Source organism: Treponema sp. OMZ 838, from assembly GCF_000775995.1.
GTDB lineage: Bacteria > Spirochaetota > Spirochaetia > Treponematales > Treponemataceae > Treponema.
The window spans coordinates 1,383,593-1,498,935 of sequence record NZ_CP009227.1 but is presented as its reverse complement, the minus strand read 5'-3'; the positions used below and the strand labels follow the sequence as shown (position 1 = coordinate 1,498,935).

Here is a 115,343-nt window from a genome sequence, read left to right as displayed (position 1 = left end):
AAGATGCGGCGGAGATTACCGCAGCAAAGGAGCTGGGACGGGATATCCTCTCGTTTTTACAGGCTGATGAACCGCTACCGATTAGAAACCTCCCGCCGCTCGATTCCGTGTTAAAGCAGCTGCATACCGTCGGTGTTTGCCTTACCGTAGAGGAACTCTACGCGGCGGGGCTTTTGGCGCTGCAAGTCGGTGAATTGAAGGCATGGGCTATAAAGCAAAAGCAGACGGACAGTACCGCGTGTACACTCATCGAATCGATACCGCCGCTTCCGCAAACCGAACAGGCGGTGTTTTCGTTTATCGACAAGAACGGCGCGCTGCGCGACATCCCCTCGCTGACGGCTATCCGAAAAAAGATGCAGCGTATTGAAGCCGATATCGAAAAAACAATGCGGAGCTACTGCACCGACGAGTCTACCAAGGGAATGCTGCAAACGCCTACACCCGTGCTGCGGAACGGTAGGCAGGTTATCGCTGTGCGTTCCAACTTTAAGGGGCGGATTAAGGGCATTATCCACGAATACTCCCAGTCGGGGCAAAGCTTCTACCTTGAACCTGAAAGCATTGTACTGCGCAATAACGAATTGATGCGGGCGCAGGCTGAGTATGAACAGGAGCTGCACCGCCTGTTGGTGAGCATCAGCGCAAAGCTCGCGGAGGAAGCGGAGGCGCTTGAGCAAGCATACGAGCTCGTGTTAGAGCTGGACTGTGCCGCCGCCGCCGCCCGCTGGGCATATACGGAAAACGGTGTTTTTGTACCCGACACGGGGAACGCTCAATACTTTTATTTACAGGCAGCGCGGCATCCCCTGCTCGGCGCGGCAGCGGTTCCTATCGACCTAAAACTGGCGGCGGAAGATCGGATACTGATTATCACCGGGCCAAACACCGGCGGTAAAACAGTCAGCTTAAAAACCGCCGCCCTCTTTGTGCTGTTAAACCAAACAGGCTGGCCGGTACTCGCCGGAGAAGAAACGCGCCTACCGGTGTTCCGCTATGTCGGCTGCGCTATCGGAGATGAGCAGTCGCTCGACCGCTCGCTTTCGACCTTTTCCGCCTATATGCGCACTGTCGGAGAGCTTTTGGAAGCAGCCGATGAGGAAAGCCTTATCCTCCTCGACGAACTCGGCAGCGGTACCGACCCTCAAGAGGGCGGCGCGCTCGCTATGGCGATTTTGGATGAGCTGTTTGCCCGCCGCTCGCGGGTCTTTGTAACGAGTCATCACGGTGTGCTGAAAAACTATGCATACCGGAAAAGCGGCTGCGTAAATGCCTCCGTATCCTTTGACGAGGCAACGCTGCGCCCTTCATACCGGATACTGATGGGCATACCCGGTGAAAGCCGCGCCGTCGATATTGCAGAAAAAAACGGATTAAGCCCCGACGTTATCCGCGCCGCCCGTGCGTATATGGCGGACAGTTCCGCCGATGCCGCCGCCCTCATCAAGGGGCTGATGGAAAAGCATGAGCAGCTTGCGGTCTTTGAACGGGAAAAGGACGAGACGGAAAAAGCATTACGGGAAAAACAGCGCCGCTTCGATTTAAACGCGCTCAAGCTCCGTCAAAAGGAGCAAGTTCTCCGCTCGCAGGGATATAAACGCTTGAACGATTTATTCGAGCAAAAACGCAACGAAATAGAAAACCTCGTGCGGGAAATTCAAGAAGGGGAGCTGACGCACGAAAAAACAAGTAAGCTCAAGCAGTTCTTTGCCGATTTCGGACAAACGCTTGCAGAAGAGCAAACGGATATCCGCAATGAACAGGAGGAGCTTTCCGCCCTACAGCAGGCGCTTCGAAATCGTGAGCAGGATCAAGCACACGGAAAACCGGCAAACGGTATGTCTGCAACCGGCGCTCCGGTAAGCGAAATACTGACCGAAGGTATGGAAGTACTTATCCCTCACCTGCACCGGCGCGGCGTCATTATCCGGAAAGAAAAAAAGAACTGGCTAGTGGCGGTCGATACCGTTAAAATGACATTCCCCGCCGATAAACTCGAACCGCTCAACTTGTCCGGCACCGCACCGTTGCGCACGCCGCAGGTTGTGGTAGAAGCGGAGCTGCATAAGGAAAGCCGCCCGGAGCTTGAACTGCGCTTACTGGGCATGCGGCTGGACGAAGCGGAAAAACACCTGCAAAATCAACTCGATCTTGCTTTGATGCATAATATGCAGGAATTTTCGATTGTACATGGGAAAGGAAACGGCGTGTTGCAAACAATGGTTCAAGAAAAACTCGCCGCGGCTCCGTATGTCGCGGAATTTTTCTTTGCCCGCCCCGAACATGGCGGTACCGGCAAGACTATTGTACGCCTACGGTAGTATGCAGCGCATCTGTAGCGTTTTGTTAATTTACAATACGGATGATGTATAGCCCATGATAGCTGCCGAAGCTACGCCTTCTTCTTTCCTTTGCTGAGAGCGGCAACCCATTCCTCTTTACGTGCCGGACGCATGATACGGATACCGTCCATTGCAGTACGGATGGCTTCCGAAAAAGCCGTTTTTGCAGACCTATCAATAACACGTACAACGGGAAAACGAGGATCCTCCGAATTATTGTCGATTACTTGTGCAACGGTATTATTTGAAAGATACACAAAGCTGCCGATCGGGAAAAACGACAGCGCATTCAAGAGCGCTTTGAGTACCTCTTCATCATATTGCGAAGGTTCCCGGCGCAAAACATTCAATAACCCCGTTGCAGGATCATCAGCTTTCTTATACTTGCGCTCCCCGGTCATCGCTTCATAAGAACAGACAACCGCCAGAATCTTTCCGTAAAGAGAAATTTTTTCACCGGTCAGCTTTTGAGGGTATCCCGTACCGTTTTCCCGCTCGTGATGATCAAGCGTACCGAGACAAACCGGCAGCGGAAATTTGGCTTTCTTTAATATTTTACAGGAAAGCACCGGATGCACATGGAGATACTTTTTTTCCTCATCTGACAGTTCGGCTGCTCTGGAATAAATATCTTCGGAAATATGAATAAGGCCTATCTCATGCAGCAAAGCAGTGGTTGCCAATTCTACCAGCTGATGATTTTGCATTTTAAGTTCCATACCGACTACGATAGCAAAAACTGCCGACCGAATCGAATGGGTAACAAGAAAATTATCTACGTTATACGGCATAATCGATTGCAAAATAAGTACTGCCTGCCGGTTTTCTTGTACAAAAGTACAGAATTCCTTCATTTTGGCAATGACACTTTCGGTATTGAGCGCCTGCCTATTACGATAGGCTCCATACACTTCGTCAGCAAAGGCATAGAATCTTTGATAGGTCTTTTCTACTAACTCGCCCGAAAGTTTTGGTTCGGTTAGGACTTGACCTGTGCCGGCCGCATCATTTTTTTCTTCGCCCTCATTTTCTTTTTTTTGAGGATTCGCTTCGGTGACGGTTCCTTTTGTATAGAGAAGCGTAAACTGCCATTCGGAAAGAAGTCTTTTTAATTCATCCGTAAAACAACTTTCTCTTGTAAATAACAAAAACTTTTTATCAATGTACACATCCTCCGTAAAATATACGGGGGTTTTCAGCTCTAAAAGTTTCAATGTATTCACTTAAATACGCTCCTGTAGTACACTGAAAGTGTAACCAAAAGATTTACACTATCTATTTATAGATTATAGGAGATTTTGAATGAAATTAAAAGTGCTTATTATTATCTTTAATGCCGTTCTGTTAACTATCTTCTTTACAGTGCTTTCTTTTTCATTCTTTACCGCCGGTACTGAATTTATCGGCAGCTTTTTCAAAAACTACTGGATATTCGTCCTTTTTTTTATGATTCTCTTTCTGGGAATGAATATATTCTTTATCAGCAACTGGAAACTCATAACAACTCTTGAAGCTGAAGATTGGCCCGCACTTTCACTCTATTTAGAGACGGAAATTTTTGAAAAACATCATCTTACCGCTAAAAAAGTACGGATACTGTGTGAAATCAGTATTTTATTGGGCGATTTTGAAATATTAAAACGGCTTGAACGTGTACTCGAAGAATATAAACCTGAATATATTAGAACTTTTGCTTCCCGTTTTGCGGCAGCCAAACTGCTTTCAAACGATTATCAAGGACTTGCCGATTTTATGACTCGTATTGCCGAACGGCCTCATAAAACCTCCCCGTGGATATCGTTCTATGAGGCATTCTCGGCACAGATGCTAAAACGCTACCGCGAGGCAGCAGAGAAATTCTCACACCTGCTGGAAACCGAACAAGAACCGTTTGTTCGATTACTCGGCGTTTATTTTATGGCATGCGGATTATATCATTACATTGATGTGCACAAAGACGAGGCAGATAAAAGGATCGAAGAAGAAAAACGGAAATTAAAAAAACATTCATTGCAGTACTGGAAAAAACATGCGCAAAAAGAAAAACAAAATATTCATGTACTCGTCCTCACAAAAGCAATCGATGATGCACTGATATGGCTTTTTAAAGAAGATGAACTATCGGGGCAAACACCTCAGACGGTTTCTTAACAGCTTGATATATTTGCCCGTCCCTGTATCACTGCTCAACTGCGGAGCATTTTTTTAACGGAGCCGAAAACACCGCGGGTAATTTCCCGTCCGACTGAGCGGGTGATGCTATCAACCAAAATTCTCCCCAACCGGTCTGTGGTGCTTTGATTTTTTCGTTTTGCAGCTTCTTCCAGCCTTAACTTTGCCGCTTCTGCCCTTGCTTTGGCGTTTTCGGCTCGTATAAGCGCCGCTTCTTCTTTTGCCTTTGCTGCGTTTTCTTTTGCAAGTTGCTTTTCTTCGGCTTGACGTGTCGCGGCTTCGGCTTGTTCGCTAAACTGTTTGGTAAGAATCTCGTAAGCGGATTCCCGATCGACCGGATCCTTGTATTTATATAAAAGAGGAGACTCTTCGACCAGCGCTGTGATTTTAGCACTGTCGATTACGCCCATTTTACTGTGAGGAGGAACAATCATTGTCCGCTGCGTTATAGAAGGGCTGCCGTCCTGCTGCAAAACGGAAACGAGGGCTTCGCCGGTTTTAAGCTGCGTGATAACTTGAGCGGTGTCGAACGCAGGATTGACGCGGAAGGTCTCGGCTGCAAGGCGTATGGCTTTTGCGTCCTTAGGGGTAAACGCCCTCAACGCATGTTGAATCTTATTTCCCAGCTGACCAAGGATGTCTTCGGGAATATCGGCGGGATTTTGAGTAACGAAAAAAACCGCAACGCCCTTCGACCGGATTAAACGCATAATTTGTTCAATCTTTTGAAGCAATATCTTTGAACCGTTATCAAACAACAAGTGAGCTTCATCAAAGAAAAAGACGATTTTCGGTTTTTCTGCATCGCCGATTTCCGGGAGGTTTTCGTAAAGCTCGGATAAGAACCATAGCAAAAAGGTTGAATACAGCATGGGCTTTTGGTACAGTTTGACGGCATTTAATATATTGATATATCCGCGTCCCTCGGATGTTTGCTTAAAAAAATCATTGATGTCTAAAGCCGGTTCTCCGAAAAAATTATCCGCTCCTTCATTTTCGAGCGTTAAAAGATTCCGCTGAATTGCTCCTACCGAGGTGTCGGAGATATTACCGTATTTTAATTTTAAATCCTGCTTATTTTCACTAATATAATGGAGCATCGCTTTCAGATCCTTTAAATCCAAAAGCAATAGCCCGTCCTCATCCGCGACACGGAATGCGATATTCAATACGCCGGTTTGCACTTCGTTAAGGTCTAAAAGGCGAGAAAGCAACAGCGGTCCCATTTCGGAAATCGTAGTGCGTATGGGGTGTCCCGTTTCTTGCAAGATACTCCATATCCGTACGGGATAACTTTTAAATTCAAAGTTTGAAATATGTAAGAGACTGAGCCGCTCTTGCAGTTTAACGCTCGATTCGCCTTTTTCGGCAAAACCGCACAGGTCGCCTTTCACATCCGGTAAAAACACCGGCACGCCTAAATCGCTGAATGCTTCCGCAATTACTTTGAGCGTAACGGTCTTTCCGGTACCGGTAGCCCCCGTAATAAGTCCGTGTCTATTCGCCCTCATCGGTAAAAGTTCAACCGCAGTTTCGCCGCGGCCTAAAAAAATTGCTTCGCTCATAATGCTTCCTTTAATCGTAATATAGAAAAAGAATCGGGACTTCTTCATAACCTTAGTTTTAGAGATTTCCTTAAAATTTAATCAGCCTGTAAAATTTTTTAGCGAAAAATACAAGAAAGGTCAATGCCGGCGAGGATTTCTACTCTACGTTCGCTTAACTCGTTTAAAGAGTTCTTCGCGGGTAAGCACAATCCAGATTGGGCGGCCGTGCGGACAGATGGGTTCGGGAAGTTCAAAGGCTTGCGCCGCAATGTGCTGCTGGGTTACGGGGTCGAGGATGGCATGATCCTTGCAGGCAGCACGGCAGGCGGCTGAGGCTAAAATCTGATAGAGAATGTCTCCGGCATTTTTACGGACGCCGGTGATGTCGCGGATAAGATCGCGCTCCGTGCCTGTCCACCGTGCCGGTACGGCGGTTACCTGCCATACGCCTGCACCTTCATCGGAGAGGGCAAAGCCCGCCTTACAGAGTAGCTCCTGATGTGTTTTGATAAACGCATCGTCTTCTTCCGATGAGGTGATAATGCGGTAGGGGATTAACAGCTCCTGTACGCCGCCGATATTATGCCGCAGCTGCTCAAAGATAATCCGCTCGTGGGCAGCATGTTGGTCAATTAAATACAGCGCCTCGTTTTTTTCTACTGCGATAAAGGTACCGGCGACCTGTCCGAGCAGCTTAAAATCAGCCGGAGGAAGATCCGGCGGCGGCTGTAGATACGCTGCCGTACCCGTAGCCGCAGGCGGTGGAATAATGCGTTCCCCTACTGAATAAGGAACTGCTGCTGTCGCCGCTATTTGGCGGAATGCGCTGCCATATCCGCTTTGTGCAGAACCGTACTCCGCTTGAGTGCCGGACACCTCGTAGTTGTATCCGTCAGGCAGTACACCGGTATCGTTTCCGTACTCCTTTCCATATCGGTCATACTCATCGGCTGCTGTACCGACGGCTGAGTTACCGCTTTTACCGTCTCCATACTGACCGGCTGCCGTGCCGGAGTGCGATGACTGTGGGTATGCTCCTGCCGGGGAACCGTGCTGAAAATCCAGAGGGCGGGTAAGGCTGGGGTCATACTTTTCTTTTAAGAGACTTGCAACGGTATGCTGCCGGTAAAAGGAGCCGACGGCGCTGCTGACGGCGTGGTGGATAGCGCCGTAATCCTGAAAGCGTGCTTCTTTTTTTGCGGGGTGAATGTTAAAGTCCACACGGGAAGGCTCTACCGTTAAAAATAAAAACGCAACGGGATGTCCGCCGTTGGGGAAATAGCCTTCGCTGCCGTACTCGATTGCCTGCGTAAGTCCAAACTCGGTAATCCTTCTACCGTTGACAAATACCATGATAGCGCGTTTATCGCTTCGGACAACATCCGGGCTGCCGAGCACAATACGGAACGAGAAATGCTCACCGCTTCCTTCAATTTCAAAAAAGAGCGCTTCGGGTTCTTTAAACGAAAAAGCGGCGAGGCAACGTTCCCGCAGCGACTCTGTAGGAGGAAGCAGAAAGCGAAGCTCGCCATCCGTGATAAAGCGCATTTCGGTACGGTAATGCGGCAGAGCTTTGTCGAGAAAGATTATTCTACACAGCGCAGTCTCGGCAGCCGCCCGCTTTAAAAACTGCTTGCGGGCAGGAAAGTTTTCAAAGAGGTTTTCTACCTGCACCACAGTACCGGCATTTAGACGAGCCGGAAGTATCTTCCCTAGCTGCAATTTCCATGCGGCGGGTCCGCTCCTCGTTGAGGTAATTTCAAGATCGCTGACCGCTTTAATAGAAGAAAGAGCTTCGCCGCGGAAACCGAGACTGTGCAGGGAGAGTAAATCTTCCGCTGTAGAAATCTTACTCGTCGTGTGAGTGTCCGTGCAGATTGCGAGGTCTTCGCGGCTCATACCGCAACCGTTATCCGTCACCCGAATGCGGTCGATACCGCCGCCTGAGATTTCCACTTGCACCTTTGAAGCGCCTGCATCGATTGCATTATCTAAAAGCTCGCGGATAACGGCTGCAGGACGATCAATAACCTCGCCGGCCGCAATTTTCCGTGCCGTTTCCGCATCAAGCGCTTTTATCGGCTTGTACACAGCGGTGGAATCGACAGCCGTATCAGTATGAAAAGAAACTTGAGATATTTCAGGTGATTGAGACGAGGTATCCATCGCTATATGTCATCAGCTGAAAATAGCTCCAGCTCAGGTTTATCCTGCGATTGCACCGGCTGATTCATCAATATCTGCACCTTACTTTCTATTTTATCAATGTCTTTTTCCAAGGTTTTAGCAAGCTTGATTCCTTCTTCAAAAGCCGCAAGAGCTTCTTCCAACGGAAGATCGGCACTCTTGATTTTTTCGCTGATTTCTTCAAGATGCGTTAACCGTTCTTCAAATTTTTTCAACGTCTTCTCCTTCTCTATTCAAGACAACCGGACTGCTTTTTAACACCCCCACGAATAAACGCGGTGATGATGGCATATATAGTTAGCGCTAACAGTAATAGTTCTTGAACATGAAGTGTGCTTATTTCGTATATGTTTATTACAATATACTATATAACCCTCTATATATCAACATTATCAAATCTTCTTATTTTTTTAAAGTGTATCATGAATCAATATTTTTATCACTCCCTCACCTTTTACTTTGAAAACGATGTTATGTATTATTTCATTTTATGGATGGATAATATCCATATTTCCAAATCCAAAAATCAGCTCATTTTCTTTTATAACACAACATAAATCAAACTTTGTTATAAGACAAAATGATATTTCACCATTTTTAAATATTTTCCAATCAGACCTTTTCTTACAAGCTTTTTTATATTGATTATATTCTTCATTTGAAATTTTTATTGTATAGTAACAAGGTAATTGTTGAATCCTAATTGGAATTCCATTTGAATATTGTTTTTCAATAACCTCAATAGGTTTATCTTTAATTTGAATATCCGTTTCATGAGTAAAAAGCCATTTTATAAAATTTATATTTTTACAATCAGCAATATTTAATGTGTCCTGTAAATAATATTTACTATAAAAATCAGAATAATTATAACAATCATATATGATTCTCAATTCATTTAAAATATCACATCTATAGAACTTTCCAGACTGAGACTCATACATCCAATAATTATTTTGAATTTCATATTTCTTTCCTGTCAGTAGATACTCAACTTTATATTCACCATCTATAATACAAGCTTTTTCAACGTTATTTATAGAAATAGGTTTTGACTTTTTAATTTTTCTATCCATCGATATTAAAGCATTATAGAGATCTTTATTTAAAATCGCTGACTCATCATGGGATTTCGGAATCCATCCTTTATACAGTAGAATACTATTAGAATTATTTTCTAGTAAAATGAAAATATCCATCTCTCGTTCATCATGAGCAAAGATATTTTGCAATAAAAATAGTAAGATACACAAAATACATATTCTTTTATTTTTCATATCCCCCTCAGAATTACTGCCCCCCCCAGAAGGCAGTCCATATAACCAACGTTTTAAACCGTAACGCAGCTTGACCGCTTTTCCGACTTTGAAAACAGTGTTGGACAAAATATTTCTTATTGAAATATTATATTCGGTTTTCTTTTATCAAACAGCTTCTTCTACCTAAACCAGAAAGCTCGATGTCATTTTTAATATTTTTATTAATGCATGGGAAATTCATCAGCGAAAACACATTCCTCAAATTTTGATTTCGCTACTTCTTTTTTATCAACTAACTTTGGTATATTTATAATTGTATTTTCATTTCTTAAAAACCAACAACAGACATCCTTCATAGATAAATGATAATGGAATAACTATACCCGTTTTAAACCATAAAATAGTATCCATATTGTTATATCCAAAAAAACCAGTTATATATTCATTTGCATTGAATATTTTAAATAAACAACTTATAAAAAACATCACAATCGGAATAATAAAGAAAGAAGTATAAATTATTATTAAAAATTCTTTCTTTTTAATTTTAAGATGATTTAATTCTATAATTATTAAATTAAATACAAAAGTAAAAAACGATATTAAAATTAATACAATTGGTTTATAAAGCAAAAAATAAAAAGGGGAAATTAAAAATACAATACCGGCAGGACCTGCTATATGTGCAGCCATAATTAAAAATAATATAATTAAAAGAATATAAAAATATAAGTAAATTAAAAATCATAGAAAATATTTTTGTAATTACTTGAGACATATAACCCCATACAATAAACAATAAAGGTGTAAGAATAAATGTTATTTTTTTAAACCTAATCCAATCCCATGTATTAGTTAAAAATGGATTTACTTCTAACAACCATATTCCCCATGATATAAATGCAAATATACAAAGCAAGAATAGTGCATTTCTTTTTTTCAACATTTTAAAATTACCAAAATTTCCTTTACTCAAGCGAAAAAGCCGTTTTTTCTCAATCAAGCGCAGTGTGCTGTTATGTAGAACACTGTTTTAAACTATAGGCAGCTTGTCTACCCGTTGATTTTAAAAACTGTCTTAGGCGAAAAATATCTTTTCGTGAAATATTATATTCACTTTCTTTTTTTCTTAAAAAGGACGTTTTATATTTCTAGAAGTACCTTTTCTAGGTTAATATTTTAACTGATGAACGTCAAGACCCATTGTAGACTTACCTCATCATAAAGATCTGTTTCTTTTTTAATCAATCCTGACTCGGCTAAAAAACATTTAATGTGTTTATCCTCTTCTAGTTCTCATCAATGATTTTTGCATCAACAAGGTGCATTATATCGGTTTCTGTTCTGATTCCGTTAAATACAGGTTTGTTTTTCTTAATATCAAATACTGTATAACAAACAGTCCAATTATGACCAAACAGTCCGTTACGCAAAGAATCCCTAAAAGGACTGATACAAAACGGTGCCAGAAAATAATCATCAGATAGCAGCACTAAAGGTCCGGCCACTCGCTCGTATCTTTGCTTAAATGTACATTGAATATCTTCAAATGTATTTAAATCCGTTATAACACAGCTTTTGCTATCGCTTCTAAAAGATTTCATATTCTCTGTTTGTGTAACAGATGCACCCTGCCGTATTATTTTATTTTTATGACGACTATGAGGATAAGACCAGCCGATATCAATTTCATTTTTTCGGATACTTCCTGTTGAGCGGTCAATTACAAAATTTCCCGAATCACCGACAAATCCTCCGTCCATATAAAAATAAACAGTATCATCATCAGCTTGAACGCTTGTAATAAATCGGGGCTCATATCGTTCTTCGAATTTTTTGAGAATATCTTCAATTTCATACAGTTTTTTTATTCGTTTTGTTCGAGAATCATATTCATATAGAATATGAGGTTCCCTGTTTTTCTCACACCGTTCACACCAGAATATAGTATTTTCAGTAAAAGTACATAAGTGATATATTTCCCATTCAAAATCAAATAAAACAGCTTCTTTATTGTTAATATAATTAAGCCTTATTACACGATATAAATTATCATTTTTTTCAGCAAATAAAACTGTATCCTTATTTTCCCTGTCAAATCTTATTCCTAAAATATTGCGTTTCTTTAAACAGTCTAAGTCAATTAACAACCGCTCTCCATTATAAATTGAATATGTTGCTTTTTCTCCATACCCCTTTTGAAATAAATAAACCAGTAAAATATTTTTAGTTTCTTTCCTTGGTTCAGCACATGCAATATCTATAAATAAATTTAATAAAAGTAAAGAGTAAATTATTTTTTTTAGAATTTTTATTCTCATTTATTTTCTCCAAGCGTCCCAGTGGGGTATACGCATAACATTTACTCAACCTGCATTCACGATCTATCTACAATGTTAGATTGAAGCAAGTGTTTTGTCAATTTCTTTAATATGATTTTTACAAATAGTTCGTACGTATCAGTATTGTAGCCCTCGTAATTATTATCCCGTAATTCTTTTATATATTTTTGAGTTATATCAAAAAGGCTCGGTCCTAAATACATCTTGTATTCCATTTTTCTTCAAAGATTCGTTACACTTAGCAGAACCATAAAATCTTTCGAATGCTTGGTATTTTTTATTTTTATAATTTTCTAAATTATATTTCCCTTGTTCAATTATCTTCCCATTATTTACCTTTATTAAAATGTATTCTTCAAATTCTGAAAGACACCCATCATGAATATAATTTATCATATCACCTTGAGGTATAGCTAAAATATTCTTCTTATACATAATATTTCAGCCTTCTGTAAATGAGGTAATATTAAAAACAAAATCTTTTATTTTATATACTCCTTCTTTTTTACTAAATGGAATATATGATTTTCTTCTGTCTTTATAGTGTTTCCCGCGAATTTTCCTTCTCCAATCTTCTTATATTCCTGTAAAGCTTTTTGGCCGAATTTTTCCAATTCTTCTTCACTTATACAAATATCATCATAATATTTGAAATACACCTTTTTTGTAAGCTCCATACCATGGTCTGCATAAAACCAATGTGAAGCCTCTGCTTTTACGATACAAGTGCATTCCTTATCAGTGATTGAAACTATTGAGATATCTTTTATCTTTATGCTTTTACTTGTATTAAGGAATCTATCCGGTTGCTGAGATGCTTTTGTATATAAATTCGAAATGATATTCTGCCAAATTTCATCTTCTAAAAATATTTTATGAAATATTTCTGTTAATTCATCGCTTGGTTTATAATCAAAATCAAATATATTAAAATAGTATTCCTCTTCCAATACTTTTATTGTTTCATAAAATAATTTTATCTGATCTTCAACAGTAGGATTTTCCACATCTAATATTTTTAGAGATTCATAAAATGGTTTAAAATATTCTTTCACTTCAGGATTTTTTAAATCTAATCTTTCTCTTACTTCTTCAAAGGTTAGCAATTCTTCTCTTGCAGAATTTTCTATATCCATTGCTACAGCAGTAAAATCTTTATCTTCACTTTTTTTACATGAGATAAACAAAAATAATAGAACAGAAAATAATATAATTCTACTTAAACTTTTCATTTTTCCTCTACGGTAAACCAGCAACCTATCGCCACAACATTGTTTTAAACCGCAATAGGCTTGTCCCGTTGTCGGCTTTGAAAATGGTGCTATGTGGTTTTATTTCAATTTTTGCACTAATTTATCAGGAAGTTTTATCATTCCTTTTGAAGTATTATGGATAACTTTGTAGAATTGTTTACCATCAAACCAATATATTGCATCGGTAATGCTTCCCGGACCTTGTTGATACATATAATTTACTAATCCAATCAGTTGTATAATATCATTATTCAAAGTTTCTTTATTTATATTTTTTAGAATTATTCTATATCTGTTTGGAATAGCTACAAAGGCACCATATTCGGAAAGATCCTTATATTTTTTATTTAAATCATAAATAGAAGAAGTAATAAAAATATTTGTATTGGAAAGCATTATAGAGACCGAAAAAGTATCTGATATTTTATATACTTCAAATTTTTCAGTATTGTTTTTAAGTGTATTTTCTTTTGCAATTTTTTAAGATTTCTTTTTCACTGATTGACCATTTTTTTACATATTCATTTGACAAGGCTTTTACTGCACTGGGAAAATCTATAACAACAACACCGATATAGTCATCCATCGAGCAATCTGTTATTGAAGATTTTGAAATCTGTTTTTTATAATCAATCGGATATAGGCGAATTCTCAGATATTCTTTACCCGTTTCTATTTTTTCTAATTTAGGAAGAATTTCTTTTTCTTCTGCCCTTCCGTTTTTGACTTGAGAAAAATGGTCTTTAATAATACTCTCCCATTGTGATTTATCATTTTGTACACAGATATTATATAAATTTGTCAATCCGACTTCTGTATCAACATCAAAATAATCATTCTTTTCTTTGATAATAAAATACTGTTCATTGAAGTGTTCTTCATAATTTTGTATATGGATTTCTTTTAATTCTTTTTTTACAATATTTAAAAAAATAGTATAATCTTTAGTAGATTGAGCAGCTATTGAAAACAAAACAAATGAATACATTATCACTACCAATAATCTTTTTTTCATCCTTTCTCCCTTCGCCCCAGCGGGGACATCCATCTAACATCCGCTTAACCTGCAAACGGGCTTGCCCCATTTGTCGGCGTTGAAACGGGTGTTAGATGTCTTTTATTTATTTTCCTATGATAATCTATAACACATAAAAATTCTATACTTTATCCCAAAATTTATCTTCTGCCGATTGTTGCTCAGCAAAAGTCCATACTTCTTGTATCTTGCCATTTTCTATTTTGAATAGATCAATTCCCGGATCATTGAGCTTATCAGCTCCTCTCTCCGCTACGGAAACAACACTTGCAGCAACAAAACACTCGTTGCTCGCAGCCCAATTTGTAATAACTTTAAATGTGCCACCGCTTCTTTTTGCGAATTCTCCTAGACGCTCACCCAATGCTTGTTTCCCTATAATCGTGCCTGAAAGCGAACTTTCGCCTCCCATGTGCCATACAACAGTATCGGACATTGTTGCAAAAGCTCCCGCAAAATCGCCCTTTTCCAGTGCATCTCGATAAGCATCAAAGACCTTCATTACTTCATGTTTCATAACATTCCTCCAGTAAATATTTAGAAGTTTCTCACTTCTCTAAGTATCATTATAGTCTTTAGTCTTGATTTTGTAAGTACGAACATTTATAATACATAGTATCAAATATAATACTTGAGAGGGTTCTTATAATGTCGATTTATGATAAGTGTCCCTTCGCTACTACTCAAAGAGTATTGCAAGGAAAATGGGCGATTATAATTTTATATCATCTGAGTACGGGTACAAAAAGGTTTAATGAACTCGAAAGATTAATGCCTACAACAACTCGAACGGTTTTAACAAGACAGCTCCGTCAGCTTGAAAAAGATAAACTAATCGACCGCAAAGTCTTTGCCGAAGTCCCGCCTCATGTTGAATACTCTTTGAGCAAATTGGGAACTCAGTTTCGAAAAGTATTAGACGAGATTGAGATTTTTGGTTTGAATTATATCGCCGAATTAAATAAAATGCATAAAGGAAAAAGCAGTTGAGTTTCCATCAATATTTTACTTTTTTATACTGAAATCTATTTGTGGCATAATTTTCAATTCAGAGGAGACCGCAATCGACAAATGAGACTTTTAATTTACGGTGCAGGCGTAATCGGTGGTTTGTATGCCAACGCGTTCGCCGAAGCAGGCTGTGACACGACAGTGTACGCAAGAGGGAAAAAACTCGAAACATTGAAAACCCGCGGCTTGCTGTATGAAAAAAACGGCAAACAGTATAAAGCAAATATTAAAGTTATCGCTAAATTGCAAAACGATGATATCTATGATTTTATTTTTTTGACGGTAAAAGAAAATCGAGTGCATACGGCGCTCGAAGAACTCCGGCCGAATGGCAGCCCGAATATCGTTACGATGGTCAATACGCTTGAACCTTACGCCGACTGGGAGCGCCTGTGCGGTAAGGGACGCATTATCCCTGCGTTCCCGGGAGCGGGCGGCAGCTATGAAGACGGCGTACTGAAAGCGGACTTTACGCCGCCGCTTATTCAGACTACGACATTCGCCGAAATCGGCGGGAACACATCGGAGCGGCTGAAAAAACTCGCCTCTCTTTTTAAGACGGTGAACGTGCCGTACCGAATCGTAAAAGACATGCACGGCTGGCAGTTGTGTCACTTGGCTCTGGTTGTCCCGATTGCCGATGCGTATTATAAAGCCGAAAATCCGGAAGCGGTTTGGAAAGAAGCGGGCATTATGAACGATACGGCGCGGCAAATAAAAAACAACTTTCAAAAACTGTACCGCTCGGGAGTAAAACTTTCGCCTCCGAAAATGCACCTTTTGAGACTGCTGTCGGCTCCGGTTCTGCAAGCCGTTTTTACTCAAATTTTTAAAAGCCGCTTCGGAAATTTATTTATGTACCGGCACTCGATGAAAGCGCCCGACGAAATGCGATCTCTGCACTCTCAGTTGTATCAATATCTTGCCGGAATTCCAACGAACCATAATCAGCGTGGAATGAGACTCATCTGTATCGGCGACAGCTTAACATTCGGTAATGTCGGCTATTCGTATATCCATTTTTTAAACAAAAAAATTCATGCCGTAAACAAAGGAAAAAACGGCGACACGCTTAAGGGCGCTTACGACCAGCTCAAAAAAATAATCGATAAATCCCGACACAGGGGCGGTACATTCATCCTCGGAATCGGTACAAACGATATTCTGCTGCCGTATTTAAAATCCCTTTCTTTATTTTGGTTTTTGACAATGAATCTGCGCTGCAAAATAAAACGGTGCATAGACAATGACGATAACTTTGAACGCGAATATGACAGGCTTTTGCACTTATGCTCCGAAAAAAACAAACGCGTAATCGTTTTCGGAATACCGTTTATTAACTTAAAAAATTTTCCGCACGAAAAGACTGTACAAAGAAACGCCGTTATCAAACGATTGGCGAAAAAATATAATTATTCTTTTATCGATATATACAAACTGCAAAAAGAAACGCTTCTACCCGACAAGCGCACCTATACGTGGAAACACGGTTTTACGTTCAGGCTTATAGATGCCGTCATAATGACGCTGTTGCCGTTCTGTAAAGACATATTCGCAAAAGCACGAGGTTTGAACACAAGCGTAGACGGCGTTCATTTTAATTCGGCATCGGCAAAAATTTTGGCTGCGGAAATAGAAAAAATCGCATTGCGATAGAGCCCGCAAATGCCGCCGATTCGCCGCAGTGTTTATTTGCCGTATTTTCTTTCTATAGCGGAAAGAGTGTCGACCCGTTCCGTGTATACGCCGCCTTCAAAGCGGGCATCAAGAAAGGCATTGACAATCATTTTTGCTTCTTCGGGCCCGACGATACATACGCCCATGGCGATTGCGTTTATGTCGCTGTGTTCAACGGCGAGCTTTGCCGTACACGGTTCGCTGCACGCCGCAGCCCTCACTCCAGGAACTTTGTTTGCGGCGAGAGAAATGCCGACACCCGATCCGCACACCATAATGCCCTTTTCAACTTCGTGCGATTTAATCGCTTCTGCAACCTTTAAGCCGAATTCGGCATAGTTTACCGAAACCTTTGAATCCGCCGCACCATAATCGACGCATTCATATCCTTTATTGCGAACGTGCTCCATTAAAATATGTTTTAATGCAACTCCCGAATGATCGCTTCCAAATCCGATTTTCATATATGCCCCTTGTTGTATAAAAAATTATTAAAACTTCATATCGAAGTACGATACTATAATAACACATTGATAATTAAAAAAACAGCTCGCCGCTCCGGAATGTTCGGCAATCGGTTTTACGGAATTCGAATTATTGAGAGGAAAGTTTCTTTACGTTTAATGTTGCAATAAGCGACTGTAATTTAATTTTGCAACCGTTCGCAGTAAACGCGGTAAACCACAGCGCTTTCATTACATAATTCATCTCTTCCTTATTTGACATCTTTGCCGCGTGTTTTAAATTAATTGGCACGAATATTGCAAAGTAAAATTTGTTTATGATTATACTTGCGTGCTTGGTGGTCTGTACACATAACTAACGCTTAACCTGCATTGCCGCAAAGGCAATGTCAGGTTGAAGCGGGTGTTAGACGCTATTTGGTCTTCTCACCGAACAAAACACGAACAAAATCTCTTTTTGAATACAAAATCCTTACAATTCTTATAACTTCGTCTTCAATTCTATAAAATATTGAATAATTATTTGCAAGCACAAACTTATAATCGGTAGGAAATGAAACATATTTTTCCACAGAAATCCCTCCATTTGGAGAGAACATCAAATTTTCATAAGTTTCTATAATTTTTGAAATAGTATTATGTGCTGCTATGGGATTTTGAAGTTCATTTTCTATATAATTTTTAATTTCAAGTAAGTCTGCTGCCGCTTGCGGAGCAATTTTTATCTCAAACATTAAAGTCCTGCCATTTTTCTGACTTGTGTTGTGTCCAGCCATCCGTTTTGCAAAGCAGATTCTTCGCCTTTCTGCAATTCAGAAAAAAGAGTTTTCGTAGCCGTCAATTTTTCGTAATCTCTTATAGAAATCACCGCATAACATCCCCTGCCATTTCTAGTAAGAAAAACCGGCGATTCATCAGCAACATCCTGCAAAACTTCATTATAATTACGCAAATCCGAAACAGGTTTTATAGCAATCATACACACCTCTAATATTCGTAATATTTTACGAAATAATTATCTTAAAATACTTATAAACTGTCAAGTGGATTAAACATTCATATCACACAATGATTTAGTTAGTTATAATGCAGAATCCCTGACTCTCATATATTTTACTAATTGTGAATAAAAGCCTCTCCATGACCGTCCGAAGGACTTATATTTCGTTAATTTCCTTAATAAGTTTTAAAATTCTTAGATAAAAGTTTATTTTTCTTACTTAATTAGTCAGTATGGTAAAACATCGTTTACTCAAAGAGCCTAAGCTATTAATTTGGGTTTTAGGCTGTAATTTACAAAAATACACACCATTTTTCAAAGGTACAGTTTATCGTACCGTAAGGCATCGGTCTAACATCCGCTTAACCTACATTTGTGGCAAAGGCAATGTCAGCGTTGAAGCGAGTGTTAGGTGAGTTTTCCTTCATAAGTAAAACAATATTTTCTCTCATCCCAAGATTGTGTAAATATTTTATTATCTTCAATATAGAAATTATTAATTCCTTTCGGCAATACAAATATATCAGATCCAGAATTTTGCCAAATAATTGTGCCATTTATATTAATTCTGCTTATTTCAAGTTCTCCATGAACTATATAATCATCATTCATTTTATAGATTCCAAAAGCACTTACTGAGTCGATTTCTTTTTTCCAATTTAATTCAAGAGTTGGTATTGTTAATGAAAGCAACCAATTTGAGACGCAAAGCAATAGAATTCTATTTTTCTCGATAATATATGACTTCTCATGAATTCCCGTTGCTCCGCCACTTGCAAGCATTATAGCGCTAGAAAGAATCTGATTATTTTTATCCTTTATTACTATTCCATGTTTTGTACTAATACGTTCATCATCAGTTTTATAAATATTTTTGTATATTATTATATTATCTGTTGAGTTTTCTGAATATTCTCTATCATCAATAATTTCAATTACATAATCACAAATTTTTTCAATAATCATTTACATTTATTCCTTTATCAATAATTACAGATATTATTTTCTTCGCCCGCCGAAGACGTGCACCTAACGGGGCGGCGGATAAGCTGCAAGAAGGGAGAAAGCCTTTAGGCTTTTGAGCTTCGCAGTCAGCTTAATTCGCGTGTTGGACGGCGCTGTGCGCCGGACAACAGGCGGATGCTCCGCCGCCCCGTTGGAGGGACGCACAGCGTCCATCCAACATCCGCTTAACCTGCATTTGTGCCTTTGCTGTCGCGTGTAGCGACAGCAAAGCTGGCGCGAAAGTTGCATAAAAAGGGAATTGCGCTAGCAATTACCGCCCAAGCAACTTTCGTGACAAAACAAATGTCAGGTTGAAGCGGGTGTTAGGCATTATTATTTATATCCACTGAGTTCCATTATTTGGGATAAATATTTCCAATAATTTTCTGCACTCTTTTTATACTTTTTAATATTTCTCTCATCTAATTTATATTTAAAATTTTCATTAAAGAATAAATAGTTGAAAAAATGGTATACAAGTTTTTCTTCTTCTTTTAGTTTCGAATATTCTATTTTTTCTAATAGTGATTTATCTTCTAAAAAAATATATTTCTGAATTCCAGGATCTAAATCCATACAATAATAATAAAATCTTTCATCAAATGTTGTAGGATCATTTTTCGTATTTCCCCAAACTAACCATGGCCATATATCAAGTAAAAACTTATTAATTGGTTGCTCATATTTTCCATAATTGAAAGAACCCTGATTCCAATCATTAGTAACTAAATCACCATTTTTATTGAAAACTGCTTCTTCACCAGTTTCTTTTGTATAAACTACATTGTCATTTTCATTTCTCATTTTATGAATATTATTTTCATAAGCAAATTTTAAAATATAATTTATTATAGATATATTTTCTTTTGGAATTTCTTTTGTAATATCTATATTTAATTCTTTTAATCCGTCTTCCAGATATTTTTTTAAATCAATTGTATTTTTTGAATCTTTGAATACAGAAATAATATTTTTTTCTGCAAAGATATTTGAAATCAACAGTAACATTAATGTAATTAAAATAAAATTTTTTTTCATTTTATCTCCTGTGCCGAAGGCGTCATCCTAACGGGGCGGCGGATAAGCTGCAAGAAGGGAGAAAGCCTTTAGGCTTTTGAGCTTCGCAGTCAGCTTAATTCGCGTATTGAACGGCGCTAACAATTACCGCCCAAGCAACTTTCGTGACAAAACAAATGTCAGCGTTGAAGCGGGTGTTAGACGATTTTACTTTCCCATAGTTTGAGCATAGGTTTTCGCATTATTAACAAAAGTTTTTAAATCTATCTTGTCAAAATAATCTCGCTGCCATTTTGTATAATCAAAACGTTCTCTTCTTACAGCAGCAATAAAGTATTCTGCATCAACGATCCCCAAAGATTCCACCAAACATTCCATACCACGAGAAAGAAGCTCTATTGTCGCTGGTGGTTCAATCATTTTAGTCATCACTTTCATTACCTCCATTTAACAAATCTATGAATTCTATCGGATTAAGTAATCTTACAGTATCACTTTTATATTTTAACGTACGTTTATCAGTACTCAAAAGATAGTCGCATTTCATCATTTCAGCACAAACTATATGGCAAGAATCCTTCATTTTTACACCTGCTGCCATCACTATTTTTGCCTTTGTAATGACTTCTTCCGATTTTTCACTACCTATATAATCAGAAACATTGGCATCCAGAAAATTCTTTACAGCAATTTTTCTATCACTATATGGGTTGCAAGAATTTTCATAATCCAAAATAAACGAAGAAGCAAAGTCTAGACGTTTTTCTTTTATAAGCAATTAAATAAGTAACTTTGCCTGTGTTTCAAGTGAAATCGATAGATAATTTTGGTCATCATATGGTCGATTATAACAACAGCTATCAAGATAAATCTTCATAATCAGAATTATATCATATTTTGAATATTTTTGCACTGTAGTAAAATTAAAAGCCACGGAACTCAATTTTTGAAAAATAATATTGCAATCTAACCATTTCTATGATGTTTTTAGAAAAAACAAAGTACTTTTTTAGTATTTTTCTGCTGATTTCGGCCTCAAAACCTATGAAACGGCAAAAACTGATTTCCGTGATTAGAAGCCTGACTCGCTAGAACAGATTTCGTTTTTTAAACCTTGAATCCGACACTCAAGGGTGCGCTTAACAGGTAAGTGTTTTATACATAAATAGATTGTCCGAAGGACTTTTATTCGTTGATTTTCTCAAACAAGATTAAATTCTCCTTTTATCTTGTGCGCCGAAAGCATCCATCTAACATCTGCTTAACCTGCATTGCCGCAAAGGCAATGTCAGCGTTGAAGCGGGTGTTAGATTATTTCTTCAATCATGTCAAAGTATTCTGTCGGTGTAAAAATTAATGGTTTATCAATTTTTACATCTTCAAAATCCTTGTCTCCAGTAATCAAAATATCCGAATCAGATAAAATTGCAGATGCAAGAACCGGTAAATCTTTTATGTCACGAATTTTCGGATATTGCTTTCCATCAATTTTATTCGGACTATTAAATTCCTCAAAACTAATTCCATCAAAAAAAATATCCAACAGTTCTCTTTTTAATGGAAATTTTCTTTTAAAAACTTCTTCACATTCTTCCTTGGTGTATGAAGAAATTATCACTGTATGTTTTTCAAGTAAATAGGAAAAAACTCGAGCAGTTTTACCACTAGGGAAAAGTATCGCAGAAATAATGATATTTGTATCTACGAAAACTCTCAACGTACTTTCCTTAATTCTTTAATATAAGCAATAACATCATCTTCTGTTTGAAAGCCTACTTTTCCTGCTTCTCCTTGCATTTGATCTTGAGCATTTGACAAAGTTATTTGAGAGGCGTTTGTAATATAAATTTTTCCTCTACTTTCTTCAAAATAGACTTTATCCCCAGTTTTTAATCCAAGCAAATTTCTTATTGTAAGAGGAATGGTAATCTGACCTTTTGAGGTTACTTTTGCAAGTTCCATAAAACAGCTCCTTACTTTCCTTACTTATACTATATACAAACTAAGAACTTGCTGTCAATAACTTTTATTAAATATTCTTTCTATATTTTTATCACATTAACTCTTGTACTTTACCAGGATTCACCGCCATAACGATCTATAATTGTCTGTACATTTCTTGCCGCCTCTGAAGAATCTTTCCCCATCCCACTCAAATTAAGCATAACTGAATCTGAGGCGTAACCTCCACTTGCAGGCAAGCCACTACTTATTTTGTTTATCTCTTCTCTGGCGTTCCATGCAGTATCAAGATTTTTAAATCTAAAATGTAATTCATTACTCCTATAAATTTATTTTAGATCGAAGTAAATGTACAGACTGTTATTCTCCATGCCTCCATAAAAAAGTAGCTTTGATTTCTTACTTGTGTTTTCAAACAACTACTTTTTTTGAGCCTGCCGACAGACAGGCCAATCTAACATTGTTTTAAACCGCAAACGGCTTGTCCGTTTGTCGGCTTTGAAAACGGTGTTAGGCGTTATTCTTTATTTAAAAGTAAATCTATTGAATCTGCTTTTCCTTTCTCTTTATAAAAAATTACTTTGTTATATTTCCAAATTCCATTTTCCTTTTCAGCATCGATATACACTCTTGAAATACCATTTTTCCCTTTTATTTTGTACGAAAGAGATGCTTGTCCCGTTCCATTTCCATTCATACTCATAGAACCACTAATTATAATTGGAAGTTTATATTCTTCTCCAAGATATTCCATAGCATCCTGATTATTTTCAATAAGTTCTAATGAATACTTATATGGCTCAGAGTTTTTAAATAATGAAAAAATAGAGGTGCATACAATTATAGCGCCGATAAAACCAATTCAAAATATTACAACACATTTTATAATTTTTTTCTTTTTAGTTTTATCTGTAATTTCGATATTTGTTTTTACTTCAATTTCTTTATCTTTACCAAAAGTTTTTCTATATAGAAAAATGTTTCCGTAAACAAAACCTAATGGACATGTAGAATATGCAAAAGGAAACATATCGTTTTTATCTTTTAGTAAACAAATAATTGTATCATTTATTATTCCAAAGATAATACCAATTGTGCTTACTATTATAAAGAAGTAACAAAAAAACTTAAAAATAGATTTTGGACAAAACGGGTTTATTTTCTGGAAACCTAATACGATAAAAACTATTGCCCATGCTATAAAGAAAAAAACAATGCTTATTCCAAAACCTAATAAAGCTTCTGAAACTTTTATATCTTTACAGATGCAAATAATACAATTTAATATGCAAACCCCAAGAATTATACCTAGAATAATTTTTATTCTTTTTTCATAAAAATCAATTATTTTTTCCATTTTTTCCCTTTCTTGCACGCCAATGCGTGTCCGCCTAACTACCGCTTAACCTGCATTTGCGGCTCGTCCGCAATGTCAGGTTGAAGCGGGTGTTATGGCAAAAATATTTCTTTTACAGAATTATATTTTTTGAAGCGTATGCTTCTATATATTATACTGTATATTATACTGTTCCTAAGCGGCATAAAACCGCTTCTTCGTCCAAGCCTGAAATTATATCCTTTATTACCAAACTATTATTTCAGTATATTCTGTAATAAGTTCGCCATCATCAAAACTATATACAATTTTTCCTATGAAGTTTTTTTCATTTTTCATTTCTTTAACCAACCAATATTTTTTAATTTCATTAAACATATATCCATGATTGTTTATTATTTTATTTTTAATGATAAAAACTTCTCCATTCTCTGACTGATAGGAAAAACTATAAATCATCATTTTTTCCCATGATATATTCTTATCTACTAAAAAACTGAAAACATCATACAAAATACCAAATGGCCATGTTTGTACGGTATGAGTCCAAAGCACAATATTGTTATGATTTTTAGAACCGGTATTTTCTTCATGACAAAAATTATACTGTTGAAAAAACCAATGTGGATAACTTTTAGAAGTTATTGCAAAATTTATTGCATAGCAATTAAATAGATATATACATATAAATAATAGTGAAACCGTTCTTTTCATTTTTCCTTCTAAAAAAGCAGGCCAGTGGCCTGTCGCCATAACTAACGCTTAACCTGCGTTTGTGGCTTTGCCGATGCGTATAGTAGCGGCAAAGTTGGCGAGAAAGTTGCATAAAAAGGGTGCTTCGTCAGCAGCGCCACTCAAACAACTTTCGTGACAAAACAAATGTCAGGTTGAAGCCGTGTTATGGAAAAATTACTGCTTTTACAGAATTAGATTTCTTAATTCCTTTTTTCATTAAGAAATATTCTGTACTGTTTTTGACAGCGTACCCTTCTATTATGATATTTTTCCTAAGCCGCGTACTCGTAACCCCTAAAGTTCAATTTCATTTTAGAAAGCAAGCTCGACTTGCTTTCTAAAATATTCCTTTTTTCTATAAACCTTATTTCTAAAAAATTAAAGAAAATTTATATATCTATCTTTCTTTCCTCCGAAATGTTGGCGTACAATTTCTTCATGACCATCTTCAAATATAAGATTAATTTCCAAATTAATTTCCACTGTATTATCTTTTTTGTAAGTAATCGGAATTTCGAAATAAATACAATAATCTTCTGTTTCTGGATATTCTTCATGTTTGAAGTTTACAGTCTTATATTCTTTGAAATATTCAAGGTATTCATCTTTTCTGTCGTATTTTGAAGTAATTACTGAATGGTATATTTCTGTTATATCCATAAATACCATTTCTCGTCCATTTCGAGTCCAACTACTTGAATCCATAAAAGAAGAAGAATTTCCATTTTTTATTAATTCATTATTAAGAATTTCAGCTTTTATAATTTTCCCAGATTTGCTTTGTATTTTAAATTGAAAATAATATCGTCTACGATAATGAACAAAAAAAATATTATAGCCTTCATAATCATAACTTGGAAAAAAAGATGAATCTATATAGACATTTGAATCTTCATATTCTGCATTACTATTTTCATATGCATCATACATTAATCCGACAAAGAAAAATCTATATACAAGAAAAAGAAATAATAAAATTGAAGATGTTATAAAAAATACTTTCTTCATTTTTCCTTCTAAAAAAGCAGGCCAGTAACCCGTCCACATAACACCTTTTCGACCCTTCCTCATAATATCATACGAACACCCCATTTGCAATCTAAACTATCGCGGATTAAACCAATGACATCTTTCTACTATAAATGCCCACCGGAACACAGCATCAACAGGCAGATTAGGCCTATCCTCACTAAACAAGCTAAGACAAATCACATCCTGTCGATAGGGCACTGACGCCAAGACCGCGGACTGCCTTCTATAGGGCACTGCACATCTCTGTACAGTATCTGATAACAAGTTCGAGGAAATATCAAACTTGTTACTGAATAGAATCGCATGTATTTATGAATAATTTATGAACACAAAGAGCAAAAAGGCGGCTTTGCAGGTGTGCCGGAAAAGCTGCCTCAAAATAATCAGGAGAGGGACAAAATTGCAACGGGAACACCCCAAAGAGTGTCCCGGTCATATCATACAGATTCGGCGTTATGCCGTTTTACCTTCCGCAGCAGTGCTTGTATTTTTTGCCGGAGCCGCAGGGGCACGGATCGTTTCTGCCGACTTTAGGCGCGGTGCGTACTACTTGGACGTTTTCCGGCTTGCTGCTGGAACTCATCGGGGAGCTGCTCTGATGGAAGGAACCCATGGAGCTGTGGTGCGCGGAGCCTTGCGGAATGCGGCGGTTGGGTGTACGCGAAGCGGGTTCGTCGGTACTGATCCGTACCAATACCAGTAAGGAGGCAATGGAGAAGCGGATTTCGTCGAGCATCGCGTAGAAGATGTCGAAACCTTCAAGCTTGTATTCCGTGAGCGGGTTTTTCTGACCGTAAGAGCGGAGGTAGACAGCTTCGCGCAGGGCTTCCAGATTTTCCAAGTGATCGAGCCATTTACGGTCTATCGCCTGTAAATACTGATAGCGGATAAACATATTGAGGTTTTCATTGCCGGCGAGCGCCATTTTTTCTTCGATATTTGCTTTGAGCGCGGTGTAGATTTTCTGCTGCAGTGCGGCGGTATCACCAGTTTGAGCCAGCTTTGTGTCCTCATCACTGAAGATGTAGCCGAACTTTGCCTTGAGATTTGCTTGCAGTTCCTTGAGCTCTTCCGGTTTTTCCTTGCGGGAACCGTGCTTGAACTGCTCGAATGCATCATCAAGGTATTCTTCTACCGTGGCATAAATGCGCTCAACAAGATTCTCGTCCTGCAAAATCTTATCGCGCTGTTCATAGATAAAGCCGCGCTGTTCGTTCAGCACATCGTCGTATTCAAGGAGGTGCTTACGGATATCGAAGTTGCGCTCTTCAACCTTGGTTTGCGCCTTTTCGATACTCTTGTTGAGCCACGGATGCTCAATCGGCTCGCCGGGTTCCATACCGACCTTTGCCATCACCCGCTTGAGGTTTTCGCCGCCGAACAGACGCATCAAATCATCATCGAGGGAGAGGAAGAATTTTGAACGCCCCGGATCGCCCTGCCGTCCGGAACGACCGCGCAGCTGATTGTCGATACGGCGGCTTTCATGCCGTTCGGTACCGATAACATACAATCCGCCGAGCGATTTGACTTCCTTGTAGTCTTCCTGCCACTTCTTGTATTCTTCTTCGTATATTTTTTGATACACTTCCGGCTCGGCTTCGGTTCCTGCCCGCCTGCGTGCCCTAAATTCGGGGCTGCCGCCGAGCTTAATGTCGGTACCGCGTCCTGCCATATTGGTTGCAATCGTAACCGAGCCTTTCGCGCCCGCTTCCGCGATGATGAGCGCTTCCCGTGCGTGGTTTTTGGCGTTCAATACCTCGTGCCGAACCCCTTTCCGGGTGAGCAGCGCCGAAAGCTTTTCGGACTTTTCGATAGACACCGTACCGACCAGTACCGGCTGTCCGCGTTTATGCGCTTCGGCAATTTCGTTACAGAGCGCCTCCCATTTTTCCGCTTCGTTCAGGTAGACCACATCGTGTTCGTCCTTGCGGATTACCGGCAGGTTGGTCGGGATAACCACAACATCAAGCGAATAAATCTTGTTGAATTCAACCGCTTCGGTATCTGCCGTACCGGTCATACCGGACAGCTTGTCGTACATACGGAAGAAGTTCTGAAAAGTGATAGTCGCCATCGTGCGGTTGCGCTGGGCAATGCGGATATGCTCCTTCGCTTCGATAGCCTGATGCAAACCGTCCGAATAGCGGCGTCCTTCGAGGATACGGCCGGTGAACTCATCGACAATCTGCACCTGCCCCTCTTTTACGACATAATCGACATCGATGTGATAGAGGATGTGCGCGCGCACCGCCTGCGTAAAGTAGTGGATGTATTCAAAGTTTTCTTCTTCAAAGAGGCTTCCGTTGATCAAGCCCTGTTTTTGCAGAATGTCCTGAATGTGCAACATACCGGAGTCGGTAAAGGACACGCGGCGGCTCTTTTCGTCAATCGTGTAGTCGCCGACAATCTCTTCGCCTTCAAGCTCGTTGGGATATTCGCCCGTTTCGGGATTCTTTTTGACTTCTTCAAGCTGATCGACGAGCTTATCGACATCGAAATACCGCTTGGTGTCGTCCTCGGCGGAACCGGAAATGATGAGCGGGGTACGCGCCTCGTCGATAAGGATGGAGTCTATTTCGTCCACAACCGCGAACGAAAAGCCGCGCTGCACTTTTTCTTCCATTGTAAGCTGCATATTGTCGCGCAGATAGTCAAAACCGAACTCGTTATTGGTACCGTAGGTGATGTCCGCATTGTAGGCGGCTTTCCGCGCGGCGTTGTCCATGTTTGACAAGATTGCCCCAACACTGACACCGAGGTATGTGTAGACGGGACGCATCCAATCGGCGTCGCGTTCTGCAAGGTAGTCGTTGACGGTTACGATATGGACACCCTTCCCTGAAAGGCTGTTGAGGTATGACGCTGCGATGCTCATCAGGGTCTTACCTTCACCGGTCTTCATTTCTACGATGCGCCCCGAATGGAGTACCAGCGAACCTAAGAGCTGCACATCGTACATACGCTCATGCAAAATACGCCGCGCCGCCTCCCGTGCAAGCGCAAAGGCTTCCGGGATAAAGGCATCGAGCGATTCGCCTTTTGCAAACCGCTCCTTAAACTCGGCTGTTTTTTGCTTAAAATCTTCCGGGGCAAGAGCAAGCGCCCATGATTCTTTTTCATTTATCTGATGAAGAACGGGCAGCAATGCTTTAATGTCCCGTTCGTGCTGTGAACCGAAAACGGCTTTAATTATTTTATCTGCAATCATTGTATCAATGTACAGCGATTCGCCTGAAATGTCAATTTTCGGAGAAAAGACCGATAAAGCATCTCTAAAAAATCGCTTAGATTTTGAGAGGTTTCTTATACTTTAAAAAGGAACAACACGAGGGCTTGTAAAAGGCCGTTTTTTTTTTATACTCACTAAGATACAGGCTGTTTAAGAAGCATAGCTGATATGCCGATATAGGCAGCATAATCTTTTGATCCGTTAGCTCAGGTGGATAGAGCGGTTGCCTCCTAAGCAACAGGTCGCACGTTCGAATCGTGTACGGGTCATTCTTTAATAGGAGGTTGGTATGATTGCGCTTATTATTGGGGCAGCAATGATTCTCTTTACAGTCTTTGCAGCGCTTCCGCCGGAGACTGCCGGTTTCGGACTCGGCTGGGGAAAAGATATTCTACTCTTTTTGCGCGGCGGCTTACCGATTTTCACAGCCTTTGTCGGATTAATTGCTGTGTTCATCGGTATTGCGGATATCAAAGACAAGCAGGATGCGAGAAAAGAAGAAGCAGCGATGAAAGTTGGAGAAAATAAAAACGAATAAAGTTCTGCGGGTTGACTGCATAGCCGCTTTTTTGATATAGTGTTTTACCCACATTATCTGCAATAAAAATATATAAGGTACACAAAAGATGAAGACAATTTTTTATAAAGAGCGTGAAATACCGCGGAGCTGGTATGTTATCGACGCTGCAGGAAAGCCGCTCGGACGGGTTGCTGCAAAAGTTGCTGCAATGGCTCGAGGAAAGCACAAGGCTCTCTATGCACCCCATCAGGAATCGGGCGATTATATTATCGTTATTAACGCCGATAAGGTTGCCGTTACGGGGAATAAAGACAAGGATAAGATGTATCACCATCACACAGGTTTTCCCGGAGGACTTAAGTCCGTCAATTTTAATACCCTTATCGGGAAAAAGCCGACCGAACCGCTGTATATTGCGGTAAAAGGTATGCTGCCCAAAGGCCCGCTCGGGCGTAAACTGCTTAAAAATGTGAAAATTTATGCAGGTAGCGAACATCCGCATGCGGCACAAAATCCTGTTGCGGTAGCGTTATAATTTTAGGAGAAATGGTTGTGAAAAATATCGGAATAGGAACAGGACGAAGAAAGACCTCGGTAGCACGGGTTTATATCCGCGAAGGGAAAGGTTCGGTAACCGTCAACAATAAGAATATGGACGACTACTTTGCCACTCCCGAGCAGGTTCAAATGGCAAAACGGCCTTTGTTTGTTACCGGCAGCGATACCCGCTATGATATCATCATTACCGTATACGGCGGCGGTCTAAACGGACAGGCAGGCGCTTGTTCACACGGTATTGCCCGTGCGCTTGCACAGGTAGATGCCTCTAACCACAGCTCACTTAAAGCGAATGGCTTATTAACTCGCGATTCCAGAATGGTTGAACGCAAAAAGTATGGCCAACGCGGTGCTCGCCGACGCTTCCAGTTCAGCAAGCGTTAATCCTACCCTTATTGCGGTGGAGTATACATCCTCGGATACTGTCAAACTGGTACTCTCCGGGGATGTTTCTATCGTAAGCCGGTTTTGTTACTTTGATGAACCGCTTGCGATAGATAACCTTCCGCTCACCCTTACAGAATCCCAAACAGAACATCTCTATCAAGCAGGCCGGCGTTTCTTAGCTGAAAAACAAGCTGCCGCCTATCTTAATCGTGCCGAACATTCTTCTTATCAACTAACAGTCAAATTGCAAAAAAAAGGCTATATAAAAAACGAATATCAGCCTGCATTGGATTATTTACGTGACGAAGGTACGCTTGACGATTCCCGCTTTGCCGGTGCATATTTACATACGAGGAGCCTTTCAAAAAAAGAGGGGCATGCGCGTCTCTTTTCGGAACTGCGTAAACGCGGAATCGCTGCAGACACGGCAAAGCAAGCGCTCAATGATTTTTTTGCAGAGATTGACGAAGCAGAAGTATGCGAAGGAGCAGCGCGCAGTCTTATCCGTAAAGGCTATACCGACCAAAAACTCTATAGCGCACTTCAACGGAAAGGCTTCCCATTCTCTATGATCAAACGATGTCTTACACGCCTTTTCTCCACCGCATCATAAAACTAAAGGGGACGCTATGAAATTTTCAAAACATCCTTTCCGGTTTATCATTATTGCCTATCTTTGTGTGCAAAGCGCCTTTCTGTTTGCGCTTGACGTTCCGCCCCTGAACGGTCCGGTCAACGATTATGCACATATATTTACAGCAAGCGAAACGCAGGAATTAAATGCGTATTTATATAGTCTTGACCGCCAAAGCGATTTACAGATAGCGGTGCTGACCATTCCTTCGTTGGAAGGCGAAAGTCTTGAAGATTATTCCATCCGCGTTGCGGAAAAATGGCAGATCGGACAAAAAGGCAAGGACAGCGGCGTTATCTTAATAATTGCCGCTCAAGACCGCAAGCTGCGTATCGAAGTGGGCTACGGCCTCGAAGATCGCATCACCGATGCACAAAGCAGCAGGATTATCCGTTCAATCATCGCACCTTACTTTAAACAACAGGAATACGGAAAAGGTGTTCTTTTAGGGGTAAAAAACCTTGCTGGGCTTGCACTTCAAGACGAAAGCCTCATAAGCGAGGCTGTAAAAGAAGCCGACCGGCAGGATGACGATTCTATTCCGCTGCCGCTCGTCATTTTCCTGATTATTATCTTTCTGCTCGGTTCCCGTTTTATGCCCGGCGGTTTATTCTGGCCGTTGCTATTCCTTTCGGCAGGACGAAGAGGCGGTTATTCGGGACGCGGCGGAGGGTTCGGCAGCGGGGGCTTTGGCGGCGGTTTTAGCGGAGGCGGTGGACGCTTTGGCGGCGGCGGTTCTTCCGGCTCGTGGTAACAGTTTCGATGTCGCTATCGTACCAGGGGTTGACATTTTTATCAGGTTTATATATAGTCTCTTCTGTTATTAGGGCGCTTAGCTCAGCTGGTACGAGCGTTTGGTTTACACCCAAAATGTCGGCGGTTCGATCCCGTCAGCGCCCATAGTTCCCTCCTTGCTGCATATCGATTTATATAACCCGTTTCTGCTTTTCCAAACACGTCATCAAATTGTTCCGCCAACTCCTTTGAATTTTTCAACAAAAGCAACCATTTTTTGAAAGACCTTTTGCTTTTTTGTTAAATACTCAGGATTGAGCGGGCTGAGTTTAGGTAATACTGTATTAAGATCCGTGCCGTTTTCGCTGGCATATTCGCGTTTTAATGAAGTTTGTATGTACCGTTTTGCAGCTTCTTCATTCAGTTTTTCTGCGGCAATCAGTGCAGCAGCTTCTTCCCTTTGCTTTTGTTGAGCATACATAAAGAAAGCCTGAATAACTTCCGCCCTATCTTCAATCGGCTCAAAATCCGTTTCGTTGATAAAATCGACAATTAAACTTTCTTTGGCTCTGTTTCCAATGCTGGATCTGATTATTCGGCGGACATCATCTACTAATTTTGTTTTATCGTTTGTTTTCTTATTATGTTCAAAAATAAGAGCTAGAATATAGTCAAGGTCAATCTCTTGCGATTTCAGCAAATCAACTTCAAAAACCACATCATCCCAATCGATTTTTGTATTTTCGGGGGCAGCGCCCGTCCGTGCGCAACTGAACCAGACCCTGATGTCATTATATGTTGAGCAATAATCTTGTACAGTCCGTTCCGGCAGCACTTCTATTTTTTGTATTTCTGCAAACGCTTCATCGGTTAGAAAGTACCGGTCTTTAAATGCACTGACAGCGGCGCTATCTTTTGTATCAATGGACTGCAGGGCTTTCAGCTGCGTAAATTCATCATAATTGCGCAAGATATTTTCGATACGCAGATATTCGCCGAAGAGCTTTACAAAGGCTTTTTTGGCGGCTTCGGTGGTTATTGCATCAGGGTGAGGAAAGTGTGTTTTCAATTCCTGAACAACCGCAGCGTAGCCCCTTCGTACTTCACCGGTTACACTATCGGTGAAGCCTTCGATATATTCTTTGTAACTTTTTTCAAGCACCACATTCGTCGTATTCTCCTTAGTAGCAAAGCGAGTAATTGCCTTTATTGTAGCTTGCTCCAAATCTCTAAACGTAACGATATTGCCGAATGTTTTGGTTGCGTCATAGATACGATTGGTACGGGAGAATGCCTGTATCAAACCATGATAGCGTAAGTTCTTGTCTACAAAAAGTGTGTTCAGCGTTTGCGCATCAAAACCGGTAAGGAACATTCCAACCACAATCAAAAGGTCGATCTCTTTGCTCTTCACTCTTTTTGCTAAATCGCGGTAGTAGTTTTGAAACTCCTTACTGTCTACACCGAAATTGGTCTGAAACATTTCATTATAGTCGCGAATGGCTTTTGCCAAAAACTCCTTGGCGCTGGAGTCCATTGCAGACACTTCAAACGTTTCTTCAAGAATATCCCCAACGGCATTCTGTTCTTCGTTCGCTGCATAAGAAAATATGGTTGCTATTTTTAACGGCTTTTCACTTTCTTGCTGGAGGAGATTCAGTTGTTCATAATAGCGTTTGGCAGCTTCAACACTGCTGACTGCAAACATGGCATTAAAGCCCATCCTGCTTCCCTGCATTCGATGAGTCTTTATACTAAAATTCCGTAAGATATATTGAGCAATTTCTTTTATCCGGTCGGGATGGAGCAAGAGTTTCTTTTCTTCTGCAGCACTGATTTTTGCTTCGTCCTGCTCTGTTTCCAAGGCTTTGAACGTGGGGCGTACATCGTTATAGTCAACCTTGAATTTTAATACTTTTTCATCTCGGATGGCATCGGTGATGGTATACGCATGAAGCTGGCAACCGAATACCTTTTCCGTAGTCTTTGATTCATCTAATGCATTCTCCGAAAAAATGGGCGTTCCGGTAAATCCGAATTGATAATATTTCTTAAATTTTTCCTGTAAGTTACCCTGCGCTTCACCAAATTGAGAGCGGTGGCATTCGTCAAAGATAAAGACAACCTGTTGTTGGTAAATGGGTAAATCACCTTCGCTTTTCATCAGATTGTTCAGTTTTTGGATAGTCGTTACAATAATTTTATTATCGTCTTTTTCAATATTCCGTTTTAACCCGGCGGTGCTTTCCGAACCGTTTACGCTATCCGGCGAAAAGCGCTGGTACTCCTTCATTGTTTGATAGTCCAAGTCTTTCCGGTCAACAACGAAAAATACTTTATCGATAAACTCAAGCTGTGTAGCAAGGCGGGCTGTCTTAAAGCTCGTAAGCGTTTTACCGGAACCTGTCGTATGCCAAATATAGCCGCCGCCATCCGGTGTACTCCATTTCTTTGCTTGAAACGAACTTTTTATTTTCCATAAGATACGTTCCGTTGCAGCAATTTGATACGGGCGCATAATGAGCAAGGTATTGCTGGTATCAAACACGGAATAGGTGAGCAATACTTGCAGCAGTGTATTTTTCTGAAAGAAGGTCGCTGTAAAATCTTTAAGGTCTTTAATCAGCGTATTGTCAGATTTTGCCCAATTCATCGTAAAATCAAAACTGTTTTTATCTCTCTTTACCGTATTGGCAAAATAGCGGGTATCTGTTCCGTTGGAAATAATAAACATTTGCAGGTATTTATATAAGGAACTTTCGCTATTAAAACTTTCCTTACTGTAACGGTGCACCTGATTAAATGCCTCGCGGATTGCAACTCCCCGTTTTTTCAGTTCTATCTGTACTAGCGGCAGCCCATTCACTAAAATAGTTACATCATATCGATTTGCTTGTGTACCCGTTTGTTCAAACTGATTGATCACCTGCACTTTATTGCGGGCGATATTCTGTTTGTCGACCAGATAAATGTTTTGGATATGCCCATCGTCAAACACAAAGTCATAGATATAATTATCGTGTATCTTCCGTGTTTTATCTATGATCGTATCACTCAGTTTATCTAAATATTCATCCAGAAACCGCTGCCATTCGGCATCGGCAAAAACGGTATTATTGAACTCTTGTAACTGCTTCCTTGTATGAGCAAGAAGTGCATCGGGAGTAGTAATATTGGGAAGATACTCGTAGCCTTGGTTGCGTAAATCTTGGATCAGCTCCCGTTCCAAAGCAGCTTCCGGCTGATAGCCTACAGAGGGTTCGCTCACCATTGAATCTTTGGTATATGTATCAAGGACGATAAAGTTCGGTAATTCTGCTATTGTGCCGTATTGTGTCATTGCGGTATCTCCTTTTCCCAATATCTATTTTTAATAAGATGGGATAATAAGAATTTCACAGTCTGTTTTTCGGCAGGTGTCGGTTCTGCCACAGCTTCATTCGATAATGTAGAGTGACTGCTGAATTGTATGATTCGATTATAATAGGTCTGCTTATCATCCGGTAACAGGGCGGACCATTGGGGATAGCCCAAGAAATTTGCAGTTTTCTCATAGAGATTACGAAGGAGTGTAAAGTGATATTTTTGAATGTTGCCTGCTTCTATAGCTTCTTCCAGTGTCTGCTTCAAAAAGAGATGATAGGAAAAGCTCTGATTGGAATCACCCTTCTTCTCTTTAAGTTCAAATGTCCCGTCTTCGTTTCTTTCCAGCATATAGCCCTCTTTCAAGTTAAGCTCATTATAAATCACATTATAGAATAATGGATTATGGGTTGTTATAATAAACTTTAATCCTGATGTGCTGTTTTTAATCAGTTCAGCTATATTTGCTGCCAATTCTATTAAGTGGTTCTCATCCAAAGAACTTACCGGGTCGTCAATAAATATATACTCTAAGCTATTAAACTGACTTGTAGAGCGATTTTCGGGTTCTGGTATGCTCAGAACTTCTACAACCTCTTTTAGCAGGCTGTAAAATACACACCAAATAAAGCAACTTTCCTCACCTCTCGAAATTTTTATGTTTTCAATACGTTGTTCATTCCCTCTCTCAATAGAAAAACTTATCTCGCTATAATCCTCACTAAAGCGTGGGGTTAATTTATCGCTTGTATAATGCTGAAAAAGATCTATGATATTATTGCCCTGTCCTTCTTCTTCAAGAATCCAATGTGTAAAATCATTAGGTCGTATCGTCAACTTTCTATTTACATCTTCGTCCAAATCATTATCCCAATAAAATAAATCTTCGGTAAAAGCATTGTAGTAAATAACCTTTGTTGCCTTCGTTTCTTCTTCTTCTTCTGCTACTGCTACTGCTACTGCATCATCTTCTTGTTTGGGTGCAATCATCTCTTTGAAAACACGAGACAATCGGGTTTTACCTACACCGTTAAAGGCATAGATTAGCTGCACTTTTTTGCTACCCTTTTTTAACTCTTCGGCTATTTTATCTAATGATTTTCCCATAATTATGCCGTTACCTCATGTTTTGGAAATGACAGTAATTGCTCCCGGTAATACTCATACTGTTTTTTACGCGCCTCCAGCTCCGCCTCCAGCTCCGCCTCCAGCTCCGCCTCCAGCGTAGTAAACTTGTCCAAAATACGAACAATTTCTTCCTGAACAGGGAGCGGGGGGAGAGGTATCTTTTTATTGGAGAAATTACTTATCCATTGCCGTTTGTGATCTCCTTCTGCAAGTTCGCTTGGTAAGGTATTCAACCAATGATAAATATACCGTAATAACACTTGTGATTCATCTTTTGATATGATCATTTTCATCGCCGATGATTTTGCCTTAAAATCAAAATCTACCCACTTATGTGCAGTGGTAAAGTCATCAAAAATAATAACGGGATGCAAGGAAGCCTGATAGATACCATCTGTTTCATCGGTATACCCAAGAATAAATGTCTTTCCTGCAGTCAGTACAGGGGTAGGATATGCATCCTTGTAATTTGTTGATTTTACCAAATACGCGGTAGGCTGCTCATATTCGGTAACTTCCCCCAGCGGTTTCCATTCCACGGAAGCTCCTTGCAGGAGGCGGGTTATATATGGGAATAATTTCGGTTCGTGCGTCATTGTTTCTTCCTATTTGCCTTTTTTGCTGTTTGCTCCAACATAGTGATGGAGTTTAAATAATCTTTTTCCACATTGCTCAAAGTCTTGGCTTTGTATTTTTTATATTCTGCGATTGCTTTTTTCTTTGCTTGTTCGTGTGAAATTTGTCCTGCATTGTCCAGCACATTGCGCCCTGTAGTTCTCAGTATGTTGTCCAGTTCTCTTACAAAATCCGCCATTCGCATCTCCCGTTCTTCTATGGCTCCATGTTGAGTGGTTTGTCGGAAATTCCGACAGACCACATTTTCATCCAACTCGCCTTCTTCAAAAATATGAGAAATATGCTCTGTTATAGTACTGCGTCCCTTTCCAAACAATGCAGCCATCTGTTCTTGTGTTAGCCACACCGTCTCATCTTCCACTCTTACATCTATTTGTACAGCACCATCTTCACGCTGATAAAGTATGATTTCTCCTTTTTGTCCTTCCATATTCACCTACCTTTCCAACTCCGCTATTATTTTGTCTATATCTGCCCGCAGTGTGTCTATTCGTTTGACTGTTTCTGCTACTTCGGCATTGAGTTTGACAATATCAATAACCTCGCGTTTATCCTCTGCTTCCAAGTATGAACTGACGGAAAGGTTGTAATCGTTTTCCGCTATTGTGTTGTTTTCAACCGATACGGCGGTATAGGAGACATCCTCTTTTTTCTCAAAGAGGCTGACAATCTTTGCAATATGCTCATCAGTGATCACATTGTTATTCGTTTCTTTTTTAAAGAATGCCTCTCCGCTCGCATCTATGAACTGTGTCTTTGTATCCGGCTTGTGCTTGGAAAGTACGAGGATGTTGACGGGGATACCCGTACCGTAAAACAGATTAGGTGGCAGCGCTATCACTGTTTCTACAAAGTTATGATCTACGAGATACTGCCGTATTTTCTGCTCAGCTCCACCGCGGTAGAAAATGCCGGGAAAGCATACGATAGCCGCGCGTCCCTTAGCTGAAAGATAGCTGAGAGAATGTAATACAAATGCAAAGTCGGCTTTTGACTTGGGAGCCAACACGCCGGCAGGAGCAAAACGGTCATCATTGATAAGCGTAGGATCATCACTGCCTACCCAATTTACCGAGTAAGGCGGATTGGAAACGATTGCATCGAAAGGCTTTTCATTTCCGTACATCGGATTGATGAGCGTGTCTCCCAGCGATATATTAAACTTATCGTAATTGATATTGTGCAAAAACATGTTCATACGCGCAAGGTTGTACGTCGTATGATTGATTTCCTGCCCGAAAAAGCCATCTTCTATTAAATGAGCATCAAATTGCTTTTTAGCTTGCAGCAGGAGAGAGCCTGAACCGCACGCCGGATCGTAAATTTTATTGACGGATGTTTGTCCCAACAGTGCTAATTGCGCAATCAATTTTGAAACATTTTGAGGAGTAAAAAACTCTCCGCCGGATTTACCGGCATTGGCAGCATAGTTGGAAATGAGAAATTCGTAGGCATCGCCGAAAAGATCAATTTCATTATGCTCAAAACTCCCGAAGTTCAGGCGTTCCACTCCTTTAATAACAGATGCTAAACGCCTACATTTTTCTCCCACGGTGCTGCCTAAGCGACGGCTTTTCGTATCGAAGTCGGTAAACAGTCCCTTAATAGTATGCTCGGAGGCATACCCTTGAGCTGACCGCTCTATCGCCTCAAAAATATCCGCTAAATCCGTGTTTAACTGCTCATTGGTAGCGGCAGTCTTGGCGATGTTGACAAAAAGTTGACTGGGATAGATAAAATATCCCTTTGTTTTGATGGCATCGTCTTTTATTTCAGGCGTAATTACATCGTCAGATAGCTCGGCATAGTGGACATTTTCATCACCGTTTTCAATAAAGGCGGTAAAATTTTCGCTGATAAAGCGATAAAAGAGTGTTCCTAAGACGAATTGCTTAAAATCCCATCCGTCCACAGCGCCGCGTACCTCATTGGCGATGCTCCAAATCTGAGCTTGCAAGGCAGCCCGTTGACTTATACCTGTGTTTGTCATTTATAACCGATCCTTTGGTTTTCTTAATTATAGTATATTACATTTTAAATATTGTTCTTAGAATATCATAATCAAAATGAGTTGTCATTATATATCTTACTCCTGTGACACTCAAACCATTGACTATCGGCTATTGCCGGCACAAGAGATACTACCCTTCTGCGCGTTTAACCCTCCCTAAGATTGCCAAAAACGTCCTAACAGCTGACTTCTTCACAAAGCTAAAAAAAAATTAGTATGACTAAAAAATTTTTAGAAGATTGTGCTTGACAGAAGAATTTTTCGCTTCTATAATTAAATTAACCTAAGGTTCCTTCTATAGATACATTGTTGCGGGAGCCGGGTTTCATATCAGTATCGTATCAAGCGATACGCTTGAAAAAACGATAGAGGAGGAAGCATGAGTTTGGATTTTAACAAAATTAAAACTGCAGCAGAAGGATATAAGGCCGATATGACCGCCTTTCTGCGCGAAATCATCCGCCTTCCGAGCGAAAGCAGTCAGGAAGGGGAAAAAGCAAAGCGCATCCAAAAGAAAATGGATGAGCTCGGATTTAACAAAACATGGATCGATCCGCTCGGTAACGTAATGGGATGGATGGGCACCGGCCCGCACATCGTTTGTTTTGACGGTCATATCGACACGGTCGGTATCGGTAACCGCGACAACTGGAAGTTTGACCCCTACGAGGGTTTTGAAGACGATATATTCATCGGCGGACGCGGAGTTTCCGATCAGACGGGCGGTGTTGTTTCTTCAATGTATGCTTGTAAGATTATGAAGGACTTAGGTCTCCTCAACGATAAATACACCGCTATGGTAGTCGGCTCCGTACAGGAAGAAGACTGCGACGGTATGTGTTGGGAGTATATCCTGAAAAAAGACATCAAAGTCCCCGGGTACGAAAAACTCTGCAAACCCGACTTTGTCGTTTCAACCGAACCGACCGACGGCGGTATTTATCGCGGGCACCGCGGACGCATGGAAATCCGTGTGGATGTTAAAGGCGTTTCTTGCCACGGTTCCGCACCGGAGCGCGGCGATAACGCCATCTACAAGATGGCCGACATCCTGCAGGAAGTTCGCCAGTTAAACGAAAACGACGCTGCAGACGGCACCAAAATCAAAGGTCTCGTCAAAATGCTCGATAAAAAATACAACAAGGAATGGGAAGAAGCAAACTTCCTCGGCCGCGGAACCGTTACCGTTTCCGAAATTTTCTATACCAGCCCGAGCCGCTGCGCCGTTGCGGACTCCTGCTCCGTTTCGCTCGACCGCCGTATGACGGCCGGAGAAACATGGGAATCATGCTTGGAAGAAATCCGCCAGCTTCCCGCCGTCAAAAAATACGGAAAAGATGTAACAGTCTCGATGTACAACTACGACCGGCCGTCATGGACGGGAGAACAATACCCGATCGAATGCTTCTTCCCCACGTGGGTATTGCCGAAAGAACATGTTGTTGCGCGTTCGATGATCGAATCGTATAACAATTTATACGGCGATAAGCGTATCGGCCCGAAAGATCAGATTGCTATGCGCGAAGCACGCCCGCTCGTTGACAAGTGGACATTCTCTACAAACGGCGTTTCCATCATGGGACGGAATAAAGTTCCCTGCATCGGTTTCGGCCCGGGCGCGGAAGCACAGGCTCATGCCCCGAACGAAATTACGTGGAAACAGGACTTGGTAACCTGCGCAGCCGTATATGCCGCACTGCCGTCCATATACGTTGAAAAGTTATAAAAGGAGTCTCTGGAACTTCGAGTTTTAGGGATACCCATATCATAGAGGAGTAATTATGGCCTTGATTATGGATCCGTACATTACAAAGCTCAATAGCTTGAGCTTTAAGAAGATGTACAACAATGACTTTTTCCTTACATGGGAAAAGACCTTCGATGAAATTCTTGCAACATGGACGGTAGCCGATGCGCTGCGCACCTTGCGGGAATCCAACATTTCTACAAAGATTTTTGAAAGCGGTCTCGGCATTTCGCTGTTCCGCGACAACTCAACCCGCACACGGTTCAGCTTTGCATCAGCCTGTAACCTTCTCGGTTTGGAAGTACAGGATTTGGACGAAGGCAAGTCTCAAATTGCCCACGGAGAAACCGTCCGCGAAACCGCTAATATGGTTTCGTTCATGGCAGACGTTATCGGTATCCGCGACGATATGTACATCGGTAAGGGTAATACCTACATGCACACCTTTATGGATGCGGTTGCCGAAGGCAATAAGGACGGCGTACTCGAACAGCGCCCGACCCTCGTTAACTTGCAGTGCGATATCGATCACCCCACTCAGATTATGGCGGATACTCTCCATATCATCCACGAGTTCGGCGGGTTGGAAAACCTCAAGGGTAAGAAAATCGCGATGACATGGGCATATTCACCCTCTTACGGTAAGCCGCTTTCCGTTCCGCAGGGCGCAATCGGTCTGTTCTCCCGCTTGGGCATGGACGTTGTACTTGCACATCCGGAAGGATATGAAGTAATGCCTGAGGTTGAAGAAGTCGCGAGAAAACAGGCAAAGGCATCGGGCGGTTCCTTTACCAAGACCAACAGCATGAAGGAAGCCTTTAAGGATGCAGACATCGTGTATCCCAAGAGCTGGGCGCCCTTTACCGCAATGGAAAAACGGACGAACCTCTACGGTGCAGGCGACTTTGACGGTATCAAAGCGCTCGAAAAAGAGCTGCTCGCTCAGAACGGCCACCACAAGGATTGGGAATGCACCGAAGATATGATGAAGCTGACCAAAGACGGTAAAGCACTCTATCTGCACTGCTTACCGGCAGATATTACCGGCGTCAGCTGCAAAGAAGGTGAAGTTGCCGGTTCAGTATTCGACCGCTACCGCGTGCCGCTCTACAAGCAGGCAAGCTTTAAGCCGTACATCATCGCTGCAATGATCTTCCTTGCAAAAGTACGCTATCCGCAGCTTACGCTGGAAGAACTCGAAAAACGGGGAACACTCCGCCATACCGGACTATAATAGTTAAAAATGAACCGTTAAGGAGCTGAGAATACGCAGCTTCGGTTGTGTATCCGGCTCCTTAATCCCCCTGATAGCCCTTATCCATAAAATCTGATAGTATAGCCGCTATGTTGAAATATGCTTTTATGCAGAACGCCTTTATTGTGTCGTTCTTTATCGGCATTCTCTGCCCGTTAATCGGTATTTTCCTTGTTTTACGGCGGTACTCACTTATCGGAGACACCCTTGCACATGCTTCTCTAACGGGAATTACGCTCGGACTGGTTACCGGTGTCAATCCCATCATCGGAGCCTTTACCTTTACCTCTGCGGCAGGTGCACTCATCGAAGCGCTGCGAAACTATTTTAAAGAATACAGCGATCTCATCCTTTCCATCGTCCTTTCGCTCAGTGTCGGTATTGCCATAACTTTGATGAGTTCGGGGTTGATACGCACCAATGCCGAAGCCTATTTGTTCGGAAGTATCTTAACGGTTTCAACCTCCGATGTTATCACCGTGATTGTATTGAGCTTTTTTGCCGTTGCCGTATTGGCTGTGCTGTATCATAAGCTGCTGTATATAACGCTTGATGAAGACATCGCGTATGTCATCGGCATCCGTGTAAAGACAATCAATTATATTTTTTCGATTTTAGTAGCGGCAACAATTGCCGTTTCCATCAAGATAGTGGGCATTCTCGTACTCAGCTCGATGATTGCCCTGCCGGTTGCAGCAGCGCTCCAGCTACACGTAGGCTTTAAGCGGACGGTGTTTTTTTCAATCTGTTTCGGTATCGCGGACATTATGCTCGGTCTTGTCTGTTCGTACTATTTAAACGTCGCCCCCGGCGGTTTTACCGCGCTTATTTCGGTTTTTATGCTGTTGCTGGTGCTGATACTAAAAAAGCTGCGAAGTCCTTTTTGAAAATATACGGTGCATCTACTTCGTTGCTGCGCACAAATTAATTCTCAACGTATCAAAGATACGCCTGCGATTAATTTGTGCTCGCGCCTCGTATCTGCATCGTCTATTTTCAAAAAGCTTACGGAAAGAGCACCTAATGCGTTTGTCATGCTTTCCCTAGTCGAGAAAGACAGACTGCAGCACCCTGTCTTTTTGGCGCCAATTTTTATCAACGCGCACCTGTAAATCAAGCTGTACTCGGTACGGGAAAATTTTGCGTAATTCTTTTTGGGATTCTACCCTGATTGCTTTAATCATCGCTGCGCCTTTACCGATAACCATAGCCTTTTGGCTTTCCCGCTCTACGCACAGAAAAGCACGGACAAAAAGCTCCTTGCCGTTTTTTTTCATCTCCATATCCTGAATATCAACATACAGCGCATGGGGGATTTCTTCGTAGAGGCGGCTGATTGCCTGCCCGCGGATAATTTCGGCAATACGGAAATCTACCGGCTGGTCGGTATAAAAGTCTTCGGGATACAAAAGTTCGCCTTCCGGCAGAAGAGAAAACAACGCAGCAAGCACGGGCTCTAGTCCCGTTTTTTCCTGCGCGGACAGCTCGAAAATCCGTTCTTGTGGTAAATCGGGTAAGGCCTGCATCACATTCAGGCGAGTTTGCCCCGGACGCGCGGCGGGACTGTCGGTTTTATTAATACCCGCGATCAAGCGGTCTTGTTTATTTTTCAGCAATGCACAGATCGCCAATTCTTCTTCACCGAAGGGACGCGCCGCATCGATAAAATACAAAATCGCCTCCGCCTCTTGCAGACGGTTTTCCGCAATAAGCTGCATACGACGGTTTATTTTTTTTTCACTGATATGGTAGCCGGGGGTATCGATAAAGATAATCTGCCCCTGCTCCGCGGTAAGGATACCGCGGACGGAACTGCGCGTGGTCTGCGGCAGCGCGGAAACAATCGATACCGTTTCGCCGCAAACACTATTTAGAAATGTTGACTTTCCGGCGGAGGGGCGTCCGATAATACAGACAACCCCGCTCCGCATTTTCTTATCCGGCATATTTGCTAATCCTGCTCGATATTACCGAGCATTCGCTAAACATGTCGGTAAGCCGTAATTTAATATATTGCGCACAAATTAACACGCTTCGCACGCGCTGCACGGCGACTGCACTGCAACTTTATCTTCCACTAAGGCAAGAACCTTTGTCGGGCAGCCTTTGATACAGATACCGCAGGAATCGCACAGGTCGTAATTAACTTCGGGGATTCCGTTGATAACCTTTATCGCACCTGTCGGACAGTTCTTTTCGCACTTCATACACTTGATACAGCCGCGTTTACAGTTTTTCATAATAACGGCTTTTCTCGGGTTTCTGCATGAACAAAGCGCAATGGAACCTTTCCGGGAAGTAGATACGGTCGTCAATATGTGCTGAGGACAGGCCGCGACACAGACTGCACAGCCGGTACATTTTTCATAATCGACGTGCGGAATACCATCCGCTTCAACGTGAATGGCATCGAAAGGACACGCCATTTCGCAGTCGCCAAGTCCGATACAGCCCCAATCGCATTCCCGCAATCCGTTTACCGAAATCTTTGCGGCGCGGCACGTCTTAACACCGACATAATCGGCCTTTTCTTTGCACACGTCGTGCGAACCTTGGCACAGCAGCACCGCAACCTTTGCATCGGCCGATGCGGAAACACCCATAATAGCGCCAACCTTTGCCGCAACGGGACCCGCACCGACGGAACAGCCGTTTACCGGTGCATTACCGCTTGCAACCGCAGCCGCAAAACCGTCGCAGCCCGGGAAACCGCAGGCGCCGCAGTTAGCGCCCGGAAGCACTTCACGGATTTTTGCCACCGTTTCATCAGGGGCAACATAAAACAGCTTTTTAAAAAATCCTAGTAAAAAGCCTATTGCTACGGACAATACCAGCGAAACAATAAGCGTTAAAATGATTATTTGCATACTCTTTCCACTCCTTTAAATCATGCCGGCAAAACCGCCGAATGCCAACGACAACAGCGCTGCAGCGATAAACAGGATGGGAGTACCCTTGAGGTACTTAGGTATCGGGGCAATATCGATGCGTTCACGTAAACCGGCAAACAATACCATTGCCAACAGATAGCTGAGCGCAACGCCGATTGAATACACCATCGATTGGATAAAGGTATAGTCGGCAGCGATAACATCGAGCGTAACCGCTAAAATAGCGCAGTTCGTGGTGATCAGCGGCAAATACACACCCATCGCCGAATATAACGCAGGTGCGGACTTCTTTAAGTAGAACTCTACCAATTGAACCAAGCTCGCAATAACCAAGATAAAGAGCAATGTCTGCAAGAAACCGAGATCATAAGGAGCAAGAACCAATTTATAGAGAGGATAGGTTGCCGCTGTTGCGATAACCGTAACAAAGAGAACCGCCCATCCCATACCGGTGGATTTCTTAACATCGGAAGTCATACCGATAAACGAACACAACGCAAGGAAGCGGATAAAGACGATATTCTTAACAAATACCGCAGCAAGAAAAATCTTAAACAGTTCCATTCTCAGTTCCCCTCCTTTGCAGGTGCAGCAACCGCAGATTCGTTTTTAGCTGCAGGCTCGATATTGGCAGTGGCAGCTTGTTTTTCCGTTTCAGCTTTTAATGCGGCTTCTTTTTGTGCGGTCTCCGCCTTGAGCGCAGCTTCTTTCGCCAGCTCAGCTTCCCTCAGTGCGGCTGCTTCTTTCAACGCTGCTTCTTTTACCGCAGCTGCCTTCCGTATTTTCCGCTGCTTCCGCTGATCTTGTATCAAATACGTTAAAGCGATCAGTAACCCGAATACAAAGAATCCTCCAGGAGAGTTTGCAAAGAACTTAATAAGGTAATCGTCCGGCAGAAGGTGCACACCGAGTACGGTACCGCTTCCCAACAGTTCGCGGATGGCAGACATAACCACCAGCACCCATGTAAAGCCCAAACCCATACCTAAGGCATCAGCCATCGCTTTTAATGGAGACTCTTTCGAGGCAAAGGATTCGACGCGTCCCATGATAATACAGTTTACAACGATGAGTTTAATAAAAATACCCATCGATTCGGAAAGCTCCGGTAAAAAGGCCTGCATCAAAAGGTCTACAATGGTAGTAAACGATGCGATAACAATAATAAAAATAGGAATACGGATATCATTCGGAATAAATTTCCGGAACATACTGATAATCATTTCGCTCAATACAATAACAAAAGTCATTGCAAGCCCCATTCCGATGCCGTTCGCAACCGAGGTTGTAATAGCAAGTGCAGAACAAAGCCCGATCATCAGCATAATGAGGGGGTTTTCTTTTACCAACCCGTTCGTAAAAATGCGTACATACTCTTTCATAGCCGTTCTCCTCTTAATTTCCGCTGCCTGAGCTGCCGATACCTTGGCTGTTCATATATGAAGAAGCGGCATCGACGGCAATTTTTACCATGCGGGTAACAGCGGTAGAGGTAATCGTCGCACCGGCAATCGCCTGAACATCGCTTCCCAGCGCAAAGGCGTCGGAGATAGGCTTATTACGGAACTGTCCGATGAACGGTTCATCCTTCGCTTTTGTTCCGATACCGGGTGAATCGGTTAATACTAAAAACTGAATCATCCTCAGTTTTCCTTCCATATCAATACCGGTAAGAATGGTTGCCTGATCATACGTATGGCCGCTCACCGTTACGATAACTCCTGCGGGTTTATCTCCGTTCAGTGCAAGAAAGGCATCGCCGAACGATACCTTATCAACCGATTTCGGCATTCCTTCGGTGATGGGACGGAAAGAATCCGCATCGGGGAAAATCGCTTGAAGCGCCAGTTTTGTTTTTGCCTCTTTTGCCGCAAGAATGCGGGGAGATGTCAACATGTTAACCGCCGCAAGCGCAAGGCAGGCCACAACAGTATAGAGAGCCAACGTAACGGATAATTTTATCATCTGTTTCATTTTGCACCCTCCTTGGCAGGCTTAACGGGCTTTACATATCCGTATTTTTTCTGAATCAGTTTATTTAAGAACGTAACAACAGAATTCATAATCAAAATACTGTACATAACGCCTTCCGGCATTCCGGCAAAGAGCCGCATCAAGGCGGTAAGTAAGCCGCAGCCCGCACCGAAAATAATCTGTCCTTTAAAGGTTACAGGAGAGGTTGCATAATCGGTAGCCATAAAGACGGCGCCGAACAACAAACCGCCGCTTAACAGCGTGAGCAGCGGATCGATACCGGCAAGTGCGGTTACCGCTACAGCCGTTACTATCATGGAAACGGGAATTTGCCATTCAATAACGCGGGTTACCAGCAAGTAGACAAAACCGATGAGGATGAGCACAGCGCTCGACTCACCGATACAGCCGCCGTGATCTCCTAAAAAGAGTTTAAGATATACATCGCTTGAAGAAGACAACCCCATTTTCTCTGCGATTGCAGCTGCGGTGGAAACTCCGCCTTCCGACATTTTAAGGTACGAAAGCGGTGTAGCCGTACTCACGGCATCAAAACCGTGATGAGGAGCAACCCATGAAGTCATCAAACGTGAAAAACTGACAAAGGCAAACGCGCGGCCTGCCAGTGCGGGGTTAAACGGGTTTGCGCCGAGTCCGCCGAAAAACTCTTTTGCTACGACAATAGCAAAAATTGCGGAAACAACCACAATCCAAATAGGAATAAGCGGCGGTAAAACAAGCGCCAACAGTAAACCGGTTACTGCAGCAGAACAATCCTTTACGCGGATATCCTTGCCCATAATTTTTCGGAACGCCGCTTCGGAACCGACCGCAACGCCTACGGAAACAATAATGCGGATGAGCGCCGATACTCCATACAGATAAATACCGTACAGCGCAAGCGGTGCAAGCGCAATCAGTACGTGCATCATCAGTTTTTGGGTAGTAACGGGGCTCGCGATATGAGGCGCGGGGGAAAGATAAATTTCGTTCTTGTCTGATTCGGCCATAATCTATTTTCCTCCTTGCGCAGCGGCTGCTTTTGCCGCTTCTTTCTGCTTTGCTTCACGCAACAGCTGCTTTCCGACCTTGAACCGTTGGACGAGCTTTATACGCGCCGGACACACATAAGAACAAATGCCGCATTCAACGCAGTCCATAAGACCGCAGCGGACTGCTTCGTCAAGCTTATTCGCTTTTAATGCGCGGATCATCAGAACGGGAGATAATTGGCAACTACAATGAGTGACACATTTTCCGCATCCGATACAGGGGCTTTCTTCATCAAGATTGACTTCTTCGCGCGTTAAGAAAAGAACACCTGACGTATTCTTTTGTACGGGGAAATCCGCGCTCTTCATCGCGAAGCCCATCATCGGGCCGCCGGAAATAATCTTTGTAACACCGGGTTTTAAGCGGACTACTTCGGGAATAAGGTCGCCGATACAGGTACCGATAGGCGCTATCGCATTTATCGGATTTTCACAAGCTCCTCCGCCGATCGTAAGCGGACGGTCGATTAACGGCATTCCCTTACGGAACGCATCGGAAATCGCCTTCATTGTTCCGACATTCTGGACGATACAGCCGACCTGAAACGGAAGCCCACCGGAGGGTATTTCTCTGCCGACAACAGCGGAGGTCAGATTTTTTTCTCCGCCCTGCGGATATTTTGTTTTACATAATTCAACGGAAATGTCGTAAGCGCCCGGGCCGACAGGATTTTGCTTTATTTTTGCAATCGCTTTTTCGAACACAGGAACCAAGTGTGTTTTGTTATCCTCAAGTGCAATAATCCCCTTGTCGGCACCGGTAACATGCATGATAATCGCCATTCCGTCTATAATCGTTTCAGCGGAATGGTACATCGTAGCAGCGTCGGTGCACAGATACGGCTCACATTCTGCGGCATTACCTAAAATGTAGTCTATCTTTGCATCCTTAGGAGGACTCAATTTAACATGTACAGGGAATGAAGCGCCGCCCATACCGGTTATACCGGCCTCGCGGATACGTTTAAGGGCGTCCTCTTTTGTGCAGGTGAAGGGATCAAGCGGTTCCATAAAAGACTCGGAAGTGTCCTCGCCCGCTTGAATTGCAATACAAAGTGCGTCCGTATTACCGGTAACGAGATGGGGTTCTATTTTCTTTACGGTACCGGAGATCGAAGCATGTACCGGCGCAGACATAAACTTGTCCGTTTCCGCTATTTTTTGACCTCGTACAACCGTATCTCCAACCTTTACTAACGGAGTATTCGGAGCACCGCCTTGGGTAACCGGAATCCATACCATCTTTGTAGACGGCATGACGGCCAAGACTTCGGATTCGGCGGAAATTGCTTTCCGCTCTGGAGGGTGACAGCCCCCCTTAAATGACTTAGTACTCATTCTTTTATTATATAAAACATCGTATTATCAGTCAAGAAAAAAACCACGATTGAAAAGTATGAGAAAAGGTACTATCGGCAAACGGTAAAAACTGATAAACTAAGCAATCGAGTTCTCTAAAATCCCGGTTAGATTTTTAGAGATGCCCGGCAATCAATAATTTGTATACCGTGCATTGCCAATCATGGCGTAATGATGCATTATAAATGACTAATATGGTAAGGAGTAGAAAGAATGAGTATGAAACCGATGTTGAGGAGCAATATCTGTTTGAATGCGCATCCTCAAGGGTGTAAAAAAGCGGTTGAAGATCAAATCGCGTATACAAAAAAGAGAGCTGCTACCCATCCGGCGGGTACGGCTGTACCGAAAAACGTTTTAGTAGTCGGCTGTTCCGGCGGATACGGACTAGCAAGCCGCATTACGGCAGCATTCGGATACGGAGCTGCAACCATCGGCGTATCGTATGAAAAAGCCGGTTCCGAAAAAAAATGGGGAACGCCCGGTTGGTACAACAACTTAACGGTTGATACCGCTGCAAAAGAAGCGGGGCTTGTATCCGTTACCATCGACGGCGATGCATTCTCCGATACCATCAAAGAACAGGTTATCGATGAGGCCAAAAAGCGCGGCATGAAGTTTGATTTGATTGTCTATAGCGTGGCAAGTTCCGTGCGTACCGACCCCGATACCGGCGTTACCTACCGCTCGGCGCTCAAGCCCTTCGGAAAGCCGTTTACCGGCAAAACCCTCGATCCGTTCACCGGTGCACTGACGGAAATCACCGCAGAACCGGCGAGCGACGAAGAAGCCTTCGCTACCGTAAAGGTTATGGGCGGTGAGGATTGGCAGCGTTGGATAGAAAAGCTCGGCGCTGCGGATCTGCTTGCACAAGGATGTATCACCGTTGCGTATTCCTACATTGGGCCGGAAGCCACGCAGGCGCTGTACCGCAAGGGCACCATCGGCAAGGCTAAGGAACACTTGGAAGCCACCGCCCATACGCTGAACACCAAGCTCGCGGCCTTAAAAGGGCAGGCATTTGTGTCGGTTAACAAAGGATTGGTAACCCGTGCAAGCGCCGTTATTCCGGTTATTCCGCTCTATTTGGCAAGCCTTTTTAAGGTGATGAAGGAGAAAGGCACCCACGAGGGCTGTATCGAACAGATCAATCGACTTTTTGACAGCCGCCTATACACGGCGGACGGGGTCATCCCGACGGATAGCGAACACCGTATCCGCATCGACGACTGGGAGTTGGACGAAGCGGTGCAGTCCGCCGTTGCCGCGATTATGGCAACCGTTACCGACGAGACCAGCCGCGAGCGTACCGATGTAGACGAATACCGGCACGACTTTTTGGCGATTAACGGATTTGATATTGCCGGCATCGATTATGATGCCGAGATTGACCGGTTCGACCGGATATAAGACCTGTTACTTCTTTGCAAAGCCGCACCGGTTGTATCGGTTATATATCTGCTTCCGACGCATTGAAGCAAAGAAGTATCGGCATAAACACAGAGTAAGAACATGAACGAAAAATTTATTTTGAATGTCTTTGACAAATTTGAAAAGAGCTCGGCAGTGCTGCTCCATATAAAGGAAGGCGAAGCGGAGCTGACGCTCAAAAAAGAAGCTGCGTATCAAAATATGCAGACTGCCGTACCGTTTGCACTGCACAATGTGCCGATGCAGCCTGTTACCGGAGCGGACGCAGGCGGATATGCAGCGGCAGGAACCATGGGCGCGGGGGCGGTTCTCCCCGCGGCTGCAACGGGAATGCCGGCTGGGGCAGGAAGCAATCCGGCAGGCGCTAATTCCGTAGGCACAGCGGCCGGCACTGCATCCGGCGCTGATGCGAACCTCGTAACGGTAAAAAGCCCCATCGTCGGTTCATTCTACCGCTCACCCTCCCCTGACGCGCCTGCGTATGTGGAAAAGGGTTCCAAGGTTTCAAAAGGACAGCCGCTCTGCATCCTCGAAGCGATGAAGATGATGAACACCCTTGAATGCGAATACGATGGGACAATCGAAGAAATTCTTGCGGCAAACGGTGATTTGGTTGAGTTTGACCAGCCGCTCTTTATAATCAGGATCTAAGTATGATACGGAAAATGCTGATTGCAAACCGCGGTGAAATTGCCGTCCGCGTTATCCGCGCCTGCCGCGAAATGGGCATTGAAACGGTCGCCGTGTATTCAACTGCCGATAAAGAATGCCTGCATGTGCTACTCGCCGATCATGCAGTGTGTATCGGACCGGCTCCATCCGCCAAAAGTTATTTGAACAAGGATGCGCTGATTACCGCCGCACTCTGCACCGGTTGTGATGCCGTACACCCCGGTGTCGGCTTCCTTTCGGAAAACGCGGATTTTGCACGTGAGGTAGAAAAATCCGGTATGTTCTGGATTGGGCCGAAACCCGACACTATCGAAATGCTCGGCGATAAGGTAAGAGCGCGGGAGACTGCTCAAAAAAGCGGACTGCCGATTACACCCGGCTCTAAGGGCGCGATTACAACCAAAGAACAAGCGGCGGAAACCGCGAAAGAATGCGGGTATCCAGTTATCATCAAGGCAGCCTCAGGCGGCGGCGGCAAGGGAATGCGCATTGTCTGGAAAGAAGCCGATTTAGCTGAAAACCTCGCCATCGCATCTTCGGAGGCGGAAGCGAATTTCGCCGACGGTACGGTGTACATCGAAAAATACCTGAGCGACCCGCGGCACGTTGAGCTGCAGGTTATCGGCGACGGCGCAGGCGGTGTTGCAATTCTCGGCGAGCGGGACTGCTCGGTACAGCGGAATCATCAAAAGCTGATAGAAGAAAGCCCATCTCAGGCGGTGAGCGATGCGATGTTCGATGCGATGTGCTCCGGCGCCAAAAAGCTTTTTTCTTCGCTCAACTATTGCGGAGCGGGTACCATCGAGTTTCTCGTTTCCGGCGAGCAGTTTTATTTTATGGAAGTCAACGCGCGTGTGCAGGTTGAACACCCCGTCTCCGAGATGGTAACCGGCACCGACATTATCCGTGAGCAGATTACCGTGTGTACGGGAGGCAAGATGACACTCCCTGACGGCGTGGTGCCGGTAAAGGGTTGGGCAATCGAAGCCCGTATCAATGCACGCACCCCCGGTTTGATTACAAACTTGCGGGTACCCGGCGGAAACGGCGTCCGGTTTGATGGATTTTTATATCAGGGCTACAAGGTGGTGCCTTTCTACGATTCGATGACTGCCAAGCTGATTGTACACGGAGCGGATCGGGCACAGACCATCAAAAAGCTGCTGTGTGCGCTGGATGAGCTGCACATCGAAGGTATCCAAACCAATATCGAAGAGCAAAAGACGATTTTACGGTCAGCTCAATTCCAATCGGGAACTTTCGGCACCAGTCTCTATGCACAATTATTTGAGGGAGAAAAATAATGGAATGTCCTCATTGTAAAACACAATATGAACGAGAAGTGCTTTTAAAGCGTTTGATGGTGTGCCCCGACTGCGGATATCATCTCCGAATGGATGTATCAGAGCGGATTGCCTATCTTGCCGACAAAGACACGTTTGAAGAACTTAATCCAACCTTGCGAACGATGAATCCTATTCAGATGGCAGGGTATGAAGAAAAAATATCCGCTGCGGAAGCAAAGACTGCCATAAACGAAGCCGTTGTTACCGGCAAATGCAAAATCGAAGGCAGGGATGCGCTGTTGGGCGTTATGTCCTTCGACTTTCTCGGCGGTTCTATGGGTTCGGTTGTCGGGGAGAAAATTTCCCGGCTTATGGTAAAAGGCGCAGCGGAACGGATACCGGTGATTATCTACGCAACGTCGGGCGGCGCGCGTATGCAGGAAGGCCTTTTCTCGCTGATGCAGATGGCGAAAACCTCAAGCGCGGCGGCGGAGCTTGACGACAAGGGCGTTCCCCTCTTTTTGATGCTCTGCGACCCCACAACGGGCGGCGTTACGGCAAGTTTTGCGATGCTGGGCGATGTTATCGCGGCGGAACCCAATGCGCTTATCGGATTTGCAGGGCCGCGTGTTATCGAAGGCACTATCCACCAGCAGCTGCCGGAAGGTTTTCAGCGGGCAGAATTCCAGCTTAAAAAAGGCTTTGTTGACTGCATTGTGCCGCGCATCGAGCAAAAACACTTTTTTGCCGTGATGATCGATGCACACATGAATCCCCCGTTCGGCAAGGAAAGGAAGTAACATGAGTAAAGAAAACGAAATAAAAACCGATCAGACCGAGCTTTTAATCGGACTGCGCGATATTGCGGATAAATACGGACTCGACATTACCACCGAGTTAAAAACAATAACCGAAAAGCTGCAAGCAAGTTCTGCAATTTCGCAAGTATGGCGAAAGATTGAACTCGCCCGGCACAACGACCGCCCGCGCGCCCTCGATTATATCGATATGATCTTTGATAACTTCATCGAGCTGCACGGCGACCGCTGCTTCGGCGACGACCCTGCATTGATAGGCGGCATCGCCTTTATCAACGGAATACCGGTAACGGTTATCGGTAACCAGAAGGGGCGGAACTTGCGGGAAACCATCGACCGGAACGGCGGTATGGCAAACCCCGAAGGCTACCGAAAGGCACTCAGACTGATTAAGCAGGCGGAAAAATTCCACCGCCCGATTATCACTTTTGTTGACACACAGGGGGCATATCCGGGGCTTGGTTCGGAGGAGCGCGGTATCGCCGAAGCCATTGCAGTAAACTTACGTGAACTCAGCCGCGTGAAAACTCCGGTTATCTGCTTTGTCATTGGAGAAGGCGGCTCAGGCGGTGCGCTCGGCATCGGGGTCGGAGATAAGGTGTATATGCTGGAGAATGCGATTTTCTCGGTTATCTCGCCGGAAGGCTGTGCATCTATCCTTTTGCGGGATTCAAGCAAGGCGAAGGATGCCGCCGCGATGCTGAAAATTACCAGCCGCGAGGTACTCGGACTTAAACTGATTAACGGCGTTATTGAAGAGCCGGTAGACGGCGCCCATACCGATCCGCAAAAAGCGGCGGACAAAATACGCGCACAAATCCTGCACGACCTAGCCGATCTCTGCAAACGTGATCCCAAAGTCTTAGTACGGTACCGCCGCAAAAAGATACACGGCATCGGTCTTTATTCGGAGTAAAAAAGAGAACACTCTATAAATCAAGCGAATTTTTAAATATACCCAAAAGCCTCTCAAGCGATTGCTTGAAGAGGCTTTTTTGTTTGATTTTGTTCGATTATTCAGGCATCCATCACTTATTTACGGTTTAATGTGCCGTTAACTGTTAACACGTTATCCTTTAACGCAAATTTCAGTGATCCTTCATAATGATAGGCCGCATCGGAAGCAAAAGTGTCGGCTTTCAACGGCAGTTTATCCCAATCCAAATCGGACATTTTTGCCAGATCACCACCGGCTTTAAGGTATTCGGACTTGATGACATAACCGGTATCGGTCTTTTCCGTAATATCTTTTGCAATTTTTGCACCGGTCAGGATGTTAAAATTTCCTTTGTTATCGGTTTTCAATTCATAGGCGGTTGTTTTACGGGCAAAACGTATTGTAAACGCACCGTCGGTGTTTGTTACTTGGAGTCCGTATCCTTCGACGAATTTCCAATCGGAAAGTGGGAACAAAAACAAACTGCGCAGCGCTGCCGGAATCGCAGCTTTCTTATCTGCGGCATTGCCTGCATAGCGGACAACATTAAATCCTTTTGTCGAGCCCTTCAAACTGGCTCCTGAAACGGCATCGAATTTATCCTGCACCGTCTCTTGCTTTCCGAGCGTCCAATTAAAATAATTGGAGTCATAATCCTGCTTGGCAATGTTCATTCTAAAGTCAATTTTGACATCAGTTCCAGCACTGGTAGCCGTAGTATCGGCAGCACCGGAGGCAAACGAAAGAACACTTGTCAAAAAAAGAAGCGATAATACGAAAACGGATTTTTTCATAATCCCATCCTCCTAAAAAAATAAAAGAAAATTTCGGATATTCTAGCCGTGCGCAATTGTTTACTTAGTGCAACTTTAGAATACCGAAGCACAGCATAATGAATTTTCTTTTAAAAGTAAAGTACAAAAAAATGATAAGCTATCACATTGAAAACATTTTTTACTTCAGATATACACTCATCGTTAACGTCATCATTATTGCTTGCCTATTATATCCCAACAGTTCCTATAAATATTTGCATTTATTTTTACATATTTTACCTTGTTTTGATGGTATACTCTAAATTCAGGAAACTTTACACCCTTTATATTCGGTGAACTTTTTTGTATAAAACCTCTTTGGAAAAACAGAATCCATCAGCATTACCTATACGGTATAAGCTTTATCACATAAAAATAACAAAAACCTCGTAAAAAAATAGAAGGGAGTTCTTCAGATGCATGCCATTCATATGAAAAAAAATATAAAGGCCTTATACTAATGCATTTTTGGATGATACTTATCTGGTTTATGAATTCACAACTCTTCACCTGTCTCATCATAAAGTTTTTTCTCCTCGTTCCGGTAAAGCATTCATAACCTTTTCTATTACATTCTCTATGCTATTTATTTGTTTTAAATTTGATGGGTCATATTCTAACCCTAATCGATCAATAATAAGGCTAAGGAAATATCTCCGTAACGCATTTATATTTCGACCTATATCAATGACTGAGTCAACATAATTCATATATTCCTCACTAGCTATAAAAGCAGGTACATCTAAAGGATTCCATTCTGAAAGTATATCATTAATTTGTTCTTTTAATTTGCTATCTACTTTCATGGATTTACCCAAAAACCTTTTAATATGCATCTTTCTTTGGCGGACTGCCGATACTTGTGTACTATTATTACAATATAAAGATACACAAGTATCGGCACCGCGCTTGCTTCGAAGCTACGCCTGGCGGCTCCGCTGCACCATACCGCTCCAATCTTTTTGCCGCTACTGTTTTATTTAAGCGGTGTTTTTCCGCTCTCGCTCCAAAAACCGCGTTTGCGTTACACGCGCAGCAAAAAGGATTTTTGCTTCAATCGCTGTCCGGGGGTGAGAATAATTAAGCTGTGAATAAAAACAAAATTTTGTTTTCATAGCCTGAAATTATTTTCTTAGTATAACGCATACATACAAAATTAAGATCCATCAAAAATATGATCATACTTTTTATACCACAAATAAGGCAATACATAGCGTGCCATTACATATAAAAATAGCAGTCCTGTCAGAATCCATAACACCAATAAAATAGTAACTACAATATTAGTATAATACCACTGTAAAGCAGATACCTGAATATTTTCCATATTTTCTTTAGCAGTTAAATAATAATTACCATTAATAATATCTGTAGTATCAAAAATCAAGTTTTCACTAGCATAATATTTATCCATATTAGCAATAATTACAAATATTATAGTTAGTATAATAATACATATTCCTACTTTCTTCATATATTTCTTTTATTACTCCTCAATTTTTCTAAATTCAAACCCGATAGATCCACCAACTCCAGCAGCAAACTTAAACTCTATTTTTGGTCCAACAGAAGCATCAGCTTTTAGACCTCCAATTCATGTTTAAAAGAATATCTTCTCTTTAATTTGCAATATAGGAAAGCATATTTTTCTTATCTGATAAAAAAAACAGTACAAGCTTCAGTATATATTAACATCTTACTCTATCCTCTTTTAAAGCATACTATCATGTGCATTATATTTTTTAGACAGAATCATATTCCTCTTTACCTTTTTTATTTATAAAGAATAAAATAGGCAATATCCAATTAGGTATAATCAAATATTGTACTATATAAAATAAAACTAGGTTACATTGTTCAATAAATGTTGAAATTTTTAGTAAATTAATATTTCCACTAACAAAGAACAAAGAACCGAATAGAATATTTAATAATAAAGTCAATAAGATAAAATGATGTCGCATTTTATAGAAGCTTAGTATAAGTAAGACATTAAACACAAATGAAATAACTATAATATTCCAAAACCGATTATTATATGTATATTGCAGCAATGAAACTAAAAGCATAAATAATACAACATACAAAATTATGAGAAACCCAGAGAGAATTTTTACTTTTATCGATCTTTTTATCATAATATCCTCCTTACCAGAGGTCTTTGCCTCTACTAGACACGACGAACTTCTACCTGCTCTCTGCTGAATTACTTCAACTTATCACAGTACCGTTTGTTTGTTGACCTATTTTATCATTCCTCCTTAAAAAAATACTAATGATTGAAATCCAATACCTATTCTATATTTACTCTACAATATTTTTTTGGTTTTGAGTAAATTATCGAAGTACCATCTTTAGAAAATACTTTAATATTTTCAACCACCTTTGAGTTCTTTAATTGTTTCTCTAAACCGCCTGGAGTCATAACTTCCTTAAAATCCAATTTTTCTAATACCTCAGATGTATGACTTGCACAAGAAAAGCCATCCCCATCACCTAACTCCATTGCAGATTCAACCATCGCTTTTTCTTGTTCAGGAGTTGTATTAATCGTATAAGCAACTATATACTCACCATTTTGTCTATCTAAAACAGAATCTATATAGGCTTTTAGATCTCCTGATGATTCTCCTGAGAAAACACCACTGGAAGATCTATATAAACATCCAAATTCATCTTTTGCTTGATAAGAACCAGAGGGATCATATAATGTTTGACCAATTTGATAATTATATTTATCAACACCTGGGTTGCTAAAATGGACAGCAACATGAGAACCACTGACAAACTTTTCCCATCCAGTATTTGCATGAATAATCATTACGGTTGTCTCTCTCCCATCCGGATCCGTATACTTCACCGGATTATTGGCTTGAAGCTCGCTATCACTTCGCTGCCCGATGCCCGCGTAGTGGTACAGGTGCAAATTGACTGTGTTGTATATACCACCCATACCCGGCAGGTTTTCGTTATGCTTCTTCGCCTCGTCATCTATCGGAGCTTTGGGTATGTAATCTCCCAGTACCGGGTCGCCACTCAGCCACCTTGAATACTTCGGGTCAAGGTAGCGCGCGCCGTAATAATACGGCCCGGTTTCTTCATCCATCTCCACCTTTTGAAAATATACACGCCGTCTACTTCGTCGCACTGTCAAAAGCGTACTTCCGTGTACGCTTTTGACGGCAAGTTTCGGTCGAAGCCGAAACATCGCTTCTGTTTAAACCAGCGGCATCCATGCCGCTCCTAAAATCCTCACCGTATCAGAACCGCCACGGATGGCGGTGGTTCACGTCAGTAGCGTGTTTGTTCTGCAAACACGTAGGTAAAAAATGTACAAGGAGGTACATTTTTTACCGTGCCTGCGGTTAATTTTTTTCCTGTCTCCTTGTAGTTTCAAAACGGACACGGATGTCAGTGAAACTAAACAGAAGCGAGATTTGTGGATACCACAAATCTCGTCGTTCCCCAGTGTACAAGGATGTACACTGGGGAACAAGCTCTTTTCAAAAGGCACCGTTTTCCCACATACGACCGTAACTCGTTTTGTGAGAAAGAGAGTGTTTTTTAGACATCGCATTGTATGCTTCATCTTTTTACGATCTATTTCACGCAAAATAATCAATCCATCTTAACAAGTATCATAAATATAGAAACAAAAATACTCCAAATAATACTAAATTCGATTGTTAAAACAATTTCATATTTATCAAGCCATGGGAAATAACTATTAATAAAAAAAGCTACTGCAATAGTCAAAAATGCAGAACCAAAGTAAATCAGCAATGTGATAAAAAATTTACGAACAGGACGCATAATCTACCTCAACGCTGACTTTTGGTTTAGTGAACCATACATATCTATAACAGTAGGAATTACAGATTCTCCAATCACACCAGTAGCTCCAGCCCATTTTGGTTGTTGAATTTCAAAATCTTCAACAGTCCCTGTTAATAAATTGGGAACCCTACTCGTACTTGTTGAACAACTTCCAATAGCAGCTTGTGTAAGTCCACTAGCCACAAATGCATAAGCGGCATCGCGCTTGCTTCGAAGCTACACCATACCGCTCCAATCTTTTTGTCGCTGCGGCTTTGTTCCCGCGGTGTTTTTTTCTCAATACCGACATGGATGGTGGTGGTTCTAAACAGTATCATGTTTTACCATCAGCAAAACATGATATCAAATCTGTACGTCCTTGTACAGATTTGATATGGATTCTCACATACGGCCGTAACTTTTAGAATCAAGTTCCATTAAAAATATCCTCATATTTTTTAAACCAAATGTAAGGCAGTACATATTTACACATAACATATAGATAAAGTAAGCTATCTAAACACAATAATATAAATGCAGTAATAGAAATGATTAAACTGCAATACCAATGAACTTTAGATATTTCCGTCAAATTTCCAGCTTTATCACGCACATAATATCTATTTTTTTCAATAGAATTCAGGCTTAATTCACCCCCTGAAAAATATACATCAAATTTAACAATACCAACAAATACTATACTTAAAATTATAATAATTATTCCGATTTTTTTCATATACTATTGCTCCTCTAGTTTCCTAACTTCAAGCCACACACCGGCCCCCAGCTTTACTCCAGTCGTCACTCCCAATAAATCGCCTGCAGTAGCACCTCCAATATGCACGTCTCCCTTTATACTGAAATTGTATCCCTGAATTTTGATATTCAAAGCAACTACAATAGTTCCATTCTAACCCATGATCCATCAGAATGCTTTTCAGCAATCCATCCTAAAGGCAAATCGTATAATATCATTAACGATTCATCCAGTAAAATTATTTCTTCTAAACTAACTATAGCAGCAATTTCTTCGGTTAATTCTCCTTTATCAAGAAATTGCCACATACCATCATCACGATCATGAGTAACGATAGATATCGGAGTAAGTTTATTGATAATACGTTTTGTTGTAATGACCATCGTTGTTTTTTTGTCATCAAAAAGCCAGTTTATCTTTCCTCCTAATTATCCCATTTCAACCTATTTTCTTGCCTTGATAGGACTTGAGCATTCGAATAACTTTTTGTTTTGCCTTTGCTTTTAGGAATAATATGATCTATTTGCCATTCATCTTGACGAGGAGTCCGATCTGTTTGTACTTCACTTTCATTTAAATGACCATGTTTGTATATTTGTTTTTTGAGAATTAAGCTGCAATATTTTTCCACTTTTATATTCAGATATATGCGAAAGATAAAATACAGCATTTTCTTTATTTCGTTTAATTTTTCCATTATTATAATCAGAAAAGTGAATTACAGTACCAATTGGAATATCAGCGCAATAATGTAGATTTATTATTTTCTTTACATTTCCTTTATTAAAATAATAGATTTTTGTTCCAGGCCATTGATTATCATCATGCTCACAATAATATCCTTCATTATAAATTATAATTTCATCACACTCACTGCAATACATTGATAAATCAACAAAACCATTCTTTTGTATTTGCAATATAATTCTCCTCTCTTCTTTCGATGAACATGAAATCAATGAAAATAAAATAAGAATAATTGTAGATATCATAAATAATTTATTTTTTCCACTCATTTTAATAATCCTTGATTATTTCTTTTTAAAATCTCTGAATATGCAGTATTATATTCACTATCATTTATTTTTGTTATTCCTACGCTATAGCTTCCATCCTTGTCCTTCAGAAAATACAGAAGTAGATAATTCTGAATTTATAGCAAAATTTGTCGTAGCACTATTTATTCCATGTCTTCCACCATCCTGTAAGATTCCCAATTGTACAGCAATTATCGGATGTCTTGCAGCAAACCCTATCTCATCGTTTCTTGAAGCAACTACACCGTATCCGAATAAAGTAGCATTGATGCCCCATACAATAGCAGGGGCAATAACGATCTTCCCATCCGGCTTAGTATACTTCTTTGTTCCCGCGGTGTTTTTTTTCTCAGTACCGACACGGATGTCGGTGGTTCTAAGCAGAAGCGCGTTTTGCTGAGCAAAACGTGCTATCAAACCTGTACAAGGATGTACAGGTTTGATAAACGCTCCCAAAAACCGCATGACTTTACAATCGTCCACGGATGGACGTGGTTCCATACAGTAACGAGTTTGACATTTCGTCAAACTCGTGTTCAAGCGTTGTACATGGACGTACAACGCTTGATAGAGGATTTCTGCTTCAATCGCTGTCCGGGATACAACCTTCCCTATTTCTGTTTATTCCTCACATACGCCCGTAACTCGTTCTGTGGGAAGAGAGTAGAAATTCTTATCAGGATATTAAATGCGGATTGTAGGTTTCTTTATAATCATCAAAAATCCACATAACCCTATCTCCAGAAGACTATTTTCTATTCATAATAAATCTCAAAACATACATTCCCAAACAATAAGTCAACTTCTTTGATATTATATTCAGATTTTAAACGTTGCAGTATATAAGGAATTAACTCATCAAGATATGAAATTATCCTATCAAGAATTTTTTTATACTCGGTCACATCATCTCTTTGTATTAGGAAATATCTTTTTTCAATATCAACATTATAAAAATCTTCTTCACACTTTTGACTCTCATAAAATTTCTTTGTATCAATTTCATTCAGACTATCTCGGCTTTCTATATAAAGCATCCTTTCATCTATTTCCAACAGAAAATCTTTATGTTCATAAAATGGATTAAATGAAATACTTTTTTGTATCGAACCATTAGACTTTAATTTACTCATTAAATATAAAAATTCTGGAATAGACACATAATGATTAGCTCCATTTTTTAATTTTGTATATGCATCTATGATATTATTTTTATAAACCATTTCCTTCTTCCCCTGCTTTACTCCCAAATATCTTTATTCATGTCAGCAACTTGTATTATTTTCTTTATCTGAGGTATTTATAGTTTTATCTTTGACTTCTTTTCTCATTTTGTTGTATCCTGATGCTTGTCCTAATAATGACATATTTATTTTAGAAACTTACGAAATATTCTAATACTATCGTTCATAATATTCCGTATAATATTTATTTCGCTTTCTCCCCATACAGGACTATATACCTCAGGAGAGTCTTTTTTCAAAGCAGGAGGATTCGTTCCGTAAAACAGTTTATTATATACGTCTAAGATTATACAATCCACACCATTATCATCACCTATAAATGGTTCTTTCAATGTATCTGCCATATCAGATGCAATGTTCAAAAAACGTAAAATAAGATTGCAATCTATGTCGTTCAGACATATTTTTTCTATAAATGTATCAATATCATACAATACAGCGGCATCTACTTGAATATCTAAATTATGAATTTTACAAAAACCTCTCATTTCAGCTTCACAATAAAATATAATTAATTTGCCATTTTCATCAATCAAAAACGCATCACGGTTATCAGAAAACCATAAACAATAATATGTTTGATTAGACATCTTAAATTCTACCAAACAATATTCAATTTCTGTATTATATTTCATTCAAAACCTCTATCTCTATATTTTTTAAGTTGATTAAACTCACCGCCTGGTTCACAGAGATTATAATTTCCATCTGAAGCTCATTGCATCGCTTCCATCCGTCCCGGTGTAGATCCTGATGATATTGCTAATTCCAAAATTCTTTGAGTTGCGCCATTTGCGTTAACTGTCAAAGTCCCCATTCAAAAGTGGTGATACATTTCTTTAAAAAATTTACTTAGCATAACTGTATACATTAATATTTTAGTATAATTGCATTTAAACACGTATCGGTATATTTTTCACCCTTATACACATCAATAATTGTTAATATAATATCTTCATTAAAGATTTTTTCAAAAATTATTGACTGAGGATTCGGTGTGTCTTTTAATTCATATCGTTGATGCAAATCTGAAGAAGTAAAATATAAGTCTATTGTTTTCAGCCTGCTATTCTGAGAAAATAGGTAGGATCTATTTTTTGATACAAATCCATTAAAAATAATTAATTCCTCAGCATTTATGCTAAATCGAACAGACTCACCCTCTCCGTATCCTTTCACACCTTCAACCCATGGTTTATTTAAATCAAGAGTTTTCAAATTTGATCCAGAGTATATAATATCTTTTTCATGTAGTTCCGAAGAAGCTTCAAAATAAGATGGGAAATATAAGAGTTCTGTATTAATTTTTGAAGCACCAAAAAAGATAGGTTCATTAGATTCTCCATACAAAACTAAGAACCTTTCAGATAATAACATCAATAATGATTTTGAATAATTTTCATTTTTTATCTTAAGCTGATAAAATTTACCATCAGTATTGATTGAATACTCAAATACATGATTCCATAAAAAATCATCTGAATTGTTATTTTCATCATCAGAAAATCTAATTTTATTGTTTTCGTAAAAAGTTATCATTTTAAAACTATTCATATCCTTATAGTAAGTCGGTTCAGCTATTTTCACCCCATTCATTGGTAATGTATAAGTCCTAAAACATATACATAACAAAAAAATTATCTTGAGAATTGTTTTTTCCATATAGTCTCCTTTTTATTTGTATGGAGGGAGTAATACCCCGACGCTCTGTGTCGGGGTGTTGATTAATTTTCAACTATTGGTGGAGCCTTAATTACTATTTTAATATTGTCTCCTTTCACCCAAACTTTTTCACCTTCTCCATACTTAAAACCAATATCTTTTAATATACTGGTAACCTCATTGAAATCAGCTAGATGAGAAATTTGACAGCCGGCACTATAGGGTCTTGTCCCATTTGCATATTCTGTTGTTGCCCCTTTTTTTCAAAAGGCACAGTTTTTCCTCTCTCAGTACCGCCACGGATGGCGGTGGTTCTAAATAATATCATATTTTGCTGTCAGCAAAACATGATATCAAATCTATACAAGGACATACAGATTTGATATGGCTTCCCACATACGGCATATTATAACAACTTAGACGCTCTTATTATATTCATAACCACCATGTCCAATCCAAGGCGCGGATCTTACCGCTTATAAACACACCTATAAAAAGAAAAATTATAAATAGCCAAAAACAAGCAGTATACATAATATATATTTTTCTATCTTCAGGATATGCGTGCCAATATACCATCGGCATAGTCCACCACCATTTCCATTTTATTCTTTTTTCTACCAATGCATCTGTCACTCCTCGACTCATTTTAAGATATAAAATCCACATCGCTATAAAAAATGCAGCTGATAGTACGAGAAAAAAAACACATACTATTTTAAGCAAAACTAAATACATATTACTTTATCTCCTTTAATAATTCTTCATTCTTTATATTATAAATTCGACTAGATGAATCTATTGTCTCTCTCGCCGCATCGTATGTTCCCTTAAAAGGTATAAGTCCTTTAGCAAAATTTTGTACACCTTCGCAAAAAAACGATTGTTCTTTTGCAGTAAGACCCCATGCACCTATACTTGTTTTACTCGGTGTTGCAATTTGTTTTAAAACTGATAGTGCACCTTTTTCAGCATCTTTTTCAAAAGCACTTACTACCGTAAATGCATCCCCCCAAGACTGACAACATATTTACCCATATTCCATGCTACTTCCTCTTTATTGTCTTTTAATGCTATGCTATAGTACAAATCTCCAAGTGATTTACCTGTCTCTATATCAGTAACTTTATAGCCACTTCCTCTCCGATTATGATTATATTCAACTTTTCCAAGCAATTTAGAACTATTGTCATACAATCCTAATGCATTACTAACTTGTCCTATAAAACTTTGATCGAATCCAGTTCGCTGAAATGCATATACTGCAGAGGAATTCCATTTCTTTCCTTGATAATTCACAAATGATAATCCATCTCTGCTAACAAGTTCTATTTCATCTCCATCCGGGTCAATATACTTCACCGGATTATTCCCCATAACAATTTGTAATCAAGCAATTTAACAACTATCACATGACTCAACAATTATTGCTCCATTATATAAACTTTGTACCCATTCGTATTCAAAAAATACTGTAGCATTAGTAAATGCTAATTGCTCTAATTCAAATAATATATCAATGAAATTATCATATTCAATTCCAATGATAAGTGTCTCAGTATTATAAAACAATTCAGTTTTATCTTGAATTTTAAGAATAATATCGACATAGGTTACTCTCTCATCTATGACTATTCCTAATTCACGTATATTAACCGTAAATACCTTCATCCGTAATTTTTTCAATAATGTCAATAAAGCATTGTGGAATTTATTACGATTTCCTTTTATGTATATTATCGGTGGCAGTTCACCATTTATATTTTCTTCAGTTTCATATTTGATAAAAAACATAGACGCCTCCCTTATTATCTAATCTATTGGAATACCCTCCCAATTAGGCTAGGGATTTTCTGGTGTTGCCGGAGGTCTATCTTCATATTCATATCTCCTATCATCCGCATTATCGGATCATCTTAAACCACTCTCTTTGCTATCCTTTTCTATGAACTCAATATCAGGCCTTTCTATTAGTTTAAACGGCAACGTTTCGGGGATGGTTTCATTTAACACATAAAAAGAATAAGTTAAAAGTTTCCTGCTTTCTCCTTTTTCAAAAAAAAGTATCATATAATAATAACTATTCCCAAATAACGATTCTTCTTTTGCATAGATATGAATAATATTATCAAAATCACCAAACAGATTACATTCATAAAATTCTATTTCAAGTTTTATTTCCTCTTGTTTCATAAAGTCATCAATACAAATTTCTTCTAACAGCATAGTCTTAACTCTATCTAAAATATGATACTTCTCATTAAATTCCTTTTCTGTTATTTTTTCCATAGCAACAAAATCAGCAAAAATGTATAACAAATTCACTAAAATGAATACGCTAATTAAAAGAACTTTTTTCATATCATTCACCTGCAAAATTCATTTCTTTGAGAATTTCTTTAACGACATTTTTTGCACTAATTTCACGCGGCCGCTCTTTATAAGGTAGTTTGTTTTCCTCAATTGCGCGTTTCTCCCATTTTTCTGCTCCTGCTTTCGAAGCATCAGAGCCATGAACTACTTCTTCTGCTATAACTTCAAGAAGATTTAGCCCATTCTTATCTATTCTATCAAGGTCAATATTTATTACAATAGCTTGAGCGGTATCTCCTTTATTCATCTTTCCATTAATCATAGAACCATTCCTATCAAGTTTTATTGTAGCAACATCTGCATCAAGGGAAGTCGTTTGTGTTTCTGTATTGCCGGCGTACTTACCTTGCATCGCTGTAATTACTGTTAGTAACTTATCCCGTGAGCATTTGTCGAGGCTAAAAGATTGTTCATATGTTTTTTAAATGTTGGGCTATTAAAAAATAACTTTAGCACAGCATAGTTTACACGATTATTTTTAATAGGCATTAATTCCCGCCCATCCGGATCCACATACTTCTATGTTTTAACTGTAACTATAGACTTCACAATACTTATATATCTTTCTAAACAAGAAAAAAGTTAAAACTATTGTAACTAAACATAATAAAATCCATAATAAGGATAATGGAAAACATAACAGCTGTATCATATTTAAAATAAAAAATTTTCGCTTTATCGCTTTCGTTTGTATTGAATCCTCTTTTGCATATTCTTCTTTTAAGCACCATCTTATCATAAATCTGGTTCTATCCCATGAAGATGATATGAGTCCGCCATTGGAGACTGCATTTTTTGGAAAAAATACATCTTCTCTTGTAGCATCTTCATAGAATAAAGAAGTAAGCCCTGTGCGATTAAAAGATATATGAATAAAAACGGCAAGAAACATCATCACCATAAGGGCGAGTCCCGGAAATATAAACATCATAATTACAATTGTAGTCATTTTCATCTCATAAAATCATTCTTATTTATTAATTCATATACTTTTTCCATAGACAGGTTATAATACGTAATCATTAGATCTCCATTATCAAGAAACTTAGTTTCTTTTAAATCAAAAAGTAAATACTTAATTGCAGTGTTATCATAATTACGATTTATATAAAATATCTTTTTTCCTTTGAATATATCTAACACATAAACATCCTCTTCTCCTACAAGTGCATAGCTTCCGGTAATATCTACTGCCATCACAAAATTAACCGGATTAGATATTATTCCGTCATTCACTGACACAAAAATAGAATAAATACCCGGGTTGCCTGTATGAATTTTAATTTCTAAAATTCTATTCTTAAACCATTTAATAGCATCTTTTCTAAGTTTATAACGCAATTTAAGTGAAAAAATCATAAGCTCATGTTGACTTTTCTTATCCCATACAAACCCTTTGGTTACCCCCCCTTGTTCTGTAAATTTAAAATATGAACTTCCATCATCAGAATAATATTTAGTATTCGAAAGAAGTTCTTGAGATGATAGTTTTACAAAAATATGGAAGACTAATATAATAATAGCATATTTTTTCATGGCCAAACTCTCATCCCATACGAAGGGTCTGCTGGATTGTATTTAATAAATGTTGTCTTTCCAATTAATCGCTTCAAAAACCGCACTTGTATTACACGCGCGGCAAAAAAGATTTCTGCTTCAATCGCTGTCCGGGGGTGAGAATAATTAAGCTGTGAATAAAAGCAAAATGTTGTTTTCATACTTTTAGCAATAGGTTTATATTGTTTTTATTTTACTTAATAGATTCAACATAGACTCCATATGGAAGTGTACTAAGATCAAAATCATCAAAATCAATTTCATCGGCCTTCCTTTCTTCTAATAAAAATAAACCGCGTATTCCCACATTTTCCTTATGCTTATAGTCTTTTCTGACATCAACAAACATTAATCGTAATTCTCCAATATCCGTAGCAATTAATATAGAAACATTCCACTGAACGATACCTTCTCCATCCTTGTATAAAGCCGATTCATACACCATTGCATCAATAACCTCATACGTTTGAATTTGAAATCTCTCAAATAAATGATCAACATCTTCATCATAGTGAGAGGAAAAGTGTTCTATGTGAGGAATAAAGTGCTTTTTAAAACTAATTTTATCTTTGTTTTTTATTGCCAGTAAAAGCGCTTCTGTTCTTTTCTTCTCTATGTGCTTCATATCTTGAAAAATCAGAGGCCATCCCCACCCCTCAGTAAATAATATCATTCCATATACAACAACATAAAATAGTTTTTTCATATCAACTCCTTAGAAATTAAGTTTTGCAGAACAATTATTATCATTAAATGTCCACCTTAAATCTTTTTTATCCCATTCTGCTTTGAAATCTTGATACATTTGCTTATTGTTACCAAAATTAACGGTAAACTGGGCTTTTAAGTCGCTTGCCTTTACCCCTTGTACCCTCGGATTAAAGCTGGTCGCCCACCAATGTATCCCCTTAAAACTGCCAACTTCTTTTCCATTTAAGGTTAAACTTGCTTGCATATCCATTGCTAAAGATTTATCAACCTTAAAATATCCTGCTAGTCCCGCCAATCCTGCTTTTGAAAAAGTTAAGCGTTTGGTCCTATAAATATATAAATAAATATTATTATCAATGCAATCTTTTTCATTTATTGTAACTCCTTGATGCTGTTTAAGTTCACCCGCACCGGATCAGGGGATTCCGGTAAGCTCAATGTCCCGTTGATCATATCCGTAAAGTGATCCGTATACGATTCGATCCGCTTCCCTTCCTCTGCTACTTCATACAGCCGGCTAATTGTTATCGCGACTTTTTCTTCCACCATCCCTTCATACTTTTCATCGTTAAAGTATACCTGTATCGTCTTCCCAGCTTTCTTATTATCCTAGCATATCACTGTGCTGCTGTCAAAATCAAAACTATGCTTTATTCGTAGGGAGACGGATACACCTGTTGTTCTTCGGCTGCGCTCTATTTGCACTATGTACTTTTTTCTGCTATACTGGAAACTATGTAAGAGCAAAAACAAACGGCAAACAGGAATTATAAAGATTCGGTTTTTGTAGACCTGTTTGGTGAAGATAAAAACGCAAAAGAAAATTTTCTCTCATTATATAATGCTCTACACGGCACTCATCTGGGCAATTCAGTACCGTTAGAATCACTCCGCCTTGAACAAGTTATCTATATGTCTTTCTATAATGATGTATCATATCTCATTGATAACAAAATGATTGTATTGGCTGAACATCAGTCAACCATCAATCCTAATATGCCAATACGATGCCTCGAATATGTCGTACGATTATATGAACGGCTATTAGATGCTCAAGAACGATAGGCACGCTCGCTCGTAAAAATTCCAACGCCGGAATTTTATGTTTTTTATAATGGAGTCGAAGACTATCCGAATGAAACCGAATTAAAACTTTCCGATTCTTTTATGACAAAACCGGAGCATATTCCGTTAGAATTAAAAGTAAAAGTACTGAATATCAATAAAAATAAAAAACATACGATACTGCAAAACTGTAAGTCGTTAGCGGAATACAGTATGTTCGTGGAAACGGTACAACGAAATATTGAACAAGATAAAGAACACGGTTTTGAAAATGCAATAAAAGAATGTATACAAAACGGTATTCTCAAAGAATACCTGCAACGAAAAGCCAAGGAGGTCATAAATATGTTAATAGCAGAATACGATTATGCTACCGATATCGCCGTACAGCGCGCTGAAGAGCGGAAAATAGCTTATACCGAAGGCAGATCTCTTGGTATCGCCGAAGGTAAGCGCGAAACAGCGCGGAACTTACTTTCTATGGGCTTATCTATCGACACTATTGCACACGCAACCGGTTTGACCATACAGGAAATCGAGAAAATCCATTTATAATTTTCCCATTCGATGGACTGTCAACCGATCTCACTTCCAATCTTTTTGCCGCTGCTGTTTTCTTTAAGCGGTGTTTTTCTGCTCTCAGTACCGACACGGACGTCGGTGGTTCTAAGCAGAAGCACGTTTTGCTGAGCAAAACGTGCTATCAAACCTGTACAAGGATATACAGGTTTGATAACCGCTCCAAAAACCGCACTTGCATTATACGCGCGGCGAAAAGGATTTCTGCTTCAATCGCTGTACGGGATACTCCCTTCCCTATTTCTGTTTATTCCTCACATACGGCCGTAACTCGTTCTGTGAGAAAGCGAGCATTTTTAGACATTTCATTGTATGCTTTCTTGTTCCTAATTCTTTTCAAAATCTATCAAACACCGTCTTACAGTATCCTTTTTCTCTATCTTTTTAAGAGTTTTTAGAGTCATGTATAATCACTATTAAACTTAGCACAAGAATTTGTCTTACTTTCTTCATATTTAAACCGAATTCAAATTCTGAACCATTAATATTTAAAGTATAATTTTCATCATATTTTCCAAGCATTTGAAGAACAGAATGTATTTGTGATATGGATATATCACTATCATTTACAGGAATATATAATTTATCTGAATGTCCGGGTAAAATACGTAAATACACAATAAATATAATAGCAATATTAAGCAAAACATAAATTGCAATAAATAAAGCCGTGTATTTTTTCCCCTTTAAATTTCTCATGTTTTCCTCAATCATATTAGCTCCCCATAGCCAGAAAGTGCATTCATAATACTAAAAGCAAAATCATTTATTTTATTTTTCTCATCATTAGACGATGCGAGTACTAAACTTACAAGATTAGAATATTGATATATAGCTACCGCCATATCACGTGCATTGGTCTTGCCTAAAGTACCATCAATCCTTAGGGTAACCTCAGTTTCAGTTGAAGCTTTCCCATCCGGATCCACATATTTAACCGGATTATTGGCTTGAAGCTCGCTATCGCTTCGCTGCCCAATGCCTGCGTAGAGGCACACGCTCGTGCAGGGCAGTACCGCAGCTGCAACTACGGCAGCCGTCAAAACTAAAAGCCATTTATTTCGATTCAGCATCATATACTCTAAAAGCATACCACACCATAATACCGCTGTCAAAATAAATTACCCATTCTCAATGATTATTTAATACGACAACACACTTTCCGCAAACGAGTTAAATATACCTTCATAACAAATTGTATACCACCGGCACTACCGATACGGTATAGCGTAGTTTAGCTTATTCACATCTCAGCTTAGCTGATTGAGTTTTTCGCTGATAAATTCGCTCTTTTCTTTTAAGCCGATGGAGCCGGTTTCGAGCATGATGACATTCGGCTGCTTTGCATCGAGTTTAACCCGCCCTGCCGACTCTTTTATCATGCGGAGCAATTTATCGATGGAAATCTTTGAGACCTTCGCAAAGGTAATGCGCACGGTTCCGTTCCGCTCTTTAAGCGAGGCGATTGCGAGTTTTGCACAGATAATTTTGATTTCGGCAAGGGCAAGCAGGCTTTCCGCTTCTTCCGGAACGGGGCCGAACCGGTCGGACAGTTCCGCGTAGAGCCTATCCAGTTCTTCCGCAGTGCGGACGGCGGCGATTTTTTTGTATATTTCCATCTTTGTTTCCGGCACGCGGATATAGCTGTCGGGGATAAAGCCCGTGTACTCAAGCTCTATGACCGGTTCTGTCTCAGGCTCGTAACCGGCGTTTTGCAGCCGCTCCACCGCCTCTTCCAGCAGGCGAAGGTAAAGGTCAAAGCCGACGGAATAAATGTCGCCTGACTGCTCTTTTCCCAACAAGTTTCCTGCGCCGCGGATTTCCATATCCTTCATCGCAATTTTAAAGCCGGAGCCGAGTTCCGTAAAATCGGAGATAACCTGCAGCCGCTTCATCGCAACCTCCGACAACGCCTTGTTTTCGGGATAGAGGAGGTACGCATAGGCCTTTCTGTCGGAACGTCCGACGCGGCCGCGCAGTTGGTACAGTTGTGAAACGCCGTACATATCGGCACGGTCGATGATGATGGTATTCGCATTGGGGATGTCGATACCATTTTCGATGATAGTAGTAGCAATGAGGACATGAAAACCGCCCATGTTGAAGCGGCGGAAAATATCTTCAAGTTCGGTTGCGCTCATCTGCCCGTGGGCAATGTCGATAAGCACTTCGGGGATGAGCTGCTGAATCTTATACCGTGTTTCTTCGAGGCTTTCTACGCGGTTATGCAGATAGAACACCTGCCCGCCGCGGTCAACTTCAAAACGGATCGCCTGCGCAATTTTTTCAGGGTCAAACGGAGAAATAACGGTTTCTACCGGACGGCGGTTTTGCGGCGGCGTGGTTAAAAGGCTCATGTCGCGGATTTTTAGCAGGCTGATATGCAGGGTACGCGGGATGGGTGTCGCACTCAAACAAAGGCAGTCGATATTCGTCTTCATCTGTTTGAGCCGTTCCTTGTCTTTAACCCCGAACCGCTGTTCCTCGTCAACAATCATCAGGCCTAAATCTTTAAACTGCACGTCTTTCTGGATAACGCGGTGTGTGCCGATAACGATATCAAGCTCGCCGTTTTTCAGCTGAGTCAGCACTTTTTTCTGTTCAGCCTTTGAAACGAAACGAGACAGCCGTGCAAGTTTTACCGGAAATTTTTGAAAGCGTTCTTGAAAGGTATCAAAGTGCTGCTCCGCGAGAATGGTGGTCGGAGCTAAAAAGGCAGCCTGCTTTCCGCTCATCACCGCCTTAAATGCCGCCCGCATCGCAATTTCCGTCTTACCGTAACCGACGTCGCCGCAGATGAGCCGATCCATCGGTATCGGTTTTTCCATATCGGCCTTTACATCGGCAATACAGGTGAGCTGATCTTCCGTTTCCTCATACGGGAAGGCGGCTTCAAAAGCGGTTTGCCATTCGTTGTCTTTCGCAAAGGCAAAACCGGCGGCGGCTTTACGGCGGGAATACAGGTCGATGAGCTTATCGGCAATATCTTCAACCGACTTTTTGACCTTGTTTTTCCGGTTTTCCCACGCCTTAGACCCGATGATATCCAGCCGCGGCGCTTCGCCTTCATTGCCGATATATCGCTGCACGAGGTTCGCCTGCTCGATCGGGATAAACACCGTTTCATCCTGCGCGTACAGCAGGTTGATATAGTCGCGCTCATGCCCCAGCGTTTTAACGCGCTCAATCCCCTTAAACTGCCCGATACCGTAGTTGACGTGGACAACATAGTCGCCGGGATTGAGTTCCACAAATGTATCGATAACGGAGCTTTTAACCTGCTTAACCGATTTCGGGATACGCCGCCGCCTGCCGAAAATCTCATTTTCTTGAATAACGAGTATTTTAAGCTCGGGGATACCGAAGCCGGAAGAAAGTGTGAGCGGCAGCACGGTGGCTTTAATATCCTTGAGCAATTCACCGATACGGAGCGCCTGCGCATCGCTTTCCGCAAACACAAAAATACGCCAGCCTTCCTGCTGCAAATGCGTTAATTCTTCTTTTAGATACACGATATTGCCGAAGAAACTGCGCGGCGGGTCGCAGTTAAACACAATCGACGCTCCGGTTTCATCCGATTCTTTCAGCGTTCGGAGGAAAAGGCTCTGCGGATAGCTTTCGGTCAACTCCGCAAAGGGCAGCAAAAGGCGCTGCGGCATGGGATATTCGGTAATCAAAAGATTATGCTTGATGTCGTCATCGATTGCGCGGGTGATTTTATTATATAAGCCGTGGTATTCCCGCTCCAGAGCTTCCACCGCGTTCCGCTGCCGGTCGTAGTCCATATACAGAAGAACCGCAGGTTTCGCAGCGCCGCCATGCAAATACTCAAGATAATCAAGGACGCTTGCAGGTTTTTCAAAACAGAGCGGATAAAAAAGCTCTTCACCGTCAAAGGCACGGTGTTCTTTTAAGTGCGCAATCAGCTTTTCCGTACCTTCGGCGGTAAATTCGGGCATATTATGCACATTCCGTTCGAACGCGGCGATCCGCTCATCATCCCAGATAACTTCTTTCATCGGATAGAGCGTCAGGCTGTCAAATTCTTCAACCGAGGCCTGCGTGTGCATATCGAAGGACTTTATCTTTTCGATAGTAGTAAAGTCGAATTGGATACGGTAGGCGGTATGCTGCGAGCCTTTGTTAGCAGCGGCGCAGACATCGAGTACCTCGCCTCGAAGCGCAAACTCGCCCCGGACACTTACCCGCGGCACCCGCGTATAGCCCCATTGCACCAACAGCGAGGCTATTTTCTCCGTATCGATTTCCTTACCTTTATAGAGAGTACAGGTGAGTGTTTTAAGGTAGTCGGGCGGCGGAACCGGCGTTAAAAATGCCCGTTGGGTCATAACCGTTACCGTGTTTGCTGCCTCTCGGGAGACCGCCGCACCGGATACGGGCGCCCCTGTACAGAGTTCCGCTAATATTTGAGCGCGTTCCGCAAAAACCGGTGCAGAATTTTGTACCGGCCGGTATGCCATATTGCCCCACCACGGCAAAACCTGAGCCTGTAGCCCTGCAATATCGAGGTCTGCGCGCAGTTCTTCTATTTCTTTTTCCGTCGGTACAACGATACAGAGATGAGCGTTAAAATGCCGGACATATTCGGCAAGAAAAAAAGCGAATATACCGCCTGAAAGGCCGTGTATATGATACGGGAAACGCCCTTCCCTCAAAGAGGAAAAAGCGTCTTGCATGGTTTTCCATGAGCGGATACTGTCTTGTAATGTATGTTCTTTCATCACCAATAATTCGTGCAGAGGGTTGCATACCCGCCGTTCCTCGGCAGTGTACGCCGGGATTGTTGATTTAGCCGAAGAAATTGTCTTTTGTACGGCGGGTCGTTACGAAACGGGCAAGGTCAACAATATTTTTTACGATAATGCGGTCGCCGTATACCTCTAACCGCCCCTGATCGGCGAATTTCCGCAACGCATCGCCGGTTGCCTCCGCCGAAAGACCTGCCCATCGGGCAACTTCTTCGGGCGTAATGATAAAGGTGCGCATCTGGGTAGAACGGTCAAGATCGGGCTGGGTTTCATCAAGCATCAAGAATACGTCGCCGATACGGGCAACATTATCTTGTATCGTCAAAATCATAAACCGCCGCTTTTGCACGTAAATACGCTTTACAAAGGTCTTTAACAGACGCATTGCAATAGCGGGATTGCCGGTTAAAAGAATTTCAAAGTTTTCTTTATTAAACTCGAGCGCAACAACATCGTCATACGCGATTGCAGAAGCGGAACGGGGAGAATTATCCAAAACGGCCATCTCGCCGAAGATTTCCCCCTGTTGTAAAATATCAAGATTTTTTTCTGCTCCGTTGATAATCTTAATCAGCTGAACACGTCCCGATTGAATTAAATAAAAAGATGCCCCGGGTTCAAATTCGGAAAAAATAACCGATCCTTTGGGGAATTTTTTTGCAAAACGGGCAAACGAGGCAAATAAATCAGGCATGAATAGCTCCTTCGCATGTAGCCTGCAATTCTTTAATCTTAGGCACCAGCAGCGGACCTGCCATCGTTAAAGCTTTATCATAGAACGGCAACGCCTTATCGGGGCGATCCATACCTTGATAACAGAGACCGAGGAACATCAGAATTTCTGCAAGTTTTAAAGATTTAGGGAATTGAGTGATAAAACCGGTACCCAATTGAATACACCGGACATATTCCGCTTGTTTATATAAACAGCGGGCTGCCCCTAAATAGGATGCTTCAACATTTGCACCTTGTTTTAACTCGATAATCGTATGGTACTGCTTATACGCATCGGCCCACTTTTGCTGCTTTGCCAAATCTTCAGCAAGCTGGAACGTCAATTCTATGGAGGCATCATTGTTCTGTTCAGGCTGAGCAGCAGCAGCACCGCCGCCGCCGGGCACGGCATTAACACTACCTGCTTGCCGCGCTTCCCCGAAGCTGCGTCCTGCCATCTGTGTCGAATTTGCAATAATCGGCCCGATAGCAGCCAAATGCTTACCGGACGGATAAAGCGCCCGATAGCGCGCTGCTACTTGGGCAGCCGCCTGATAATGCTGTGACTTATAAAAAGCCGTTGCAACCGTGAATAAACCGTCTTCGTTATTTGTCTGCTGTTTACTATCCATCAACGATTCAAGCTGATGATGAATATTTCTCAGTTGTCTGGAAAAAACTTTCAACATTTGAAGAATAATACGCGTATTGGTTTGAGCAAAACTCTCAAATTCGGCAACCGAGAAAGTATATACGAGCGAATCGGTTAAAACCATTGCGCTTTCTTCCCGCGGATAATTCCCAAGTGCGGACTTCACCCCAAAAAACTCACCGGTTTTAATATATTCCGTTACCTGCGCGCCGGTTTCAATATCAAGCGAATTAAGTGCAATATGTCCGCTATGCAGCAAAAATACTCGAGCATCAAAATCGCCTGAAAAATAAATTACTGAATTTGCGCTGTATTGAACAGCCTTTGGCATTTTGTCCTCCGTACCACACGCAGTTCTCAACTCTAATTAACGGTAAGAACTATCTGTAAGGATTATATCATACCTTGCGGAAAAAACCTAGTGCATTATACATCTTTTTGCTATAATGATTGCTATGGTAGATTTGCATACTCACTCCACTGCTTCCGACGGCACTTTTTCGCCGGCGGAACTGGCAGCGGAAGCCCATAAAGCCGGTCTTTCGTTGTTTGCCCTTACCGACCACGACACGGTAGCAGGGGTTGCGGAGGCTCAGCAGGCAGGAGAGACTCTCGGCATCCGTGTTTTACCGGGAATAGAAATCAGCGTTGAATGGCAACCGGGGGAGCTGCATCTACTCGGGCTTGGAATCGATATTGAAAATAAAACTCTGTGCAGTCTTATGCAGTATGCTCAGGCAAAGCGGCTGGAACGGAACCGTAAGATAATAGAAAAATTCAATGAGGCGGGAATTGTAATCGATGAAGAAAAGCTTGCCCAACTCGCCGGTGGAGCGGTAATCGGACGGCCTCATTTTGCAAAGTATCTTGTACAGGAAAAAAAGGCAAAATCCATTCAAGACGCCTTTCTTAAATACCTAGCCAAAGGACGGCCGTTTTATATTGAAAAGGAATGTTTACCGCTTGCGGAAGCGATAGAAGCTATTAAAGCCGCTCGCGGAGTTCCCGTTTTGGCTCATCCGATGTCGCTCTATCTTTCGTGGGGAAAACTGCCCGAAACGATTGCTCAATTCAAGGAGCAAGGCTTAGTAGGCCTTGAAGCATGGCATTCGGGAGCACGTTATGGGGAATGCGTCCGGCTGCAAGCATTAGCGGAAGAACTCGGATTGATTGTTACCGCCGGCAGCGACTTCCACGGTAAGAACCGTAAAGATGTGTATTTAGGCAGAACCGCAGCCCACCTTCCGATTGAAGACCGTTTTTTTACCGATAACCTGCTCCCCGCGCTTGCTGCAGTAAATGAAAGCTACCGGTAACAGCATTACATTATAAAAACGCCCTCTAAGACGATGTGTTTTAGAGGGCGTTCACACAAGAACAGCTTGTTTTGACTATCAGCTAACGGCCGGAACCGTTAGCCGGTCGTTTAGAAAACAGTTTGTTCCGTGATGGGTGTTTGTAAGGCTTTTAAGGCTTTTTCGACAAGCGCGCGGCGTAATTCTTTTTCGTCCTTTGCGTTCATCGTCGGGTTTCCGAGCGGGTGAGGAATTGCTACCGCCGGTACAATTCTGTTCGCTCCTACTGTTTTTGAAATCGGGACTACGGTCGCAATATGCACAACCGGTAAAACTTTTTCAATTTCTTTGACCATCGTTGCACCGCAACGAGTACAGGTGCCTCACGTGGAGGTAAGAATAACCGCCTGCACTCCGGCGTTTACAAGCTTTCCGGCAATTTCGGAAGCGAAACGCTTTGCATTCGCAACGCTGGTGCCGTTACCGACCGTCGTGTAATACAGCTCGTGCAGCTTTCCGATTTTATGTTCGCGTTCCATATCGCGCAGTACATCGACCGGCAAAACGCGGTTGGGGTTGGCATTACAATAGGTGGGGTCGTAACCGCCGTGCGCCGTTTCGCTGTTTTCGGAGGTCAGCTCTGCAAGCCCCGCAATGGAGTATTCCCCATAATGAGAAGCGGAAGAGGCTTCGATGTGATCGGGGTTTCCTTTCGGCACCACACCGCCTGAAGTAACCAATGCGATAACCGCTTTGGAAATATCGGTGATAGGCGCATGCGGCGGTACGCGGTCGAACACCGGCATCGGATATTCAGTAACGAATGCTTCGCCCTTGAGTTTCTGCACGAGCATATCGACGGCGCGTTTTGCACCGCGTTCTTTTGCAAAGTAGTTTTGGCGGATACCGCGCGGCAGTAAACCGTCGACTGCAAGGTCAATTGCTTCGCCGTTTAATACTTTTTTTGCAACAGCGGCAATTGCAGGTACCGCATGGCGCATATCGGCAGCGGAGTTCTTGGTCTTTACCGTATACATAAAGGCTTTGAACACGTCGTAACCGGGGTTTTCTTCGTACAAACCGGAGACAGCAGGAATGCCGAGGGCAGCAGCAGCTTTTGCAGCGCCGCCGCATGCCATACCGTAACGGCCGGCGTTAAAACCGGGGCCGGCAATCAGCAAATCCGCTTCGTTTTTCTTTAAAACATCTTGGATAAATGCCATACACTCGTCGGTGTGGTCGTTAAAATAGTTATCACCGCAGATAATCGTCTTAACGATTTTTCCTCCGTCGCCGAGTGCAGCCTGAATCCCCATACCGGGGCCGGCATTTCCGTCGATTACTTCAATTTTGTAATCGGCAACATCTTCGCCGCCCTTTCCGGCAAAGAATTGGTTGATATAATGTACAATCTTTTTCATTGTTTACCTCTTATAATCCGCATGCGGATAAATTCCAGAAGCCCAGCTCGTTGGTTGCGCCGGTAATAACCTGTAATTCCGCTTCGATACTGCCGTCCTCGTGTAAACTGCCTTCCCATGCCCCTGCAATAACGTTGGCCTGTTGGGGATCGCCGATAACCAAGTCCATCTTAGGCAGTTTGATAACCTGATTGGCATTCCCGTTCGACACCACGGCATCCGCAGAAGGATGAGCATCCGCAAGCGACTGGCTCGCGCCGTCCTGCCCCGCGTATTCGTCGGTCAGCAATACGGTTTTAATGCCCTTTGCGGCAATCTTGCGGCAGTTCATCATCAAGTCGGCATCGGGGTTACCGAAACCTTCTTCGGAGATAATCACCGCATCAAGGCCGAGCTGTTCCGCAAGCCGTGCGGTTAAAGAAGAGGAGCGCTCTTTATCGGCAAGCGTTACGTTCTCGTTGGTTACGATGACGCCGATAAAGTTGTAATCCTTTCCGTGCCGCTTATACAGTTCGTGGATAACAGGGCTGTTCTGATGTACATACGTGGGGTTTTTATCGCAGGCGGAAACGCAGTTACCGCTCACGACTGCGCCGTCCATTGCCTCAGTGGGATACATAATGGTCGGAACAATCTGCTTAACGTCGATACCATAGTAGTAGGTGTCATGCAGCAATCCCTGACTCTGGAGCGCATAGACATAGCCAACCTTCGGCAGATTGGGATATTGCTTAGCTTGTTCAATCGGGTTTAAGGTTTCGTACACTTCGGTTTCTGCCGGAGCAACGGACTTTGCGGCATTACCCAAATAGCGGGCAGCTTTAAGCCCCATCAAGCGCAGCGATTTTTCTTTAACCGCACGGGTAGTATCATCTTTCACGGTACCTTTTACCACAAGGTTAACCGTGCGTGAAAACGGCGTATAGTCGGCGCCGGGGCCGCTCATATCGATAATTCCTTCTTGGAACCCGACAACGGTACCGGTTGTTACAACCGCTGCACCGCGAAGCACGGCAGTTTTGCCCGATCCGACCGTGTCTTCCTCACCGGTAAAGAATCCGGGAAAACAAACACCGCTGCCTTCGATTTTACAGCGGGGTTCAATAACATCTTTAACGGAAATAATACGGGTTTTATCACCCGGTTTGGTAATTGTCAGTGAAACATCAGTGATAAGCGGATCCTCTTTAATAAGCGAAATCAGTTCATCTTTGTTTATTTCAAGACAAGTTCCCTTGATAGCAGTTTTACCGGAAAACCTCATCTCATGAATAGGGATAATTCCCAGTTCAAGCTTCATATCGACCTCCTATACTTTTTTGCAAGGGGCGGACTATCCCCTAAGTATACAGGGATATTTTATTGCAATTAACCTAGGCTGTCAATTTAGTCTATTCTGTATTTTTTTCTTTTATAGTCCGTATGGGCTTGTCTAGTCATGCGGACAATTGAGGTGGCAAGAATGATACCGACTGCTATCGCAACTGCCATAAAGCATGAATGGACACCTTCGGCAATTCCCTTATCAAGCTCTCCCCGTACAAAGAAAAGCATCGACCGATACACGCGGAAACCGGGAACTAACGGAATAACACCGATAACGATAAAAGAAGTTGCAGGGGTTTTTTGGATTACGGCAAAGACTTCGGCAAGAAGACCGACTATAATGGCAGACAAGAGATTGGCAAAAATATAGCTGACCTGAGGAACATCGAGTACTAACAAAATTGTCCATCCGATTGCACCGTTTGCTGCGGCAAGCAGTAATGTACGCTTTTGAACATTGAACAAGACACCGAAGCCGAGACAGCTGACAAAGGAGAGTATCGTATGGGCATAGATCGGCATCACAGTCCCCCTAAGATTGAATAGAGCATGAGGATACTGCCGACACCGAAAGCAATGGCAATGGCAACCAGAACCGCCTCTCCGATACGCGCAATACCGGAGATAAGGTCTCCCGAAATAAAGTCTCTAATACCTGCAGTGAATGCAACACCGGGAACAAGGGCGAGTGCGGCACCGACGATGATATTATCGAGATTATCGACTAATTTAATTTCGAAAGATATTATAGAAATAATCCCTACGAACATACTTGCGACAAAGTTGCCGGTAAAGACGGTACGGGAACGAGCCATTATTTTATCGCTGATAAAAACGGCAATATATGAGGCAAAAAACGCCGCAACAAAGTCTCCGAATTTTCCGCCTACTAATACCGCAAAAAGACCGCATCCGATACCGGTCGCAAAGAGAACAAACCGGTATGGATAACCTTTGTATTGATCTATTTTGCGTAAGCAATCCATTGCTTCGGATATATCAATACGGCCTTCCACAAAATTACGGGAAAAATCACTCACTAATGTAATTTTAGCAATATTGTTGCTCCGCTTTTTTATATTTTTTGTATAGAGTACGTTTTCGCCGTCACCGTTTGCAATAAACAGCACGGTGGGCGTAACAAACGGAGTAATATCGTGGATGCCTCCCGCTTCGCTTATCCGCACAATCGTTTCCTCGGCGCGGTACATCTCTGCTCCGTTCCGAATAAGAAGCTCTCCGGCATAGAGCGCAATCTGCATTACTAAAGCATGCCGAGCGAGGGTATTATCCTTTTCCCTAGCTACAATATCCGACTGGGTATCCATAATAATTGCTGATTGTAATTCTTTTTAACTATTATGGCAATAAGTTTAGTCAAGGTAAATGCATCAGGTCTTTTTTGATATTCCCGCAGAATATTTGCAAAAGAGACGGTTATTTCAATATCACCCAAGTCGAGCCCGTCCCTCCGTCGCGTCCTTTGGGATGGCCTGTTTCGCCTGCATGGGTATTTGTTTCTAAGAATTTTTGTACAAACCGCGCCAATACAGGCCCGTTTTGAGAATGATTCCCTTTACCGTGAATGATGAGTATTTTTTGATACTCTCTCCTCACGGAATCTTCAAAAAAAGTAACCAACGCGCCATAGGCTTCTTCAAGCGTCATGCCATGCAAGTCGATTTCTGCCTGCGGACGCATTGTCCGCTGCCGCCGCTTTTCGGCTAGATTATCAAAAAAGGAAATATTTTCGGAATTATCCGCATCTTTATCATAAACACCGTAACGCCGCACCCAATAATCCATCGGATTGAGCGTTTGGGTATTTTCAACGGCATACGCTGCTGCCGGATTTTTTGCATCTTTACGCATTCGCTTCTTTCCATAAGGCTGTTGAGTTTGAGTTTCCCATTGATTCAGTATCGCTTCAAAATTCATAATTTTCCCTCTCACGGAAATAAAGATAAAAATAAACAATGAAATACAAAAAACGTTTCAATAATTTTTCAATAATATTGAAATTTATCGATTTTTATAAAGTTTCCATGTTTGCCAAATAAATTCTTCCGCCTTTTATCCCCCATGCCGTATATAAAAAAGACTCCATGTGCGCAGCAGCCCGCATAAAACCAGCCGCCTTGGTCTTGCGGATGTATCTGCAAAGCGCCGGTTCAACCGCACTCATTAAACGGAACCATGCAATCTGTGTAAAATACTGCTGAAGAAAACTGCTGCTTTGTTGAAGGAGATACGCCATAAATTCATTTTGCATCAAGTAATCGTCATCCGTGTCATACTGCAGCGACGGATATATTTCAAAATAACGGCGCAAAAACAACACTGCGCGCGGATTTGTCTTCCGAAAAGCCTCCGTTACCGTATCACGGAAGCTTTCTTCCGTAAAATAAATACCGTGCAGGCATTCGTGGGTAATAAACCGGTAACGGAGATCCCGCTCAGATTGACGGCTTATAGATACGATTGCGCCCGCCCCCGCCTCAATGCCGGCTTCAGTACGAATAATAATGCCGTTACGGAAAAGGATTTTCCGTAAATGTAATTCCGCTTTGTTAAGTGGGAAAGATTCCGCTTCAGCCTTCTGAAAGAATGCCGCAAGCATTTCGGCTCTATAGTCATGGGCATTAAAGCCATGAAGAGAAGCAAGCTCTTCATCAAAAAGGAGCTTTCCCGTAAAGCCTTTTTTTTCCGCAAAGAACGAAAGCCGTTTAAGATGGGCATCCTGCACTGAATAGTCGGCAAAATCAAAGATCAACACCGAAGGAAACTGTTCCCATGAAAACAGCTCGTAAGAGGGCTGCCGCCATTGTTCTTGCGGCCAATCCGGAATAAGCCCCGGATCGGCAGTAATCGGAGTCATCAGGGAGGGGGTAGAATATTCGATCGTAACACCACAGACCATGGCTGCCATATCTGCCTGCCCACCCGTATCAGAAAGCGTATCCGTATTGGATAACCGTTCCGCGCCAGTTTGTTCAATAGTAAAAAAAGCATCGGGAAAAAGGCAGCCGTCAAGCGTAAGGCGATATACATTCGGTGCGCGATATACGGATATGCTTTTATCCCCGCATTGGAACGAAAGGCGCGGCTGTTTTTGCCCTGCCGTCAGATTAACCGGTTGGGTCTTATCAAAATGAATACCGATAGAGTCCCTACCGCCTTTTCCGGCATACCGTGCCTGTATGACAGCCGACGGCTTCGGTAACTCTGTGCGTAATGGTACGGTTGCTTCGGTACATAATTCCGGCGGGATAACATCTCCATCGGCGGTTGTACCGTACCACAGCGCAGCTCCATCTTTTAACCAGCCGTACCGAACGGGTACGACAGCGGCGCTTTTCAGCTTTAGCGCCGATTGTGCCGAAACCATAAAGCCCCTAATATGAGCTGTCCCTACCGCTATGCCTGCAAAGCCGATACTAACGGTAAAAGTTCCCCGCGGCAGCAGCTGCGCTGTAACGGGATGCTGCGGACGGAAGTTTTCTTTTAACTTACCGAAAGCGGAAAAATCGTTTGCATAAAGCAGCCCTACGGCAAATTGGGCAGCATCAGTTTGAATAGCGTTTGGGTTGATAGGTGCTGTGCGGCTCGATTGACCGGTGAACTCTAACGGTTCAAACTCCAGCTCGAGGGCATATAAGCCGGAATCGGTTAAACCGAACATCGTAGGGCTTTTTTCAAAAGCGAAGTACATGGCATCGGATTTTTCCGGATCATCTATCGTACCCGTTTGGGCATTTGTATTTAAAGCCTTGAGCGGCACGCACCGGCTCTGCATACCGGAAGCAGATGCAGCTAATAGATAAACCGCAGTATCATCCCTGTCTGCCGGCAATGCAAGCGATACCGACGACGCGGGATCGGCACAAGAGGTACATAACCAAGAGGTAAAAACTAAAACAAGAACGCCACGCAGCAGGATATGCATGTTGCTGCTATTTTATAGCTGCTTTTAGAGCGTCAATCTTATCGGTTTTTTCCCAACTGAATTCGGGGCGACCGAAGTGTCCGTAGGCAGCGGTCGCTTGGTAAATAGGTTTACGTAAATCCAATGTCTTGATAATACCGGCAGGGCTGAGGTCGAATACCTGCTGAACGGCTTTTTCGATTGCATCTTCCGGAACCTTTGCGGTACCGAAGGAATCTACCCGAATCGAAACGGGAAACGGTACACCGATAGCATAGGCAAGCTGCAACTCGCACCGTTCGGCAAATCCTGCTGCAACGATATTCTTTGCAACATAGCGTGCCATATATGCGGCTGAACGGTCTACCTTGGTCGGGTCTTTACCGGAAAAAGCGCCGCCGCCGTGCCTCCCCATACCGCCGTAGGTATCCACGATGATCTTCCGCCCCGTTAAACCGGTGTCGCCGAATGGCCCCCCGATAACAAAGCGGCCGGTAGGGTTAATAAAGAATTTTGTCTTTGAATCCAGTAAACCGGTCGGTTCAAGGACGGGTTTAACAATCTTTTCGATAATCGCTTCTTTTAACGAACCATACGAAATTTTGGGGTCGTGCTGATGGGAGATAACGACCGTATCGATACGCACGGGTTTATCGCCTTCGTATTCCACCGTTACCTGACTTTTTGCATCGGGGCGTAGCCAATCAATCTCTTTTGACTTACGCAGTTGTGAAGCTTTGCGTAAAAGTTTGTGTGCATACATGATTGGGGCAGGCATCAATTCCGGCGTTTCTTTACACGCATAGCCGAACATCATCCCCTGATCCCCTGCACCCATTTGGTTCTGATACTCACTAAGTCCGGTACCGTTTACCCCTTGCGCAATGTCAGGCGATTGAGCGTGAATCATGCTTAAAACAGCCATGGAGTTGCAGTCAAGTCCAAATGCGGAATCGGTATAGCCGATTTCCCGTGCGATATTGCGGGCTGTTTGCTGTATATCAACAAAAGTATTGGTGGTAATCTCTCCGCCGATAAGGATTAACGCAGTTGAAGCAAAGGTTTCGCACGCAACATGGCTTCCGGGATCATCACGTAAGCAAGCGTCCAAAACAGCATCAGAAATTTGATCACACAGTTTATCGGGATGGCCTTCTCCGACCGATTCCGAGGTAAATAATTTATGTTCGTTCATTATTACTCCTATCATTAAAAGTGTTACGAAGCAGCCGCTATCATACCGCTATCAGTCTAAATGTACAAGTTGCTTGTTAACCGATACGATCACCATTCCGATGCAATGGCTATTCTATAGAATAAATTGGAGAGATACGGTCAACTGAAAAAGAAAATTTACAGAGGATATAAAAAACCGGGAGCACTACGGCACAAGAAGAATTAATCTACCGCTGCTTCCTTCCGGATCTGACGGGGTTTGAAAAACCTTCTTTGCATAGGTCCCGGTACGGAGAGAGAGGGATTCGAACCCTCGGTACCCTTCCGGGCACACACGACTTCCAATCGTGTACCTTCGACCACTCGGACATCTCTCCAAAGTGTTGAAAGCACCTGAAAGTATTGAAATTTTCAAGGTGTTTCGTAAAACGCATAAAGAAGATACTTGAACGCGCGGCTCCGTTAAAAAACGGAGAGAGGGGGATTCGAACCCCCGGTACCTTGCGGTACAACGGTTTTCGAGACCGCCCGATTCGACCGCTCTCGCATCTCTCCAGTAGCATGAGACTAGGCGGGCTCGAACCGCCGACCTTCAGATCCGCAATCTGACGCTCTAATCCAACTGAGCTATAATCTCAAAAATAAAAAATAACCGATGAGACTAGGCGGGCTCGAACCGCCGACCTTCAGATCCGCAATCTGACGCTCTAATCCAACTGAGCTATAATCTCAAACACAAAAACAACCGATGAGACTAGGCGGGCTCGAACCGCCGACCTTCAGATCCGCAATCTGACGCTCTGATCCAACTGAGCTATAATCTCAAATATCCCCGATATGCTTTGTCCATTACTGCATTCTTGCCGTCTAATGTACAATAATATCCGGTTTTATCTTACGGAGCAGGGGGGATTCGAACCCCCGGTACCCGGATGGGTACAACTCCTTAGCAGGGAGCCCGATTCGGCCACTCTCGCACCGCTCCAAAGTTATTGCCTGTCTAAGTTATCGGTTTTATATATGCACGTATAAAGGAACGTGCCGCCTTTTATTTTACGGAGCAGGGGGGATTCGAACCCCCGGTACCTCGCAGCACAACGGTTTTCAAGACCGCCGCCTTAAACCACTCGGCCACCGCTCCATAAGCGGTTTGTATATTAGCCTAGAATAATGGCGAATGTCAAGACTATCGCTCAAACCGTATCGATTTTTCTCTTAATAGTGCATATAAAAAAATTTGTAATTTTTTTATTTTTTTTGCAAAAATACCGTAAATTTCCAGCCATTTTTAAATGAATGCTTTATATAACAGGTACTACAAGATCAAAAGAGACCGGAACCGCAGCGAGCGGCAACTCGGTACTCTTATTTTAGGAGGCTATTATGCACAATTTGAATTCGTTGATCATTGAGGGAAATGTAGTTCGCGATCCCGTTGTAAGAGCGACACCTAAAGGAACACCGCTCTGTATGTTTTCCATTGCTTCGAACCGTTTTTTTAAGCAGGAAGATCAAACAACGCAGGAAACTTCATTCTTTGATGTCGAAACATGGTCACGCTTAGCGGAACTCTGCGGAGAAAATTGCACAAAAGGCCGCGGCGTCCGGGTTGTAGGACGTTTAAAGCAAGACCGCTGGGTAGGTACCGACGGCAAACACTACAGCAAGATTAAAGTAGTGGCCGAACATATCGAGTTTAAGCCCTTGTTCAAAAACGGGAAACAGCCTGCCGATGCGTTAGACGATATGCGTGAGGAGACCGTCCCGGAAAAAGAGGCCGTACCTGCCTTTTAAGAAAAATGCCGGTGGTTCCGAGTATGGAAACACCGGCAGTCAGTACGAGGACGCCCCAAAAGTTGATTGCTTTCGGGGCATCCCAGCAAACTGTCCAAAAACTTTAGTTTTTTGGACAGCCGCAAATGCCTTACGATAATTATGCGGAACTCCGCGCGATGTATCTGTCCCGATTTCCGCTGTTGTATGAACTACACACTGCACAGAAAAGCGGCAGCTCTACAAAGAGTGCTGATAAATCCAGCCAAATAAACAACTTACAGATGAATGCTTGTTTTTTTTTCGTCAGATGTATACTCTTTTTAAGACGAGACTCGACTATTAGGAGGCATGCAATGAAAAAAATAATAGGACTCTTTTTATGTATTCTAATTGGTGCAGTAAATAGTTTTGCTGCGGAAATTATTTTTTCACCCGGTATCGGATTTTCATCGTATACAGTGCGAAGTTATGAAGTTATAATAAGCGGAGGCACTCTTAATACTTCAGATAAAGCGGCAACATATACTATTTTTGCTCCCGCTGTAGGGCTTGATATGCATTTTACTCATGAAAACAGCGGCTTTACCTTCAGTCTTATTAATAACGCAGCGCTCCCTGTCGGCATATATAAAAGCGGCGGCTTCGGTGCCGAGTCAATGAAAGTCCACGGTTTTATATGGGACGGCCAAATGCTGTTCGGTTATACGTATGGAATTAAACAGCCTTTCAGTATTCATGCCGGTATTGGTCCAGGTCTTGCGCTGGGAAGATTTTGGACGCGCTCAAATGGGCAAGGTTTGGAAAATTTTTATCATGCGTGGACACCAATAGCATTACATATCGGCTTCCAATATATTTTTACAAAGCATATCGGTATTAATATAGGACTGCATGATATGATAAGTTTTTCAGGACTTTTGCGTAGTATGGAAAAATCAAATATCGCTGACGACAATAATAAAGTCGGATCAACATTCGGCTTCGGTAATGTTTTTACGTTACGGATAGCTGCGGCGTTTAGATTGTAATTTGGCTGTTTATTATCGCTGTAGTAATCTACAACGGTCTTTATGTCTTATATAACTTTTATAACTTTCATGCCGACTTTGCCGCTGCTATGCGCAGCGGCAAAGATTATAAATGAAGGTTAAACGGTTATTATACCGCTTGGCTTTTTAAACAAAATTTCCGTATTCAGAAAGCTTGTTTTTATTTGCTACGCTGATTTTTAATTTGTTCAATCGCGTAGTCCATCGCTTGATTAAAAAAGTCTTGCGGCGGTTCTTTGATAAATCCGCTATCCATCAGCTGCTGCGTCAGCGCTCTGCTTTCGGCAATCTCGGCCTTAGCCTGCTTAAAGGCTTCATCCCATGTAATAGTGATACGGGCAAGACCTTCTTTTATTGCCTGCATTGCAACATCGGCCGCTTCAACAGCAAAGACATCCTCATCATCCATCTTTACGACAATATTTTCGGGATTGATGCCTTTTTTCTCCGAATAGTCGGCAATAGAGTGCGCACAGCGGATCGCCATACCATCGGAAATTTTCCGTGCGCGGACAAGCAGCGCCCCTTTCAAGATGCCGGGGAAACAGACGGAGTTGTTGATCTGATTCGGGAAGTCTCCGCGTCCGGTACCGACGATGAAAGCGCCGGCAGCTTTAGCATCGTGCGGCCAAATTTCGGGGATGGGATTTGCGCAGGTAAACACGATGGGTTTATCGCCCATAGAGGCGATCTGCTCTTTGGTTACGGTATTCGGGCCCGGCTTGGACAGAGCGATCAGTACGTCGGCGCCTTTCAGTGCTTCGTCAAAATCGTTTATCCGGTTGGGGTTCGTCGTCTGGCACAGCTCCCATTTACGGTAATAACGTGCATCAGCTTTGATGTCTTCGCGGCCTGCATGGAGCGCACCTTGAGAGTCGCAAACAATCATCTTCGCCGGATCTCCGCCATCCTGTAGGATAAGGCGTGCAATCGTCGTGTTGGAAGCGCCTGCACCGAGCAGTACAATGCGGCAGTCTCCGATTTTTTTACCCGCCAGTTTCAGCGCATTGAGTAAACCGGCAAGCGTAATACAGGCCGTTCCTTGAGCGTCGTCATGCCAAACAGGAATGTCGCATTCTTCCCGCAGCGTATCCAGAACTTTAAAGCAGTCCGGCTGCTGAATATCTTCCAGATTAACTGCACCGACGCTCGGTTCCAGCATCTTCACAAAGTCGATAATCTTATCGGGGCAATGTTTACCGGCAGGGAAGTTGTATTTCTTTTCTTCATTCGGCTTGACGTAGGAATCGATACAGATGGGATACGCGTCCACGCCGCCTAAGTACTTCATCAGCATACATTTTCCTTCCATAACACCGAGACCGCCGGAAGGAGAACAATCCCCGTCGCCCAGTACGCGGGTGGAATCGCTGACAACGGCTACAAGGTTTCCTCGATTGGAAAGCATAAAGGAGCTGTCATGATTATCGCGGATGCCGGTAGAAACGGCGGAAACTCCCGGTGTATACCAGACATTGAACCAGTTAAACCCATAGAGCCCGCATTTTGGGACGGTTTGCAGCTTTCCGCCATAAAATTCGTGTGTTAACAGCGAAAGCTTTTTTAAAAAAAGCGTTTTCGCCGCCGCTTTTTCATTTTCCGTAAAGTCGGAAGGGAAGTGTTCCGTAATAGACTGTAAATCTTTATTGATAGTTTTCATGTGGTAAGTGTAGCATGGTTACAGTGTCCCTGCAAGCTATCCTTTTGAAATATACGGTGCATCTGCGTTGTCGCTACGCCGAAATAAATGCTCGACGTACAAAAAGTACGCCTCCGCTTTATTTCGGCTAGGCTCCTAGCATCTACGCCGTCTATTTCAAAAGGCTAACGGAAAGGGTGCAGCTACTTCGTGCTGCACATAAATTAATCCTCAACGTGGCAGAAGCGGCACGGATGCCGCTGGTTCTAAACAGTAACCAGTTTGCTTGCAAACTGGCAGCCCAAAAATGAACAAGGATGTTCATTTTTGGGCGTGCCTGCGGGTGTTTTTTGTACGCTCCTAGCATCTGCATCGTCTATTTCAAAAGGCTTACGGTAAAAGGCTTTTCAGAACGGACACGGATGTCCGTGAAATTGAGCAGCAGCGAGTTTGCCCCGCAAACTCGACGTTGACCAGTGTACACGGAAGTACACTGGTCAACGGGCTTACGGAAGGGGTGTACAGGAGATGCCGCTGCTGAAATCCTATATAAAAATATGCTTTTTAACAGATAGACAGATATGCGTCGTGAAGCCGCTGGGCGCTGGCTTCAAGCGCTGATTGTTCGTCCTTGGGAAGTTCGCCTTCGATGATTTTTTCGACGCCACTTCTGCCGACAATGCAGGGAACGCTCAAACAAGCGCCGTGCAAGCCGAATTCTCCGTTTAGAGCCATCGAGACGGAGAGGATGCTGTGTTCATTACGCAGAATGGCGCCGGCTATTCTGGTAAGCGCCAAACCGACAGCAAAATAGGTTGAGCCTTTGTAGTCGATGATATGATAGGCGGAATGGCGTACTTCGTCCAAGATTTTTTCTTTATCGAAGTGAATACCCGAGCTGCACGTGCCGCTGCCGCAGTATTCGTCGATGCGCCGTCCGGCTATGGTGGTCATCGACCATGCGGCAAATTCGCTGTCGCCGTGCTCGCCGAGGATGTAGCCGTGTATATTACGGGCATCGACGCCGCATTCTTTGCTGAGTACGTAGCGGAAGCGGGCGGTATCCAAGACGGTACCGGAACCGATAACCCTACCGCGATCCCAACCGCTTGCTTCGAGCGCCACCTTTGTAAGAATATCGACGGGATTACTCACGAGCAGCATGACGCCTTTGCAGCCGCTTGCGGCAATTTCTTTTGCAATAGTTTTGATGATAGCGGCATTGCGTTTAAGGAGGTCTATTCTCGTTTCTCCCGGCTGCTGTTTTGCACCGGCAGTTATCACAATGATATCGCTGTCGGCATAATCGGTTTGACTGCCGGTGTGGATATCAACCTGCGGCAAAAACGGCAAACCGTGGACAAGATCCATCGCCTGCCCTTCTGCAAAGTTTTTATTCATATCGGTGATTGCAATCTCATCGGCAAAACCGCTTTGAGCCAACGCATACGCAAATGTAGCCCCGACAGAACCCGCACCGACAATCGTTACTTTTCGTTTCTTTTGATCCATAACGTCTCTCCTTATAAAAAATTAAAATATTGCCTACTCTTCAAAAAAGTATAAGCGCTTCCATGCACCAATCATTATACACTTTTGGGGAGAGAAATTATAGAGAGCCTGATTGTAATTAGATACGGTTCAGCCTATCAGTGGAAAATATAGCCCAAGAGACAGGGCTTTCGCAAGCAGAAGTGGCGGGAGAATTGAGCGCACCTTCCTCTATAGCCTTGCTATTTCTTCAGCACTTAAACCGGTTACTTGCATAATCATTGCAGTATCAGAATGGAGCTGCTTTAAAATTCTTGCACTTTCAACAGCTTTGTTATGAGCACCTTGTTCTATACCTTGTTCTATACCTTCAGCAAAGGCTATTTCACGTTCTTCTGCACGTTGTACGGCAATATCTTCTTCATAATTATATTCGGCCAGCAACATGTTTATTACCTCCTTCGTCTTCCGTTCGAGATATTCTCGCAAAACATTATTTGCTATACATTCCTCAATGGCTTTTTGAAAACCATGTACCGGATCAAGCTCTTTCCATTTTCTCACTGTTTGGACAAAAATGCTATATTCATTGATGGGTTTACACAGTTCCAAGAGCGGATGTTCATTATGCTGATTTATGTTTACCACTTTGACAATTAATTCCAAGTTTGGTTGTTCCGTCTGTTCCTTAAATGCGTGGGATAGTTTAAGCGCTTTATCACAGGGATATGGTTCTATTCCATTATAAAAGACATAAAATTCCGGTGTCGGGATAGTGAGCAGTTTACGGCTATACTTTTCTTTTGATTCAAAAAGTTTCTCATACAGACGGCTGACATACTCAAGACAGCGCAATGGCATATTAGGATTAATAGTCGATTGATGCTCGGCAAGGACAATAATTTTGTTTTCGACAAGATACGAGACATCATTGGCAAAGCTCATATACATCACTTGTTCAAGCTTGATATTTTCTAGTAAGGCAACATCATGCAACTGAGTACCGTGCAAAGCATTGTAGAGGGACAAAAACCTCTCTTTTGCTTTTTCATCGGTGCTGAACAGATCGACAAAAATAGAGTCCTTATAGTTACGGTTATCCGGTACGGTTTCTAACATGATAGCAGTATAGCATACAAAGCTCGATAGTGTAAGGTCATCGGAGTCAGAGATACCGCATCGTATCAAGGGTATAGATTCGCCTTTCTATTCTCCCTCTAGTGGGGAAAGTATACAGACCTATCAGGCGGCACATTTACACTTGAAGTTTTGCTATTGCGTAATAGCAGCGGTAAAACAAATACATGTTTTTTTGGGGGATAAGTTAACTTTGTTTGAAAATATTCTTCAAGTAAATCAAGTCTTTTAAAATATATTGAAATGATAGTAATCAATATAGTGCAATTAAGCCTGTCAGGAATATTTTAATAATCACCTATAGTAATAGCTTTTCTTAAAATACTGTTGATTCTCGTCTGATAGCCTTTACCTAAAGACTGGAGTACAGCAAGAATATCCGCATCTATTTTTTTTATAGAAATTGTTTTTTAACGGGCGTTGCATTCCAATATGCTTCATGCGCCGGTCTAAGCCTTGCAATTTGTTCTTTTGTCAGTTTTGGACTATCCTCATCATACAATATAGGATAGTTTTTTATTTCTTCCAATCTTTCAGCCGTTAATTTTTTTGAAGTAATCATAATATTCCTCCTATATTAAAATAGGTGAACTATTTCAATATTTTCCCAATTTCGTGCTAAATATTCCGCTAATAATCTTCTATGACACTGGTCGGGACGATCTTCACTACAAAGTAACACACCGTTGATGATCTCGTCTTTTTTTATGATATTCAGTATATTTCTTTGTTCAATAATTCTTAAATACTCAACTTCATAATCTGCCCAGGTAATTTCTTTCTTTTGATAATTACGTAACAAGTCTTTTGGTTGTCATTAGACTGCCGTCATATAAAATATGGTTTGCATAAACACCGATTCTCTCTGAAATGCCTTTAGTAACAAGGCTAAATCTATGGCAGTCGGCAGGTTCTTTTTCCGTGCATATAAGAGCAATACGATATCCTTCTTGTAGTCCTTTTCTAATTCTTTCTACCCCATTAATAAATATGGGAAGCTGCTTTACTTTATCAAAACTGACAGTATCGTTTGTGTAAACACAGTTTTCTTTACGCCTAGCACCGAATTCCTTACTAAAAGATGAATAATAGATACGATTGTGACTTGTCACTCTCTGTAAATTCTCTTTATTGAATTGAGCCGTATGCTTGCTATAGGGAGTAGATCGAACGTCAATAACGACATTAACTTCATGCTTTTTGAGAATATCAATGAAAGATTCGATAGTGTGAATCGAACACCCTATTGTGTAGAGCCTACCTCCGCTGTTTATTGCACTCATAACCATCAAAAGATTCCTGCTACAATTTTATGATGACAGCCTGTCGCGTCAAAAAGTTCTCCCAAGCTGATACACAATATATTATTATGCGCTTTTTGACCATTATTTATAGTATCAAAGTTCGGATCCGTACAAGCAAGATCATACAGTATTCCATTATAGTCAAACACTACTCTTCTTCTTTTATTTTGATTTTCATCTATAACTTTTGTCTGAAGATTTTTGACTTTCACAAGATACAATGACTGATTAATAGCAATTTGCTTTTGTGTAATAGCATTAGGATCTACCCAATCCTTCGTACCCCATAAATCGAGAGGACTATCTAGAAAATTAGATGGAATCTAATCCAGTTTTTAGTAATCAATTCCTTTCCGGCAACACAATATCCGTGATGTTTTATTGAATTTGCAAGTATCAACACCGTCTTAAACATATATTGCTCCTTCGTTTTAGTCGTTGAGCTATACAACAACATTAAACATGCTCCCAACTACATACACAGACCAATACAGACGACTTGTAACGGTCATCATCTCTTCAAGTTTATTATTTCAATCGCAGATAGACAAGTATCCTTCTCTCTCCTCATAATATCATAGAACGCTCTACATCTTCAATCTATACGGATGCGGTACAACCGCCAAACCGGTTCGTTCTACCCCGCTGCCAAAACCTTAGTAAAGGAGCAAATCACGCCCTACCCATAAAAAAAAGCCGTCTTACGCAGGATTTCTCCAACATAAAACGGCTTTCCTTTCATTCAAAATTATTGCTTAGTAACTACTTCCACCCTATCGTATAGATTACCTTTATGGTTCCTTTCGAGCGGGTTCCATCATGGTTATCTACCTTGTACGTAATAACGAAGTCTTTTTCCTCGCCACCGGCAAGGGTAAAGTTTTCGTCATAGGTGATAGTTACGTTTTTAAACGATATGGTTTTATAGTTAGGATCCATACCATCATAGCCGTTCGGACGTGGAAGCTGGGGAACATCATCGGTAATACCATCATTATCCTTATCAACTTGGTTAATATGGACAGCGTTTTTATTGATCGTCCATTCCCCTTCGCCTTCATTGTATTTCAACGCAAATACACTATTGTTATCTAAACATTGTTTCCTATATAGATCGGGGCCAATTCCCAGAGCATACCGCACATATTCAGTACGCCAATAGTCATGCCGATTAGATTTAACTAGATAATTCGTAAATCCTACTTTTAAATTGGGAAATGAGGTATACCCAATATCCACCAATGCGGATCCCTTCTCTTTGTTTTTACCTACAGTAATCAAATCAACTTCTTGTACATAATCGCCTTTATTTCCGTTAGCCCACGATTTCTTTTCGTAAGGAAAACTGTATTCCCATTTTTCTGTCTTATCGTTACCGCCGCCTTGTATCGATACGGAAAGATTATGTGCTAAATGGACACCATCCAGATATTTAGGACTAAAGTGAGCTCCGTCTGCTGTACTCCACGACTGTAAATCTACATTCTGTATTTTTGGAGTTACAGTTAACTGCATATTAGGCTTATGCTTAAAGGAGGCTGTAACATTAAATACGCGATCAACAACTACCGTTTTTTCTGTATCGGAAGCTTGGGCGTCAATATCGTTCCACTGATCAATAATGAATGCTCCATTTTTCGGCGTTGCTTTAAAGGTAACGGTTTGCCCCTCTCGAACGTTTGCTCCGCTCTCAATAGATTCTCCATTAACGGTTGCGGTAACGGTACCTTTATTTTCGTCAGTGGAAGCAAAGGTAACGGGATAGAGCTTTTTAAAGACAGCTGTAACAGAAAGGGGATTTTTCACCTGTACCTGCACCTCAGAAGCTTCACCTTTGTCGGAAGCTTCATCCCAGCCTTCCCAATGATCGAGGTAATAGCCGGGCTCTGCTTTCGCTTTAAAGGTTACGTTTTTGCCCACTTCCACTTCAGTATTGTTTTCATGCGGCTTTTCATCTATAAAAGCGGTAACCGAACCTCCTTCTACCGGTTCCGGCGCAAATGTTACCTTAAACTGTTTCAACTTAAAGAATACACATACCGTGGTCTTTTTTTCCTTTAGCGTTACTGTTATTGTTTTATTGGAGGACTCTCCGACTGTCCATGAGTCAACTTCATACAAAGGCTTGGGGTCGGCGGTAAAGGTAACGATAGTGCCTTTATCAAGCTCCGTGCCGTTTTGCAGTTCAACATCTTGGTTCTCTACTCTTGCCACTGCTTTTAGAGTTCCGTTAGAATCGCCGGTAAAGAAATACAACTTTACTTTTTCAGCAGGAGGTGCAGAGTTCGATTTAAATTGCACACCTATAGTTGCATTCTGAGTTACGGTATATTCGGCAACGAGTGGGTTACCGGCATCTTTCTGTACAGCACCTACCCAACTGCCGACAACAAAACCGGCAGCAGGACTTGCGGTTAAGGTAATAACGGAACCACGATCAACCGTTGCTCCATCTTGTACCGGCTGTCCGTCTATTACAGCGGCAAGCGTGCCACCCTTATCGGGAGTATGACGGAAGTGAATAACGGCTGTACCTTTTTTTACTTCAACCTTAACAGCATCACTTACTACTTCGGCGGTCTTATTGTTTTTGGGGTTTGTATTGGTTACCTTGCAGTAATAGTATTTTACTCCTTCTGTACCGGTCGGGAAATAAAATGCAGACGCCGTATTTCCCATACCGGTTGAAACCGGTGTACCACCAGTATTAGAGTTCGAAGCATTTTCGTACCATTGGTAGCTCAAGTTTTCGTCTGACGGCGTTGCATTCGGTATAACCTGTACAAACCAATCACGAGCCCCCTGCATAACAGACTGCGATTTAGGCTGCTCCTTAATCGTTACAGCCGCTGCCGTATAATCAGGATTTTCTACCCACTTGGTCTGTAACGGCAGTTGAGTTTTCCGGTAAGGCGAATAGCCCGGTTTTCCTTCATTAGGTTCTGCCGGTTGTGTAAAACTTCCATTTTTAGGGGCATGATACTTATCATTTGCAATATACTGTTTAACCCAAGAATACAGAACAACTGTTCCGTCAGCGTTAACATACCCTATAGGGTCACTCATATAAAACGGTTCATTAAACAGCTGATGTTCTCCTGAAGCAGGGGCATTATAGTCCATCCAGTTTTGAGGAACTTTATTTCCAAACAAATTTTTTAGATAACTGGGTTCGCTATAGTAGAAGATGAATTTGGAATAAGTATCCATCGCAAACATTGAATTGTCAAGACTTTGAGTACCAATTGCAGGACCTGAAAGTGAAGTAAATCGATAAAAATAAAACCGCTCATCGTTTGGATCATGGGCAGGAACGAACCCCCCATGTTGTGCCCAACGATCTTTTCGCGTTCTATAACGATAAAACTTTACATTTTTTGAAGTTTTAAGACTGGAGCCGAAATTCGGTCCATCATAGCTTTCAGGTGTTCCCGTCCATACACCGGGTTTAAATCTATAGGTAGGAACGTTTGTGTCGTTATTAAAATCGCTGATATACACAACCCAACTATCAAATTGGGTAGCAGAAAAGCCGTTGGAATCTGCCGTATATTTGGTAAACGGATCTTCATTCGGATCAAAAGTTTTCTTAACCCATTTCAATCGACCTTCTGGATCTTTCGGGTTTGAATTGGGTTTATTTTCATTAAATTCGGGAATAGAAGGAGGCACAGTTCCAGGGAGATCGTTATTGTCCTCATCACTTTCCCCACCACTTCCCCAATCTTCTCCGTCATCAGGATCATTAGGATTGGACGGATCGCCCGGATTGGAAGGATCAGCAGCTTTCTTTTCACGTGTGATTTTTACAATCTTTATAAATTGGCCGGAAGGCTCCTGCACTGTAATTTCAACAGCGAGGTAGGCCTCTGTCCCTGCAGCTAACGGAACCGAACTGCCGGATAGTAACCTTACTCTACCTACAACCGGCGTTTGGGCTTCATCGTTTTTTACCAGACTTACGGTAATATCCCGCTGTGTTACTCGTTTTGTATCGTTCGCAACGGAAAGAGTATATGTCCCATTATTATCGGGTACAACAGGAGTTCCGAATACCGCCAGTTCTTTTACCAATACCAATTCACTCAAAGGTTTTTCCTGAACCTTTTCGCGTGTTACCATAACAGTTGTTTGTACACTGTCATAAAGATCGGGCGGGGTAATCGTTACTGTAACGGCAATTGGCACCTCGGCGGCTAGCTGTACGGAACCGCCGGTAACGGTAATAGTAACACTGTTATTATCTATTTCATTTTTCTTTTGCGCATCCGAAAAAAGACTTACGCCAATCTCATTTTTTGTTATTTTGTTAATTTCGCTCGGTACGGTAACCGTATAGTAAGAACTGCCGTCAGCCGATGGCGGAGTTGCCGAAATACCATATACTGTCAAATTACCAAGGTATACGGTATCCTTAGGCTGCCGTGTTATCTTTATTGTTTTTTCTATAATACCATACTGTGAAGCCGTAGGCTTAATACGCAGCAGCACCGGAACAGGAGTATTCGTTACCAGAGGAATGGAACCTCCGGCAAGCTCAAGGGTAAAATCTTTATCAAGCGTCAATTCTTTTTCTAACTTGGCATCGGAATAGAGCTTTACCTTAATATGTGCAACATTAACGGAATCTAATTTACCGGATACCGGAACGGTATATTCCGCAGAAGCATTAAAATTGGGTGCATCAGCGCTTTTTTCTACATGGGTATCTGCCACCGTTATCTCGCCTACATACAGCGGCATTTTATCCGAACCTGCCGACCGCGGGTACCATGGGGTTCCTATCGACGGTTTACATGTCGAAAACATCAACACCGCAGAAGCGGTACAAAGCATTACAGTAATTGTATTTATAATCTTTTTAGGCAAATACATAAATGTACCTCCTTAGACCTTAAAGGTTAACCCGATTGTGAGACCAAAATCGAGCGAATTTAAATAATACGAATTAAGCGGGTGATTAAGCACATCAACATTAATAGGAGGATTTTTGGCTGCCCCTCCGGCTTGAGCCGCAGTAATAACTTTTTGCGGCATTGTTATATATTTCGGTCTATACACCGTATATGATAAGAACGCTCCAAACAAAATCTCCATTCGGGACAGGAACGGCTGGTTATATTCAAAGTAGCCCTTAAAAGTAAAACCGATAGGGTTTATTTTTTTATTTGTTCCGGAGTAATTAACAGCGTTCCTGTTTCGGGAGAAAAATCAACCTTTCCGCCGGTAGCTGTTTTTAATGCTTCAATCTGTTCCGGCGTTAAATTGCTGTAAAGTTCATATATCGGTTGAGGATCCATCGGCATCCGTATACCGGTGTTAAGACCGACTGCGATACGGTTACCTAAAAAATATGAGCGGACACCCGTTGTAAGCGTTAACACAGGAGTCATGTGTATACGGCAATAGACATTAACTGGCACCCCGATACCTGCATCAGCCTGTCCCGAAATCTGTCCGGTAAAGCCCTGCCCCAGGCCGAGCGCGAAGCTCCAGCCCAGTCCGCCAAATATACTATTATCTTGTAAGCGGAAGTATTTTATTGAATCGAAAATATAGGTTAGATCTGCTTCTCCGACGGTTATATAGCCGAGCGATCCTTCCATTTTGTCGGCACCTAAGTAATCCCTATCCTCTTTATTAATCTTCGGACGTGTCAGTGAGCCGGTCAAATTCGCCTTTACTCCCAACGTAAAGCCGGAATCAAAAGCATATAAATGGACGGCAGCGACAGCAAACAGTACCACCGCCAATATTTTTTTATGTAAATGCATATTTTCTCCCCATTTTTAGATACCACCAGGTATCTTCAAATACTATTAAAAAGACTTATTTATGCTATCGGCAACGATATTGTTTGTCAAGCCACCCACCTATTGTCAAATGCTCCAATTCATGGCAGCAGCGGAAAAACTTGGTTACAACGTTTCAATACCATCGTCTTTACGCTTACAACCTCTTTTTGATATAGTGTTCTTAATGAAACAACGTATCGGCTTTTTATATCTAAAGACAGGCGGCGGGCATATTTCCGGCGCCAATGCTTTAGTGTCATTCTTAAAAGAAAAATATCCGGATAATGCCGAATATATACCGCAAAATGGCTTCAAAAGCACCAATTGGGTTGCGCGCATTTTTTTTGAAAAAGGATATCTTGCAACTTCAAACTACTTTGAACCCGGTTACGTTGCGTTCTATCAGTTAACAAAATCGAAAACCGTTTTAACCTTTTGTGCATGGCTGTTACGTCCGTTTATTGTAAAAAATCTGGTAACATTTCTTAAAGCTGAAAAAATAACTAAATTGGTTTGTCTACACGAAATACTTATTCCGCTGGCACGGATTGCTATCGATAGAGTAAACCCTAACATCCCGCTTATTTCCATTGTGATGGATCCGTTCACCGCACATCCGTCCTGGTTTTATGTAAAAGATACCGAGCTTATTGTCTTTTCTCGGAAGCTGCAAAAAGAAGCGATCTCGCACTGCGGCTTTAAGCCGGAACAGGTTCATCAATTTCCTATTATGCTTTCACGGAATTTTGACCGGCGGTATACCCCCGACGAAAAAATTACTGCTAAGAAAAAACACGGCATTCCGCTTGATAAGAAAATCATACTGGTTGTCGGCGGCGGAGAAGGCTTAAAATCGACGCTTGCTATTGTCAACGCTTTTATTTTTCAGCGCTGTCCTGCTCATTTAATCGTTATCTGCGGCAAGAATAAAGTGTTAAAAACACAACTGGAAATTCTCCTTAAAACCACGAATATTTCCAATATTCAGGTATTCGGTTTTGTTTCGTTTATGCCCGATTTAATCAATGTGTCCGATTGTGTGATCACCAAAGGCGGACCTGCTACCGTTATGGAAACCCTGTCTGCCGGTAAGCCGTTAATCCTTGCAAGCTATGTGCGTGGACAAGAATTCGGGAATATGCTCTATGTTGTTAACAACAACCTCGGTTGGTATATTCCAAAACCACGGAAGATAATAAAAAAAGTAAAAGAGATAATCGCCGATGATTCCGTATTGAGCTCTATAGAACAAAAAATCGATACGATGCATATTCAAAACGGACTGGAGCCCATTGCCGATTTTATCTATCGTTTTCCGGAAGTACAGAGTTAAGCACAAAACTAAAGGAGAAAAGCTGCGGTAGACACCTGCCGATGCCCTTTACATTCTCATCCTAACTTTTTTTGCGATGCCTGGGAAGCCTTTTAATTTGAGCACTACGCCGTCCTCAATTAAAAAAGAACCTTCAAAAGTACCGCAAATAGTCTTATAATCCCGCTGCCAGACAAGGATATTCAGGTTCCGCTGGGAGATTGCACTGGGGGTAAAGGTTAAATCAACCATGCTCTCGGTATCTTGGATAATCCATTCCTTGGAAGAACCGAACGGATATGTAATACGTACCGGCGGCAACGGAATACGTTTTCCACCATAAAACAAAATATTGTCATTATAGCTGTAGCTGTCGGGAGCGATGGAATTACTTAAATGGAAAGAAACTTGGGTGCCATCAATAACGCCTAGTCCGATAACCACACTCCGCTTTGTACGCAGTGTCGTATATGTTTTTCGAAAATCCAAAAAGCCGACTGCATTTGCTTTATTCAATTGTATATCTTGATTGTGCCCGAACGTAACCCACCCGTTTACGGCAAATGAGCGGAAATACACGGCTTGGCACCGGCGGTTCACAAAAGAAGGGATAACGGCGGAATAGTCGGTGCATTGCGGCGAACGTGAATCAAAATCAAGTCGCCCCTCGCATGACGGACGGTCGTTGGCAGCAAGAAAATCAAAATCGGCATAGAGCATCCCTTTGGAAAGGCGGGAAAAAATACGGATATACCGCCGTTTAACGCGGCAGGTTGCAACACTGTACGCAATGTACTTAGGTAGATGCACAAAACCGAGCGGCAAAAGCTGCCGGTAGGCAAGCAAGCGGTTCGTTTGCCGGTTCCACAGTGTTGTTTCCATAAAAGCAAAATATCCGCCGTAAAAAAATTCGATTTCACCGATAAGAGTATCATCGCAAAAGAGGAGCCTCAGTGTGTCGGTTATACGGGTATCCGTAATGAACGAAGGAATCGGTAAATCTCCGAACGGTTTTTTAACGCCCCGTATGTCAAAGGTATGAAACATCCCCGAATACGACCCATACAACGGTACTGCATTTTCGATGGGACGGCGTGGAGCCGGAGTAATAATACGGGTATAAGGAACTTTTTGTATATCCATAGTAATAACCTAGCAATCTCGTAACAATCTAATAGAACCGCTCCTGCGGCGTATCGAAATACGCACCGAGCTCTTGGGCGCGGTATATTCCCTTATCGGTTACGACCCCACGGATAAGCTGAGGTGGGGTAATATCGAACGAGGGATAAATACCTTTTACCGCAGGATGCGTATGCCGCACTCCATGGCACGAAAGCGTTTCTTCAGGATTGCGCTGCTCGATGCGGATATCAGCGGCAGTTTTTTTATCCGCATCCGGTATGCCGGTTACATAGTACGGTATATCGAACTGCTCTGCAAGCAGGGCTATCTGAAACGTGCCGATTTTATTTGCGATATGACCGTCCCGCGTAATAGTATCCGCCGCTGAGGTAAAAAGATCGACTTGCCCTTGCTGCATCATATAGGCAACCATATTATCGGTAATAACGGTGGTATCGAAGCCCATATCGGCGGCACAGCTTGCAGTTAAGCGGGCGCCTTGCAGGAACGGCCTCGTTTCGGCACAGATTATTCTCACGGGATTATTGCTCGCACGGGCAGCCTTCAGCATCATCCCGACAATCGTTTCCCCAAAACACTGGGTAAGAACGCCGCCTCCTTGCGGAAAAAGCTCTGCAAGATAGCCTCCAACCTTTTCCATTATACCGTAGCGCCGATTCAGCGAATCTATTGCAGCGTTAAAAAGGGCGGTTACTACATCTTGCCCCGCGTTCAAGGCATTTTCAGCCGTAGTGAGGCAGCCGGTAGTAATCAGTCCCATTCTGTTTGCCGTCGTCGGGCGCGCATGAGCCAACCCCTGCGCTGCCTCTTCAAGAAAGCGCCGCTGCTTCTCTGCCCCCTCATTCCGTACTTGATATGCGGCAAGCGCCATTCCCATAGCGGCAGCCGTATACGGCCCGGCGCTCTGGGTTACCATATCGGCAATCGCCTGCCGGACTTCCTGCCACGAAGAACATTCAACGTATGTTATTTTTTGGGGATAAATGCGCCGGTCAAGGATTCTGACACGTCCTTTTTCATACCATGCGACATTTTCGTATTGCAATAAAAATGCAAGTCCTGCGTCTTTTCGTTCCATATTTCATTTTTAGTAGTTTTGATAGATTGAAGACCGGTGGGTTAACGGCGGCTGGGTTGAAGAACATGCCGGCGAAGGGACTTGAACCCTTACGGAGTTGCCCCCAATAGATTTTGAGTCTATCGTGTATACCAATTTCACCACGCCGGCTTTCGAGGGAGTACTGTAGCATATTAAGTTTCTTTTGTAAAGTAGGCTATGAACTTATCGTCGTATCTGATATACTCGCACCGATTATGGATATATCTTTTAGAGATTTAGGACTCGATGAGTCCGTGTTGAATGCGGTAGCGGCAAAAGGATTTGAAGAGCCGACGCCCATTCAGGTGTTGGCAATTCCGCGCCTCTTAAACGGTGATGCGAACGTTATTGCAAAGGCGAGAACAGGTACCGGTAAGACAGCCGCCTACGGATTGCCGCTTGTACAGGAATTGAGGGAACCGCGGGAAAAACCGCGTGCGTTGGTATTGGTGCCTACTCGCGAACTTGCGCTGCAAGTCGCTTCGGAAATAGAATCGTTTAAGGAAGGAACCCATCCCCGTATCACGACCGTATACGGCGGCGCATCGATTGTCGAACAATTACGAAACTTAAAGCGCGGATGCGAAATTGTTGCCGGAACCCCCGGCCGTGTTATCGATCATTTGGAGCGCGGCTCGCTGAATTTGGACAGTATCGAATATTTTATTTTAGATGAAGCTGACGAAATGCTGAACATGGGCTTTATCGAAGATATCGAAACGATATTCAAAAAGGCAAATCCCGATTCTCGAGTACTGATGTTCTCGGCAACGATGCCCAAGCAGATTTTGAAAATTGCTGCCGACTTTATGGGCGAATATGAAATTGTAGAAGAAGAGGCGTCGGAAGAACCGCTGCCGCTTACCGAACAGTTTTTTTGGATGGTGAGGGAAGAAGATAAAAGCGAAGCCTTAGTTCGCCTGATCGACACCGCCGAAAACTTTTACGGGCTGGTCTTTTGCCAAACCAAGGTTGACGCCGATGCGGTTGCGAAAGAACTTGACGAACGGCATTACGAAGCCGCCGCTTTGCATGGAGATATCCCGCAGGGACAGCGCGAAAAAATCTTGAGCCGTTTTCGGGCGGGGAAAACCCGCATTCTCGTTGCAACCGATGTTGCCGCCCGCGGTATCGATATCGAAGGGATTACGCACGTTGTCAACTATTCCATTCCGTATGATGGCCCCACGTACACCCACCGTATCGGCAGAACCGGACGGGCGGGGGCAAAAGGGACGGCGGTAAGCTTTATCCGCCCGAATGAGCGGCGCAGGATCGACTATTTGCGCCGCCATGCACGAGGCGAGCTGCAGGAAGGAAAAATCCCTTCTATAGAGAAAGTCCTCGCGCAAAAACAAGAGCGGCTCTTTTCCGATCTGCGGCGTCAGCTGGACACCATCCGAGCCGAGCATACGGTCAACAAGCCCTTTATCGAACTCGCCCGAGAACTCTTAGCCGGAAATAAAGCAAGCCTCACCGCCACTGAAGAAACCGCCACCGTATCCTACGCCGAGAATACCGAAAGCAGTATCATAAATATTGACAGTGTCGAAGTGCTTGCCGCCGTGCTGCAGCTGCATTACGGTTCGGTACTGTCGGCATCCCATTACAGAAATATCAAAGTCCCCCGCACGGAAGACAAGCGCGGAAAATCCTCCGGCGGGAATACCGTCCGGCTCTATATCGGATTAGGCAGGAAGGACGGGACAAGCAAGCGGAGCCTCGCACAGTTTTTCAGTACGTTGCTTTCCATTCCCGAACACGCGGTTGATCGTATCGAATTATTCGACCGTTTTTCGCTCGCAGATTTACCGGCCGACGCCGCTCACGAGGCATTGAGGCTTTCAAAGAAAAAAAACAATATGCCGCATATCCACATCGACACAAAATCGGATAGCGTAAACGAAAAGAGTCCTCATACAGCCGGTTATGCAAAAAAAAGCCCTTCACGAAAGCTGCGTGAAGGGAACCGGCGCGAAGCCTTTTTCCGCGACAAAGACACGAGAAAGAAACATCCCGTCAGTGCAAGCTCTGCCTCCGCCTATAAAAAGCGGAAATAGCCTGTTGAACAGTGTACATTCATGTACGCCGTTCAACGACAAGTTTTTCTCACGAAAAACTTGCTGCTGTGTGGAACCACCGCCATCTTTATCGGAAATGATACGTTGAGGATTTTCAGCAGCAACGTTTTGGCCAGCCAAAACTTGCAAGTTTAAGCGGCAATGCCGCTTAAACATTGGCAAGGATGCCGCTGGTTTAAACAGAAGCGATGTTTCGGCATCGCCCGAAACTCGCTGCCAAAAGCGTACAAGGATGTACGCTTTTGGCAATGCGACACAGTAGCTGCACCCTTTCCGTAAGCCTTTTGAAATAGACGGTACAGATGTTAGGAGCCTAGCCGAAATAAAGCGGAGGCGTACTTGCTGTACGTTGAGCATTTATTTCGGCGTAGCGACAACGCAGATGTGCCGTATATTTCAAAAGGTGGTTAGCCTTTGCGGGATTCGTATACAACCGACCCCCCAATAAAATATTTGGAAAGTCCGAAGAAGATCAACATCATCGGGATGCTGGCAATAACGGCGGCGGCCATCATTGCACCTTCGTCGGTGCTCCGTTCGGCTGTAAATGAGGTGATGTACTGCGGAATGGTTTTCATCGTATCGGACTGGGAAACCAGCAGCGGCCACAGCAGGTTATCCCACTGCGTCCTAAACGAAAGGATCGCGAGCGTTGCGATAACGGGTTTACAGTTCGGCAGTACGATATGCGAATAGATGGAAAACTCATGCATACCATCCACACGTGCTGCATCCAAAAACTCATTCGGGAAGGTGATAAGGTATTGGCGCATCATAAAAATACCGAATGCGCTCACCATAAAGGGCAGTATCAGCCCCGTGTATGTATTTTGGATATGCAGCTTCGTCGCGATCATGTACAGCGGTATCATAATAGCTTCAAACGGAATCATCATGGTTGCCATAATCAGCATAAAGATGAGGTTTCGTCCGCGGAATCTAAATTTAGCCAGTCCGTAACCGGTGATGGATGCGAGGAGAACCGTGGTAAATGACACGCTAATTGCCACGATAAACGAGTTGATAATATTCCGAACGTAAATGTAATTGCCGTCGTTGCCTTTCATTGCCGTTATAAAGTTGACGTACTGCCAGCTTTCGGGAATCCATTTATACGGCATCTGCATAATCTCTTTTCCCGACATAAATGAAGCGGTCAACATAAAAATGAGCGGCATCACAGTAAAGGCAGCAAGCGCCAGCAATAATACCAGTTTAATAACCGAAAGCGCTCCCGTCGTCATAGATTGTTTCATATTTAACTCCTATGCGTCTTACGGCACTCTTTTAATAATCCGTCTCGTCGGGTTTTGACGAGCGGAATTGCAGCCATGTTAAAAGGAGCATCATTAAAAATAATACGATACTCATCGCGCTTGCACGGCCGATCCGCTGCAGCTTAATACCGGTCTGATAGATATTCAACGTGATAACGTTAATCGGCCCGAGCGACGCTCCATTCTGAGTAAAGAGATATTGGGTGCTGAACGTTTTTAAACACTGCAGCATCGCCATAATTGAAACCAATACAACCGTCGGTTTCAGGAGCGGCAGCGTAATCGACCAAAAGACTTGGAATCTATTTGCACCGTCGATTAAAGCCGCTTCGTACACCACCGGAGGAATGGTCGAAAGACCGGTAATAAAAAGAATAACAAAGTATCCGATATATTTCCAAAAATATACAATCATTGTAGAAAGTTGAAGCATCGTACTGTTTAGCAACCATTGATGGTCAACACCGGGCGTGGAAAGAAGTTTATTAATCCAGTAATTTCCCAGTCCGCGAGGATCAAAAATAAGCAGCCAAATCGCCGCAGCAACAACAGACGATAGAATAGCAGGCGTGTAATACGCTATCTGAAAAACTTTTTTTAAACTGTTTCGCTGCAATGAGCTGATAAGCACCGCAAACAAGAGACTTAATATCACAAGCGGTATAAATGTTCCGAGCGTAAACACGACCGTTGCACGCAGCGAATTTAAGAATGACATCGGATTATCGTATCGGGAAGCGTCAAAAATATAGAAATAATTTTGCAGCCCTACAAACTTAGGGGGAATATTACTGAGAACGCGCTTATCGAAAAAGCTTTCGATGAATGCATTTATAATGGGATAAAAACTGAATACAGTAAAAAACAACACTGCGGGAATAACAAAAATAACACCCCACCGTGCGATTTTTTTTTCAATACCGCCGCTTTTTTTTGAGTTAGACATAACCGCTTTTCCTTTTACCGATGAGTACTAGACCTGTTCAATAGCTTCGTTGGCGAATAGGTCGGCGAGTTCTAACTCGTACAAATAGCACGAGTTAGAACATCGCATTGCAAGGTAACTATTTATTTTTTATTTTCTTCGTCAAGAATTTCTTGAGCCGTTGCTCGCAAAGACTCAAGCGCTTTTTCAGGAGCTACACCGGACAGCATAACCGACTCAACTGCCGAGCGGATTGCCGTTTGCAACTCAGCACTGTTCGCTCCGTAATACACCATGTGTCCTTTGTTCATATCGTTGATAAATACATCGGAATACGGCATATCTTTGAGTGTCTGCGAGTCGAGCAAGGCTTTGGTCGGCTGAATAATGTTACCTCCTTCGCGTAGGTAGTCTTCACCGTGCTTGAGTAAAAAGCCGATGAGCTTCCATGCAGCCTCCTGCTTCGCCTTGGAAATATCGTTGTTAACCATTAAGAAATGTCCGTAATAGCAAGCGGGAACTTCTTTAACTGCGTTCTTAAATTGAGGGAACGGAACAACCATCCATTCACCGCTATTATAGAAGTCGGGATTATCCTTGCGGATCCGTCCCTGCTGGTATAAACCGGTCGTTGCCATTGCAATGTCGTTATTGTCTTTGTTGAACAGGTTACGTGCGCTCTTGTAGGTGGGAGAGCCAAGGTTCTTTCCGGAGGGTCCCCAATCGCGCATAAAGGTAAGGAACTTGATCCATGCTTCATCGCCGACAATCGCTGTTTTTCCATCATCACTGATCAGCTGACCACCGAGCTGTTCCACCATCGGAACAAAGGCAACAAGATAATACGGATAGCGGAAATCGAACCCTCTGCGCACCAAAATATCACCGTCGCGGATAACCAATTTTTCGGAAACAGCAACCATATCTTCCCATGTTTTGGGATAATCTTTTTCGGGATCCAAACCGGCATCACGGAAAATCTTCTTATTGATATAGATACACCAGTTGGTAATTTCCAACGGCAGACCGTATACTTTTCCGTCTTTGGTTACGGCATTGAGAATTTCCGGCAAATAGCTGTCATAGATAGCTGCCTGATCGGCATAACCGGCAGCTTTGGGATCAACCGGAGCGACTCTACCGTTCGCAACATAAGAATATTCATCTTCGATAGATAAATTGAAAATATCCGGTCCCTGATTAGCCGCAAAAGCAGTCTGTACCAGTTCAATCAGCTTTGCAGCGCCCTGCGTCGTCCGCTCGACTTTGATATTCGGATTTGCTTTTTCAAATTCGGCGATAAGCTTTGTTTCAAGCTCCGTACGGGCGGGGTCTTCATGCGTCCAATAATGAAGCGTGATAGGTCCCTCTTCCTTTTTTGCCTGAGTACATGACATAAGAGCTGCAATCATCAGCCCCGCAGACAAAATGCCAATCATTTTTTTTAACATAGATTTATGCTCCTTCTTGCCCACATCTGTAGATTTGGTTGATTACGATGCGGACATCTTTTTATTTTCGCATACTATCGCTGAAAGGTCAATTGAAAAAGCAAAGTATGTCAACAAGAGCGCTCTGTGGCCTTTATTCCAATACCGGATTATCCACTTCAATTTTATCGTTGTCTTGATAGGGGGCAAGCGTCGATACCATGCGCATCACGGCATTGGATCGATTGATAACATAATGAACTTCCTTGGGCTCAATATGGATGAATTGCCCCTTTGTCAGATGGTGCATGACGTTATCGACAACGATATCTACCTCACCTTCAAGGATGTAAAAATTTTCTTCCATTATGTCGTGATAATGCGCTCTAAAATCCTGTCCCGGTTGGAACTGCACTATCGCAAAATTCATTCGAGGCCCTTTCATCAAATACTTCGGCCCGTGATCCTGAAAACGATACTCTTTATCTTTTTCATCTACTATAAACATATTATTCTCCTATTATGCTCTGGGCACCTCTAAAAACTCGGTTAGATTTGCTTCGCATCCTTCGGAATAGAGGTGCCCGTCGAGTTTTAATTTAAGTCTTTACAATATAATGACTTAAATTAAAACATCACAAGTTACATCTAAAGAAAACTTCTAAAACCTGAAGTTTTTAGAAGTTCCTTTCTATTTTCCGGTAATGCCCGGCGCAGCCCACATGTACTGCGTGATGCCGCGATCGCTCAAATCGAGTTGGGCATCGTATATATTCCGCCATATCTTGTACATTTCCATGTATTTTTTATGATGTTCCATATTCGGCTGTAGTGTCGTTTCGATTTTCACCATCGCCGCCGCCGCTTCTTTTATACTGCCGTATATACCGACGCCTGTCGCCGCGAGCATTGCCGCCCCAAGCGCGGTTGCTTCTTTTACGACCGGTATGCGCAGAGGCACGCCGAGTGCATCGCATACGATTTGCGCCCATAACCGGCTCTTCGCAGCTCCGCCGCCGAACGTTACCGCGGACGGCATTCCGCCTCCTTTTGATGCAACCAGCTGCATATGGCCGTAAGTGATAAGCGCAGTGCTTTCGAGGATGGAACGGTAAAAGGTGTATTTATTGAACAGCTCCGCTTCAAAGGTGAAGTTCGTAAACGTAGGGGCTGCATGGCGCCATGCGGAAAAATTCATAACATCGCTGAATGTACAGAACATACCGTTCGAACCAACCGGGATTTTTTCGGCGCGTTCATCCATCAGCGCATAGACATCCTTACCTTGTGCGGCAGCTTCTTTTTGTTCTTCGCTACAAAATCCGTCGCGGTACCAGCGCATCATCAGGCCGGGTTTAAATGCAAGCGCTTCATACTGCCAAAGATTCGGCTGTACATGGCAGTTCACCCGTATATCGCAGTCGTCCGATATGCTTCCGCTTGCGGTGTTATATTCATATTGCCAAAATGTCCCACCGAAAACAGCCGCTTCATTCGCTTCCGTTACGCCGACTCCGATTGTACCAAGCTGGGCATCTCCGCCACCGACAATAATAGGAGTTCCTTCTTTCAATCCGGTTTCTTTAGCGCCCTCTTTGCTGACGTGGGAAACGAGCGTACCGCATTCCTGTACCGGCGGGAAGATATCGCGTTTAAGACCGCAACGCTCTGCAATCGTTTTATCCCATGTCCGCTTTATCAATGAAAAAAGCCCGCTTGTAGAGCCGTTACTCGGTTCCACAACCAGTTTCCCGCTCATTTTATAGATAAGCCAGTCGTTAAACATACCAATAGAAGCAATGTTCTCATATACTTCCGGCAAATTATTTTTTACCCAAAGGATACGCGGCAGCGCACTGAGCGAATACGTTTGTCCGGTCTCAAGATAAAGTTCATGTTCAAGAGAGAGCGACTTTTTTTTAAGCTGTACCACTTCGTCCGTACTGCGCGCATCGACATTGGCACATGCCCAGATTTCTTTTCCTGTCTTATCGTATAAGATAATCCCTTCGCGCATACAAGTTGTCGAAACGGCAACGATGTCGGCATTGTTGATGTGTGATTTTTCCATTACCCCGGCGATACAGCGGCGCGCATAGTCCCAATTTTTTTCCCAATCGAAGTTCATACTTCCGGGATATTTCGGATCTTCAAGATGCTCCCATTCTTGCTGTACGCATTCGATTTGATTTCCTTTTACATCAAAAATGACAGCGCGAACACTCCCCGTACCGGCATCGATAGCCATCAAATACTTTTCACTCATAATTATCTCCCAATACTCCTTTACTTATTTTCAATGAGCCACTCTGCGGTTGCTTCATCCGTTATGAGAATATTCGGGTACTGTCCCCGAAGCGCCGCTCTGATTGCAGTGCGTTTAACCGTTCCAGCAGCAACGGCAATGACATTGTGCAGTTTTTTTAATGCTTCCGGTGAATATGTGATAAGGCGTTCTTCGGTAGAAACCGGAATAAAAGTTCCGTTTTCGTCAAAAAAATGAGCAAGCACATCACCTGCAGCGCCGCGCATTTTGAGAAAATCGAAATCGTTTTTTTGTATGATTCCGGACTTAATAACAGTCGCATTATCATCCATACCGCCGATGCCGATAACCGAACAACTTGCCGTCGAGTGCATCCGCGAAATTTCAATAACGGCCGTTTCTTTTTTGATTGCGTCAACAATTTCTTTTGTTGATGCAACGAAAGGAGCCGGAATAAGGTAGAGTGATGCATTTCCAGCAGAGAGCTGTGTGTTGAGCAGATAAATACTGACGCCACCGGTGAGCGAGATATACGTCGGTTTCTTTTTTGAAATTTGCGAAAAATAGTTCATAAACCGTCCGGTCGTATCACCATATCCGATATTGATGATGGGCGTATCGGAGAAGTGTTCGTCGATGTACATAGCAGCCGCTTTCGCAACCGCATCGTTAAGCGTTTCGGGGGTATGGCGTTCATCGGAAGGGATTACAAAGGCATCATCAAGCCGGTAGATATCGATCAAATTTTGCTCGGTTTTCAGCCTGCCTCTAAAATCATTATGAATGCTGATTTGCACAACGTTTTCCCGTTCAGCTTTTTCAAGCAATCTTATAACACGCATACGGGAAATACCGAGCATATCGGCTATTTCTTTTTGCGTTTTCTTTTGTATGTAATAATACCATGCGATACGTACGATAAGCTCTTTTTCCCAATCATCCGTCATTGTGTTTTTCTTCTCCTAAAACGAACAAAATATCACACTATGAACATATTATCACATTAGATCTAAAAAAACAAGATTTAACCGATAGGTTATTAGGACTAATTATTCATTTTCTTCATAATTTAATTAACAAAACTTTAAAAACAGTAAGAAATTCCTATCTCGCTGAAATTTTGTTATTTTATCAAATATACATTTGACAAATCGTTTTTTTCGTCTTATACTTAAAATATTGATAAATGTTCATATCAAGAACAAAAGTTCTTTAATTTTTACTCTTGAGTGAGAGAGGAAACAACCTATGGATGAAAACGCAGCGCCGTTGCTGTCGGTAAAGAAAATCTATAAATCATTCGGTTCCAATGCCGTACTTAAAGGCGTTGACCTTAATGTCTACCCGGGAGACGTGCTTGCCCTTATCGGAGGTAATGGCGCCGGTAAAAGTACGCTGGTAAAGACCATTATGGGAATAAACAGACCTGACAGTGGAGACATCCTTGTAGACGGGAAACCCATTCATTATGGAAGCCCCTCAGCTTCGCTGCACGCGGGAGTATATCTTATACCGCAGGAGCCGATGCTTTTTTCAAATATGACGCTTGAAGAAAATATTTTGATGGGGATTCCCGGTAAAAAGAAAGAACTTCATAAGCGTCTTATGGATATTATGCAGCAGCTCGGCTGGAAACTCGATTTTGATAGAACAGCACGTACGCTCTCGATTGCGGAACAGCAGTTGGTAGAAATCTTACGCGGTCTGATGCGTGAGGCACGCATCATGTTTTTTGACGAACCGACTTCTTCGCTTACGTTTGAAGAGGTTAACTCACTTTTTAATATTATCGCCGAATTGAAAAAAAAGAACGTCGGCATCATTTATATAACACATCGTTTAAATGAAGTATTTGCTATAGCAAACCGCATTGCGCTTTTGATAGATGGTACTATTACAATGGACGGCGATACCAAAGACTTTACATATGATATGTTGTTAAAAGGACTTGCACCGGAAAGTGTCGAAAGAATGCTCGAAGAAGAAACGATTGAGACGACGGGAATCGAAAAAAAAGAGCCGGTGCTTTCGCTTAAAAATCTCAGCGGTTACGGTTTTGCCGATGTTAATCTTGATGTCTATCCCGGAGAAGTTCTCGGTATGACCGGTGTCGTAGGAGCCAGTAAAACGGAGCTCGCAACGACACTTTACGGCCGCGATAAGGTGCTGAGCGGAAAAGTGTATTTAAACGGAGAAGATATTACGGGGTTGAAGACCAAGCGGATTATTGCAAAGGGGCTCAATTATCTTCCCGAAGACCGATTTTTAAACGGGATTTTTAAATTGACAACGGTGCGTAATAATATTACTTCTATAACACTTACAACGTTAAAGCGAATGCTTATCAATACCATGCAGGAAAAATCGCTTGCAAAAAAATACATCGATGAATTTCATATTAAAGTTACCGGCGACGGCCAGATAATGGGTTCTCTTTCCGGCGGCAATCAGCAAAAAGTGATTATCGGAAGATGTTTTTCTACAAATCCGCATTTGGTTATCCTTGACGAACCGACGCGCGGGGTTGATGCGGGAGCACGCAGCGATGTGTACGCGATTATCAAAGAGCTTAAAAAAACAGGCGTGGCTATCTTACTGATCAGTTCCGATATGGAAGAAATCATTACGATGAGCGATCGGGTCGTTACCATGTACCGCGGTAGAATTAATCATGAATTTTCAAAAGCTGAAATAAACGAACAGGCGCTGATGGCGGCTTCCTTCGGTGTAGAAAAAGGGGTGGTTGGATAAATGCAGTATATATCCTTTAAGCGGATTTTTACGGCAAGAAGCCTCTTTTCGCTTGCGGTAGTAGTGATACTTTTTCTTCTTGTCGGTATCGTTAATCCCGATTTTCTCGGTACGCGAAATTTAATGCAGACGGTAAACTCAAGCGTCGTATTTGCGCTTTTGTCTATCGGTATCGCATTTGTACTGATTATCGGTGAAATCGATGTTTCGGTCGGCGCAGTGATGGGGTTGACTGCTGCAGTAAGCGCAACGTTAATTCGTGACGGCAGTCCGTGGACGTTTGCTATTTTAGCGGCTGTCGGAATCGGTATTGTATGCGGACTCATAAACGGCTATGGACTCGTATATCTCGGCATTCCTTCTATCATCATGACGCTTGGTATGAACGGCGTTATCCGCGGTCTTATCTATGTCTATACCGGCGGAAAATGGGTTGAAAACATTCCGTTTGAGTACAAGGCGGTCAGTCAAGCGACTATCGGCGGTATCACTTACATTTACTTGGCAACATTCATTATCGCAGTCGGCGGTTCACTGTTGCTGCGGCGTATTGCCATAGGACGAAATTTTTATGCCGTAGGGGACAATATCGGCGGCGCCGAGCTGGTCGGCATTCCGGTAAAGCGCACGCGGATAAGCGCCTTTGTGCTTAGTTCCGTATGTGCAGCAGCAGCCGGTTGTATCTATGTAAGCCGCATCGGATTTGTTACGCCGATTGCAGGAAACGGTTACGAAATGAAAGCGATTGCAGCCTGTGTTCTGGGTGGCATCAGTCTGTCCGGTGGTGTAGGTTCGTTGTTCGGTGCGCTGATAGGAGCCATCATCATGGCGTCGATAGACCGCATCCTCGTATTTTTAAAATTTTCTTCCGATTATGACAGCACGATTACCGGTATTTTATTGATTACGATTGTTACGATAGACGGGTTGGTACAGCATTATGCGGCTGAAAAGGCACGGAGAACGCGCCTCTTAGCAAAGACAGCCGGAACGGAGAGTAGGTAGCGATATGGGAAAGAAACGGTTTGCTTTTACAAATGAATTATTGCTGATTGCCGTTATTGTATGCGAAATTATCTTATTCGGTATGTTGAACCCGCGCTTTTTACGTCCGATTGTACTGCTCGGCTCGATCAATGACTTTATTTCGATCTGTATCATCTCGCTTTTTGTAACGATGGTTATTATTGCCGGCGGGATGGATATTCAGGCAGGTTCAATAGTCGGCCTCTCGTCGATTGTTGTCGGGGTGTTTTTTCAAAGCGGTGTAAATATCTATGCGGCCTGTTTGCTTGCGATTCTTGCAGGTATACTGTGCGGACTGTTAAGCGGCTTTATTATTGCGTATACCAATGTGCCGCCCATGGTTGTAACACTCGGCGGTTCGTTTTTGTATTCCGGTTTAGCGGTTTCGATTACCCGTATTGCAAAGGTTGAATTGTACAAGGGTATCAGCGGTTTCCCTGCTGCATTTACGGCAGTTACGCAGTTCCGTTTTTTTGGAATTATTCCTTCTCAAATTTTATTGTTTTTAATTATGGCGATAATTGCCTATATTATTCTACACCGTACTGCCTACGGACGTTCCGTGTATTTGTGCGGTATTAACTCGAATGCCGCCGAATTTTCCGGGGTAAATACGCGATTTATTAAGATGACGACGTATGCGCTTTCCGGAGCCGGTGCGGCAATCGCCGGGATTGTACTTACCTCATATCTTGGTACCGCAAAGGCGGACTTTGGTAAAGAATTAACCCTGCCGGTTATAACGGCCGTCGTACTCGGCGGTACGGCAATTACCGGTGGGAGCGGCAGTATTTTCGGGACGGCGCTTTCTGCGCTGGTAATCGGAATTATGCGATTCGGTTTATCGATGGCTGGAGTCAATACTCAGTATCTTGATATACCGGTAGGCATGTTACTGCTCATTATTGTTGCATCTCGCGGATTTTCCGGGAAAGGCTTTTC

At 42.5% G+C, this 115,343-nt stretch carries 118 protein-coding genes, 10 tRNA genes, 1 other RNA gene and 4 pseudogenes (2 of these 133 running past the window's edge); 29 read left to right on the top strand and 104 right to left on the bottom strand.

Annotated features, from left to right (window positions below):
• A protein-coding gene (locus QI63_RS06690) for an endonuclease MutS2 (protein ID WP_044014956.1) crosses the window boundary here: on the top strand, window positions 1–2,321 show its 3' portion. The gene continues 112 nt to the left of window position 1, outside the view; only the last 2,321 of its 2,433 coding nucleotides appear in the window; its start codon lies beyond the left edge, outside the window; the stop codon is at window positions 2,319–2,321.
• Window positions 2,322–2,392: 71 nt separating this feature from the next.
• Here QI63_RS06690 and QI63_RS06685 read toward each other — a convergent pair whose 3' ends face one another.
• A complete protein-coding gene (locus tag QI63_RS06685; RefSeq protein ID WP_044014954.1) occupies window positions 2,393–3,565 on the bottom strand; it encodes an HD-GYP domain-containing protein in 1,173 nt (390 codons plus the stop codon).
• Window positions 3,566–3,644: 79 nt separating this feature from the next.
• Between QI63_RS06685 and QI63_RS06680 the strand changes: the two genes are divergently transcribed.
• Window positions 3,645–4,493, top strand: coding sequence for a hypothetical protein (locus tag QI63_RS06680; protein WP_044014952.1), 849 nt, complete (start codon window positions 3,645–3,647; stop codon window positions 4,491–4,493).
• 35 nt (window positions 4,494–4,528) lie between these two features.
• On the opposite strand, the gene QI63_RS06675 is transcribed toward QI63_RS06680, so the two are convergent.
• The 11 genes from QI63_RS06675 to QI63_RS06625 all read right to left on the bottom strand — a co-directional run bounded on the left by QI63_RS06675 (window position 4,529) and on the right by QI63_RS06625 (window position 14,655).
• Entirely contained in the window at window positions 4,529–6,079 is a 1,551-nt protein-coding gene (locus QI63_RS06675; protein WP_044014950.1) for a helicase HerA-like domain-containing protein, read from the bottom strand.
• Between the two features lie 144 nt (window positions 6,080–6,223).
• Window positions 6,224–8,227, bottom strand: coding sequence for a DNA mismatch repair endonuclease MutL (gene mutL, locus QI63_RS06670; RefSeq protein ID WP_044014948.1), 2,004 nt, complete (start codon window positions 8,225–8,227; stop codon window positions 6,224–6,226).
• A 2-nt stretch (window positions 8,228–8,229) separates the two neighbouring features.
• A complete protein-coding gene (gene xseB / locus QI63_RS06665) occupies window positions 8,230–8,463 on the bottom strand; it encodes an exodeoxyribonuclease VII small subunit (protein ID WP_044014946.1) in 234 nt (77 codons plus the stop codon).
• 273 nt (window positions 8,464–8,736) lie between these two features.
• Window positions 8,737–9,633, bottom strand: coding sequence for a hypothetical protein (locus QI63_RS06660; RefSeq protein ID WP_044014944.1), 897 nt, complete (start codon window positions 9,631–9,633; stop codon window positions 8,737–8,739).
• A gap of 195 nt (window positions 9,634–9,828) precedes the next feature.
• Window positions 9,829–10,200, bottom strand: coding sequence for a hypothetical protein (locus QI63_RS06655; RefSeq protein WP_044014942.1), 372 nt, complete (start codon window positions 10,198–10,200; stop codon window positions 9,829–9,831).
• Window positions 10,201–10,796: 596 nt separating this feature from the next.
• Window positions 10,797–11,828, bottom strand: coding sequence for a hypothetical protein (locus QI63_RS06650; RefSeq protein WP_044014940.1), 1,032 nt, complete (start codon window positions 11,826–11,828; stop codon window positions 10,797–10,799).
• A 198-nt stretch (window positions 11,829–12,026) separates the two neighbouring features.
• On the bottom strand, window positions 12,027–12,284 hold the full coding sequence (locus tag QI63_RS06645) for a hypothetical protein (RefSeq protein WP_235619645.1): 258 nt from the start codon (window positions 12,282–12,284) through the stop codon (window positions 12,027–12,029).
• Window positions 12,285–12,331: 47 nt separating this feature from the next.
• The gene (locus QI63_RS06640) at window positions 12,332–13,081 is read right to left on the bottom strand and encodes a hypothetical protein (protein WP_235619644.1); all 750 of its coding nucleotides are present in this window, start codon (window positions 13,079–13,081) and stop codon (window positions 12,332–12,334) included.
• Between the two features lie 99 nt (window positions 13,082–13,180).
• Window positions 13,181–13,498: a hypothetical protein gene (locus tag QI63_RS06635; RefSeq protein ID WP_044014938.1), complete on the bottom strand. Its 318-nt coding sequence runs from the start codon at window positions 13,496–13,498 to the stop codon at window positions 13,181–13,183.
• Between the two features lie 58 nt (window positions 13,499–13,556).
• The gene (locus tag QI63_RS06630) at window positions 13,557–14,117 is read right to left on the bottom strand and encodes a hypothetical protein (RefSeq protein ID WP_044014936.1); all 561 of its coding nucleotides are present in this window, start codon (window positions 14,115–14,117) and stop codon (window positions 13,557–13,559) included.
• 142 nt (window positions 14,118–14,259) lie between these two features.
• Window positions 14,260–14,655: a nuclear transport factor 2 family protein gene (locus tag QI63_RS06625; RefSeq protein WP_044014934.1), complete on the bottom strand. Its 396-nt coding sequence runs from the start codon at window positions 14,653–14,655 to the stop codon at window positions 14,260–14,262.
• Between the two features lie 131 nt (window positions 14,656–14,786).
• Here QI63_RS06625 and QI63_RS06620 point away from each other — a divergent pair, with 131 nt between their 5' ends.
• From QI63_RS06620 to QI63_RS13525, 3 genes and pseudogenes are all read left to right on the top strand, one after another.
• Window positions 14,787–15,128: a winged helix-turn-helix transcriptional regulator gene (locus QI63_RS06620; RefSeq protein ID WP_235619643.1), complete on the top strand. Its 342-nt coding sequence runs from the start codon at window positions 14,787–14,789 to the stop codon at window positions 15,126–15,128.
• Between the two features lie 81 nt (window positions 15,129–15,209).
• A pseudogene (locus QI63_RS13530) lies at window positions 15,210–16,097 on the top strand (ketopantoate reductase family protein); the annotation flags it as partial.
• Window positions 16,098–16,106: 9 nt separating this feature from the next.
• A complete protein-coding gene (locus QI63_RS13525; RefSeq protein WP_044017145.1) occupies window positions 16,107–16,805 on the top strand; it encodes an SGNH/GDSL hydrolase family protein in 699 nt (232 codons plus the stop codon).
• Window positions 16,806–16,837: 32 nt separating this feature from the next.
• Here QI63_RS13525 and rpiB read toward each other — a convergent pair whose 3' ends face one another.
• The 15 genes from rpiB to secA all read right to left on the bottom strand — a co-directional run bounded on the left by rpiB (window position 16,838) and on the right by secA (window position 28,588).
• Window positions 16,838–17,290: a ribose 5-phosphate isomerase B gene (gene rpiB / locus QI63_RS06605; protein WP_044014929.1), complete on the bottom strand. Its 453-nt coding sequence runs from the start codon at window positions 17,288–17,290 to the stop codon at window positions 16,838–16,840.
• A gap of 413 nt (window positions 17,291–17,703) precedes the next feature.
• Complete coding sequence (locus tag QI63_RS06600; protein WP_044014927.1) at window positions 17,704–18,024, bottom strand: type II toxin-antitoxin system RelE/ParE family toxin; 321 nt, start codon at window positions 18,022–18,024, stop codon at window positions 17,704–17,706.
• Window positions 18,024–18,269: a type II toxin-antitoxin system prevent-host-death family antitoxin gene (locus QI63_RS06595; protein WP_044014925.1), complete on the bottom strand. Its 246-nt coding sequence runs from the start codon at window positions 18,267–18,269 to the stop codon at window positions 18,024–18,026. Before QI63_RS06595 ends, QI63_RS06600 begins: the two co-directional genes overlap by 1 nt.
• A gap of 429 nt (window positions 18,270–18,698) precedes the next feature.
• A complete protein-coding gene (locus QI63_RS06590) occupies window positions 18,699–19,256 on the bottom strand; it encodes a hypothetical protein (protein ID WP_044014923.1) in 558 nt (185 codons plus the stop codon).
• Window positions 19,257–19,319: 63 nt separating this feature from the next.
• Window positions 19,320–19,469, bottom strand: a complete 150-nt coding sequence (locus tag QI63_RS12955) for a hypothetical protein (protein ID WP_158506660.1) — start codon at window positions 19,467–19,469, stop codon at window positions 19,320–19,322.
• Window positions 19,470–19,628: 159 nt separating this feature from the next.
• On the bottom strand, window positions 19,629–20,333 hold the full coding sequence (locus QI63_RS06585; RefSeq protein WP_044014921.1) for a hypothetical protein: 705 nt from the start codon (window positions 20,331–20,333) through the stop codon (window positions 19,629–19,631).
• A gap of 186 nt (window positions 20,334–20,519) precedes the next feature.
• A complete protein-coding gene (locus QI63_RS06580) occupies window positions 20,520–20,744 on the bottom strand; it encodes a hypothetical protein (RefSeq protein ID WP_044017143.1) in 225 nt (74 codons plus the stop codon).
• Window positions 20,734–21,090, bottom strand: coding sequence for a hypothetical protein (locus QI63_RS06575; protein WP_235619641.1), 357 nt, complete (start codon window positions 21,088–21,090; stop codon window positions 20,734–20,736). The genes QI63_RS06580 and QI63_RS06575 overlap by 11 nt, the downstream gene beginning before the upstream one ends.
• A 528-nt stretch (window positions 21,091–21,618) precedes the next feature.
• On the bottom strand, window positions 21,619–22,029 hold the full coding sequence (locus tag QI63_RS06570; RefSeq protein WP_044014919.1) for a putative toxin-antitoxin system toxin component, PIN family: 411 nt from the start codon (window positions 22,027–22,029) through the stop codon (window positions 21,619–21,621).
• Complete coding sequence (locus QI63_RS06565) at window positions 22,026–22,274, bottom strand: AbrB/MazE/SpoVT family DNA-binding domain-containing protein (RefSeq protein ID WP_044014918.1); 249 nt, start codon at window positions 22,272–22,274, stop codon at window positions 22,026–22,028. The genes QI63_RS06570 and QI63_RS06565 overlap by 4 nt, the downstream gene beginning before the upstream one ends.
• Window positions 22,275–22,791: 517 nt before the next feature.
• On the bottom strand, window positions 22,792–23,115 hold the full coding sequence (locus QI63_RS12430; RefSeq protein WP_255347350.1) for a cytochrome c oxidase assembly factor Coa1 family protein: 324 nt from the start codon (window positions 23,113–23,115) through the stop codon (window positions 22,792–22,794).
• 21 nt (window positions 23,116–23,136) lie between these two features.
• Entirely contained in the window at window positions 23,137–23,631 is a 495-nt protein-coding gene (locus QI63_RS12425; RefSeq protein WP_052185499.1) for a hypothetical protein, read from the bottom strand.
• Window positions 23,632–23,856: 225 nt separating this feature from the next.
• Window positions 23,857–24,363: a hypothetical protein gene (locus QI63_RS06555; protein ID WP_044014916.1), complete on the bottom strand. Its 507-nt coding sequence runs from the start codon at window positions 24,361–24,363 to the stop codon at window positions 23,857–23,859.
• Window positions 24,364–24,723: 360 nt separating this feature from the next.
• Entirely contained in the window at window positions 24,724–25,437 is a 714-nt protein-coding gene (locus QI63_RS06550) for a hypothetical protein (protein ID WP_215904688.1), read from the bottom strand.
• A 403-nt stretch (window positions 25,438–25,840) separates the two neighbouring features.
• Window positions 25,841–28,588 carry a preprotein translocase subunit SecA gene (gene secA, locus QI63_RS06545; protein WP_044014912.1) on the bottom strand — a complete coding sequence of 916 codons (2,748 nt, stop codon included), beginning with the start codon at window positions 28,586–28,588 and terminating at the stop codon, window positions 25,841–25,843.
• A 216-nt stretch (window positions 28,589–28,804) separates the two neighbouring features.
• Here secA and QI63_RS06540 point away from each other — a divergent pair.
• From QI63_RS06540 to QI63_RS06510, 7 genes are all read left to right on the top strand, one after another.
• Window positions 28,805–28,878, top strand: a tRNA-Arg gene (locus QI63_RS06540).
• A 20-nt stretch (window positions 28,879–28,898) separates the two neighbouring features.
• Window positions 28,899–29,147, top strand: coding sequence for a hypothetical protein (locus QI63_RS06535; RefSeq protein ID WP_044014910.1), 249 nt, complete (start codon window positions 28,899–28,901; stop codon window positions 29,145–29,147).
• An 88-nt stretch (window positions 29,148–29,235) separates the two neighbouring features.
• The gene (gene rplM, locus QI63_RS06530; protein WP_044014908.1) at window positions 29,236–29,664 is read left to right on the top strand and encodes a 50S ribosomal protein L13; all 429 of its coding nucleotides are present in this window, start codon (window positions 29,236–29,238) and stop codon (window positions 29,662–29,664) included.
• Between the two features lie 17 nt (window positions 29,665–29,681).
• The gene (gene rpsI / locus QI63_RS06525; RefSeq protein WP_044017141.1) at window positions 29,682–30,071 is read left to right on the top strand and encodes a 30S ribosomal protein S9; all 390 of its coding nucleotides are present in this window, start codon (window positions 29,682–29,684) and stop codon (window positions 30,069–30,071) included.
• Entirely contained in the window at window positions 30,025–30,687 is a 663-nt protein-coding gene (locus QI63_RS06520; RefSeq protein ID WP_044014906.1) for a regulatory protein RecX, read from the top strand. The genes rpsI and QI63_RS06520 overlap by 47 nt, the downstream gene beginning before the upstream one ends.
• A 16-nt stretch (window positions 30,688–30,703) precedes the next feature.
• Window positions 30,704–31,462 (top strand): TPM domain-containing protein, encoded by a 759-nt coding sequence (locus QI63_RS06515; protein WP_044014904.1) that lies wholly within the window; start codon window positions 30,704–30,706, stop codon window positions 31,460–31,462.
• Window positions 31,463–31,534: 72 nt separating this feature from the next.
• Window positions 31,535–31,608: transfer RNA gene (locus tag QI63_RS06510), tRNA-Val, on the top strand.
• Between the two features lie 61 nt (window positions 31,609–31,669).
• Here the strand turns inward: QI63_RS06510 and QI63_RS06505 are convergent.
• The 5 genes from QI63_RS06505 to QI63_RS06485 are packed head-to-tail and all read right to left on the bottom strand — an operon-like array spanning window position 31,670 to window position 38,560.
• The gene (locus tag QI63_RS06505) at window positions 31,670–34,783 is read right to left on the bottom strand and encodes a type I restriction endonuclease subunit R, EcoR124 family (protein ID WP_044014902.1); all 3,114 of its coding nucleotides are present in this window, start codon (window positions 34,781–34,783) and stop codon (window positions 31,670–31,672) included.
• Entirely contained in the window at window positions 34,780–35,913 is a 1,134-nt protein-coding gene (locus QI63_RS06500) for an AAA family ATPase (protein ID WP_044014900.1), read from the bottom strand. Before QI63_RS06500 ends, QI63_RS06505 begins: the two co-directional genes overlap by 4 nt.
• Window positions 35,914–35,915: 2 nt before the next feature.
• The gene (locus tag QI63_RS06495) at window positions 35,916–36,530 is read right to left on the bottom strand and encodes a restriction endonuclease subunit S (protein WP_044014898.1); all 615 of its coding nucleotides are present in this window, start codon (window positions 36,528–36,530) and stop codon (window positions 35,916–35,918) included.
• Window positions 36,527–37,000 carry a RhuM family protein gene (rhuM, locus tag QI63_RS06490; RefSeq protein WP_044014896.1) on the bottom strand — a complete coding sequence of 158 codons (474 nt, stop codon included), beginning with the start codon at window positions 36,998–37,000 and terminating at the stop codon, window positions 36,527–36,529. The genes QI63_RS06495 and rhuM overlap by 4 nt, the downstream gene beginning before the upstream one ends.
• A gap of 6 nt (window positions 37,001–37,006) precedes the next feature.
• Window positions 37,007–38,560, bottom strand: coding sequence for a type I restriction-modification system subunit M (locus tag QI63_RS06485; RefSeq protein ID WP_044014894.1), 1,554 nt, complete (start codon window positions 38,558–38,560; stop codon window positions 37,007–37,009).
• Window positions 38,561–38,960: 400 nt separating this feature from the next.
• Here QI63_RS06485 and QI63_RS06480 point away from each other — a divergent pair, with 400 nt between their 5' ends.
• The 3 genes from QI63_RS06480 to QI63_RS06470 all read left to right on the top strand — a co-directional run bounded on the left by QI63_RS06480 (window position 38,961) and on the right by QI63_RS06470 (window position 42,470).
• The gene (locus tag QI63_RS06480; protein ID WP_044014892.1) at window positions 38,961–40,307 is read left to right on the top strand and encodes a YgeY family selenium metabolism-linked hydrolase; all 1,347 of its coding nucleotides are present in this window, start codon (window positions 38,961–38,963) and stop codon (window positions 40,305–40,307) included.
• A 55-nt stretch (window positions 40,308–40,362) separates the two neighbouring features.
• A complete protein-coding gene (gene ygeW, locus QI63_RS06475; RefSeq protein WP_044014890.1) occupies window positions 40,363–41,562 on the top strand; it encodes a knotted carbamoyltransferase YgeW in 1,200 nt (399 codons plus the stop codon).
• Window positions 41,563–41,672: 110 nt separating this feature from the next.
• Window positions 41,673–42,470, top strand: a complete 798-nt coding sequence (locus tag QI63_RS06470) for a metal ABC transporter permease (RefSeq protein WP_044014888.1) — start codon at window positions 41,673–41,675, stop codon at window positions 42,468–42,470.
• A 156-nt stretch (window positions 42,471–42,626) separates the two neighbouring features.
• Here the strand turns inward: QI63_RS06470 and era are convergent, their stop codons facing one another.
• From era to rsxC, 7 genes and pseudogenes are all read right to left on the bottom strand, one after another.
• Complete coding sequence (gene era, locus QI63_RS06465) at window positions 42,627–43,514, bottom strand: GTPase Era (RefSeq protein ID WP_044017139.1); 888 nt, start codon at window positions 43,512–43,514, stop codon at window positions 42,627–42,629.
• 93 nt (window positions 43,515–43,607) lie between these two features.
• The gene (locus QI63_RS06460; protein ID WP_044014886.1) at window positions 43,608–44,450 is read right to left on the bottom strand and encodes an RnfABCDGE type electron transport complex subunit B; all 843 of its coding nucleotides are present in this window, start codon (window positions 44,448–44,450) and stop codon (window positions 43,608–43,610) included.
• Between the two features lie 15 nt (window positions 44,451–44,465).
• A complete protein-coding gene (locus QI63_RS06455) occupies window positions 44,466–45,038 on the bottom strand; it encodes an electron transport complex protein RnfA (protein ID WP_044014884.1) in 573 nt (190 codons plus the stop codon).
• Window positions 45,039–45,190: 152 nt separating this feature from the next.
• Window positions 45,191–45,856 (bottom strand): annotated as a pseudogene (rsxE, locus tag QI63_RS06450) (electron transport complex subunit RsxE); the annotation flags it as partial.
• A 13-nt stretch (window positions 45,857–45,869) separates the two neighbouring features.
• Entirely contained in the window at window positions 45,870–46,448 is a 579-nt protein-coding gene (locus QI63_RS06445) for an RnfABCDGE type electron transport complex subunit G (RefSeq protein ID WP_016518511.1), read from the bottom strand.
• A complete protein-coding gene (locus QI63_RS06440; protein WP_044014879.1) occupies window positions 46,445–47,458 on the bottom strand; it encodes an RnfABCDGE type electron transport complex subunit D in 1,014 nt (337 codons plus the stop codon). Before QI63_RS06440 ends, QI63_RS06445 begins: the two co-directional genes overlap by 4 nt.
• Before the next feature lie 3 nt (window positions 47,459–47,461).
• Window positions 47,462–48,838: an electron transport complex subunit RsxC gene (gene rsxC, locus QI63_RS06435; protein WP_044014877.1), complete on the bottom strand. Its 1,377-nt coding sequence runs from the start codon at window positions 48,836–48,838 to the stop codon at window positions 47,462–47,464.
• Between the two features lie 234 nt (window positions 48,839–49,072).
• Here rsxC and fabV point away from each other — a divergent pair, with 234 nt between their 5' ends.
• From fabV to QI63_RS06410, 5 genes are all read left to right on the top strand, one after another.
• The gene (gene fabV, locus QI63_RS06430) at window positions 49,073–50,269 is read left to right on the top strand and encodes an enoyl-ACP reductase FabV (protein WP_044014876.1); all 1,197 of its coding nucleotides are present in this window, start codon (window positions 49,073–49,075) and stop codon (window positions 50,267–50,269) included.
• Between the two features lie 102 nt (window positions 50,270–50,371).
• The gene (gene accB, locus QI63_RS06425; protein WP_044014874.1) at window positions 50,372–50,941 is read left to right on the top strand and encodes an acetyl-CoA carboxylase biotin carboxyl carrier protein; all 570 of its coding nucleotides are present in this window, start codon (window positions 50,372–50,374) and stop codon (window positions 50,939–50,941) included.
• A 2-nt stretch (window positions 50,942–50,943) separates the two neighbouring features.
• Entirely contained in the window at window positions 50,944–52,266 is a 1,323-nt protein-coding gene (locus tag QI63_RS06420; RefSeq protein ID WP_044014872.1) for an acetyl-CoA carboxylase biotin carboxylase subunit, read from the top strand.
• Window positions 52,266–53,048 carry an acetyl-CoA carboxylase, carboxyltransferase subunit beta gene (gene accD, locus QI63_RS06415; RefSeq protein ID WP_044014870.1) on the top strand — a complete coding sequence of 261 codons (783 nt, stop codon included), beginning with the start codon at window positions 52,266–52,268 and terminating at the stop codon, window positions 53,046–53,048. Before QI63_RS06420 ends, accD begins: the two co-directional genes overlap by 1 nt.
• A gap of 1 nt (window position 53,049) precedes the next feature.
• Complete coding sequence (locus tag QI63_RS06410) at window positions 53,050–53,982, top strand: acetyl-CoA carboxylase carboxyltransferase subunit alpha (protein WP_044014869.1); 933 nt, start codon at window positions 53,050–53,052, stop codon at window positions 53,980–53,982.
• A gap of 116 nt (window positions 53,983–54,098) precedes the next feature.
• On the opposite strand, the gene QI63_RS06405 is transcribed toward QI63_RS06410, so the two are convergent.
• From QI63_RS06405 to QI63_RS12950, 24 genes and pseudogenes are all read right to left on the bottom strand, one after another.
• Window positions 54,099–54,797 carry a hypothetical protein gene (locus QI63_RS06405; RefSeq protein ID WP_044014867.1) on the bottom strand — a complete coding sequence of 233 codons (699 nt, stop codon included), beginning with the start codon at window positions 54,795–54,797 and terminating at the stop codon, window positions 54,099–54,101.
• A gap of 539 nt (window positions 54,798–55,336) precedes the next feature.
• Entirely contained in the window at window positions 55,337–55,624 is a 288-nt protein-coding gene (locus QI63_RS06400; protein WP_144389669.1) for a hypothetical protein, read from the bottom strand.
• Window positions 55,625–55,798: 174 nt separating this feature from the next.
• Window positions 55,799–55,933: a hypothetical protein gene (locus QI63_RS13440; protein ID WP_255347277.1), complete on the bottom strand. Its 135-nt coding sequence runs from the start codon at window positions 55,931–55,933 to the stop codon at window positions 55,799–55,801.
• A 41-nt stretch (window positions 55,934–55,974) separates the two neighbouring features.
• Window positions 55,975–56,292, bottom strand: coding sequence for a hypothetical protein (locus QI63_RS06395; protein WP_044014864.1), 318 nt, complete (start codon window positions 56,290–56,292; stop codon window positions 55,975–55,977).
• Window positions 56,293–57,645: 1,353 nt separating this feature from the next.
• Window positions 57,646–57,939, bottom strand: a pseudogene (locus QI63_RS13520) (hypothetical protein); the annotation flags it as partial.
• Window positions 57,940–58,765: 826 nt separating this feature from the next.
• The gene (locus QI63_RS12830; RefSeq protein WP_144389668.1) at window positions 58,766–58,972 is read right to left on the bottom strand and encodes a hypothetical protein; all 207 of its coding nucleotides are present in this window, start codon (window positions 58,970–58,972) and stop codon (window positions 58,766–58,768) included.
• 89 nt (window positions 58,973–59,061) lie between these two features.
• Window positions 59,062–59,370, bottom strand: a complete 309-nt coding sequence (locus QI63_RS06375) for a hypothetical protein (RefSeq protein WP_044014854.1) — start codon at window positions 59,368–59,370, stop codon at window positions 59,062–59,064.
• A 158-nt stretch (window positions 59,371–59,528) separates the two neighbouring features.
• Window positions 59,529–59,774: a hypothetical protein gene (locus QI63_RS06370; protein ID WP_200877731.1), complete on the bottom strand. Its 246-nt coding sequence runs from the start codon at window positions 59,772–59,774 to the stop codon at window positions 59,529–59,531.
• A gap of 41 nt (window positions 59,775–59,815) precedes the next feature.
• Entirely contained in the window at window positions 59,816–60,061 is a 246-nt protein-coding gene (locus QI63_RS13515; protein WP_081984416.1) for an HNH endonuclease signature motif containing protein, read from the bottom strand.
• Window positions 59,961–60,407 carry a hypothetical protein gene (locus tag QI63_RS06365; RefSeq protein WP_044014850.1) on the bottom strand — a complete coding sequence of 149 codons (447 nt, stop codon included), beginning with the start codon at window positions 60,405–60,407 and terminating at the stop codon, window positions 59,961–59,963. The genes QI63_RS13515 and QI63_RS06365 overlap by 101 nt, the downstream gene beginning before the upstream one ends.
• Before the next feature lie 84 nt (window positions 60,408–60,491).
• Window positions 60,492–60,893: a hypothetical protein gene (locus QI63_RS06360; protein ID WP_044014848.1), complete on the bottom strand. Its 402-nt coding sequence runs from the start codon at window positions 60,891–60,893 to the stop codon at window positions 60,492–60,494.
• Window positions 60,894–61,183: 290 nt separating this feature from the next.
• Complete coding sequence (locus QI63_RS06355; protein ID WP_044014846.1) at window positions 61,184–61,651, bottom strand: hypothetical protein; 468 nt, start codon at window positions 61,649–61,651, stop codon at window positions 61,184–61,186.
• Between the two features lie 146 nt (window positions 61,652–61,797).
• Window positions 61,798–62,307, bottom strand: coding sequence for a hypothetical protein (locus QI63_RS06350; protein ID WP_044014844.1), 510 nt, complete (start codon window positions 62,305–62,307; stop codon window positions 61,798–61,800).
• A 235-nt stretch (window positions 62,308–62,542) separates the two neighbouring features.
• Entirely contained in the window at window positions 62,543–63,334 is a 792-nt protein-coding gene (locus tag QI63_RS06345; RefSeq protein ID WP_044014842.1) for an NADase-type glycan-binding domain-containing protein, read from the bottom strand.
• Between the two features lie 435 nt (window positions 63,335–63,769).
• A complete protein-coding gene (locus tag QI63_RS06340; protein WP_044014840.1) occupies window positions 63,770–64,072 on the bottom strand; it encodes a hypothetical protein in 303 nt (100 codons plus the stop codon).
• 255 nt (window positions 64,073–64,327) lie between these two features.
• On the bottom strand, window positions 64,328–64,696 hold the full coding sequence (locus QI63_RS06335; protein ID WP_044014838.1) for a hypothetical protein: 369 nt from the start codon (window positions 64,694–64,696) through the stop codon (window positions 64,328–64,330).
• A gap of 36 nt (window positions 64,697–64,732) precedes the next feature.
• A complete protein-coding gene (locus QI63_RS06330; RefSeq protein ID WP_044014835.1) occupies window positions 64,733–65,128 on the bottom strand; it encodes a hypothetical protein in 396 nt (131 codons plus the stop codon).
• Between the two features lie 117 nt (window positions 65,129–65,245).
• Window positions 65,246–65,695, bottom strand: coding sequence for a hypothetical protein (locus tag QI63_RS06325; RefSeq protein WP_044014833.1), 450 nt, complete (start codon window positions 65,693–65,695; stop codon window positions 65,246–65,248).
• A 1-nt stretch (window position 65,696) separates the two neighbouring features.
• The gene (locus QI63_RS06320; protein ID WP_044014831.1) at window positions 65,697–66,059 is read right to left on the bottom strand and encodes a hypothetical protein; all 363 of its coding nucleotides are present in this window, start codon (window positions 66,057–66,059) and stop codon (window positions 65,697–65,699) included.
• Window positions 66,060–66,233: 174 nt separating this feature from the next.
• Window positions 66,234–66,656 carry a hypothetical protein gene (locus QI63_RS06315; RefSeq protein WP_044014829.1) on the bottom strand — a complete coding sequence of 141 codons (423 nt, stop codon included), beginning with the start codon at window positions 66,654–66,656 and terminating at the stop codon, window positions 66,234–66,236.
• A 2-nt stretch (window positions 66,657–66,658) separates the two neighbouring features.
• Window positions 66,659–67,243, bottom strand: coding sequence for a hypothetical protein (locus QI63_RS06310; protein ID WP_044014827.1), 585 nt, complete (start codon window positions 67,241–67,243; stop codon window positions 66,659–66,661).
• A gap of 214 nt (window positions 67,244–67,457) precedes the next feature.
• A complete protein-coding gene (locus tag QI63_RS06305; protein WP_044014825.1) occupies window positions 67,458–67,970 on the bottom strand; it encodes a DUF5104 domain-containing protein in 513 nt (170 codons plus the stop codon).
• A 9-nt stretch (window positions 67,971–67,979) separates the two neighbouring features.
• The gene (locus QI63_RS06300) at window positions 67,980–68,270 is read right to left on the bottom strand and encodes a DUF4474 domain-containing protein (RefSeq protein WP_044014823.1); all 291 of its coding nucleotides are present in this window, start codon (window positions 68,268–68,270) and stop codon (window positions 67,980–67,982) included.
• A 77-nt stretch (window positions 68,271–68,347) separates the two neighbouring features.
• On the bottom strand, window positions 68,348–68,524 hold the full coding sequence (locus tag QI63_RS12950; RefSeq protein WP_158506659.1) for a hypothetical protein: 177 nt from the start codon (window positions 68,522–68,524) through the stop codon (window positions 68,348–68,350).
• Between the two features lie 204 nt (window positions 68,525–68,728).
• On the opposite strand from QI63_RS12950, the pseudogene QI63_RS06295 reads away from it, so the two are divergent.
• A pseudogene (locus tag QI63_RS06295) lies at window positions 68,729–69,595 on the top strand (Rpn family recombination-promoting nuclease/putative transposase); the annotation flags it as partial.
• A 20-nt stretch (window positions 69,596–69,615) separates the two neighbouring features.
• Here the strand turns inward: QI63_RS06295 and QI63_RS13435 are convergent.
• From QI63_RS13435 to QI63_RS06270, 6 genes are all read right to left on the bottom strand, one after another.
• On the bottom strand, window positions 69,616–69,747 hold the full coding sequence (locus QI63_RS13435) for a hypothetical protein (protein WP_255347276.1): 132 nt from the start codon (window positions 69,745–69,747) through the stop codon (window positions 69,616–69,618).
• Window positions 69,748–70,003: 256 nt separating this feature from the next.
• Window positions 70,004–70,333, bottom strand: a complete 330-nt coding sequence (locus tag QI63_RS06290) for a hypothetical protein (protein WP_044014821.1) — start codon at window positions 70,331–70,333, stop codon at window positions 70,004–70,006.
• Window positions 70,330–70,695 (bottom strand): hypothetical protein, encoded by a 366-nt coding sequence (locus QI63_RS06285; RefSeq protein WP_215904687.1) that lies wholly within the window; start codon window positions 70,693–70,695, stop codon window positions 70,330–70,332. The genes QI63_RS06290 and QI63_RS06285 overlap by 4 nt, the downstream gene beginning before the upstream one ends.
• 174 nt (window positions 70,696–70,869) lie before the next feature.
• Window positions 70,870–74,361, bottom strand: coding sequence for a transcription-repair coupling factor (mfd, locus tag QI63_RS06280; RefSeq protein WP_144389666.1), 3,492 nt, complete (start codon window positions 74,359–74,361; stop codon window positions 70,870–70,872).
• A 67-nt stretch (window positions 74,362–74,428) separates the two neighbouring features.
• Entirely contained in the window at window positions 74,429–75,082 is a 654-nt protein-coding gene (locus QI63_RS06275) for a Crp/Fnr family transcriptional regulator (RefSeq protein ID WP_044014815.1), read from the bottom strand.
• Window positions 75,075–76,085, bottom strand: a complete 1,011-nt coding sequence (locus QI63_RS06270; RefSeq protein WP_044014813.1) for a cyclic nucleotide-binding domain-containing protein — start codon at window positions 76,083–76,085, stop codon at window positions 75,075–75,077. Before QI63_RS06270 ends, QI63_RS06275 begins: the two co-directional genes overlap by 8 nt.
• Before the next feature lie 124 nt (window positions 76,086–76,209).
• Between QI63_RS06270 and QI63_RS06265 the strand changes: the two genes are divergently transcribed.
• The gene (locus QI63_RS06265) at window positions 76,210–77,070 is read left to right on the top strand and encodes a PHP domain-containing protein (protein ID WP_044017137.1); all 861 of its coding nucleotides are present in this window, start codon (window positions 76,210–76,212) and stop codon (window positions 77,068–77,070) included.
• Between the two features lie 110 nt (window positions 77,071–77,180).
• Here QI63_RS06265 and grdB read toward each other — a convergent pair whose 3' ends face one another.
• The 15 genes from grdB to QI63_RS06195 form a co-directional block, all read right to left on the bottom strand.
• Window positions 77,181–78,470, bottom strand: coding sequence for a glycine reductase complex selenoprotein B (gene grdB / locus QI63_RS06255; RefSeq protein WP_081984415.1), 1,290 nt, complete (start codon window positions 78,468–78,470; stop codon window positions 77,181–77,183).
• Between the two features lie 10 nt (window positions 78,471–78,480).
• Complete coding sequence (locus tag QI63_RS06250; RefSeq protein WP_044014809.1) at window positions 78,481–79,770, bottom strand: glycine/sarcosine/betaine reductase component B subunit; 1,290 nt, start codon at window positions 79,768–79,770, stop codon at window positions 78,481–78,483.
• An 86-nt stretch (window positions 79,771–79,856) separates the two neighbouring features.
• Entirely contained in the window at window positions 79,857–80,318 is a 462-nt protein-coding gene (locus tag QI63_RS06245) for a threonine/serine exporter family protein (protein WP_044014807.1), read from the bottom strand.
• Window positions 80,318–81,124, bottom strand: a complete 807-nt coding sequence (locus tag QI63_RS06240) for a threonine/serine exporter family protein (RefSeq protein ID WP_044014805.1) — start codon at window positions 81,122–81,124, stop codon at window positions 80,318–80,320. Before QI63_RS06240 ends, QI63_RS06245 begins: the two co-directional genes overlap by 1 nt.
• Window positions 81,125–81,233: 109 nt before the next feature.
• Complete coding sequence (locus QI63_RS06235) at window positions 81,234–81,734, bottom strand: Smr/MutS family protein (protein WP_044014803.1); 501 nt, start codon at window positions 81,732–81,734, stop codon at window positions 81,234–81,236.
• A gap of 94 nt (window positions 81,735–81,828) precedes the next feature.
• Window positions 81,829–83,742, bottom strand: coding sequence for a hypothetical protein (locus QI63_RS06230; protein ID WP_044014801.1), 1,914 nt, complete (start codon window positions 83,740–83,742; stop codon window positions 81,829–81,831).
• Between the two features lie 7 nt (window positions 83,743–83,749).
• Window positions 83,750–84,916 (bottom strand): methionine adenosyltransferase, encoded by a 1,167-nt coding sequence (metK, locus tag QI63_RS06225; RefSeq protein WP_044014799.1) that lies wholly within the window; start codon window positions 84,914–84,916, stop codon window positions 83,750–83,752.
• A 172-nt stretch (window positions 84,917–85,088) separates the two neighbouring features.
• An RNA gene (ffs, locus tag QI63_RS12640) (signal recognition particle sRNA small type) lies at window positions 85,089–85,187 on the bottom strand.
• Window positions 85,188–85,274, bottom strand: a tRNA-Ser gene (locus QI63_RS06220).
• Window positions 85,275–85,367: 93 nt separating this feature from the next.
• Window positions 85,368–85,452 (bottom strand) — tRNA-Ser (locus QI63_RS12925).
• Between the two features lie 7 nt (window positions 85,453–85,459).
• A tRNA-Arg gene (locus QI63_RS06215) sits at window positions 85,460–85,534 on the bottom strand.
• Between the two features lie 19 nt (window positions 85,535–85,553).
• Window positions 85,554–85,628, bottom strand: a tRNA-Arg gene (locus QI63_RS06210).
• Window positions 85,629–85,646: 18 nt separating this feature from the next.
• A tRNA-Arg gene (locus QI63_RS06205) sits at window positions 85,647–85,721 on the bottom strand.
• 74 nt (window positions 85,722–85,795) lie between these two features.
• Window positions 85,796–85,882, bottom strand: a tRNA-Ser gene (locus QI63_RS06200).
• 71 nt (window positions 85,883–85,953) lie between these two features.
• Window positions 85,954–86,038: transfer RNA gene (locus tag QI63_RS06195), tRNA-Ser, on the bottom strand.
• Window positions 86,039–86,280: 242 nt separating this feature from the next.
• Between QI63_RS06195 and QI63_RS06190 the strand changes: the two genes are divergently transcribed.
• Together QI63_RS06190 and QI63_RS06185 are read left to right on the top strand one after the other, a co-directional pair.
• A complete protein-coding gene (locus tag QI63_RS06190) occupies window positions 86,281–86,691 on the top strand; it encodes a single-stranded DNA-binding protein (protein WP_044014797.1) in 411 nt (136 codons plus the stop codon).
• 335 nt (window positions 86,692–87,026) lie between these two features.
• Window positions 87,027–87,701: a DUF2715 domain-containing protein gene (locus tag QI63_RS06185; protein WP_158506658.1), complete on the top strand. Its 675-nt coding sequence runs from the start codon at window positions 87,027–87,029 to the stop codon at window positions 87,699–87,701.
• 181 nt (window positions 87,702–87,882) lie between these two features.
• Here the strand turns inward: QI63_RS06185 and QI63_RS06180 are convergent, their stop codons facing one another.
• From QI63_RS06180 to QI63_RS06150, 11 genes are all read right to left on the bottom strand, one after another.
• Complete coding sequence (locus QI63_RS06180) at window positions 87,883–89,382, bottom strand: NAD(P)-dependent malic enzyme (protein WP_044014795.1); 1,500 nt, start codon at window positions 89,380–89,382, stop codon at window positions 87,883–87,885.
• Window positions 89,383–89,925: 543 nt separating this feature from the next.
• Window positions 89,926–90,873 (bottom strand): L-lactate dehydrogenase, encoded by a 948-nt coding sequence (locus QI63_RS06175; protein ID WP_044014793.1) that lies wholly within the window; start codon window positions 90,871–90,873, stop codon window positions 89,926–89,928.
• Window positions 90,874–91,083: 210 nt separating this feature from the next.
• The gene (locus QI63_RS06170; RefSeq protein WP_044014791.1) at window positions 91,084–91,971 is read right to left on the bottom strand and encodes an Rpn family recombination-promoting nuclease/putative transposase; all 888 of its coding nucleotides are present in this window, start codon (window positions 91,969–91,971) and stop codon (window positions 91,084–91,086) included.
• Window positions 91,972–92,276: 305 nt separating this feature from the next.
• Entirely contained in the window at window positions 92,277–92,366 is a 90-nt protein-coding gene (locus QI63_RS13430; RefSeq protein ID WP_253729419.1) for a BrnA antitoxin family protein, read from the bottom strand.
• A gap of 17 nt (window positions 92,367–92,383) precedes the next feature.
• Entirely contained in the window at window positions 92,384–92,551 is a 168-nt protein-coding gene (locus tag QI63_RS13425; RefSeq protein ID WP_253673187.1) for a hypothetical protein, read from the bottom strand.
• Window positions 92,552–92,566: 15 nt separating this feature from the next.
• A complete protein-coding gene (locus QI63_RS13510; protein ID WP_081984414.1) occupies window positions 92,567–92,791 on the bottom strand; it encodes a DUF488 family protein in 225 nt (74 codons plus the stop codon).
• A complete protein-coding gene (locus QI63_RS06160) occupies window positions 92,781–93,272 on the bottom strand; it encodes a DUF488 domain-containing protein (protein WP_215904686.1) in 492 nt (163 codons plus the stop codon). Before QI63_RS06160 ends, QI63_RS13510 begins: the two co-directional genes overlap by 11 nt.
• Window positions 93,273–93,277: 5 nt before the next feature.
• Entirely contained in the window at window positions 93,278–93,505 is a 228-nt protein-coding gene (locus QI63_RS13050; RefSeq protein WP_200877727.1) for a dual OB domain-containing protein, read from the bottom strand.
• Window positions 93,506–94,055: 550 nt separating this feature from the next.
• The gene (locus tag QI63_RS06155; protein WP_052185497.1) at window positions 94,056–98,168 is read right to left on the bottom strand and encodes an InlB B-repeat-containing protein; all 4,113 of its coding nucleotides are present in this window, start codon (window positions 98,166–98,168) and stop codon (window positions 94,056–94,058) included.
• Between the two features lie 12 nt (window positions 98,169–98,180).
• Entirely contained in the window at window positions 98,181–98,390 is a 210-nt protein-coding gene (locus tag QI63_RS13305) for a hypothetical protein (RefSeq protein ID WP_235619640.1), read from the bottom strand.
• Window positions 98,391–98,449: 59 nt separating this feature from the next.
• Window positions 98,450–99,067 (bottom strand): hypothetical protein, encoded by a 618-nt coding sequence (locus tag QI63_RS06150; protein WP_235619639.1) that lies wholly within the window; start codon window positions 99,065–99,067, stop codon window positions 98,450–98,452.
• A gap of 205 nt (window positions 99,068–99,272) precedes the next feature.
• Here QI63_RS06150 and QI63_RS06145 point away from each other — a divergent pair, with 205 nt between their 5' ends.
• On the top strand, window positions 99,273–100,421 hold the full coding sequence (locus QI63_RS06145) for a glycosyltransferase (RefSeq protein ID WP_044014788.1): 1,149 nt from the start codon (window positions 99,273–99,275) through the stop codon (window positions 100,419–100,421).
• 48 nt (window positions 100,422–100,469) lie between these two features.
• Here QI63_RS06145 and QI63_RS06140 read toward each other — a convergent pair whose 3' ends face one another.
• From QI63_RS06140 to QI63_RS06130, 3 genes are all read right to left on the bottom strand, one after another.
• The gene (locus QI63_RS06140; RefSeq protein WP_044014786.1) at window positions 100,470–101,543 is read right to left on the bottom strand and encodes a DUF2804 family protein; all 1,074 of its coding nucleotides are present in this window, start codon (window positions 101,541–101,543) and stop codon (window positions 100,470–100,472) included.
• Window positions 101,544–101,571: 28 nt separating this feature from the next.
• Window positions 101,572–102,624 carry a s-methyl-5-thioribose-1-phosphate isomerase gene (locus QI63_RS06135; RefSeq protein WP_044014784.1) on the bottom strand — a complete coding sequence of 351 codons (1,053 nt, stop codon included), beginning with the start codon at window positions 102,622–102,624 and terminating at the stop codon, window positions 101,572–101,574.
• A gap of 66 nt (window positions 102,625–102,690) precedes the next feature.
• Window positions 102,691–102,774: transfer RNA gene (locus tag QI63_RS06130), tRNA-Leu, on the bottom strand.
• An 86-nt stretch (window positions 102,775–102,860) separates the two neighbouring features.
• Here QI63_RS06130 and QI63_RS06125 point away from each other — a divergent pair.
• Window positions 102,861–104,705 carry a DEAD/DEAH box helicase gene (locus QI63_RS06125; RefSeq protein WP_044014782.1) on the top strand — a complete coding sequence of 615 codons (1,845 nt, stop codon included), beginning with the start codon at window positions 102,861–102,863 and terminating at the stop codon, window positions 104,703–104,705.
• A 428-nt stretch (window positions 104,706–105,133) separates the two neighbouring features.
• Here QI63_RS06125 and QI63_RS06120 read toward each other — a convergent pair whose 3' ends face one another.
• From QI63_RS06120 to QI63_RS06095, 6 genes are all read right to left on the bottom strand, one after another.
• Window positions 105,134–105,982 (bottom strand): carbohydrate ABC transporter permease, encoded by an 849-nt coding sequence (locus tag QI63_RS06120; protein ID WP_044014780.1) that lies wholly within the window; start codon window positions 105,980–105,982, stop codon window positions 105,134–105,136.
• Window positions 105,983–106,013: 31 nt separating this feature from the next.
• Complete coding sequence (locus QI63_RS06115) at window positions 106,014–106,949, bottom strand: carbohydrate ABC transporter permease (protein ID WP_044014777.1); 936 nt, start codon at window positions 106,947–106,949, stop codon at window positions 106,014–106,016.
• A 122-nt stretch (window positions 106,950–107,071) separates the two neighbouring features.
• The gene (locus QI63_RS06110; RefSeq protein ID WP_044014775.1) at window positions 107,072–108,379 is read right to left on the bottom strand and encodes an ABC transporter substrate-binding protein; all 1,308 of its coding nucleotides are present in this window, start codon (window positions 108,377–108,379) and stop codon (window positions 107,072–107,074) included.
• A 133-nt stretch (window positions 108,380–108,512) separates the two neighbouring features.
• On the bottom strand, window positions 108,513–108,866 hold the full coding sequence (locus QI63_RS06105) for a cupin domain-containing protein (RefSeq protein ID WP_044014773.1): 354 nt from the start codon (window positions 108,864–108,866) through the stop codon (window positions 108,513–108,515).
• Between the two features lie 183 nt (window positions 108,867–109,049).
• The gene (lsrK, locus tag QI63_RS06100; RefSeq protein ID WP_044014771.1) at window positions 109,050–110,624 is read right to left on the bottom strand and encodes an autoinducer-2 kinase; all 1,575 of its coding nucleotides are present in this window, start codon (window positions 110,622–110,624) and stop codon (window positions 109,050–109,052) included.
• Between the two features lie 20 nt (window positions 110,625–110,644).
• A complete protein-coding gene (locus QI63_RS06095; RefSeq protein WP_044014769.1) occupies window positions 110,645–111,571 on the bottom strand; it encodes a sugar-binding transcriptional regulator in 927 nt (308 codons plus the stop codon).
• A 301-nt stretch (window positions 111,572–111,872) separates the two neighbouring features.
• Here QI63_RS06095 and QI63_RS06090 point away from each other — a divergent pair, with 301 nt between their 5' ends.
• The 3 genes in view from QI63_RS06090 to QI63_RS06080 are tightly spaced (at most 4 nt apart) and all read left to right on the top strand, a layout consistent with a single transcriptional unit that may run on beyond the window.
• Complete coding sequence (locus QI63_RS06090; protein WP_044014768.1) at window positions 111,873–113,375, top strand: sugar ABC transporter ATP-binding protein; 1,503 nt, start codon at window positions 111,873–111,875, stop codon at window positions 113,373–113,375.
• Window positions 113,376–114,380: an ABC transporter permease gene (locus tag QI63_RS06085; protein ID WP_044014766.1), complete on the top strand. Its 1,005-nt coding sequence runs from the start codon at window positions 113,376–113,378 to the stop codon at window positions 114,378–114,380.
• A gap of 4 nt (window positions 114,381–114,384) precedes the next feature.
• On the top strand, window positions 114,385–115,343 hold the 5' portion of the coding sequence (locus QI63_RS06080; RefSeq protein WP_044014764.1) for an ABC transporter permease. 34 nt of this gene lie beyond the right edge of the window; only the first 959 of its 993 coding nucleotides appear in the window; it begins with the start codon at window positions 114,385–114,387; its stop codon lies off the right edge, out of view.

Excerpts from the sequence above, each read along its gene's own strand:
- QI63_RS06135 (WP_044014784.1), bottom strand. The coding sequence starts at position 102,624 with ATGGAACGAAAAGACGCAGGACTTGCATTTTTATTGCAATACGAAAAT.
- QI63_RS13515 (WP_081984416.1), bottom strand. The coding sequence starts at position 60,061 with ATGCTGTATTTTATCTTTCGCATATATCTGAATATAAAAGTGGAAAAA.
- QI63_RS06345 (WP_044014842.1), bottom strand. The coding sequence starts at position 63,334 with ATGGAAAAAACAATTCTCAAGATAATTTTTTTGTTATGTATATGTTTT.
- QI63_RS06400 (WP_144389669.1), bottom strand. The coding sequence starts at position 55,624 with ATGAAAGTAGATAGCAAATTAAAAGAACAAATTAATGATATACTTTCA.
- QI63_RS06340 (WP_044014840.1), bottom strand. The coding sequence starts at position 64,072 with ATGTATTTAGTTTTGCTTAAAATAGTATGTGTTTTTTTTCTCGTACTA.
- QI63_RS06315 (WP_044014829.1), bottom strand. The coding sequence starts at position 66,656 with ATGACTACAATTGTAATTATGATGTTTATATTTCCGGGACTCGCCCTT.
- QI63_RS06635 (WP_044014938.1), bottom strand. The coding sequence starts at position 13,498 with ATGCTTTCCAATACAAATATTTTTATTACTTCTTCTATTTATGATTTA.
- QI63_RS06620 (WP_235619643.1), top strand. The coding sequence starts at position 14,787 with ATGTCGATTTATGATAAGTGTCCCTTCGCTACTACTCAAAGAGTATTG.
- era (WP_044017139.1), bottom strand. The coding sequence starts at position 43,514 with ATGCGGAGCGGGGTTGTCTGTATTATCGGACGCCCCTCCGCCGGAAAG.
- QI63_RS06095 (WP_044014769.1), bottom strand. The coding sequence starts at position 111,571 with ATGACGGATGATTGGGAAAAAGAGCTTATCGTACGTATCGCATGGTAT.
- QI63_RS06505 (WP_044014902.1), bottom strand. The coding sequence starts at position 34,783 with ATGACACAATACGGCACAATAGCAGAATTACCGAACTTTATCGTCCTT.
- QI63_RS06565 (WP_044014918.1), bottom strand. The coding sequence starts at position 22,274 with ATGGAACTTGCAAAAGTAACCTCAAAAGGTCAGATTACCATTCCTCTT.
- QI63_RS06110 (WP_044014775.1), bottom strand. The coding sequence starts at position 108,379 with ATGTTAAAAAAAATGATTGGCATTTTGTCTGCGGGGCTGATGATTGCA.
- QI63_RS06235 (WP_044014803.1), bottom strand. The coding sequence starts at position 81,734 with ATGAATTTTGAAGCGATACTGAATCAATGGGAAACTCAAACTCAACAG.
- QI63_RS06170 (WP_044014791.1), bottom strand. The coding sequence starts at position 91,971 with ATGTTAGAAACCGTACCGGATAACCGTAACTATAAGGACTCTATTTTT.
- QI63_RS06680 (WP_044014952.1), top strand. The coding sequence starts at position 3,645 with ATGAAATTAAAAGTGCTTATTATTATCTTTAATGCCGTTCTGTTAACT.
- QI63_RS13425 (WP_253673187.1), bottom strand. The coding sequence starts at position 92,551 with ATGATTACTTCAAAAAAATTAACGGCTGAAAGATTGGAAGAAATAAAA.
- QI63_RS06420 (WP_044014872.1), top strand. The coding sequence starts at position 50,944 with ATGATACGGAAAATGCTGATTGCAAACCGCGGTGAAATTGCCGTCCGC.
- QI63_RS06185 (WP_158506658.1), top strand. The coding sequence starts at position 87,027 with ATGAAAAAAATAATAGGACTCTTTTTATGTATTCTAATTGGTGCAGTA.
- rhuM (WP_044014896.1), bottom strand. The coding sequence starts at position 37,000 with ATGGAAGGACAAAAAGGAGAAATCATACTTTATCAGCGTGAAGATGGT.
- QI63_RS06245 (WP_044014807.1), bottom strand. The coding sequence starts at position 80,318 with ATGCCGATCTATGCCCATACGATACTCTCCTTTGTCAGCTGTCTCGGC.
- secA (WP_044014912.1), bottom strand. The coding sequence starts at position 28,588 with ATGATTGCAGATAAAATAATTAAAGCCGTTTTCGGTTCACAGCACGAA.
- QI63_RS06655 (WP_044014942.1), bottom strand. The coding sequence starts at position 10,200 with ATGGCTGCACATATAGCAGGTCCTGCCGGTATTGTATTTTTAATTTCC.
- QI63_RS06150 (WP_235619639.1), bottom strand. The coding sequence starts at position 99,067 with ATGCATTTACATAAAAAAATATTGGCGGTGGTACTGTTTGCTGTCGCT.
- QI63_RS06370 (WP_200877731.1), bottom strand. The coding sequence starts at position 59,774 with ATGGTCATTACAACAAAACGTATTATCAATAAACTTACTCCGATATCT.
- QI63_RS06590 (WP_044014923.1), bottom strand. The coding sequence starts at position 19,256 with ATGATTATTGAAAAAATTTGTGATTATGTAATTGAAATTATTGATGAT.
- accB (WP_044014874.1), top strand. The coding sequence starts at position 50,372 with ATGAACGAAAAATTTATTTTGAATGTCTTTGACAAATTTGAAAAGAGC.
- QI63_RS06625 (WP_044014934.1), bottom strand. The coding sequence starts at position 14,655 with ATGAAACATGAAGTAATGAAGGTCTTTGATGCTTATCGAGATGCACTG.
- mfd (WP_144389666.1), bottom strand. The coding sequence starts at position 74,361 with ATGAAAGAACATACATTACAAGACAGTATCCGCTCATGGAAAACCATG.
- QI63_RS06365 (WP_044014850.1), bottom strand. The coding sequence starts at position 60,407 with ATGAGTGGAAAAAATAAATTATTTATGATATCTACAATTATTCTTATT.
- QI63_RS06360 (WP_044014848.1), bottom strand. The coding sequence starts at position 60,893 with ATGCGGTTTTTGGGAGCGTTTATCAAACCTGTACATCCTTGTACAGGT.
- QI63_RS06270 (WP_044014813.1), bottom strand. The coding sequence starts at position 76,085 with ATGCCAAAGGCTGTTCAATACAGCGCAAATTCAGTAATTTATTTTTCA.
- QI63_RS13305 (WP_235619640.1), bottom strand. The coding sequence starts at position 98,390 with ATGGAGATTTTGTTTGGAGCGTTCTTATCATATACGGTGTATAGACCG.
- QI63_RS06480 (WP_044014892.1), top strand. The coding sequence starts at position 38,961 with ATGAGTTTGGATTTTAACAAAATTAAAACTGCAGCAGAAGGATATAAG.
- QI63_RS06460 (WP_044014886.1), bottom strand. The coding sequence starts at position 44,450 with ATGCAAATAATCATTTTAACGCTTATTGTTTCGCTGGTATTGTCCGTA.
- rsxC (WP_044014877.1), bottom strand. The coding sequence starts at position 48,838 with ATGAGTACTAAGTCATTTAAGGGGGGCTGTCACCCTCCAGAGCGGAAA.
- QI63_RS06290 (WP_044014821.1), bottom strand. The coding sequence starts at position 70,333 with ATGATTGAGGAAAACATGAGAAATTTAAAGGGGAAAAAATACACGGCT.
- QI63_RS12830 (WP_144389668.1), bottom strand. The coding sequence starts at position 58,972 with ATGATACTGTTTAGAACCACCACCATCCATGTCGGTATTGAGAAAAAA.
- QI63_RS06555 (WP_044014916.1), bottom strand. The coding sequence starts at position 24,363 with ATGGCGACAGGCCACTGGCCTGCTTTTTTAGAAGGAAAAATGAAAAGA.
- QI63_RS06600 (WP_044014927.1), bottom strand. The coding sequence starts at position 18,024 with ATGTTTGAGATAAAAATTGCTCCGCAAGCGGCAGCAGACTTACTTGAA.
- QI63_RS12950 (WP_158506659.1), bottom strand. The coding sequence starts at position 68,524 with ATGGTGGAAGAAAAAGTCGCGATAACAATTAGCCGGCTGTATGAAGTA.
- QI63_RS06325 (WP_044014833.1), bottom strand. The coding sequence starts at position 65,695 with ATGAAAAAAGTTCTTTTAATTAGCGTATTCATTTTAGTGAATTTGTTA.
- QI63_RS06085 (WP_044014766.1), top strand. The coding sequence starts at position 113,376 with ATGCAGTATATATCCTTTAAGCGGATTTTTACGGCAAGAAGCCTCTTT.
- QI63_RS06515 (WP_044014904.1), top strand. The coding sequence starts at position 30,704 with ATGAAATTTTCAAAACATCCTTTCCGGTTTATCATTATTGCCTATCTT.
- QI63_RS12955 (WP_158506660.1), bottom strand. The coding sequence starts at position 19,469 with ATGGACGCTGTGCGTCCCTCCAACGGGGCGGCGGAGCATCCGCCTGTT.
- QI63_RS06495 (WP_044014898.1), bottom strand. The coding sequence starts at position 36,530 with ATGACGCACGAACCGAAATTATTCCCATATATAACCCGCCTCCTGCAA.
- QI63_RS06500 (WP_044014900.1), bottom strand. The coding sequence starts at position 35,913 with ATGGGAAAATCATTAGATAAAATAGCCGAAGAGTTAAAAAAGGGTAGC.
- ygeW (WP_044014890.1), top strand. The coding sequence starts at position 40,363 with ATGGCCTTGATTATGGATCCGTACATTACAAAGCTCAATAGCTTGAGC.
- metK (WP_044014799.1), bottom strand. The coding sequence starts at position 84,916 with ATGAACGAACATAAATTATTTACCTCGGAATCGGTCGGAGAAGGCCAT.
- QI63_RS06330 (WP_044014835.1), bottom strand. The coding sequence starts at position 65,128 with ATGTTTTTTATCAAATATGAAACTGAAGAAAATATAAATGGTGAACTG.
- QI63_RS06675 (WP_044014950.1), bottom strand. The coding sequence starts at position 6,079 with ATGAGCGAAGCAATTTTTTTAGGCCGCGGCGAAACTGCGGTTGAACTT.
- QI63_RS06320 (WP_044014831.1), bottom strand. The coding sequence starts at position 66,059 with ATGCAAGGTAAGTACGCCGGCAATACAGAAACACAAACGACTTCCCTT.
- QI63_RS06630 (WP_044014936.1), bottom strand. The coding sequence starts at position 14,117 with ATGAAAAAAAGATTATTGGTAGTGATAATGTATTCATTTGTTTTGTTT.
- QI63_RS06445 (WP_016518511.1), bottom strand. The coding sequence starts at position 46,448 with ATGAAACAGATGATAAAATTATCCGTTACGTTGGCTCTCTATACTGTT.
- QI63_RS06115 (WP_044014777.1), bottom strand. The coding sequence starts at position 106,949 with ATGTCTAACTCAAAAAAAAGCGGCGGTATTGAAAAAAAAATCGCACGG.
- QI63_RS06640 (WP_235619644.1), bottom strand. The coding sequence starts at position 13,081 with ATGAAAAGTTTAAGTAGAATTATATTATTTTCTGTTCTATTATTTTTG.
- QI63_RS06645 (WP_235619645.1), bottom strand. The coding sequence starts at position 12,284 with ATGTATAAGAAGAATATTTTAGCTATACCTCAAGGTGATATGATAAAT.
- QI63_RS06175 (WP_044014793.1), bottom strand. The coding sequence starts at position 90,873 with ATGGATCAAAAGAAACGAAAAGTAACGATTGTCGGTGCGGGTTCTGTC.
- QI63_RS06375 (WP_044014854.1), bottom strand. The coding sequence starts at position 59,370 with ATGAAAAAAATCGGAATAATTATTATAATTTTAAGTATAGTATTTGTT.
- QI63_RS06405 (WP_044014867.1), bottom strand. The coding sequence starts at position 54,797 with ATGAAAAAATCCGTTTTCGTATTATCGCTTCTTTTTTTGACAAGTGTT.
- rpiB (WP_044014929.1), bottom strand. The coding sequence starts at position 17,290 with ATGAAAATCGGATTTGGAAGCGATCATTCGGGAGTTGCATTAAAACAT.
- QI63_RS06120 (WP_044014780.1), bottom strand. The coding sequence starts at position 105,982 with ATGAAACAATCTATGACGACGGGAGCGCTTTCGGTTATTAAACTGGTA.
- QI63_RS06310 (WP_044014827.1), bottom strand. The coding sequence starts at position 67,243 with ATGAAAAAATATGCTATTATTATATTAGTCTTCCATATTTTTGTAAAA.
- QI63_RS13440 (WP_255347277.1), bottom strand. The coding sequence starts at position 55,933 with ATGAAAACAAAATTTTGTTTTTATTCACAGCTTAATTATTCTCACCCC.
- QI63_RS06160 (WP_215904686.1), bottom strand. The coding sequence starts at position 93,272 with ATGAGTGCAATAAACAGCGGAGGTAGGCTCTACACAATAGGGTGTTCG.
- QI63_RS06410 (WP_044014869.1), top strand. The coding sequence starts at position 53,050 with ATGAGTAAAGAAAACGAAATAAAAACCGATCAGACCGAGCTTTTAATC.
- QI63_RS06275 (WP_044014815.1), bottom strand. The coding sequence starts at position 75,082 with ATGCCTGATTTATTTGCCTCGTTTGCCCGTTTTGCAAAAAAATTCCCC.
- QI63_RS06305 (WP_044014825.1), bottom strand. The coding sequence starts at position 67,970 with ATGAAAAAACTATTTTATGTTGTTGTATATGGAATGATATTATTTACT.
- QI63_RS06285 (WP_215904687.1), bottom strand. The coding sequence starts at position 70,695 with ATGATGCTGAATCGAAATAAATGGCTTTTAGTTTTGACGGCTGCCGTA.
- QI63_RS06355 (WP_044014846.1), bottom strand. The coding sequence starts at position 61,651 with ATGGTTTATAAAAATAATATCATAGATGCATATACAAAATTAAAAAAT.
- rplM (WP_044014908.1), top strand. The coding sequence starts at position 29,236 with ATGAAGACAATTTTTTATAAAGAGCGTGAAATACCGCGGAGCTGGTAT.
- QI63_RS06485 (WP_044014894.1), bottom strand. The coding sequence starts at position 38,560 with ATGACAAACACAGGTATAAGTCAACGGGCTGCCTTGCAAGCTCAGATT.
- QI63_RS06155 (WP_052185497.1), bottom strand. The coding sequence starts at position 98,168 with ATGTATTTGCCTAAAAAGATTATAAATACAATTACTGTAATGCTTTGT.
- QI63_RS06145 (WP_044014788.1), top strand. The coding sequence starts at position 99,273 with ATGAAACAACGTATCGGCTTTTTATATCTAAAGACAGGCGGCGGGCAT.
- QI63_RS06125 (WP_044014782.1), top strand. The coding sequence starts at position 102,861 with ATGGATATATCTTTTAGAGATTTAGGACTCGATGAGTCCGTGTTGAAT.
- QI63_RS06395 (WP_044014864.1), bottom strand. The coding sequence starts at position 56,292 with ATGAAGAAAGTAGGAATATGTATTATTATACTAACTATAATATTTGTA.
- QI63_RS06090 (WP_044014768.1), top strand. The coding sequence starts at position 111,873 with ATGGATGAAAACGCAGCGCCGTTGCTGTCGGTAAAGAAAATCTATAAA.
- QI63_RS06190 (WP_044014797.1), top strand. The coding sequence starts at position 86,281 with ATGCACAATTTGAATTCGTTGATCATTGAGGGAAATGTAGTTCGCGAT.
- QI63_RS06535 (WP_044014910.1), top strand. The coding sequence starts at position 28,899 with ATGATTGCGCTTATTATTGGGGCAGCAATGATTCTCTTTACAGTCTTT.
- fabV (WP_044014876.1), top strand. The coding sequence starts at position 49,073 with ATGAGTATGAAACCGATGTTGAGGAGCAATATCTGTTTGAATGCGCAT.
- QI63_RS06240 (WP_044014805.1), bottom strand. The coding sequence starts at position 81,124 with ATGGATACCCAGTCGGATATTGTAGCTAGGGAAAAGGATAATACCCTC.
- QI63_RS06250 (WP_044014809.1), bottom strand. The coding sequence starts at position 79,770 with ATGAAGCTTGAACTGGGAATTATCCCTATTCATGAGATGAGGTTTTCC.
- accD (WP_044014870.1), top strand. The coding sequence starts at position 52,266 with ATGGAATGTCCTCATTGTAAAACACAATATGAACGAGAAGTGCTTTTA.
- QI63_RS06585 (WP_044014921.1), bottom strand. The coding sequence starts at position 20,333 with ATGAAAAAAAATTTTATTTTAATTACATTAATGTTACTGTTGATTTCA.
- QI63_RS12425 (WP_052185499.1), bottom strand. The coding sequence starts at position 23,631 with ATGGAAAAAATAATTGATTTTTATGAAAAAAGAATAAAAATTATTCTA.
- QI63_RS06650 (WP_044014940.1), bottom strand. The coding sequence starts at position 11,828 with ATGAGAATAAAAATTCTAAAAAAAATAATTTACTCTTTACTTTTATTA.
- QI63_RS13525 (WP_044017145.1), top strand. The coding sequence starts at position 16,107 with ATGAGACTCATCTGTATCGGCGACAGCTTAACATTCGGTAATGTCGGC.
- QI63_RS06550 (WP_215904688.1), bottom strand. The coding sequence starts at position 25,437 with ATGGGGTGTTCGTATGATATTATGAGGAAGGGTCGAAAAGGTGTTATG.
- QI63_RS06520 (WP_044014906.1), top strand. The coding sequence starts at position 30,025 with ATGGCCAACGCGGTGCTCGCCGACGCTTCCAGTTCAGCAAGCGTTAAT.
- QI63_RS06455 (WP_044014884.1), bottom strand. The coding sequence starts at position 45,038 with ATGGAACTGTTTAAGATTTTTCTTGCTGCGGTATTTGTTAAGAATATC.
- QI63_RS06265 (WP_044017137.1), top strand. The coding sequence starts at position 76,210 with ATGGTAGATTTGCATACTCACTCCACTGCTTCCGACGGCACTTTTTCG.
- QI63_RS06350 (WP_044014844.1), bottom strand. The coding sequence starts at position 62,307 with ATGAAATATAATACAGAAATTGAATATTGTTTGGTAGAATTTAAGATG.
- QI63_RS06440 (WP_044014879.1), bottom strand. The coding sequence starts at position 47,458 with ATGGCCGAATCAGACAAGAACGAAATTTATCTTTCCCCCGCGCCTCAT.
- QI63_RS06105 (WP_044014773.1), bottom strand. The coding sequence starts at position 108,866 with ATGTTTATAGTAGATGAAAAAGATAAAGAGTATCGTTTTCAGGATCAC.
- QI63_RS06470 (WP_044014888.1), top strand. The coding sequence starts at position 41,673 with ATGTTGAAATATGCTTTTATGCAGAACGCCTTTATTGTGTCGTTCTTT.
- QI63_RS06595 (WP_044014925.1), bottom strand. The coding sequence starts at position 18,269 with ATGATTGCTATAAAACCTGTTTCGGATTTGCGTAATTATAATGAAGTT.
- QI63_RS06140 (WP_044014786.1), bottom strand. The coding sequence starts at position 101,543 with ATGGATATACAAAAAGTTCCTTATACCCGTATTATTACTCCGGCTCCA.
- QI63_RS06180 (WP_044014795.1), bottom strand. The coding sequence starts at position 89,382 with ATGAAAACTATCAATAAAGATTTACAGTCTATTACGGAACACTTCCCT.
- mutL (WP_044014948.1), bottom strand. The coding sequence starts at position 8,227 with ATGGATACCTCGTCTCAATCACCTGAAATATCTCAAGTTTCTTTTCAT.
- lsrK (WP_044014771.1), bottom strand. The coding sequence starts at position 110,624 with ATGAGTGAAAAGTATTTGATGGCTATCGATGCCGGTACGGGGAGTGTT.
- QI63_RS06230 (WP_044014801.1), bottom strand. The coding sequence starts at position 83,742 with ATGCATATCCTGCTGCGTGGCGTTCTTGTTTTAGTTTTTACCTCTTGG.